Genomic DNA, 115343 nt, shown 5'->3' on the forward strand with positions numbered 1-115343 from the left:
AGAAAAGGAGAGTTTAAAGGCATGCTGGGCCAACGCAAATTCAACATCGTGATGGTAAGCAGGCAAAACGGAACAGGCATTGATAATCAAAAGATTAACAAATCATTTATGTATAGCGGTCGTAAACTTTCCGTTAAACTTTAGCAAAAAGCTCAGCAGGTAAATAAAATAATATCAACTACATCACAAATGGGCAAGGGAAAAGAAATATACTTTAAGGCAGCGGCATTGTCGCTGCCATTGGTATTTTTATGCATCATTGAAATCCTGTTACGCTTATTCAATTATGGCTTCGATCCATCTTTGTTTATCAAAGATCCCGACCAGCAGGGCTACATGATGATGAACCCTACCGCCTCTTATAAGTTTTTTTCTACCAGTGCCAATGCAACACTGGGCAACCGCGAACGATTCAGCATCATAAAATCCAAAAATACCTTTAGGATATTTGTGATAGGCGAATCAACCACTGCCGGCTACCCATACATGCACAATGGATCTTTCCACAGGTGGCTACAATACCGGCTGATGCATGAATATCCCAGCCTGAATTTTGAGGTGATTAATGTTTCGCTTACCGCTGTAAATTCCTATACCGTATTAGATTTTGCCAAACAAATTGTTAACCATGAGCCAGATCTGGTATTGGTATACACCGGGCATAACGAATATTACGGTGCTTTAGGTATTGGCTCTACCAGCCAGATTAAAGGTAACAGGACCTGGATAAAACTGGTCATTAAACTGCGCGAACTTAAGTTGGTGCAGTTGTTAGACCGCACCATTGAAGGCGTATCAAAGCTTTTTGGAAAAGAAATTGATAAACGGGAAAACCTGATGAAACGCATGGTAACCAAGCAGCAAATTGCTTATCAATCGGCCGATTTTAATCGAGGAATAATGCAGTTTAGCAACAATATGGGTGAATTGTGCCAACTGCTATCAGCAAAACACATCCCAACCGTAATCAGTACACTGGTCAGTAATGAAAAAGACCTTAAACCATTTATCAGTGCCGGTAAGTTTTCAGCTCAAAACCATTATACAATAGGCGAAAAACTGTATGCAAACGGCGATTTTAAAGCGGCAAAAACAAATTTTGTTTTGGCGAAGGAATACGATCAGCTCCGTTTCAGGGCACCTGAAGCTTTCAACCAAATCATTAGAAAATTGTGCAAGCAATATCCTGGCATTTACCTGGCTGATACCCGTGCCTTATTTGAAAAAAATGAAACAGGCGGAATAATCGGTAAAAAAACCATTTTAGAGCATGTTCACCCAAATTTATCGGGTTACGCCATCATGAGCGAATCCTTTTATCAGCAGATTAACAAAAGGAAGTTAATACCGGCAAAAAAACAAGATGAAATGTCTTTTGCACAATTGCTGAAGAACATGCCTGTTACCAGGGTAGATTCGCTATATGGCGTATATCAGATCATGATGCTCCGCTCGGGCTGGCCTTTTAATGAACCCATCAATTCTACCTATAACCGTGGAAATTCGATTGATGAACAACTTGCAGGTGCATTAGCCGTAGATAGAATTACCTGGAGAACAGCCATGGACGAATTGTATAAAACCGCTATGGCTAGTGGCGACAAACAAAAAGCCCTAAAGGTTACCGAAGCGGTACTGCTTGAAAACCCTTACCAAACCATTTACTATACCTACACAGGCCGCCTGTGTTTTGAATTGGCAGATCCTCAAACCGCTGAGTTTTACTTTAAAAAGGCTTATGAGCTTATGCCCACCCCTGAGAATGCCAATAATCTTTTCCTCTTTTATTTTAAATCAGATCTTCCGGAGAAAGCACTTCGATATAGTGATGAACTAAAACATTCCGGTCAGCAAACCTATTTGGATACGCAAACTGAAGAAATATTAAAAAACATCATCAAACTTAAAAAAGAAGCACCATCTGACAACATCAACGAATTGATTGCCAACTACTATCATCAACTCAGGGCCGATGAGGCAGCAACAAAATACAGAAAGAAAAATAGCCGGTAACATGAGCAGCAAAAAATTAGAAAACAGAAAGTTTGGTCTTGTTTTAGGCACTACAGTAATTTCACTTTCCATTATTTTTTGGAAAGGAACCTACTTACAGTACCTGTTATTGTTGCTATCAGTTGGGTTAATCATAACCGCAATCTTCGCTCCCTTATACCTTGAATCCATAAGAAAAATATGGTTCAAAACTGGTCATTTTCTGGGAATGGTTAATGGTACAATTTTGTTGACCTTCGTGTTTATTTTCATCCTAAGCCCTATCGCCTTTTTTCTGCGCCTGTTTAAAAAGCAGGGTTTAAAAACAAAAAAGAATAATCAGTCGGCTTCTTATTGGGAAGAGGTATCTGGCCGGTCAACGGGTTCATTTAATCAACAGTTCTAAATTTATACTTACAATGTATACACTGATCGAATTTTTCCATTTCCTAACCCAGCGCAAAAAGTATTGGTTATGGCCCTTATTTATTATCCTGCTTATGCTAGGTTTGGTATTGGTGGCCGCGCATGGTTCTGTCCTCGCCCCATTCATTTATAGTTTATTCTAATCAGTAGTACAGGATGAGCTATATTTTGGGGATTTCTGCTTACTATCATGACAGCGCAGCATGTTTGCTGAAAGATGCCGAAATTATTGCAGCGGCGCAGGAGGAACGTTTCTCCAGGATTAAAAATGATGAGTCGTTCCCGACAGAGGCGATAAAATTCTGCCTTAAATTTGCCAACATTTCCCTGGCAGAGGTAGATCATGTTGTATTTTATGAAAAGCCTTTTCTAAAATTTGAACGTTTGCTCGAAACTTATGTCCATTTTGCGCCAAGGGGATTAAAATCTTTCCTAAAAGCGATGCCTATATGGTTAACAGATAAATTATTCATTAAAAAAAACATTGCCAAAGCGCTTAATACGATAGATCCCACATGGGAAAAATCGCGGCCCATTCTTTTTACCGATCACCACCATGCCCATGCGGCCTCTGCTTTTTACCCGAGTCCATTTGAAAAAGCCGTGGTACTCACGGTAGATGGCGTGGGCGAATGGGCCACAACAACAGTTTCAATAGGCAATTCGGCCCAATTGACTTTAAAAAAGGAAATTAATTTCCCAAACTCCATCGGTCTTTTATATTCTGCCTTCACTTATTATTTGGGTTTCAAAGTCAATTCTGATGAATATAAAGTAATGGGTTTAGCTTCGTATGGCAAGCCGATATACAAAGCACTCATTTATGATCATTTAATCCATGTTAAAGCAGATGGTTCCTTTCTCCTTAACATGCATTATTTTGATTATTGTACCGGGCTGAGCATGACCAATAAGAAATTCGACAAGCTTTTCAGCCATCCGGTGCGTGCGAAAGACGAAGAACTGTTGGTATTTCATAAAGACCTAGCCAGTTCCATACAAAAAGTAACGGAAGAAATCTTGATTAAGCTAACTCAAAGTCTTTACAAAGAATTTGGTATAGAAAATCTTTGCCTGGCAGGGGGAGTTGCGTTAAACTGTATCATTAACTCATCCATCAGGCAGCATTCTGGGTTTAAACGTATTTGGGTGCAACCCGCAGCAGGCGACGCCGGTGGCGCATTGGGTGCCGCTTTCAGTATATATTATGCTCATTTATCGGGTGTTAGAAATATCAATTTACAGGCAGACGGCATGAAACAATCGCTGCTTGGCCCATGCTATAGCCAACACGAGGTAATTAAAACACTTCGTGCTTATGGCCTTAATTACGAAAAGGCTGAGGATGACCTTTATCATCGTAAAATAGCAGCATACTTAAATGAAGGTAAGGTAATCGCCTATTTCAAAGGCAGAACAGAGTTTGGACCGAGAGCATTAGGCTGCCGAAGTATTCTTGCAGACCCCAGAAAAAGTGAAATGAAAGCCATACTTAATGCCAAAATTAAATTTAGAGAATCTTTCCGTCCCTTCGCTCCCGCTATTCTGGAAGAGTTTGCGGATTTATATTTTGGCACGGGCGCAAAAAATCGTTACATGCTGTTTACAGAACGTTATTTAGGTGATCATAATAGACATCAGGCAAACCATGCAGTTCTAATTCCGGGAGCGGTACATGTTGATGGAACGGCCCGGGTTCAAATGGTGAACGAAGCATATCATCCTGATTTTCATCAGTTAATTACAGCATTTTACAAGCTTACAGGATGTCCGGCAGTAATTAATACCTCTTTAAATGTAATGAACGAACCCATGGCCTCTAGTCCGGAAGATGCCATATGTTGCTTTCTCAATACAGAAATAGATATTCTGGCCATTGAAGGTTTACTGATTGTTAAAAAAAGGATCGGGCTTTAAGGAGTTGAGCGCACCTGGCTTGATTAAATTTTACGTTAAAAAAGAAAAGGATCTGAAACTCAAATATGAAAAACAGATGCCAACAGATCATATAATGACATCAGGTTAAAAATGAGTTATTTATAGGTAAAAACCTGTAATGATAGTTTTAGGGTTCTGGTTAATTTGCTGACTACATCAATTAACTCCTAAACCCATGAACCACTTATCAAAATTAATGCTGAACCGGCGAATAGGTGCAGTACTTTCCTTAATCTTATTGTTAAACTTTACCTCGTGTAAAAAAACTAAAGTCGCGCCTGATCCTCCGGCAAATGAAACCAGTACGCAGGCCGCTACCGCCCTGCAGATTTACAAACCAACATCCATGCAGAATATGGATTGGAACGCTACCGAAAGCGAATGGTGTTACGCCCGTTCAAAGCAATCCGATCATTTTATATTGTTCTGGGGAAAAGGATATGGTACTAACAATCCTTCCTCCACAAATGTAGATTCAAAATACCGTGTGGATATTGATGATTTACTGGCTAAGGCCGAATCTTTTTACAACCTAAATGTAAATACATTAAAATTTGCTACCGTTGGAAACGGAACTTCAAAACTGGACAAATACAAAATGATGATCTTTTTATATTATGAAGATGGTTGGCGTGCAACTGGTTCAGGATATGACGATACAATCGGCGCATTATGGGTAAGTCCACAAACCTGCAAGCCAGTCGGTTCAACAATCGCGCATGAGATTGGCCATAGTTTCCAATACCAGGTATCCTGTGATTTAGGTACCACTCATGGCTTCAGGTGGGGTTTCGGGGGAAATGGTGCAGGTGGAAATGCCTTTTGGGAACAAACGGCACAATGGCAGGCTTTTGTTTCTTACCCAAATGAACTTTTTAGCAGCTGGTTTGATCCTTACCTGGATAATTACCAGAAACACCTTATCCACGAAGATTACCGTTATGCCAATTATATGATCCACCAGTACTGGACACAAAAAAGAGGCATAGCGGTTATTGGCAAAATATGGCAGGCGTCACAGACTTATGAAGATCCGATTCAGGTTTATCAGCGTTTATACGGACTTTCTGTGAGCCAGCTCAACGATGAATTATATGATGCTGCATCTAAATTTGTAACCTGGGATATTGATAACATCCGTACGCTGGGCGCAAGTAAAATTGGCGCACATCATTATAAAATGAACCTGATGAACGATGGTTCTTTCCAGCCCGACCCAAGCTTTTGCCCGCAAACAACCGGTTATAATGTTATGCCCTTAGAGGTGCCTGCAGCGGGTACAATTGTTACCGCTGCATTTCAAGGATTGCCAAACGCTTCGGGATATAATCAGGTAGATGCCAGTATTGCCGGCTGGAGGTATGGTTTCGTTGCTTTATCAACAAATGGAACCCGAAGCTATAGCCCCATGTTCACAAGTGCCTCCGGAAATGCAACATTTACTATTCCAATAAATTGCAGCCGCCTTTGGTTTGTGGTAACCGGTGCGCCTAGCCAATACCATCCGCATGCCTGGGATGAAAACAATACCAATGACGAACAATGGCCCTATAAGGTAAAGTTCCAGAACACCAGTTTACCTGGCTACAATAATCAGGCACCTAAAGATGTGGCCTTTACTTACGACCTTGAGGTGAACCGAAGTACTACTTCTTACGATTATGCCACAGCTCAAATTGATATTGCGAAACTGGCTACTGCTTTTCAATTACCTAAACAAGATATTACCAATAAAATAGGCACCGACATTAAATTTTATGCACTTGAACCTAATAATAACTTAAACGCTACCCTAACAGCCAATGGTTTCGGGCAGTGGTTCGATGCCAATGGTTATGTGGTTGGCTACAGTTCGGCTAATTCGCGGGTATTTTGCGAGTTTGATGCACAAAATTTTAAACTCAACGCTGGTCAGTATCCTAACCGTGTTAATACAGGCGATAAGTATACCATGAAACAGGCTTTGGTCTATACGTTAGCTTCAGGCAATAAAGTGACTGCTACCTTTACTGTTAACCTGACCATAAAATAGGGGTTCCAACTTAACCTGAGTTCGATTATCCATATTGCTACCAGGTAGAAGCAAGCCCCCAAAAAGTTAAACACTATTTTGGGGGCTTTTTGTATCATGTTTTAACATGCTTTGCTATACAATCAAAAGCATCCGTAACGCACGTTAATTAAGATTGGTGAGTCCTGTTATTTTGGAAAGGTGCTGTAGCTCATCATCGGTTGGGTTCTGCCGGGCTGTCCGCTATATCTTTTGCTGACCTTCTACGCCCCCCTGCCTTTACAGCAAAAGTATGCCGCTCCCATCCCGTTTAAATACGAAGGCCTGTGCAGGAAAACTTCATCTCTCTGCAATTTGCGATAAAACGAAAATAGAATCCACTATCCTGGCCACCTAAACCCGACTGGAGCATAAAACCCGGAGCGAGGCACGAGTGAGGACTTGAAGCGAAGGCGGGACTAAAAAGACCAGATGCTTCTGGAACTGCTTTCCAAAAAAGTAAATACCATTAACGGATCTTCGTTTCGACCAATACGCTTAAATCATTTGAACATCCGTTTGTAGGTGTTACTTAAAGTTATCGTAGCGATTACATTTATTCGAATATAGTTTCAAAAAGATTCTTTACGCCTTCAGGATTTCGCAAAGCCATGTGGGCTCCACTCACCAGCAACACGAAATTGCTATCTCCGTATTTGCTGACTATCTCTTCCCTACACCCTCACTCGTCATGATTACTCTTTTAAGCGTTCCATCTTTGTTGTAAAAAATTTCATCTATACAAACCGATCTGTTATTGCTTCCCCCTCCGGGTTGCATGGCTCCGTTGTGATAAAAGAAATACCATTTGTTTTTAAATTTCACAATAGCCTGGTGGTTGGTATCACTATTTCCAGCTACTTCATTTAAAATACCTTGATATTTCCATGGCCCCTCCAGGGATTTACTCGTTGCATAAGCAATTTTTTCAGGGAAACCGGTAGCATACGAGAGATAATAGATGCCCTTCTCCTCGTGTATCCACGGCGCCTCTGTAAAGTTGAAACCTTCAAAATTGATTCTTTTTACAGCGCCATCAATTTCGATCATATTTTCTTTTAATTTGGCGTAATAACACTCACTGTTTCCCCAGAATATCCACCCCTGCCCTTTTTTATCCACAAAAACAGTTGGATCAATACAGGCCCAATAGTTTTTAGAATCATAACAGTCTTTATTCGTCAGCAGCGGCTTTCCGATTGCATCTTTATACGGTCCTTCAGGTCGATCTGAAACGGCAACACCTATGCCCAACGCATTTGTACTGATATACCAATAGTATTTTCCATTGCGCTTAATCACCTGCCCAGCATAAGCATCGCCACCCTTTGCCCATGAAAAATCAGAAAGCTTAAGCGGAACAGGGTATTGCGTCCAGTTTTTCATATCAGTTGTGGAGAAAACCGACCAATCTTCCATTTTAAAAGTTTTTTGCTTCCCGCCTGCATCATGCCCTGTAAACAACCATAGTGTTCCCTGATCCACAATCGCTGCAGGATCTGCAGTGTATTGGTGCGTGATAATCGGGTTTCCCTCAGCTACGAATTGAAACCGATCGCCGGGAAGTTTAGGAATAAGCAACTCACCGGGAACACCTTTCCAAATACTGTTTAGGTAGCGGGCTTCCTGACCGCTTATCCCGATCACACTTCCATGTCTTGGAAAAAAATTCTTGGTGAATGACAATGGCGCATCGCTAAAGTTAAACAGATCGGTACTCTTCTGATGTTCATATCTTCCTTTGGTATATAAATCATACATCAATACATAATCCGGAGAATTGTTCAGTTTAAAGATACTTGATCCCTCTACCGGAGTGCCTGTTCCGGCGTAAGCATCCAGGTATTTAAAGTCTTCCAACCATGGTCCCTGCAATGATCGGGATGTGGCTTGCTGAATTCCATTTTTTACTTCCTTTCCATCTACCTTGGTATTTCCTTTATAAAAAAAGTGGTATACCCCATCTTTAAAGATAATATCGCCATCGATACCACCAAATTTCGGGCTAAACATTAAAGTTGGCTCCTTTTCAAAACCGGTAAAGTCCTGGTTGGCGTAGGCACAATAAAAATCAAGCTTATCATCGTCCTCAAACCTGATGGTAAAATACACCAGATATTTCTTGGCAATCGGATCATAAATCGTTTGTGGAGCCCATACCCACTTCACTTTGGCAAAAGTTGCAGGATATTTCTTTGCCAGATCGACGGCACTATGGCTCCAGTGGCCCAAATCTGAAGATTTTAACATCACAATTCCTGTATTTTTAGCCCAGCCGTTTTTATGGGTATTCATATCTGTTGCCGTAATATAAAATCCACTTGCATCTTCTTTCCTCAGGATATGCGGATCCCTGATGCCGCCAGAATTGGAAATGGTATCCGATTTGATTACCGGATCATTCTGGTTTAGTGCAGACCAGTTTATTCCATCAGAACTGGTTGCAAAACGGAGCTGCTCCTGAACATTCCCTGGCCCCGATCCCTCAAAATAAGCAAAAAGATACCCTTCAAATTTATTCGGATACTTTACTTCCTGTGAAAAACATTTAAAAAAAACAATTGCCAATGCGACAATTATCACCATACATTTCGAATAAAACTTCATAAGTTCAAATTATTTGGGATGCTAACAGGCATTTAAAAGTTTAGCCTGTGATTAATAGTTTAATTAACCATTTTTGGCGCGAACCATTTACAAATATTTAACTGTATAACAGACCTTTACCGAAAACAAAATAAACGTACAAGTAACATTTATTTTCAAATGTAAAAAAACACGATGAAATATTTTATTATCGCCGGTTTTGCCACATCCATTTGTCAGGTAAACACCAATATGAAAATGATTTCAAAGCAAATAAATTTATGTTTTAATTTATATGCCGGTTAAATCTTGATGTGAATGTAGCCACTTTCTTCAATTGTTCATCAACACCTGTATAAATTGATTGATTTACCCCCCAAAATCGATTGATTTACAACCCCTCTTACAACTGACTGTATATTATATTTGAAACACAGAAGTAATTACTAATACTTACCTGTATTCACCTAACCAAATTTTATATGAATCTAAAATGTTTACTATTAACAGCAGTACGACAAAGGAAATCAGCATCATCTGCAAGGGGAATTCCAAATGAAACTTGCTATTTATTAAAGCCAGGCTGAACCTAATCGCTTCCTAAAAAATCAGAATTTATTGCTTAAGCCCAGAGATTTTCCAAATTCAAAATTTTACGCCTTTGGGAAAAATACAACTTTGGTTGTCGCGTAAACTACCATATAAAAACCTAAACATGATGATGAAAAACAAAATGCTTTTTTTAAAGTACATGGGTGCGATTTTATTAGCTGCCATTTTTACCTCCAGCTGTAAAAAGGTTGCAGAAGTAAACCCCAACGAGACGGAAACATTTAACTCGGCAATAACCAAAAAGAAAGTCCAGGCCATTCAGGCTATTGAAATTCCACAGGCACTTGCAAACGGAACCTTTTATATCATGAGTAAAACCAGCAGTAAGGTTATCGATGTACCTGGAGGGCAAAATGGAAACAATACCAGTGTATGGCAGTGGGGCGGCACAGGTGGAACTAATCAACAATGGAAACTCACTTCCCTATCTGGTGGATACTACAGTATAATCGGTGTAGAGAGCAACCGGGCCTTAACCGCGGCTGATAATACCAATGGTGGCAATATTCAGATCAACGATTATACAGGCGCCAATAACCAGCAATGGCAGTTCGTATCATTGGGAAGTAACTACTATCGCATTGTAAACAGGGCAAGTGGAAAAGCGCTTGACCTTTGGGGCTCTTCATTGGAAGATGGAGGCGATATCAATCAATATGATTCACATGGTGGCGATAACCAGCAATGGGTTTTGGTGAAAACAAAATATAACGGCCAGGTTGGTTGGGCATGGACCTCAACTAACGGCGTTCCTGCTGATGTGATTACCAGAATCACAAATGCGATGAATGATGCATGTGCACGTTACAATGCCGGTGCCGATTGGGATGCGAGAACCCTCAGTGTTTCCTACAATACAGGTGTGCCAACCGCTGAGGCAAATGTAAATGGCAGCATCAGTTTCGGTGCAAACGCAAGCTATCAGAATGTACGCACTGCTATGCACGAAATGGGCCATTGCTATGGCGTAGGACAAACCGGGGGCTGGTATGATCTGACCAATGGAGGAACATACTCTGGGGCAAATGGAATTGCGACCATCAGGGCGTTTGAAACACCAACCAGTAATATCAGTGCCGGAGGCGGTCACTTTTGGCCGTATGGTTTGAATTATGATTCGGAATGGTCAGAAACCGGGGCATTCAGACACGTTAAAGTTGTGCGTGCCATGGATTTAGACGGCGTTTATTAGTTAGTTAGATAGATGATAGCTTGAAGGGAGCGTTAAATGAATAACTCAGGTTACACATTTATGCTCCCTGGCTATTTTATAAGTAATCCTGTCTTTCCCGAAATCAATCACTTTCGGATGCAAAGGCTTTTCAGCCACCAGCACTTCCTGATTCTCCGAAAACAATTTCCTGTTAAAAATAATAATCGGAAGATTGCTTTCCGAAACTGTAGGTATTCCGCCTCAGCAAAGACGATATTAAAATATAGTTGTGGAGAGCCTAACGATGAGCTGCCATAATATATTCTTATTTTCCTTTTGGCTGATGTTTTTAGATATACTGATATCAAATCATCAGTTCGTTTATCCCTTAAACAAATTTTATAGATATAAACGGTTTTCGATCCTCACATCGGGTATACAATATTGAGAACATCTTAAATTAACGCAGTTTAAACCTACGCTTTTTACCCAAATACCTTTAATCTATAATATATCTCCCTATAAAAGCAGCCTTGCCATGCGCTATTCAGCTTTTTAAGCTAACCTAAATTCACGCTTCGTCATCCTATTTGCTGATTTACCGATTTATAAATTATCTATCAGATGTTTACAAATTATTTTAATAAAAACACCTGCTACGAAATGCCTAAAATCGCTGGATGAAGTAAGCCCAGCACAAACAATTTTCCACTTTCCGTCAACCTGATCTGATAGCAATCGGATTTATTTCAGGGTATGCCGGATTAAATTAAGCCGCATAACTCGGCGTTGCCTAGTTCTCCCAACAGAATACATTTTGAATGATTTGAGGGGAAAATAAATTAAACGTTATCATAACATTTAATTTAAAATAACTAACTTAGGTGAAAACAATGGACAGCTAAGACTAATCATTGTTGCTAACCAAATTTACACGTCTAACCAGGATAGGATTAAAGATTCTACATGATCTTTGAGTTTTATTAACTGCAACTGTATTGATATGCATAAAATCTTGATGAATACCAAAAGTCAGATTTTTTTTAAAAAAAACTGTCCAATTATGCCAAAATACCTGCTGTTATTATGCTGTTTATTATTCTTCACCGGGCGTATCACAGCCGATCAGAATGACGAGCGCCTGTTTAGTATCAATGAAGGGCTCTCCAATAATTCGGTAAGGTGTATCTTTCAGGACCATTATGGTTATATGTGGTTTGGTACTTACGATGGACTGAACCGCTACGACGGGACCGTTGTTAAGGTGTTTCGTAACCGGCTTAAAGATGATTACTCACTTCCTCATAATTACATTTATTGCATTGCCGAAGATGCAGAAAATAACATATGGGTGGGTACGGGGCAAGGCGTGGCCATATATAATGAGCGAAGCGGGAAATTTGCGCCGGCATATTACTCGCCTAAGCGAGGGGATAAACCTATCAAATCAATGATGGCGGTAAATACCATCGTGCGCGACTCAAGGGGGAATTTATTTATAGGCACAAATGGGTCTGGAATGTACTATAAAGGTAAGCAAGACAAATACCCATATAAAATATTAAATAGCGACAAAAACCGGCCACTTTCCAATGCGAATATAACCAGTATTGTGGAGGGGAGTCAGAACCATATCTGGATTACTGTAAGTGGAGTAGGATTATATTGTTTTGATGTCCGGCAGAAAAAACTGGTTCTGGTTAGTACTGAAATGATGCTCACCAACTGTATACTGGCAAAGGAAAATTATCTATGGATTGGAACCAGGGAGGGCCTGTATCAATTTTCGGTTATATATGATAATAAAATACCAAGAGTCTCATCCAAAAAGAAACTGTCAAACGGAAACATATTGTCACTCCTGCTCAATCCAGGATATAAGCTCTGGATAGGGACCGAAGGAAGTGGTATGTCCATTTTGGATTTAAAAACATTACAAATTAGCCAGGCTAAGCTCACACCACATAAATCTGCTTATACCAGCGGTGAAACCATACCTGCCATGTATAATGATAAAGATAACCGTAAATGGATTTCCAAATTAAATGGAGGCGTTGTGATCATTGACAGTACAAAAAAGCATTTTCAAGTATTCTGTAGTAATCCACATACCCAAAACAGCCTGGTCCATAATTATGTATCCTGCCTGGCTGAAAAAGTTAATGGCGACATTTGGGTAGGAACTGATGGAGGGGGAATGAGCTTATACTCCCCCAAAGCGAATAGCTTTACCCAGTTCAGGCACGATCCGGCTAAATCAAATTCTTTAAGCAGCAACATCGTGACAAGCATATTAACAGATCGAAAAGGCAGCACATGGATAAGCACTTTTGGCGGTGGTATTAATAGGTTTAACGAACAGGGGCAATCGTTTAACAGATATCGTTGCATTAATAATAAGGGTAAGGAGAGCAATTATATCTGGCTTATTTACCAGGATCACCAAGATATGATTTGGGCAACCACAGTTGTTGATGGCGGCATATACAGATTAAACGCTCAAAATGATCAGTTTGAACTGTTTGATTCCAGTCTTTGTGATCTCAACGACTTTAAAGAGGATTCTTTCCACCAGCTCTGGGCCGGTACTTCAAATGATTTGGTAAAGATAGATACCCAGAAAAAACATCATGTCTATTATACAATAGGTAAACCCGTTAGGGAAATATTCGAAGATCGGAACCGTAACTTTTGGCTCGGCACGGAGGGCGGTGGCCTGATCCTTTTCGACAGGATAAAGGGAAAAATAAAGGCCCAGTTTTCTGATGCGGAAGGTCTGTGCAACAATTCGGTGCTTAACATCCTTCAGGATGATCAAGGGTATTTATGGCTTAGTACTTTCAATGGTTTATCCCGGTTCGATCCGGTGCATAAAACCTTTAACAATTATTATAGTGAAAACGGATTATCAAGCAATCAATTTTCGTACAGTGCGGCTTTACGCCTGAGATCTGGCGAAATGGCCTTTGGCAGCATTAAAGGTTTTACGCTTTTTAATCCGAAAAACTTTCAGTCGAGCCCTGCAAACCTCCCCGCCCCCTATCTATCATCGGTGTATGTGAACAATCGATTTATTAGCGCAACTGATGAATTAGTAAACCAAACTAATCAGGAGCGGATTTCCGAATTAACCGTACCGTATAATGAAGCGGTTTTATCACTCAGTTTTTCTGCTATAGATTTTGCAGATAAGGGCAAAATTAAATTTGCGTACCATTTAGAAGGAGGTAATAATGAATGGATTGAAACCACGGCATCAGCTCCTGTTACCTTTCTTCGGTTAACAGATGGCAAGTACATACTACACGTTAAACGCAATAATTACATTGGCGGATGGGGGCCGGAACACCGCTTGCTGATTATAAACGTGCTCCCACCCTGGTACCGCAGCTGGCTCGCTTACTTTTGCTATGCGCTTATCGGTTCTGCAGTTATATATGCCTATAATGCCTACAGAGTGCGACAGGCAAACTTAAATTACGAAATTAAAACTGCCCAGACAAATGCACAAAAAGAGAAAGAGCTGAGCGAAAAAAAGTTCGCTTTCTTCACCAATGTTTCGCATGAGTTTCGCACACCACTAACGCTGATCATTAATCCTTTAAAAGATTACATACAACATCATCCGGCCTCTGGCAGTAAAGGAGGTCTTGATCTGGTTTACCAAAATGCAAAACGATTGCTGAAACTGGTAGACCAGTTGCTGCTGTTTCGAAAAGTTGGCGGGGAGAGTGAAGATTTAAAGATCTCAGAACTTCCATTTTCCGAAATCTGCAAAGAAGTCCATATCAGTTTCTCTGGCCAGGCCGCATTAAAAAATTTAAACTACCAGTTTACATGCCCCGATAACCTGATTGAGCTATATGCCGACAGGGAAAAGATCCAGGCAATCCTTTATAACCTGATTTCCAACGCGATCAAATTCACCGAACCTTATGGCGAAATTAACATGCAGCTATGGGAAACAGCAAACACAGTAGAATTGAGTATAAAAGATAATGGGATCGGTATTGATAGCCATGTTAAAGAAAAGTTGTTCGATCGGTTTTATCAGGTCAGGGAAAATAGTTCTGCATCGGGCTTCGGTATCGGTCTATATCTGGTAAAGCAATTTATGGATCAACATGGTGCACAGATTTCTTATGAAAGCGGCATTGGATGTGGAACCACCTTCTTCCTGTCGTTCAAAAAAGGTAAATGCCATTTTGGCGATCTCACCATATATGAAGATATTACAGCAGAAACTTTCCAGGCTGAAGATCAGGCCAAACCAACTCCACCCACATTAAAAACAGATCCAAATCTGCTGCTAAGCACACAAGACCTTATCCTGATCGTAGAAGATAATGAAAGTATCCGCGAATACATTCAGGGCATATTCAAGAATGACCACCTGGTTATTACCGCCTCCAGTGGAAAAGAGGGACTTGAACAGGCCATTCAACATTTGCCCGACGTCATTATCAGTGATATCCTGATGGAAGATGGTACCGGATTAGAGCTATGTAGCGCCATTAAGAGCAACCCTACACTTGGGCACATACCGGTAATTTTATTAACGGCACTATCTGATGCCGAAAACCGGCTTAAAGGTACTCAATGTGGCGCGGACGATTATATTACCAAACCTTTCGAAAAAGAATTGTTAAAGGCAAGGGTTAAAGCTTTGCTTGAAAACCGGACTAAACTACAGCAATATTTTTATAACGAGATTACACTCAAAAAGCAGAATTTCAAGATCTCACCAGAGTACCGCGAGTTTTTATCAACCTGCATCAATATTATTGAGCGTAACATTGCTGATGAAACTTTTAATATCAAAAAGTTTTCACAAGAAATTGGCATGAGCCATTCCGGCCTGTATCGGAAGGTCAAATCTGTTTCCGGCCAATCAATAGCCGGTTTTATTCGATTCATCCGCCTTCGGAAATCTGCTGAACTCATGGTGGAATCCAATTATACCATTAAAGAAATCGCCTGGGAAGTGGGGATTAACGACATCAAATATTTCCGTAAACAATTTAGTGCCTTATTCGGGATGAATCCATCCGACTATATAAAAACCTATCGGAATACACCTCACAAATAAACTATTTTAAGCTTTTAGGGAAAACAATCTCCAGACGTTCGCTACAGCGCACGCTTTACAATTGCGATGTTCCTCGCGATCTTGATTTTACGCAAGCCCTGTAAAGTGCTTCGTTTTAACAACCGTTTTTAAAAACGTATAAGATTAAATACGTTTTTATGATGTATTTACGCTAACAATTATCGTTGGTTTAGGGGCTTAAAAAGTCATAAATCATTAAAATCTTTACCGGAAACCTGGTTTATGATAAAAGTGATGTTTAAAGCCGCTTTAAATAGATTTAAACGCGAAAATTGGCGATTTACCCCCTCTTATTTGACCGATTTATTCCCTCGGCTAACACCATCTCATACTACATTAGGGTCCATAAAATGATTACTAACCAAACCTAACTGAATCCTTTTATTAGCAGATACAGGCAACAGGAAATTTAGCAATGCTTACCTGTTATTGTATCAACAGGCGGCATACAATAGATAAAATCTTTGTACAAGCCAGCCCTGTAACCAGATAAAAAATAAAACAGCACTAACCAAACAAACCGGGCATCCAGAGCTATCGGTTTGATCCTATAAACCAATTCTAAACTGACAAAAGCCTATGGATGAAAAGACAATAGTATAATACCCCTATTCCTGAATGATTCCGATCATTAATTATTAACTCCAAATAGAACTATATGAATAACCAAACTTTACAAAAAAAAATTATTCCCAAAATCCTTTTACTGTTTCTACTGATGGTACCATGTATCAGCTTTGCGCAAAACAACGAGATTATCGTTACCGGAAAGGTCAGTTCTGACACTACAACAATTGTTGGCGTTACCGTACAACTAAAAAATTCTAAAAAAATAGTTTCTACAAATGCTGAAGGAAAATACTCCATAAAAGTACCTTCAGATGGTATTCTTGTTTTCAGTTATACAGGTTACGAAAAGCAGGAAGTCCCGATCAACGGACGTCCGGTGGTTAACGTGATGCTAAAATCAAGTGAAAATACGCTGAACCAGGTAGTGATTACTGGTTTTGGTGGTTCACAAAAAAAGGCAAGTGCCATCAGTTCAATTACAACAGTAAATGTGAAAGAACTGAAAGGGCCAACCGGAAACCTAACGAATACCCTGGCGGGCAGAATACCCGGGATGATTTCTTTTCAGAGGAGTGGTGAACCCGGTTTAGGTACCGATAACTCCGCATTCTTTATACGCGGCCTTTCTACGTTTGGCTCAGGCAAACAGGATCCTTTGATCTTAATTGATGGAGTTGAATCCTCAACTACCGATCTTGCCCGCCTCCAGCCTGATGATATTTCAGATTTTTCGGTACTGAAAGATGCCGCTGCGGCAGCAGTATACGGTGCCAGGGGAGCCAATGGGGTTGTACTGGTAAACACCAAAATGGGTAAAGAGGGCGTCACACAGTTTTTTTTCCGTGCTGAAAACCGCATGTCGAGTAATACAGAAAATTTCAAGTTAGCAGACAATATTACCTATATGCGCTTGGCTAATGAGGCATTGCTTACCCGATCGCCCCTGGCTAAGCCTACTTACAGCGAAAGTAAAATTAACCATACCATTGCAGGAGACGACCCTTACCTCTATCCAAATAACGACTGGATGGGACAGATGATCAAAAAGAGAACGCTAAACCAAAGTTACAACCTAAATATCAGTGGTGGCAACGCACGTACCAAGTATTATATTTCAGGCACCTATAACCAAGACAATGGTGTGTTAAAGGTAGACCCTATCAACAACTTTAACAGCAACATTAAACTGGCCAACTACTCTATCCGTTCTAACATCAGCCTTAACCTTACCAGCACCACACAATTTAATATCCGCATGTATGGTCAGTTTGATGACTATAACGGGCCGATCGGCGGAGGTCAATTATCATTTAACAATGTACTTTGGGCCAATCCGGTGATGTTTCCTGCCCTTTATCCCAAATCAAAGCTACCATATTCAGACCACCCCTTATTTGGCTCGGGACGTATTGTTGAGGCAGGCAGTCCAACCTCAACACTTTACGTAAACCCTTACGCAGAGATGGTGAAAGGATATAACGTATACAAAACATCCAATATACAGCCACAGCTTGAACTCCAGCAAAACCTAAATGCCATTACCCCGGGGCTAAATTTCCGAACAATGGCTTATCTGAGAAGATATTCTTTCTATTCGGCCGACCGGAGTTATAATCCGTTTTACTACGAAGCCATTGTAGATCCCACAACGCTTGATTATAGTCTAAATGTACTGAACAGCGGAACCGGTGTAACTGCCGGGACACCGGGGACAGAATACCTTGGCTTCCAGCAGACCGGGAAAAAGCTGGATTCGCGTTTTTGGCTTGAAGGTGCACTAACTTACAACCGGACCTTTAAAAAACATGTGGTAAGTGGCTCTTTAATATCTTTTATGTCTAATTATGAGGCAGCTGACGCCAACGATCTGACCGCATCTTTGCCACAGCGAAATCAAGGTATTTCAGGTCGTTTCTCTTATGGCTTTGACGATCGGTATCTGGCAGAATTTAACTTTGGTTATAATGGTTCAGAACGTTTTGCAAAAAATAACCGGTTTGGTTTTTTCCCTTCTGCAGGTATAGGTTACCGCATTTCTAACGAAAAGTTTTTTAAACCGTTAAGAAGTGTAATTGATCAGCTTAAATTCAGGGCTACCTACGGATTAGTGGGAAATGATCAGATCGGCAACATTGGCGACCGTTTTTTCTACCTCTCTAATGTTAACTTAAATGATGGTGGCTATGGCGCATCATTTGGAACCGGAGACGGAATTCCCTTTTATTCCCGTCCGGGTGTTTCCATTTCCAGATATGCCAATAATAACATTACCTGGGAGGTAAGCAGATCTTTAAATATTGGTATGGATTTAACCGCATTTAAAGATCTTAACTTAACCGTAGAGGTATACAAACAGTTTCGTTCACAAATCTTACAACCAAAATCGAGTGTAGAATCCGCTGCCGGCTTTGAGGCTCTACCTTTTGCCAACTTTGGGAAGGCCGAAACCCAGGGTGTAGACTTCACAATGGCCTACCAACGTTCTTTTAGCGGTGGTGCATGGGTAAATGTACGTGGAAACTTTACTTATGCAACCAGTAAATTAAAGGTAAGTGATGAAATCCAGTATGCCCCTAACATTGCTTATTTATCAAGGGTTAACCACTCCCTTTCGCAAAGCTGGGGTTTAATAGCCGAAAGATTGTTTGCAGATGAGAAAGAGGTAGCCAATTCCCCGCTTCAATATGGAGATAATACGCTGCGTGGGGGAGATATAAAATATAAGGATGTGAATAAAGATGGGATCATCAATGATGATGACATGGTACCCATCGGTTATCCACAACAGCCTGAAATTATCTATGGATTTGGAGTATCAAGCGGATTCAAACGCTTCGATCTGAGTTTCTTTTTTCAGGGTTCTGCCAGGTCTTCATTTTTTATCAGTCCTGATAATACGCAGCCATTTTTCATGAATGGTGGTTTTCAAAATAATTTGCTGCAAGCTATAGCTGATAATCACTGGTCAGAAGATAAGCAAAATATGTATGCTTTCTGGCCGAGATTAAGTACCAACCGGATTTATTCCAACAACAGGCCTTCAACATGGTGGATGCGCAATGGTAACTTTCTTCGTCTAAAAAGCGTTGATCTGGGATACAATATTCCTGAGATCAAATCGCTGAGGTTAAGAAGTACGAGAGTATATTTTTCTGCAACCAACCTGTTCGTCTTCAGCAAATTTAAAATGTGGGACGTGGAAATGGGTGGCAACGGACTAGGATACCCGGTTCAGGCTGTCTACAGCATTGGCGCACAATTCAACCTTTAATAACAAGACACTTTCATATGTATAAAATGAAAAAATCATTAAACCAGAATAGGCATACCGGTATAATCTACCGGGCTACATTGCTTATGAGCATTGTAATTGCCATTACATCCTGCAAAAAGTACCTTGACGTAGTACCTGATAACGTTTCTACTATTGATAATGCATTTAAATTAAGGCTGGAAGCGGAGAAATATTTATTTACGCTTTATTCCTACCTGCCTAAAAATGGCGACGGCTGGTATAACCCGGGTATGACAGCTGCAGATGAAATCTGGTACCCTCAGGATGATCAGGCGCAATGGCATGCTGCTTTCAGAATTGCGGAAGGACAACAAAACAGGGCAGCACCTTATTTTAACGATTGGACTGGCGCGAATAAAGGTCAGAATGTAACAACAAAGCCAATATGGGGAGGAATAAGGAATTGTAATGTTTTTCTGGAAAACATGGCAGACCAAACTAAAGTGCCTGACATTACACCAGCTGAACGCTCCCGTTGGATTGGAGAAGCACTGTTCCTAAAGGCTTTCTATCACTATTACATGCTACGCATGTATGGACCTATCCCGCTGATTAATACAAATGTACCTGTTGATGCCGACCTTGCAGGAGCTTACGTGAAACGTAAACCCATAGATGAATGCGTGGGCACCATATCCAATTGGTTTGATGAAGCGGCAAAGCTACTGCCAGACCGTATCCAGGATGAAAACACACAAATGGGAAGGGTAACCAAACCTATCGCATTAGCCATGAAGGCAAAGCTATTGATCATGTCAGCGAGTCCGTTATTTAACGGAAACAGCGATTTTGCGAACTTCAGGGATAAAGAGGGCAACATTTTATTCAATCCAAGTTATGATCCTCAAAAATGGATAATAGCCCGCGATGCCGTAAAAGCCGCTATTGATGCCGCTACCAATAATGGCTTTGGACTTTACAACTATACCAATGATGGATTAGGGCTAAGTGATACCACTAAAACACAACTTAGCATACGTAATGCCATTACCAAAAAATACGGTGTAGAATGTGTATGGGGGAATGCACAATCCTATTTTGTTAACGAATGGTTGTGTATGCCACCTACCGAAGATAATGGTGTAAACGGTAGAGGGCCTGGTTCAGGTGTTTGGGCGCCGCCAATCAAGATCGCAAAACTATTTTACACTTCAAATGGAGTACCCATAGAAGAAGACAAAACTTTAGATTTCACTAAATACAGTCAATTGAGAACAGCCACAGACAAAGAACGGTTTTACATCAAAAATGGTTTTACAACCGCCCGTCTTAATTTCGACAGGGAGCCACGTTTTTATGCGGACCTGGGATTTGACGGATCCGTCTGGTACATGAAAGACGGTAATGACAGAGGCAATGATGAAAATAATTTTTATGTAAAAGCAAAAAACGGAGATAAGGCGGGCTTTGGTAACGATTTCAGAAATTGGAGCGAAACCGGTTATTTTATTAAGAAACTGGTTAACTGGGAGTCTACCACCAACAACAATTCGGTTGTTTGGCGACAATTCCCATGGCCGGAAGTTAGGATGGCCGATCTTTATTTACTCTATGCTGAAGCAGAAAATGAAGTAAATGGCGGCTCAACCGTGGCTATTCAATACCTGGACAGAATAAGAACACGAGCTGGACTTAAAGGCATTGTAGAATCCTGGACCGCATATTCAAGTAATCCTAGAAAATATTCCACTAAAGAAGGCCTGCGCGCCATCATACACAGAGAGCGTACAATAGAAATGATGTTCGAAGGGCAGCGTTTCTGGGACCTGCGCCGCTGGAAAGAAGCACCAGAAGAACTTCAAAAGGACATCACCGGGTGGAATATCATTGGTAAAACGGATGCTACATATTATCAGGAACGCTTCATCTTCAGTCAGCGTTTTATCGCGCCAAGAGATTATTTCTGGCCGATTGGTGACTATGATACCCGACGAAACACTAACCTCGTGGAGAACCCGGGCTGGTAATATGAAGAACATGAATAGGTAAATATATTTTATATGAAAAGTAAACTAAAAATTCTGGCATTAATAGCCTGTTCCATCATTCTTTTAGCTTCATGTAAGAAAGGAGAAGAACTGAACACTAATGAACCAGTTGACAATGATCCGACTGCTCCTGCTCAGGTGAGCAATATCAGCGTAGTTAATCAGAACGGAAAAGCAACGATCACTTATACTGTACCCAAAGATCCTAGGATGCTGATTGTAAAAGCCGTGTACAACTTGTCGTCAGGCAAACAATATGAAGCACAGACTTCATATTATAACAATTCACTGGAGGTTGCCGGCTTTGCCGATACGGAGGAACATGAAGTAAAAGTATATTCAGTTAGCCGTTCAGGCGTATTATCAGAACCCATTATCGTAAAGGTAAAGCCCTTAACTGCACCGATCTGGCAGGCATTTAAAAGTTTAAAAGTACGAGACGCTGCCGGCGGTTACGATATAATGGCTTCTAACCCATCGAAAGGTAATATAAACATCATGGTCATTGGCAAAAATATGTATAACGAATACGTTGTCGATTATGATAAAAGTATTTATACCAACATAGATAGCATCTTCTCAAAAGTCAGGGGTTTAGATACCAATGTTCACCGGTTTGGTTTTTTTGTTCAGGACAGATGGGGGAATAAAACCGATACGATCTATAAGGACATTAAACCAATCTTCGAAGTACAGCTACAAAAATCCAGATTTCAGGAGTACAAGCTTCCAGGCGATCCGCCAATGTGGGGAGCGGTAAGTAAAGCCTGGGATGGCAGATATGGCTGGGAGGCCTGTTTTACACAGCAGATAGCTGGTGGTAACGGACCCCATACGGTAACCTTTAGTTTGGGTGTATCAGCAAAACTGAGCCGGATCTGGATGCGTCCTTACGCAGAAGTTAACCCACTTAGATATTACTACCTACAGGCCATGCGCCGCTTTGAAATTTATGGTTCAGACAATCCTAACCCCAATGGCAGTCTCGATCAAAGTTGGGTTCTCTTAGGATCTTATACCATTACCAAGCCATCAGGTCTTCCTTATGGAGTTGAAAATGATTTGGATAAACAAACTGCTGAAGCAGGTTTTGATTTACCATGTGATCTTTCGGCACCAAAAGTAAGGTATCTACGGGTACGTTGCCTTGAGAACTGGGTAGGTGGAACAGGTTTGAATATTGACGAACTAACCGTGTATGGTGATACCAGATAAAAATCAGCAACAAACGGCTCTGATTTCGGCACCGTGTGCCGGATGTAAAATGGGAACAAAAATATTATAAAATGGAAAAAAGAAAATTAATAATGATCACAACCATGGCAATCCTAATGACTGCTATGGTTTCCTGCTCCAAATGGGACGATTTTAAAAAATATACCGCTGATGGAGAAACGATTTATAGTGGCAAGGTCGATTCTTTAAAAATACTACCGGGAAGACTTCGTGTTAAACTAACAGGCTTGCTATCAGCAGATGCCAAAATTGAAAAGATCAAAATCACCTGGAATGACAAAAAAGACTCTTTAATTTTTGATATAGCAAAAACAGGAAGACCAGAAGCTATAGAGAAAATTTTTAGCGTGGATGAAGGGGTAAAGAATTTTAACGTGCAAACCTTTGACGCCAGTGGTAACGCTTCATTAGTTGTGAGTGCGACCGGAACAGTATATGGGCCAAAATATGAAAGTAATCTTTTCAACCGCCCCATTCTCAATGCCGAACTGCTGGATAATGGCAGTGCCAAGATTGATTGGGATACCTTCGATACTTCGATAGGCGCAAAGGGAACATGGATTACCTATACTACGACAGCCGAAAAAAGAACTACAGTATTTTCAGAAATTGGTGAAAATTCTCTTACCCTATTAAATTACAAACCCAATACAACCTTCAGCTACAAAACGATGTATTTGCCGGTTCCAACGGTTATAGACACCTTATATTCAGCCGTGGATACAAAACTTATTCGATAAATACTGATGGGATATCATCACTTCAGTTATACTAAAAGACAATTTCTATAAAATGACGTAACTAAGAAATAGTTAAATTAATTAATCTCTAAATAGCGTTTTCTCAACCGCGATGCCCGCCTGTGCGGACAGGCTTGCCCATACAGGTGGGGAGAAATCTTCTACAAGTTGGAAGATTTCTCCAATTCGCGTGCTTCTCGAGATATGATCAGGTAGCATAACAACAAACTTGTTATGTTGATCCATTTTAAAAGTGAAAACCGCATTAATTCTATTGAATCACAGCATGGTCCGCATCCTTAACCAAAAAAGCCTTAAAATACAAGTTGACGACCACTTAGATTAGCAGTTGGTTTTAGTCGCCGAGATATAACAAAAACAGGTTAAAAGATCAATGCGATTGATTTAACCTTAAGAAGCTTCCGTAGCAGCTTTAAATCAGTATGATATAATTTCCTATCATTGAAATTTCAGGTCATAGCTATTGAACCCAGGCCAAATACCGTATGTGCAAGAATGACTTAAGGTTTAAGATAAATTTCTATCCGGGCTTGATTCAAAAACCCATTAATAGATGTAAGCCTTTCATTATCTAACATGAAACTGGATGTTGAGAGAAAGGAGAGCAGACTGCTAAATTGATTGATGCCATGGAAAGAATCCTGAGCAACATCAAAAATGTAGTGGAAGATCTTTTGCAGACGCATTTGGATAAAGAGCGGAATGATTACGCCGAAGAACTCATGGATCTTAAAAATATAATTGAAGATGTACGCCTGTCCATTCTAGTTTAATTCATGAATCGGCAGCCATTATAGAAACTGATTTGAAAACAACGAAAATTACTTTTGTACGCAGAAAAATTTTGGGGTATACGCTATAATCTGGTCAGCGATGCATCAAATATACACTGAAGATAGAAATCAAACGCTTGCCAGCGCCAAAATCATCCTTTAAAAAAAGATGTTTTTTTAATTTGTCTACCCTCCTATTTAATCAATACTATCATTATTTCTACAGTAGCATTTCTGAACATGAATGGAAGATATTATTTTATTACGATGTTAAATAATGTATTTAAAAAATATCAAATTCTGTTAAAATTGTACTATAATAAGATAAAATATTATGTCAGTAAACACCATACTATACCTAATTTTATGTCACTAAATACAATAATTTAAACAATTAACGCATGAAAAAATCTAAAGCAAGACTAGCGTTTGAAATGCTAGAAAAGGAGATGGATCTTCTGTTACCAATTGAGGAGCGAGAATATCTGGGTGGTACGGATAGTAATGGGAATACCATATGGGGAATTGATTCGCAAGGAAATTTTTACTACAAGCAAAATTCAGAGGATACCTGGACAGCGTTCCAGCCACTTGGCGTAGATATTTCCAGTAGTGGAAATAGCGGTTTAAACCAAATGTATTCAGATTACTTATATTGGAAAAATCAATATAGCAGCAGCGGTTACAACAGCAACGGTTATAATAGCAACGGTTATAATAGTAATGGTTATAATAATACTGGTGGTGCTACTTTTGCTGGCGGGGGAGCTGGCGGTGGAGCAATCGCTACTGTAGGTGTAGGAGGCAGTTCGGCCATCTCACCATTCCAAAGTTTTTTAAACGGATTGTGGGGAACCACTCAAACATCTTTGATTAGCCAATATACAAGTTTAATTGATTCCCAGTGGGGGGATAAGGCCGGCCTTTCAACTTACACAGGGGTTATTTCAGGAACGACAGGAAGCCTCATCACGGTAAATACCACTATTGATAACGGAAAGTTTTCAAGTTCTGATTTAACATTTTCAAATTATACAATCAGCATTTTGGCAGAAGGTGGATTTAGATTTTCCAGTACCCTTGGCGCCTCCACCAATTCTGTAGGATTATCATTGGAAAGGGGCGTTTTGATAGGAAACTCTTTATCAAATGGAAGAAATATAGCAGGATTCGAGTTTAATAACGTGCCAGGTGGAGGCGAATTTGTAGCTGCACTTGTAATAGCAGGTGCGATAATGACCGGTGGCGTAGGGTGGACTACAACTGCTCCGGAACTAATTCCCATATTTTCTTATTAAAAACTTCACGGTATTTATATGTATAAACCTTGAATATGTTTAAAAAAACATTTCTAATAAACAAGCTGCTTATAGGAGCTTGTTTATTTATTTTATTCTATTTTATTTTTGCACACAAGCCGCTATTTACTGCGATAGTAAGTAAGGCGCCTCCTATCCCGAAAATTACAAGTACTTATTCCGAGCTATTTCCAAATTACGATTCATCAATATTAAAACCTTCATTTACTTTTTACAGCAGCTACAAAGCCCCAAAAAGCTCTTTTTCACTTTATAACAAAAAATATTCAATACTGGTATATAAGTTATTCGACACTTTGCCTCCAAAAAAAATAGCGGAACTGTTCACTTTTCAATGGAACGCAGATCCTGAACTTACACCAGATATAACTTATGATGAATCTTATCGTGACGGTAATTTCGTATTCAGTGATGCCAACAAAAAAAGTAAAGCTACTAATAAGATCACTCTAAAAATTAAATCGGACAAAAATGAGCAGAATTATCAGGATGATAGCCTAATGCATTTTAATTTAATAATTGATAAATTTTCAGGACAATATCAAGATGACAAGCATGTTTCATTTTTATTCAAAAAAACGAATAGACTAATGTTTTCAAAGATGCAAATAGAACTTGCTTTTGTGATTAAATCCCAGTGCACTTATATGTTGATTTTATCACCCAACTACCCTATAACTAAACTTGAGAATAAAAATATCTTATTAAGATTATTAAAACCTTAACTATGAAAATTAAGCAAATATTACTATTAGGCTTTTTATCACTAACACTGGCCTGCAAATATAGTGTTTCACAAAAAAATAAAACATCCGACCACAAGTCTGCCAAGGAAATAACCAACAGGTTTTATAATTGCCTCTCATCGAATAATAGGATAGAATTATATGGATTATTTGGACAAACTCCTAAATTTACCAAAAGCCAGATTAAAAATATATTGGATTTAACCTTGAATACTGTAGACACAAAATATGGAAAAATTAAATCACGTAAAATACAAAGTATTGAAACAAATGTGAGTGAAAGAGAAATTAATGGTGGAGTATACGATGTTACTTTCGAAGTAATCCGTGAAAACAAAAGATGTATTGATACATTCAAGTTAACCCGACAATCCGGAGAGGTAAAAATTATGGATTATTTTGTAACACCAGCATAATAGAATTATCTTTTTATTAAGTTTAAATGATAGCTCATCCCACTATCTAAACTTACCATCAATTTCTGGATGATAACCGCTATAAAAACTATAGTTATAGCCCTACAAACACTACTAGTCGATGGCTGATAACCTTAACGTTTTGAATTAGATCAATTGCATCTCGATGAAAAGATCCTGATTGAAGAATAACAGTTTTCTACAAATACATTATTCTTGTTAAATGCAACCAAAATTTGCTAAACCCTAATTTTTACTCATTAGAGAAAAAGATCTGGTAAAAAGCTTTTATGGACTTACCGCCCGATTAACCATAAAATATTTCCAAAAAAGCGTCATTCCATCCGGAATGACGCTGATCAACTAACTAATCATTAACATAATTCAGGAAATTAATTTTTTAACAGCCTCACTTTATTAATCCTAATGCTGCTTTCACTTCTAACCAACATTGTTGAAACAAATCCCAAAGTGACTTCCTGAGATTGAGCGAGGGTAAAGGGAATTTCGTAATCTTTACCATTCTGAGAATTATTCAAAAACCTGAAACTTCCCAATGCCTGTGAGAGATTTGCCACATCCGGAAGCGTTTGCCCTGAGTTGACTACTGCATAAGTTGCTTCCAGCGTATTACTTCCAATTTCAGAAACGCTGACTACAAATCGGTATTTCCCCGACGGAAGGGTCACGGTTTGATAAATTTTACCATTTGTTATCGATGGTGAACCCCAATATTCAAACGAAAGCCATCCGCCCCCATTATAGGAATCCCAGCCACCCAAGGTACCATTTGACATATTTCTTGCTGCTGCGTTCGTAGTCCAGTCGGCGAGTAATCCCCATCGTCCATCCCTGGCACTTTGAACAAATGGTGCACCCTGGTTTTTCAAGAAAAACTGATTAATTTTTGCTGAAGTAGAGGCGCTGTAAAACGTATCTATTGCCGATGAGTCCGGCAAAAAAAGCGTTTTATATTGTATGCTCGTTTCCGGGTTATGGTCAGCCAGCACAACCTGTGTAGTATTGTTATCTACGCGACGGCTTTTGGTTGCACCGCTCAGGGTTGTATACGTAAGAGCCACAGCTACGGTACCGGTTGCCGAGGGCCTCCAGTTTAAGGTAGTAGAGCCATTTGACGGCTGGTAAACAACACTTTCCAACACACGGTTTAACAGCGATTTTTCGTAAACATCTCCATAAGTTGCAACTTGTTTTAAGGTTGCTACAGATTTGTTCCCGTTTTTATCAAACGTATAAACCTCGAATGTATAATTTCCCTCCTGCAATGGTGATATTAAAGCACTTATAGTATCCACACCTTTACCTCTGGAAATATTAACATCCTGTTTATTTTCCCTGTTATTCCAGTAAATTGTTGCTTTAACAACATTAGGATCAGATATGATTAAAAATTTAACCAGTGCCCGATTTCGTCCGGAATATACCCTTAACGAATCTGGTTTACCCGGATAAATGATTAGCTTTCCATCAGTAAATTTTTTATAGTCATCTATTTTACCGCAAGATGCTATCAATAAAGACACCGCAATAAAATAAAAATAAAATATAGGTTTCATAATATAATATCTTTAAGTGTTAATTATCATTCCCGAACAAAGTCATTTCTGAAATATGCGTTGCTAAGCCACCTGACCAGGTTTCCAATACCCTGACACGGATATACCTCACTGGAGGTGCATTTAGTGAAACCGTGGTTTCCTCACCGCGGGCTGCAGCTGAAACATCTTCCTGCGTATTTTGGCCAGAAGGCATACCTGATGGTTTTACCGAAACGCAGGACGCAAGTCTTGTCCAGTTGGTATAGCTGCCATCACTTGCCGGATTAGTTGAGCCCCAGATTTCATATCGCTTTGGATTTCCATGCGCATAAATCCAATTGTCTTGCCTTTGCCATATGGTAAAACGGCTAATTTTTGCAGTTACCCCCATATCAAAAGTAATCTGGCATGGCATGCCTGTATCATCTGTATGCCACATATCCCCGCCAGATATTATACCATTCCACAAAAGCGGAATAGGAAGGCCAAACCCTACTTTTGCATCTGTTGGCAAAGTTAATACCCGGAACTTGCTTTTATCCAACTGCTTTTCGAAGATCGGTGTTATCGTTGCTTTAGCTGTATCGGTTCGGTTATCCCATTTGTCTCTGATGTAAACGCCAAAAATTGTTTCTTTGGCAGGAAATCCCCTTGAAGAAAACAACCCGTTTTTTTGCTTGGTATAAATGGTTTCCTTTGTGGCAAAATTGCCCAGCGAATCTTTATATAATACGATTACTGCAACATTTGCTTCAGTTGGATTGGAAAAAGTAATATTTACACCACCAAAGTCGGACGCAAGCACCAAACTTCTGCGGACGGCAAAAATAGGCGGTTCAAGTGCCTTTACCCGTATTGTTACCGGTGCCGACTTATTTTCCGATTTATCAACAGCGTATAAATTAAGGTTGTAAAAGGCTGTATCTGCAAAACCATCAACAGTTAGTGTATTGGTATATGCAGATGCTTTAACACTAATTGTTTTACCGTATTTATTGGTATATTCTGCCATGACATACATAAGGTCTGGATCGGAAGGCAGGTTATATTTAATCGTCACAGCGCCAGGAGTGCTGGTTGAAACCGGGTTTGAAATTTGTTGAGGCGCCACACTATCTTTTTCCAGGGGCGACAAGACCTCTTCTTTGCACGCCATTACTACGCTGCATAAGAATGCAAGTAATAAGTACCATTTATTATTTTTCATAATCTGTAATTTTAATTTTAAATAGTTACCAGCCTGGATTCTGTACCAGGTTAGGATTTACAATAGTCGTGTTCTCCTCTAAAGGCCATAAATAATCTCTCGGTGCAACAAATTTTTGATTAAATAGCAACTTAGGCCTGTAATATCCAGTTGCGTCAGTTTGTTCAATATCCCATCCGAAAACAGGTATATTCAGTGTTGCCGATGCTTCTTTCCAGCGTCTTAAATCCCAGAACCTACTGCCTTCGAATGCCAGTTCAATTCCGCGTTCCTGGTGTATAATCTGTCTCAACCCTGCCTGGTCTCTGTATTTGCCGGGATTAATGGAATAGGTATCCCATGAGGACTGTACGGTTTGCAAGCCTGCCCTGTCTCTGATAAGGTTCAGGTATTGATAAACAGTTTCGGATGGCCCCTCTGCTTCATTTAATGCCTCTGCATACAGGAGATATAAATCTGACAGGCGCATGAGCGGCCATGGATAATTTTCAGTTGTGAAACCTTGACCATCCTGAATTACAAATTTCCAGCTGGCCAGCTTTTTAGCAAAATACCCGGTGATAGAATATCCAAAAGCTAATTTTCTTGATTGTGCTTGTCCAGATTTTGCCTGTATTAACCAGGGATTAGCTGGCGTAGTATTTTCCATATACCATACCGAACCATCAAATCCTAAATCTGCATAAAAGCGAGGTTCTCTGTCAAAATGTAATGAAGCTGTGGTGTAACCGTTCTGCAGGTAACCCTGATCTGCTGCAGTACCTGCTTTTAAATCATACCGGCTGGAGAAATCCCAGGTTTTATCTTCGTTTATAGGAACACCGTTTTTAGTATAGAATAATTCCGCCAAACGCATAGTTGGTGCTAACTGACCTAGTGGACTTTCATTTATCGACCGGGACGGATCGACTCTTGGCATGGCCTGACGTTGTAATGCCGAACCATCGTTGTTGGTATAACCCCAAATTAATTCCTGATTCCACGGCTGGCACACACTGTTTCTAATGCTCATTTCGGTTTTCAACCTATCAGGCATGGAAATAATAGAAGTAAATTTAAACAATTGAATTCCTGCTGAAGTACAAACATCAATCGCTTGTTTACAGGCGTCAGCAGCTCTTTTCCATTTCTGCACATTGTACGTAGTGTTTACCAAAGCTGTTCCATCGGCATTTTTTAGATTAGCATAATCGGAGTTTCCATTAAATTGAGGGCTCGCTGCAAGTATTAATAATTTAGCTTTTATTGATAAGGCAATTGGTCTGGTGATATGACCAAGCTCTGAAGAACGATTCTGTATCGTTAAAGGCAGGTTTGCCGCCGCTGTATCCAATAAGCTGGCTATGTAATCAACCACTTTATCTACCGGATCGCGCTTTACCCTCACCGCTTCTGTTGTTGATGTAATCGGAAGATTTTTATCTATAATAGGAATCGGGCCATACATTCTAAGTAGATAGAAATGATAATAAGCCTTCAGGAATTGTACTTCACCAGTCCAGATCATCTTTTTTGACGGGTCCAGATCGGGTACTTTTTGTACATTATCCAGAAAGATATTACAATCTCTAAGTGCCCGGAAGATCGGATTCCCACCCTCTTTACCATCCCAGAAATTAATATATGGGGTAGTAACAGACTGGTTTCCCCGGGCAATGAGCTGCGGATTCACCGGCAACTGACTTAATGAGGTGATTGGCCAATATGTCCAAAACTCATCACTTCCGAGCATAGCCGGATTTTGATAAATATTATTATCTGCAGGCAAATATGAATAACAGGTAAAAAGATATTTTTCTGCTTCATTTCTGTTTGCAAATGCATTATCGAGCGTCGCAATGTTATCGGGTACTACGTCTAAAAAATCTCTTTTACACGAAATCATCACTGTTAACAGTGCCAATGCTAAAAATATTGTTGTCTTTTTCATAATTAAAATCCTAGTTGTATACCTACATTGTAAACGCGTTGCACCGGATAACCGAGTCCATTTCCACCCATTTCAATATCCCACAATTTGAAGCCGCTAAAACTCATCAAGTTGGTGCCATTTATGTAAAAGCGGACATTGCTTAATTTAATCCGGTTGAGGATTTTTTTGGAAGAGAGTAGCCAAGCTCTGCTGATTTAAGCCTTAAGAACGAGCCGTTCTGCATAAACCAGGTACTTGTTTGAAGATTATTCGTATTGATACTGTTGCTCAGGCGCGGCCACAATGCATATAGGTTCTGGTTATCTTCAGACCAATGGTTATCTGCATAAGCTTTTATTAATGCATTTTGACCTACCGTATTATCCGGGGATATAAAAGGAGCAGTTTTTTGCGTATCTATCCAGAATGATGACCTTGCTGATCCTTGGAAAAAGACTGAAAAATCAACACCTTTATAGCCTGAAGAGAATCCGAAACCATAAATAATCTCTGGTACAGTTGGTAAACCAATAGGCACTTTATCTAAATTTGTGATTTGCCCGTCGCCATTTACATCCCTGTATTTAATATCGCCTGCAGCGTACTCACCGAAGGTTTGACGCGGGGAATTAGAAACGTCATACTGATCAATAAATAAACGCTCTGCGATTAACCCATAATTTTGATTTAAAGATTGCCCTACACGGGAAAGGTAACGTTCTTTATACTCCGGCTCCTCATACTGTAAAAATTCACTGTGTGCATAAGTGAAGTTGCCTTGCAGGCGTAACCATAACGATGAATTGAAGTTTTTACTGTAGTCTGCAGAAACGTCTATTCCGTTGGCCTTAGCCTTGCCTGTATTTGCTTTTACAGTTGCGGCCAAGCCCATTGTGGTAGGAATAAAAGCACGCTCCATTAGGATATTATCTCTGGTTTCAGAAAATATATCAGCCTGTAAGTTAAAATCATTAAATAAGGTTAATTCTGTACCAAAATTGAATTTCTTTGCACGTTCCCAGGTAATGAAAGGGTTATCATAGCGGTTAATGGTATAGCCATTCTTTCTAATTGCAAATTGTTCTCCAAATACTGATCCTTTGGCAGGGTCATTTGGGTTAACTTCAGAAAGGTAGAAGAAACGATCTTCCGGTGCACCAATAGCGTCGTTACCCACAATACCATAAGTGGCTTTTAATCTCAGTTTGCTGACTACATTACTGATGGGTTTCCAGAATTTTTCGTTGGAAATTGTCCATCCCACGCCTAAAGCCGGGAAGAAACCATAACGCTCTGTTTTAAAAAAACGTTCTGATCCATTGTATCCAAATGTGGCTTCAAACAGGTAACGATTATCATAACCATAAGTAAAACGACCGGAAAGGCCCTGGTTTCGGTATGGTAACGACTTCTGTAAGGTACCGCTATTTGCAGATAAATTTTGCCTCCTGATGAATACCAACAAACCCGTAACATCGTGGAGTTTTGCAATCTGCTTGTTGTAATTTACAGCAGCCTCCATGTAGGTGGTGGTATTGATATCCTTTGCTCCTTCAACATAATTCAGGTATTCTGTAGCCGCCCCCTCATTAAGCAAAACTAAGTTGTAGGTATCTGTTAGATTGTTATATCCAGTTGCCGAGTAGTAGAACGGATTGTAATTCCGGGTTACATCAAAATAAGAGTAACGGGAGGTGTTGAACAAGCCTCTTGCAGAAAGTCCGTTCAGGATTGACGATAGATCTTGTTTTACTTCAAACTGTGCGCTCATGTTAGATCTCGCATAGTCACGGTACCCTTTAACCAGATCAGCGTATGGATTAATCAGAAGCCCGTTATTGGAGTTTCCGAATAAAATATGCTTCGTGTTTGGCATCAACTCAGCTGGATAATAAGCCGGAAACATTACTGGGTTCGTTTTCATTATTTTATCATACATTCCACTTCCACCATCAATAGGCCCGGTATAATCATCAAAACTGCCAGCCAAACGCACAATTACTTCTGTACTTTTGGTCATATTGATGTTGATGTTTGAACGAAGCTGATACGATTTCAAATTGATATTGTTGTTGAAATTATTCCGTTTATCAACTTTAAGCAGTCCGTTATCGATGTTATATGTACCGGCGATGTAATAACGGGCAATTTTTCCACCCCCGTTAGCGTTAAAATTCATCCGTTGGTTATTCGTTCTGTTTTTGATGAGCATCTCACGCCAGTCGATAGCAGGATAAATGTATGGGTTGGCACCAAGTTGGGTCTGGTCTATTTTATTCTGTAAATAAGGTTGAATGCCTAATGGATTCCGGGTTGTTACCGCTTCATTAGCCAGCTTCATGTAAGTTATTGGATCTGCAAATTCAAGATCACGGGTATTTTGCGAAGTCGAATTTTCCAATCGGATCTGAACTTTGGCCCTACCTTCATCACCTGATTTAGTTACAATTAAGATCACCCCATTTGCACCTCTGGCCCCGTAAAGTGACGTAGCAGTAGCGTCTTTCATGATCGAAAAGCTGGCGATATCATCCGGTTGTAGCCTGGCCAAATCTGTAGCACTTACCTCAATTCCATCGATTAAAATAAGCGGATCTTTCTTATACCCGAAGGTTGTTACCCCACGGATAAAAAATGAAGCATTATCCTGCCCTGGTTCTCCACTGCGCTGATAGGCAATTACACCTGCCAATTTACCAGCTAATGCTGTGGTTAAGTTACTGGAAGGCACCTTCAATTCTTTAGGATTAATAGTCGTGATTGCACTTAGTATACTCGATTTCTTCTGCGTACCAAATGCAACCACGGCCACCTCATCAAGGTTATTGAGCGACTCCAGCACGACATCAATTTTACTTTCACCTTTGATTTCGACTTCTTTGGTTTTGTAACCCACCATGCTGAAAACCAGGGTTCCATTGGCCGGGACTTTTAAGCTGAATTTGCCTTCGGTATTTGCCTGGACAGCTAGCTTTGAAAACTTAAGCGAAACACTTGCGCCCGGAAGAGGGCCATCAGAATCCTTTACTGTTCCACTGACAACGATTTCATCCTGAAAGGAAAGTATTGAAGTGGGTTTGTTGCCAGTTGAGATCGTGAATGATTTTGTGGAAAAACTAATCCCCATTAGTAAAATCATCATTCCGCTCAAATAAAAGTGACTCCGGCGAGTAGAATCAAAAAGCAAAATGGCCTGCCGCAATTTCGCAGCATACATTCTTAGTGTAAAAACATTCATTGAGTTGATATTTGGTTATTTATTGGATTATTAGGCTTTACGAGTATATTTCACTTATTCTACCGATATGGGAACAGAGAAAATTAACTGTGTAAATGATGTGAAAGGCTTGCCGCAACTTTGCAGCGGGCTTCCTTAATGTAAAATATTCATTCTGGTATAGCGTTAATTGTTATTTGGTTACCGGACATTAGCACTTAAATATTTGAACGTCACATTGCTCCAGGATAATAATGGTATTTAAGAAAAATAAGACAGACATTTTACTTCGCATTTTAATGAATGCCAATTAGCCAGGAACAGAACAGACGTTATAAAAATTTTGGCAAATCAATCCCATTCACCTGAAATAAACAGGTGTGATAAATGGAATAAAAATGATTTACAGCTTTGTTAGTTGGTTGAAACTATGGTAGTTTTTCTCATAATATTTTTTTTTATTTTGTGAGTTTGTTTGTTTACTAAAAGGCATAGCATGATATTTTATTAATGCAAGCATTATAAATACCAAAATAGACTTCCCGTTCATGTTCTCGATACCCTCTTCAGGGATTTTTATTTGGTTAGAATTGCTAAAACAGTTAACTATAGCATCTTATCAAAGATACATTATTGCCCTGGGGTTAAATTTATCATAAACAGACTTTTTTTTGTAATTTTCCGACATCGCAACTTTTTTTTCGGATATATAAATTGCTTATCTATTTGTTAAATAAATACATGATGCTTTAATAAACAACTATATATCAGCACCATTAAACTCATATTTTTCACACCTTAAACACTTAGTGTAAAAAAAACACTATACCTGACAATACCATAAAGTTCAAAATATATTCTCAAATCCGTTATTACCAAATCCATTTCCATTTTTTAGTGAATTAAGCAGTATTTTCGGTTATGATGAGAAATATTGGCTCAAAATTTAAAAAAACCGTACTATTCCCATTTTAAATAAAAAGAGACATGACAAAAAACGTTTTAGTCGCAATGCTATTGGTGACCATATTCGGCTGTAAAAAACCTGGTGATGATGACATTACTGCTTACCGTTGGAAGCGAGATTTGTATCGGGCGCGGGTTCATAGCGAGGGGCCTGCGGTATTTTATTCAAAAGACCCGAATGTTTTCGGGAATCAAGACGCCATCTTTTTAAGTTCAAGTTTTGTGATCTTAACGGAACACCGCAAAAATATACAGCAAGACAGTATCTATAATGCCAGTGGCAGAACCCAGATTTACAAGTATGAGAAAGTTGATGATTAATTTTCCGTAATATTTATAGGCTTAGCATAAAGCTTTACCCTAAATAAAATTATCATCCTGAAGGATGATAATTTTATAAAATCAATATAAAATGACAGATTTTTTGCCAAATGGTAGGCTGCAAAAGTCATCCTTGGGATAAGCCTTTCAGCAGATAGCTTATTCCGACCTTTCGCGGAAGCAATATTTATAGCAAGGATCATTAGCTTGCTTCGTTGTTCCTCCTTATAATGAAGACTTTTCTACGGAGTCTGTCAATGGCAACCTGTCAGAAGGCCTCTTTCAATATTTTAAATGTTATCTGGTTTCGATCGGCAGTACTGCAGCCTTTAAACCTTTAGCAGAAACACTTAGATTTAATTTCCCAGCTTGTTCTGTTGATTGAACAGTGATGACCAGTTTACCTTTAAAAGCCTTCATTTTCGGCAGGTGGAACAACTCCAAACTGGTCGGATCGCCATTGGCCACGGCTTTATATGTTCCGTTTCCGGTAACTTTAAAATTAAGGCTATTTTCAGCATCAGGACATAGCGTACCGTGGGCATCTACCACGCTTGCGGTAACATAAGCCAGATCTTTCCCATCTGCCATCAAGGTCTTACGATCTGATTCTAATACAATATGGTGCGGTTTGCCTGCCGTTTTAACGGTTTGTTCGGCAACGGGCTTGCCATTACCATCATAGGCAACTACCTTTATTTCGCCGGGTTCGTATTTTACATTGTTCCACATTAGCCGGTACCTGCTGGTACTGGTCGCTTTATTTTTGCTTTGCCTACCCTGGCTTTTGTTGTTAATGAACAATTCTGCCGATGGGTAATTGGTATACACAAACACCGGAGTTACCTGTCCCTCACGGCCAGGAAAAGTCCAGTGTGGCACAATATGCAGGGTCGGTTTTTCAGGATTCCATTTGCTCCTGTAAAGGTAAAAACGATCTTTAGGGATACCTGCCAGATCAATAATTCCGAAATAAGAACTGTGCGACGGCCATTTTTCATCATAAGGCGTAGGTTCGCCCAAATAATCAAAACCTGTCCAAACAAATTCGCCGATTACATATTTCAGTGAATCCTGCATCATAAATTCATCATCCGGAATCTGCGACCAGTTACAATATTCCAGATCGTATGATGAGCTTTGATTGTCATCGTACATTTTCATTTTCTGTGGCACAACCGGGAATTTATACACCCCTCTTGAGCTCACGGTAGAGGCCGTTTCAGACCCCAAAACCATTTCCTGCGGCAAGCGTTTGTAAGCCTCCCCATACCAAAATGGCTTATAGTTAAAGCCCGGGATATCTAATACTGAAGCAAAGTTATTGTCTAATGCATCTTTAAGCCTATCCATACCCGCAGTTACCGGTCGGGTTGGATCTTCACGGTGGCATATATCCTGTAAAAACTTTAAAATCTTGCCCCCTTCTTTAGTCGATTGATCGGGTACTTCGTTTCCGATACTCCACATCACCACAGAAGGATTGTTTCTGTTGGCATGGATCATATTTACGATATCTTTTTCGGCCCACTCATCAAAAAGATGGCTGTATCCATTTGACACCTTAGGTGCTTTCCATTCATCAAAAGATTCGACCATGAGCATAAATCCCATTTCATCACATAACTTTACCAATTCTGGCGCCGGCATGTTATGTGAGGTCCTGATCGCATCGCATCCCATGTCTTTCAATAATACGAGCTGCCTGCACAAGGCAGAAACATTAATAGCAGCACCAAGTGGTCCTAAATCGTGGTGGTTGCAAACGCCTTTAAATTTGCGATAAACACCGTTTAGCGAGAACCCTTTTTCCGCCTCGTATTTAATGGAACGGATGCCAAAAGTAGTGGTGTATTCGTCTTTTAAGCTGTTTCCGGCATATAATTTTGTTACGGCTGCATATAGATTTGGTGTTTCCGGCGACCATAATTCAGGGTTTCTAACCACTAAATCCTGCTCAAACTCATTCAAATCTTCTGTTGTTAAATTCTTCGTCGCTGTTGCTACTGTTTCACCTTTTGCATTAACGATGGTGGTTTGCAGGCTCAAACCATTATAGTTTCCACTTAATGAATTAACCTGGGTCCGTATTTTTACCCGGGCAAAATCTTTGTTGATTACCGGCGTGGTAATATAAGTGCCCCAAACCGGAATACTTACCTCGTCTGTAATGATAACATGCACATTGCGATAGAGACCTGCGCCCGGATACCAGCGGGAGGCTTCCGGCAAATTCTCCAAACCGATGGCGAGTACATTTTTGCCAACCCTCATCTTGTCGGTTATATCAATTGAAAAAGAATTATAGCCATATGCCCAGTGCCCAACGGCCTCCCCGTTTAAAAATACTTTTGGATAGCTCATGGCGCCATCAATTAAGATTACTGCTTTTTTGCCTTTTGTAAAAGCGGGAGCAACAAACGTATTGCGGTACCAGGCTTTGCCAACAAAAGGCAAGCCACCCGTTCTTCCTGTTTTTAATGATGCCGTTTGCTCGCCATTTTGTACAATCTGTACATTCTGACTGTCATTATTCCCATCAAAAGGACCTTTTATGGCCCAATCATGTGGAATACGTACCGTTTCCCATTTGCTGTCATCAAAAGCAGGATTTACAGATTCAGGAAAATCACCCTTGCTAAATTTCCAGTTTTTTTCCAGCAGGTATTCTGTCCTGCCCTGTCCTTGAACTGTTCCACAAAATAGTGCAGCTAATAATAAAATGGATAAACCCCGGTATAACGATATTTTAATTGCATTCATCCTCAAATCTAAATGTTAAAACAGTGCTCAACAACTTAGGAGAAAGAACAGGTTAAAATAAGTTAATAAATGGTTTAATTTTAACTGGTTTGACTAAATAAGGAATTTTGCGACATTATGCGTTTTCCCTAATTTGTTTAAGCGTAATTAAATAAAAATAAATCTACAGTTTATTTCCACTCCATTCATGTTTAAGAATGGCAAACTGCATCGTGTTCTCATATTTAGGAGTTCCGTCATCGTTATTCACAAATGATATATATTCCAGGAAAAGTCCCTCTTTACGCATACCCAGCCGCTCGCAGAGCCGCTTAGAGCGAATATTATAATCTTCCACATAGCAGTAAATCCTTCGGGCGTTTTTCTTGCTGAACAAATAATCAAGCAACCCGGCTGCAGCTTCACTGGCATAACCTTTACCTTCAAAATTCCCATTGAAATTCCACCCTACACTATAAGTATCTTCTTCCTGCATGGTAAACAGATTACCGATGATCAAATCGTTTTCCCGCAGGCACACCGCAAGCTGTGAATCGTCATGACTTTTTTCCTTCACGGTTTTAATAGCTTCGTCAAACGTCGTTATTTTTTCATCTGCGAAACAATTTACCCTTGGCTCGGAAAAATAAGCCAATAGGCCTGCCGCATCACTTTCCTCGAAGCTGCGCACAATTAATCGTTCTGTGCTGTAAAATTCCATTGTAAAGTCATCTAACGTTTAATAAGAAGCTATAGTATGAGGTAAATTGCTTTCTTAATCCTGTCAAAAACCTGTATGCTTAAGCCAAAGAACTTGATTAAAACCATCGCTGAGCAGTATCGACGCAGTATATTAAAATGGTTTAGAACCAATTCTCTTTAAAAATTGCTTGGTAACTTGCAATGACGATTTTAAAATTCAGATCTCTTTTTATAAAACGCTCTTAATTAAAAAGTTCTGCCAATTTAGCTTCCAATTCTTTGCCATGGAGATCGCCAGCTACAATATTACCCTTGTTGTCTACCAGAAAATTCCTGGGAATCGCTGTGATATGGTATTTTTTTGCAATCTCAGATTCAAAGCCTTTTAGATCACTGACGTTCGTCCAGATATAGTGATCGGTTTCAATTGCTTTTTTCCATGCTGTGGGATTGGTATCTAATGATACCGCGATTACGTCAAATCCCCGCGATTGATACTTGTTATAAAGCGGAATAAGCGCCAATCCCTGTGCTCTGCACGGCACACACCAACTCGCCCAAAAATCAATAAATGTGTACTTACTTTTAGCGGTGATTTCCTTTGACGAAGTTTTCTTACCCATCGTGTCGCTCATCACAAAATCATCATATATCAATGTTGAATTTGAATCATTTAACCTGGCGCTAGTTCTGTTATGCTCGGCTGCGTTACTGTTAGTACCATTAATGCTTAAGGTATAGTTTTTTTTGGAAGGTGGTAAACACATCTGATCGTTACAGGCCATATATTTAATGGCGAATTTTAACTCTGTCTGCTTATCAGACTTCAATTTCAAGACCTGAGAAAAGATCGCACCTTTTTTATAGTAAGGCAACTCTTCTCCATCTTTAGCCCCTATTCCTTTCTCTTCCACTTCTCCTATAAACCCGATGTTTTGATTATCCTCAAACAAAAACTCAGTCGGCATGCCCATCCCACCCGAAGTTTGCGGATAGATATGATAGGGAGCCTTTATGGTAGCGACAAAATTTACCCGATAAGTTAAAGAACCAGTTTTCTCTACGCGAAATTCCCAGGAGACAGGATGATTGTCCTGTCCATACCCTAAGAATGCAATTGCGTTAAAAAAAATCAATAAAATGAATTGTTTCATATTGTTGTGCATTATAAAATAACTTATACTTTCTTTCTTGCCATTTCAACCATTTGCGCTACTTCTTCAGCTGCGGCTTCATCTTTCCCTTCAAAACCTTCCACCTTGAAACGGATTTTTCCCTCACCATCAATGATAAATTTGGCAGGTATTCCTTCAATTTTGAAAGCATCTGCGGCAGCACTTTGCTTTGTTTTTGAATTTCTCGGATCCAGATACAGATCAAATGTATAATTGCGTTTGGCCAGAAACTCCTTACCATCACTTAATAAATCTGGCACATTATTCCAGGTATAAATAAAGAGAAACTTTACATCCGGATCGTTCTTGTACCGGTTAACAGCCAGCTGCATTGCAGGAAATGAAGCCACACAAGGGCCACACCAGGTTGCCCAAAAATCCAACACTATGGTTTTCCCTTTAAAGTCTGCCAAAGAAACTACTTTCCCATTTACATCTGTTACCGTAAAATTGGGCGCGGCTTCATTAACCATCATCGGTGAAATATCTTTCCTGATTTTTTTGATAAAAGTATCTTTCAAACCCTGGATATAAGCATCTGCATCCTTATCTGGATTCAGCTTGGTATAACCTTTTTTTACCTCGTTAATATACCGCGGCTCAAGCTTTCCACCTTCTACTGCTTTAGCCAATACGGGTAGCGCCTTTACGTAGTCGCCGTTTAAACTCGACAGAAAAGCATAATTTTCGATGAGTTCTTCATCCCTGTCTTTAATATGATGATAAGCCTCGGATGTGTAACGAAAGGCTTCCTCATTTTTACCTTCTTTAAACAGTAGCTTGCTATAGAGGTTGATAAAATCATAATAAGCAGATTGCCGATTTACTTTACTTGGTCCATTGAAAGACACATCTTTTAACTTCTTGGCATTATCTAATTCACGAGCAGCAAACTCCATGGCCTTCTTGTTATTGATTGCAGCCATTTCCTGAGTGGCAGAAACTAAGGCTTGTAACCTAAAGCCAGGATTATCAATGGAGTTGATATATTGAAGCGTTTTTGAAGGATTCATTTCATTGGCATACATATTGGCCACAAAGCTTTTTTCCAGATCTAAATTGACATTCGGATAGGCCCTGACCATGCGCTGTAGATGTGCTTCCATATCTTCTACCGCTTTCAGTTTTAGAAAGGACGTGAGTCTCATCATTTGGGCATTTGGACTATCCGGGTATTTTTTTAACAAAATCTTGGTTACCACATCTTTTTTGATTTCATTTTTATCGTAGTACTGAATCAACGTCCATAAGTCCTGATCTGAACCATTTTCCAGAGCTTTGATCTTTTGCTGAAGCAATGATTTGTTTTTTGTCTGTCTTAAGGCCGCTAATTTGCTATCAGTATCATCCTTTTTTTTTCTTTGCGCCAGTGTAACCAGACAACTGAACATTAACATTAAAAAAACTATTCTTTTCATCTCTTATCTATTGATTTTTTTATAAATTCAAAAATTGTGACCGCAGGCAACAACAAGGTTGAAGTGCGACTTCTCCTAGCTATATTTACGCCATAGAAAGTTCCTTCGCTATCAAATACAAGACTTCCACATTCTGCCGCTTTAATGGCAGCATCATGGACCAGCACATTCTTAAAACCATCAGAACGGCCACTCCTGCCACCTGAATACTCAAAAGATGCATGATGCGGTGTTGGCTGACCTTGCAAATAAAAACTTAATTGCATGTGCTTCCCTTCTCTCAAAATGTCAATGGAGATGGAATCACCCGCCAGATATTTTGCAAATTCTTGATTGTAATCTGCTGCTGTGCTCACCGCGGTACCATTAATTTTAACGACCTGATCCTTGAGTTTCAGCGATGAAGCTGCTGGACCGCTTTTGTCGATGCCAGTGATGGTAATCTTTCCATTCTGATACACCGCACTTGCACCGAGATATCCGTAACTATCACTTAGAGGCACATCAAAATAGGTAGCACTGAGCACACCTACTTTAGTGGCATCATTGCCTAATGAAGACACCAGTATCTTACCTAAGTCGCTTTGCTTTAATACCCGATATTGTGGATCAGTTGATAAATTGATTCCCATTCTCATCTTTCCATCGGTACGCAATAACACCAGGTCATGCTCCCTGTCTCTTTTTAGCAATTTCGCAGTAAACATATGCGCCCCGCTTTTAATCATCGGACTGCTACCAACCATTGAGCTTTTGCTCACGATATACTTATCTCCCTTAAAATTGATCAGCGTACCCGAAATCGATACTCGTTTTGCCCCAAAAAGACTAGTTAACATTACTGCGCTTTTTCGATTTTGGAGAGGAATATTTACAACTTGTTCTAAGGCAGGAACGGTTTGCAGCTGCACCGACGATACCCTGGCGGGCAACACATCGGCAGCTGGAAATGAAGTGTAATCTTTAGCAACGTTTAGCGCGGTCCAGTATTTTAGAAAATGATCCGCTGGCACATCAAAATTTTGCTCTTCCTTTTCCTTTATCCAACTGTGTATCCCTACTACCCTTCCAAGCGCATCAAATAAAGGACCGCCAGAGTCGCCAGGTTCCATTTTTGCAGAAGATTCGATGAAACCGTCACTTAAATCGACATCAGAGATTCGTCCAAAACGGACATTTGGCTTTTGCTTAAAAAAGGCACCCGGATAAGAAATGCTTACTACCGGCTGGTTAATTTTTAATTCTGTACTGGGTGCCATCTTCGAGAAAGCCCATTTAGCAGGTTTCAGAATCTTAATCATTGCCATATCATAATCTTTTCCCTTGTCTTGTAATCCAATCCGGCCTAAGCCCATTGCGATATGTTTACTCCCGTCCGGGAATGATACTCTGTAGATTTGACGGGGCATTGCAGCGTGCGATACGGTGAGAATGTGTCCTTCAGCAGAAACCACTACGCCCGTAAAGCCATTGGCCTCGTCAACGCCTTTCTGTACCTGGTTGTTCAAGGTATCCCACTCGATAATGTAAACGCTACTGGCCATCACCTTATCTACCACACCTGCTATAAGCTTTTCGATGCTTTGGGTAGTTGAATGAGATTGCCCTTTGCAGGCGGCAAACAAACAACAACACACACAAAACAAACTAAGCTGTAATCCTTTCGCGATCATAAGCTTATGATTTTGATTTTGTAAGTTCTATCATCGCTTTCAGCTTATAAAATTCTTTATCATCTGAGCCTGCATAACCAATACCAGTTTGCGTGACATTTCCCTTTGCATCAATGATAAACTTTTGGGGAGTACCCAGTGCACCCAGTGCTTTGAAAATGGCCTCTTCCTGATCAAACAATATATCGAACTGATAACCTTTCTTTTGCATAAAGGGCTTTACAATTTGTGGGTTTTCACCTTCATTGATTACAAATAGTTGAAAAGGTTCACTTTTGTAAAGCTCAAGAATACGTTTGAACGCCGGAAATGCAGCTACACAGGGTTTACAACTCGTACTCCAAAAATCAATGACTACGATTTTACCTTTATAATCGGATAACTTAATCAGCTTACCGTCCATATCTGTTAAAGGCACATCAGGTATAGGTTTCGCATTTTTTATCCAGCCTGCAGCTACTTCTTTTACAATTTTTTGATATGCCTCCCCCTTTAACGAATCAATATATTTATCCATTCCGGCCTGGCTGCCTTTTACCTTCTGGTAGGCGATTTTTAAACTCGCAATGGTATGTGGTGTGGACGTAGCAGTACGCACCGCATTAGACAGGGTATCAAGTGCCTGTTGGGCCTGGCCTGCTGCCAATAAGATTAAACCCAAACGGTTCAGGTAATTGGCATCCGAATTCCTGAAATAAGGTATTTTCCTGAACACGGTATTTTTACCCGACTTTTTTATATTCTCCATTGCGACCGCCAGGTTGCCGAGTCTGGCATTGGCTAAGGCATTTATCTCAAGTAAAACTCCGCTTCTGCTAAAGGTATCATCATGCTTTTTGAGCCTAACTTCTGCTAAAATCTGTTTGGAAATTTGCTGTACCCAAGCTATGTGCTGGTCGTTGTCTACCCAGGATTCTAAAAGATTAGAAAGTTCAAACAACTGGATAGCAGAGAATTTAGGGTTAGTTTTTTTGTAGAAATGATATTTATCAATATCTCCTTTCGCCAACCAATCGATAGCCAACTGCGCACGATAGTGATCATATTGCCCAGGCTTTGCGGATCCAGCAGGATATTTGGCGACAAGTTCGTTATAGAACCGCTCTTCTTCTTCCACTTCTACAAGTGCATTAAATTTTTTGGCGATCTCTTTTGGTGACTGCTGGCCGTAAACATACGCGGAGATTAATACCAGGAATAAAACTAATCTTTTCATATTCTTCAACTAACTACGTGCTTTGATGATTTCTACCATAGCTTTCAGCTTATAATATTCCCGGTCGGTAGAACCGGCATAGCCAGAAGCGAAGAACCTGATGTTTCCCTTCGCATCAAACACAATTTTTGTTGGTGTTGCGCGGACATCGTACATATTATTTTCCTGGTCCCTTAAAACTTGCATTTTTATTGGCTGTTGTACGGCAAAAGCCTTCACCGTTTGCCCCTCCTCGAATACATTGACGACGTACAGTTGAAATTCATCTTTCTTGTAATCTTCAACCACTTTCTCAAATCCTGCAAAGGCTGCTACGCAAGGCGTACATAAGGTGGTCCAGAAATCCAGCACAACGATTTTTCCTTGCTGGTCAGAAAGGTCAATCTTCTTTCCATCTAAATCAATCATCTTGACTTGACTGAGGGATTTTGTAGCACGGAAGCTGATCAGTTTCCTCGTGCGGTCCTGTGGATCAGGAAAAGTCCCGTCCAGGGTCTGCTTTGCTGAATCTATATAGGATTTTTCAACTTCTTTATAATATTTTTGATAAGCTTCATTTTTTAACGATTTAAGCTCCTCTTCGAATCCATTTTCGGTGCCCTTCACTTTTTTAAACGCTTCTTTAAACGTATCTATCATATAAGCGTTAGACTCTGCGTCTTTAAAAGCAACCTTTAGCAAATCAAAAGCCTTTTGAGGCTCACCAGCAGCAAGCTGAACTATGGCCTGACGGTTCAGGTAATTAGACTTCATGTCTTTAAAATACTTTATCGAACGGCTTTCGCTAGATTTGTCAGCAGCCGATTTCGCCATCATCTTTTTAGCCAGTTCAATATTTCCTAACCTGGCATTTGCCGCTGCATTGATTTCATAAAGTACAGAAAATCTGATCCCTTCTTCTGCAGGTGTACCTTTCAACTCTTTCAAAAGTGCCGCCGATATTTTTTCGGCATTGGTATAATCTTTCTTTTCGTCAAAAAGCTTCTCCAGTGCATAGCCCAGGTAAAGTGCTTGTTTATAGGAATATTTGGGCTTCTTTGCGTGATAGTAGCTATAGCGTTCGACATTTCCCTTAGCCAACCACAGATAGGCCAGTTCAGCATTGAAATCATTGATTGCTGTGGGCGCCAATTTTGCCGCAGGAGCCTTGATCAATTCAGTGTATTTCTTTTCCTGATCTTCAATTTTTTCAATGAGCGTAAAATCGTCTATACTGTATTTCCTGGACGATTGCTGTGCCCAAACAGAACTGGAAACCAGCAGGAGTAAAATGATTTTTTTCATGTCAATTTAATTTTTTCTTATCTAATTAATTTAGAAAGCGTATCCTCTAAGTCCGATCCTCTTAAATCTTTCGCTACAATTTTTCCCTCCGGGTTAATCAATACGTTTGCGGGTATAGAAGAAATCTTATACCTTTTGGCAACCTCGCTTTCGCTTGCTTTGAAATCACAAACCTGCGTCCAAGGCAGTTTATCCTCTTTTATGGCTTTTAACCAAGCACCTTTTTTAGTATCTAGGGAAACGCCGAGTACCTTAAAACCCTTTTCCTTAAATTTTTTATAAGCTTCAATCACATTCGGGTTTTCAGCACGACAGGGAACGCACCAACTCGCCCAAAAATCAACCAACACATAGCTGCCCCGGTAAGATGCTAAACTAATCGCCTTTCCATTGATGTCATTCAAGGTAAACTCTGGGGCAATCAGTTTTCCTGAAAAGGCTTCTTTTGCCTCATCCAATCTTGGCTTCCAAGCGAGTACCTTTGCCGATTGCTGCATCCTTGGGCTTAGCTGATGATACATAGATTCAACCAGCGTTGGATTGATCGAACCTTGTGTGAATAAATCCATCAAGTCTACACTAACATAAGAATCTGGGTATTTATTGATCAAATCACGGGTGAGGATTTCAAAGAATTCTAAGCCGGCAGGCTTACCATTCAAAGCTCTGCTTCTGGCGGCCGTTTCGCGCGAATAAAACTCCCATACCTGTTGTTCTTTGCCACCACCGGTTGAAGTTGCCATTCCAGCGTGGTCAAATACAATATCGATATTGCCATCCAGGTAAACCAATGCAACATTTTTCATGTTGCTGGTATCATCACCGGATGACGATTGACGATTTTTCCCAACAGGCTTTTCTAGCCTGATCAGATTCAACTCTGCTAGTTGGGGTCTGCCGATCGTACCCTTAAATTCAAATTTTCCATTTCTTATAACTGCAGTATCCGTTTGATATTCGCCGCCTTTATCATCTGGCGGGTAGGCCATAGTCACTATTCTTGCCTTAATCATTTCGGGTAGTTGACCTTTTACCGTATAATTCGTTTGCGCGTTTGACCAAACAGGCAACAGGAATGCGGTTGCCCAAATCAGTATTTTATTCATATTTCTATTAAATTTCAAATTGCCGCTAGACTGCAGCCATTTGTCAGGTAGTTTTTTATGGGTTTTCTTCCAGGCCTTTGCTTTCGTTAATCATACGCTCTCCAAACTTAAGTACGAACCTTTCGGGCTTAAGCTGATACGAGGCAGTCTCTACGCCATTCTGATTGTAAATCCTATGTGTAAATTTAATGTGAGTGCTATACACCGGATCGACAGAAAGACGACGCATATCCAGCCAGCGCAAGCCAGTGATGGCGAATTCACGAATGCGTTCATCCAAAATAAATTTCACGAGTGCTTCCTGGTTTGAAGCAATACCTGCTGGCACAAGTGCTGCTGCGCCGGCAATTCTTTTGCTACGCAAAAACTGAAGATCATTTACCGCCCCGGATAGATCATTTGATCTGGCCAGGCACTCCGAACGCATCAAATACAGATCTGGCAATGACGGACCGACATTGATTCCAAGAAAGAAATCGGTATTTCTGCGTCTCATTCCCATTGGATAGGCAGTAGTAGTAGACAATTTATAAGGCGAATATAGATTTAAACGTCTGTCTGTAGCAGTATACAAGGAGGCTGTTTCCGGGCTGAAAAGAAATGCATTAACAGCACCAAACTGGAACCAGCCTGCGTTGATGTTATAAATGATTTCTGTATTATTGGCGGCGATAGGTACATTGTCCAAACCGAAAAATCCTTCCGGATACCAGGATCCCTCTGCATCCGGATTTTCTACATCTAGTACCATTGTATAATCATACAACTCCATCGGAATTCCAGCCTTTTGAACCTCTACAAATGCGGCATCGAGGTGTGCTTTGGCAGCGGCAAAATTATTCATAGACATATATACCCTTGCCAAGTAAAACTCAGCCGCCAACTTAGAAATTTTACGGCGATGGGTAAGTGCGCCTAAATTTGGCAGCGCTTCTTTTAAATCACTGATGACCAGATCATATGCTGCCTGCAAGGTACCTCTTTTAAAATCCTTTTGCGTCACATCTGCAACGGTAAGGTTCGGAATACCTAAATCTGTGCCGGCAGTAGCTACATTGTAGGGTTTGGTAAAATCTGATAAAAACATAAAGTTGCAGATTGCCCTGCCCGCCCGCGCTTCTGCAAGTAAGGCAAGTTTCTGTGCTTCGCTTCCCCCTTTCGAATCCATTACCTCATTGATGACTTTATTAAATAGGTAGAGTCTTCTGATGTAGTTGGTTTCTCCAGTAATCTCGTTTGGCAAGCTGGCAGGATTATAAATTCGCGGCTCGTACCTGAACAAACGCTGCTGGCGCAACTGTTCATCCCCCTCTAAGTTGTTAAAATCAGGTTGCAAAGCTGCCATCTCGTCGCCCTGATATACACCAGCAGTAAACTGACTTGATAGATAGTTTGCATTCAAGAGCTTTTCATAGTCAGCTGTGTTTATGGCAATAGCCTGCCCTTTAGGTACAATTTCGAGGAACTCCCGCCTACAGGAAATCTGAAACATCAGCAACATTAAAACAAATGAAACTAAAATATATTTTACTAGAATTTTCATATCTGATCCTGTTTGATAATTAAAACGTAACGTGTGCACCTAAACTCACTGTTCCCTGAGCGTCCCTTGTACTGCCCAGAAATTCCGGATCTATACCATTTTTATTGGCCGTCCACAACAATAGGTTGTTCAATTGGACCCGAAAGGAAACATTTTGTACATGTATGGACTTGACTAACATTTGAGGAAGATTGTAGGATAATGTAATATCGCGTAGTTTGATATACGCTCCGTTTAATGCGTATCGCTGAGACTGATTGAAATAACCGATGTTGCGGGCACTGGCTAGCTCACCGGAAGATACGTATCTCGGTATATCCGTTCTTTGTTCATCACCCGGAACCTTCCAGCGGTCCAGAAATGCTAAGGGCAGTGAATTGCCGCCAAGAATGGACTCATTTGTTGCCGGATTGCTATTATTGGTAATTCTATTCCCTCCACTATAAATCACGTTTGCACTCAGATTGAATGACTTATATTGAAAATTATTGTAAAGCCCACCTGACCATACCGGTTGGGTAGTACCAGCATAAAGGATATCTTCGGGTTTAGTGATGTTGATTTCAGAAGTCACCGTACCATCCGCAAGCCGAACTTGTGGATCTCCATCCGCATTTAAGCCGCCGTTGTTATAAACAAAAAGCGTGTATAAGGGATAATTAACTAACCTTTCTCTTCCAACAAGCTCATCGCCAGTTACTGGATTATTCTGAAGCAGACGTGTCAATTTATTCTTATTGTAGCTAAAGGTGAGCCCGGTACTCCAGCTAAAGTTACTGGCGACGATGTTTGCTGAATTTAATGCTACATCGATCCCTTTATTATCTAGGTTACCGAAATTGCCTATTACATTTTCGTAACCTGTAAGCGGCGAAGTGGAAAGCTGGCCAATCAGGTCAACGGTTTTTTTAATGTATCCATCAATAGATCCGGTTAACCGATCATTGAACATAGAAAAGTCGATACCGGCATTATATACCTTCGTGCCCTCCCAGGTTAGTTTGGTGTTGGCTGGAGAGTTTAATAAATAACCTGCACCTGTTACATAATTGGGATTATTCTCTGCCACCAGAATATCGTATGATGCAGCCGCTCCGGCAACGGGGGCGTTACCCGTAATTCCGTAGGTAAGGCGAACATCCAATTGATTGAGCCAGGTAGCCGGCTCCAGAAAATTTTCCTCACCTAATGCCCATTTGCCGCCAATACTATAAACTGGTCTATTCTGTGCCGACTTATCCCGCCCGAACAAATTACTTTCGTCGATTCTCCAACTGGCATTAAAGGTATATTTTCGATCGAATGTATATCCCAGATTAGCAAAATAGGAGGTGGTTCTGGCTATTCGGCCTTCAGCACCTCCAACGTTGTTTTCCAATGCTGAAGTCCCGCCTATTCCATTAACTACCAGACCTAAACGAGCCATATCTACTGGCCTGGAAGTTTGCAGCTGATCATCCCAGCCGTAGTACGTTGCCGATGTAGTTACCGGAGTACTACTGGTGGCTTGCTGTCCGGCCATCAGCGAGAATTGATGTTGCTTCCAATCGCGGTTAAACACCAACTGGTTTCTTAAAGTCCAAGACCTTGAGGAATTGGTTCCGGTAATCAGCCTTCCACCTATCTGGGGGAGATTATAAACAGGGGTTACAGTAGCATTCGATGCCTGGGTAAATTGAACTACCTGTGCTCTCATTGCATAATTGTCTTGTTGTCTCACTGCGCGTGTATTGGTATTGCCCAGGTTGTAACCGTAGGTACCCTGAAAATCGAGTCCTTTCAAAATGTTTACCTTAATGCCCCCAACCAGTCTGGCAAAAATGCCGTTGCTGGTGTCATAAGCCCTATCCCTTTCCAGAATGGGATTATAATCGAGGTTGATTCGGCTCCTTGACTGGTACCGTGTTCTTAGCGAATCCGATAGGGGAACATCCTTGTAGTTAGCCAAATAATTTATGTTCAGGGGGTTGCCATTAAGATCTTTAAACAACTGATAAGGAACTATGTTGCGATCGGCCTGATAGGTATTGCCATTTCGGGTCACCGTATTCGTTAGATCTGCATTTATAGAAGCGGTTATTCTTTTATTGATAACCAAGTTGTTATTCAGGTTAATTTTGTATTGATTGTATTGCTCACCCGGTATGTTACTTTGCGTACCAATGTGGTTGATTGAGCCGTAAAAGGTATGTACCTTACCTCCTCCGGAAACTGATAAAGTTTGGTTGAGCGTACCTGCATCTCTAACAAAAAGATCGGCAATCTGTGCAGTATTGGAAAGCCCGGCCAAACTGTCCAGTTTAAAGTCTGCCTGCGCCCGGGTAATGCGGTTTCTGGCATGGTCATATAGAATCTGTAAATGAGGAAGGTTCCCAAAGTTGCTGTTAACCGTTCTCCAATCTGGAAAATTTGGAAGAAACTGAGGAAAAAGTTCTTTGGCAAGCGCAATAAATTGTTGCGAATTCATACGTGGTACATAGTCGAGATCTGGCCGGCCCTGAAAAGCATAATAACCATCGTAATTTAATGTCAGCCGATCGCCGGCCACTCCTTTTTTTGTCGTAATCACAATCACGCCATTTGCTGCCTTAGCACCCCAGATAGAAGCTGATGTGGCATCTTTCAAAACGGTAATATCTGCAACATCCTGCTGATTTATCTGTTCAATATTGCCCTCAAATTCAATCCCATCAACCACAATCAATGGTCTGGTAGAGGTTAATGGATTATCGCCAATGGGTAAAGAACTTTGTCCTCTCACCAACAAACCGCCTGGACCGCGAGTGGTTAATCCTGGAACCAATCCTTCCAGCCTGGTTAAAATATTTGGCGTACTGGTTCTGTTCTGCATTACTTTAAGATCTGGTTTGGCAAAAGATCCCGCAGCACGTTCCCTTGATATTTCCTGATAACCAGTATTGAATTTTATTTCTACCTGTTGAAGATCGTTACTCATCACGGCCATCCTGATGGTGCCGAGATTGGCCGCTACCGGGCGCTCAACGGGTCTATAACCTACATAAGCAATGATAATTATTGCATCCTCATCTATATCCTGGAGATAAAATTCTCCATTTTGATTAGTAGCTGTGCGGATATTGGTATCATCAACAAAAACAGAAGCACCCACCAAAGGCTTCCCGGTTTCGTCCACTACTTTGCCCTGAACGTTAATCTGCCGGTTTTCCGGATTGCTGTTATTATTTAGTTTAGGTTCAGGCTTTTTTTTAATGGTTATAATCTTGCTCTCAATCGTGTAGATAAGAGCCGAACCAGCCAGTACCTGCCCCATGGCTTCGTTTATATCCGCATCTTTAAAGTCAACATCAACCAATTTATCTTTTGGCAATATTTTGGCATCGTAAAAGAAATCATAGCCACTTAGTTTTCTGATCTCTCTAAAGACACTTTCTAACGGGGCATTTTTTTTATGGAGGGTAATTCTTTGGCCGAATGTTGCTGCACTGACCTGCAAGAGCGATGCTATTAGAATCACGGTGGTTAATCGCATAATAAGCATAATTTTTAAACACAGACGGTTAGAAACAGCTGTATATAAACTGTATTTTTTATACATTTGTCTAGTTTGGTTTTTTACAGTGATCCTTACTTTCGACGGACCGGAACACTGTGGTAAACAGATAAGTTAATTGCCAGGCTGAACCAGTGCTGATAATATCACACTGGTTTTTTTCTAAGTCTGATAACGTTGTGTGGTCTTCATGTTAGTTGTTGTTTAGGTTATTGATTAGTTTGATTTTTTTATTATGGTTTGGATTATGGCTTAACGTATATTTTTCTGCCCTCGACTTTAAACTTCACAAGACCAGAGGATTCGATCGACTTTAAAACAACAGCTAAAGGTTTATCCCTTGCAATCCATCCGCCTGATTCCATATCATTGGGTACCGAAGCATCATATACCACCTCCACATCATACCATCTTGCAATGTCACGCATCGCCGCTTTAAAGTTGACGTGGTTTAAATAAAAGTCCCCTTTTGTCCAGCTCATGACCTGCTCGATATCTGCTTTACCAGTCTGGATAGTAATGCCGTTAGAAATAGCCTGCTCACCGGGTTTTATTTTCTTTTTCTCTTTACCGCTGGTAACCTGAACAGCACCCTCCAACAAAGTGGTGGCTGCTAGTGGTTCATCAGCATATGTATTCACATTAAAATGCGTCCCTAATACTTCTACCTCTTGTCCCCTGCCTTTCACAATAAAGGGATGAACACGATCTTTCACTACTTCAAAGTAACCTTCCCCCTCTAGTCTCACCAAACGTTTACCTTGTTGAATCAAATGGGTGGCAAAAGTCAGTTTAGATGCCGCATTTAACAAGACCACAGTACCATCTGGCAAACGCACCTCGTAGGTCTCTCCCTTTGGTGTAGAAATGGTATTCAAACCGTTTGATTCTTCCGCTGCATTCTTAACCTCGTAAATCAGTTTTCCATTTTCAGATTTGGTAATAACGATACCTGCGTCTTCTGCAAGTTCGCCATTCGTGGCATCAGACAGCTGGATCATCTTTCCGTTGGCAAGGGTCAATGTTGCTCCTCGCCTGGCCGGCACAATATTTTCACCTAAATGATTTGAGGCTTGCGGCCCTGAAGCCATGTTTCTGTTTGTAGATAAATACAGTCCGATACTTAACAACGTAATCAATACTGCTGCTGCTCCAGCTATACGGGACCAAAGGCGTATTTTCTTTACGGAAGGCTGAAATGGATGTACATTTACAGTTAAGAGCGTATCCATCAGCTCTTCAACCCTATCCTGTTGGAATGTCGGGGTGAATTGATCTGGCTCAAAATTATCCCAATGGCTTCTCAAAAGTTCACTTACCTGCGTCTCATGGGTTTGATCTGCCATGAGTTCGAATAGTTCCATTTGCTCCGCTGCAGAAAGCTCCTGAAGCCTTTGTTTTTTAAAAAGAAAAGATAATCTTTCGTTCAAGGTTTTGTTTGTTAAGAATAAACAAGTTGATTTTGCTGGTCGCTTATCGGTAAAGACACGCCAGGAGCAAAATCGGGATATGGAAATTAAAAAAAAATTAATTTCTGATGGAAAACAGCAGAATGCTTAATGCAGCATGAATTTTAAGGAATTCAGCAACTGAACGGGCTGCCCACTGCTGATATTTTTTTACTGAATCTGTAGAGATGCCCATGTGCTCGGCAATCTCCCTGGTTTTCAGACCTTGCTGTCTGTAATAAAGTACCTTTTGTTGTGATGCCGGAAGCTGTGAAACCGCACGTTGTAATACGTCTTGATAGGTTTCGCTGTTATTGATGTCCAATTCCTGATCGTCATTCCGGTATTGAACATCATCGGTATACAGCTGGCTTTGCTTACGATCAGCCACGATTTTACGAATACAATTAAGCGTATAATTTCTCGTTAAAATGAACAAATAAGAGGTGAACTTGTCCAGATGAGGCAACGTTTCCCGGTTTTCCCAAATTTTAACAAAAATATCCAAAACGATTTCCTCACACATCTGAACAGACTCGAGCAAGGTGAAAATGTATTTGGCCAAAGGTTCCTGATAGGCTCTAAACAGCTCGGCAAAGGCGCGGTCATCCCCCCCTGCAATTTTTTGCAGCAACTCTTTTTCATTATCAAGGGGTTTGATCGCCATTTTGAATACCCAAATATATCAATCCATGCGCAAGGTAACAATAAATTTAATCTGCATTAACCTAAATTTCATGCTAAGAAACATAAGGACTATACGCCATAGTAATTGCAACGGCCAATTCATATTAATACCAGTTAATACCAAATCTGCCAGGTTAAATCGAAATTATCGATATTAACAACAGGATAAATGCAAACAGTTAAGGACAGTTGAACCGCTAATTTTAATTATTTTGGACCCGGACAAATAGCAATCTATTTTATCCCGATGTTATTTTTTATTTCCCAATACTCGATATGAGCGTAATCAAACCAAATTTATTAAACTACTTCTTAACCTTTATACTGCTTTTTTCAGGCGCTCAGTCGGCAAAGGCAAATGAAATCATTAAGTTAAAATGCGAGCATTTAATTAATCCGATTGGCGTTGATAACCCTAATCCCCGGTTATCATGGCTAATGGACGATAACCGTAAAGGTGCATTACAAAAGGCTTATCGGATTATTGTTGGTACAGATTCATTACAGCTTAAAGGTAACATGAATATACAGTGGGATACAGAAAAAGTAAATTCAAGTAATAGTTTAATTACCTATAAGGGCAGGGCGTTAATGCCGTTTACCAAATACTTCTGGAAAGTAGATGTTTTGGATCAGCATGATAAGCTCATCTCATCAAAAATCGCAAGTTTTGAAATGGGGATGATGGGTGCTGAAAATTGGAAAGGAACCTGGATTAGCGATGGAAATGATATAAATACCCGTCCGGCACCATATTTTAGAAATGTTTTCGAATCTGCCAGGCAGGTAAAATCTGCGCGGGCCTACATTGTAGCAGCAGGCTTGTATGAACTTTATCTCAATGGCAAAAAGGTTGGCAATCATCGCCTGGACCCTATGTACACGCGTTTCGACAGAAGAAATTTATACGTTACCTATGATGTAACATCCAACATCCGGCAAGGCAAAAACGCCATTGGTGTTATTTTGGGAAACGGTTGGTATAACCACCAGGCCTTGGCGGTTTGGAATTTTGATCAGGCACCCTGGCGGGACAGGCCTGCATTTTGTTTCGATTTAAGAATTACCTATACTGATGGTACAACGGAAACCATAACTTCCGGGAGTACCTGGAAAACCAGTTTAGGGCCAATCATTTCTAATAATATTTATACTGCCGAACATTATGACGCAAGGTTGGAGCAAGAAGGCTGGAATAAAGTTGATTTCGATGATACAAAATGGCATGGAATCAACCTGAGGGCAGCCCCTTCAAAAAATATTGTTGCCCAAACCATGCATCCCATCCGTAATGTGGAGGAAATAAAAGCCAAAAGCCTGCGGAAGTTTAATGACACCCTTTACCTCTACGATTTGGGGAGGAACATTGCTGGCGTAAGTAAGATAAGGGCTTCAGGTAAAAAAGGAACGGTAATTAAACTTAAACATGCAGAACGCTTATCTGCAAACGGCCGGGCAGATTTATCCAACATTGATGTTTACTATCGTCCGAAAGATGATACCGATCCCTTCCAAACCGATATTTTTATACTAAAGGGAAATGGCGAAGAAGAATTTATGCCTTTGTTTAACTATAAAGGGTTTCAATACGTAGAAATTACATCAAGTGAGCCGATTAGATTAGAAAATAAGAGCTTGGTGGCGTATTTTATGCATAGCGATGTCCCCGCTATCGGGAAAATAGCATCATCAAATCCACTGATTGATAAAATTTGGTGGGCAACAAATAATTCCTATTTATCGAATTTATTTGGCCTCCCAACAGATTGTCCACAAAGGGAAAAAAACGGATGGACCGGAGATGGACACTTCGCTGTAGAAACGGGCCTGTATAATTTCGATGCTTTAACTGTTTACGAAAAATGGTTAGGCGATCACCGTGATGAACAACAACCAAATGGCGTTTTGCCAGATATTATCCCAACCAGCGGATGGGGCTATGGTACAGCTAATGGAACTGACTGGACCAGCACAATTGCCCTCATTCCGTGGAATATTTATATGTTTTACGGTGACACAAAAGCATTGGCCGATAATTATAGCAACATCAAACAATATGTTGATTATGTAAACAGCATTAGCAAAGATGGTTTGACAACTTTTGGCAGAGGAGATTGGGTTCCTGTAAAATCTACTTCAAATTTAGAATATACCTCATCCATTTATTTTTATGTTGATGCTGATATTTTAGCTAAAACCGCTAAGTTATTTGATAAGCAAAATGACTATCTGGTTTATAGTGCTTTAGCTAATAAAATTAAAAAAGCCATTAACAACAAGTATTTCGATGCGGAAAAGGTTAGCTATGGTTCAGGCGTGCAAACCGAGCTGAGCATGGCTTTGCAATGGAATATTGTAGAAGATCAATATCGGTTGAAGTTGGCCGAAAATCTTGCGAAACGAGTTGCTGCAGACGGCATGCATATTGACGTTGGAGTGCTGGGTGCAAAAGCAGTTTTGAATGCCTTAAGCGATAACGGACAGGCCGAAACGGCGTACAAACTGGCTACACAAGATACGTTTCCGGGTTGGGGCTGGTGGATTGCAAATGGTGCAACAACGCTTCACGAAAACTGGGATATAAAGGCCACCAGGGATATTTCTGACAACCACATGATGTTTGGCGAAATTGGCGGATGGTTTTTTAAGGGAATAGGCGGAATAAAAATTGATGAGCAGCAACCCGGTTTTAAAAACATTTTACTGCAACCCCACTTTGTAGCCGGCTTAACCCATTTTACAGCAAGCCACGAAAGTCCGTATGGTACAATTTTGTCGTCATGGAAAAGATATGCGAAAGGCGTAAAATATGATGTAAAAATCCCTGCCAATGCAACTGCCAGTATAACCATTCCTGAAATAGCCGGGAAGAAAGTTTACCTAAACGGAAAAGTAATTAACAATAAACTTGATATGCCTGCCGGCAGGTACGTTTTTGAGATCAGATAACCAATAAAGCTCTTTATATTAGCGTCGGATAAAGTCCCGTTATGATAAGCTGGAATGACGAAGCAATGTTACCATGATCGTTCGGTTATCTTCGTGCCCTGCAATAAGATCCTTTAAGCGGTAGATTAACCAGTTTGACACTTACAAATAGTCCTTCAATGAAAAAAATACTTTTTACACTTGGCCTCTTTTTCATTTCGTTTTTATTTGATAGCAACAAGACTAATTGGGTCGCCATCGGCGATTCTATCACTTACCTGAACGATCACCTCGAAGAAACCGGGAACCGCGTGCATAAAGGTTATCTCAGCAAGGTAACGGATGAATTAAAATGGCTAAATTACATTAACAAGGGTTATAATGGTTGGACAGCAGGGGCAGTAGCCGAAAAGATTGAGCGCCTGAATATCCCTAAAGCGGAGGTTTATACCATATTTTTGGGAACTAACGATTGGTGGGCAGGAAGACCAGTGGGACAGATAGAAGATTATAAGTTAAATAAGAGTAATAGCACCTTCTATGGTTCAATGGCCATCATCATAAGTAAAATCAGGAAATTAAGTCCAAAGGCCAGGATCATACTCATCACGCCGATGCAACGGGCTGACTTTGTATATATTGCCGATAAAAACAATAATGCCTATGGTTCATACAAAGAAAAATCAGGGCAAACATTGGAAGATTTCGCTAATGCAACCCTAAATATCGGGGCCGAAAGTGGCTTTAAGGTAATAGACCTGTATCATGATAAATCCCTTGGCCTGAAGAAGCTTGTAAAATTTAAACGACTGAAAATTCCGGGAACAGGGACTTATAAAAATTATTCATTGAAATCTTCATTTAATATACCCTTTAATCCTCAGAATGATGATTATCCATATCCTCCAGAAGCCATTCAAATGACATACGACGGCCTGCATCCATCTGACAGCGGCAATCAGGTAATCGCAAATAAACTAATTAAAGTACTTAGTTCATTGGAGCACTAATACATACCATTTATTTGGATTGAAACAATTATTTGATAAAAAGTCCGCAAATCATTTGTGCATACCACCTGGAAAGATAGTCATTGGGATGGTTGACATTGTTTCCGGTCATATCCTGATAGGCTTTATTCCTGAGCAATTCCCTGTGTACACCAGTCATATCTACAACTTCTACATCCGTTGAAGCAAGTTGATTTAAAACTTGTAGATATTGTCCCTGTAAACCATCCTGAACTGCCAGGGGATTAGCCAACATAGGCGCAATCAGTATAAATTCTGCTAAAGGATTATCAGCCTTTACTGTTTTAATTATAGATGAAATTTGATTCTTGAAATCTTCAGCACTAACATGCGAAGCACCATCATTCATTCCGAATCCAATAATCACCACATCCGGTTTTTCTGGCGAAACCAGCGCTGAAGCTTGTTCAGCCCCCATCTCGCCATTTTACCGGCCACCGATGGATTATAATATGTTATACGGCTTTTAAAATATTGCTGGAGTTTCCAGCTAACGAGCTCTGGCCAGCTTGGCATGTAAGGAGGGCCACCAATAAAGCCGCTTGCATTGTAACCGGTTTCAATGCTATTTCCGTAAAAACAAAGTTTTACTGACTGCCGATCCTTTAACCGTTTTTTACTTCTGGCGAGCTTCATTTGGTTAATAAACGGCCTGGGCCCTACCCAGTTGGATGGTTTGGTTTTCTTGTAGGTAACCAAAATCTGCCTGGATTGGAAAAACAAACCTTCCTTAAATAAGATGTATCCTCCTTCTTTTTTTGCGGCCATTGACAGACCGGGTTTGAGCATATTAAACTCCAGATCAGTGATTTTAAATGTTGGAATAGCTGAAGCTGTTAAAATTTTCAGCTTACCATCTTTTAAAGTCCAGTCTACTTCCTGTTTATAGCTGATAGAATGATCTGCCGAGGTAACTGATAATATTTTTTTTGCCGGAAATAGAAGGCTGGCACTAAATTCTTCCCCTGATTGAATAACCATTACTGATTCATCTATAAGAATAGGTGTTTTCCAAAAAGGATTCATATACTCATCGAGATCGATATACGGTGTATATTTAGCCTCATCTAAAGACTTAGTCTGCCCAAAAACTTCAGGTGAAGGATAAAACAAGATGGCCAGAAACAGCCAAAACAAAATTCTATTGCCCATTTTAGTCAAGAAATAAAGTATTGAAAAGCCTTAAATATTTCAGGTTTTGGATATATCATAAGCATAAAATTGCCATCCTGAGGGATAACTTATGAATAGCAATAGATAAAATCAAAGCTTTATAAATAATCTTAATGCAAGTGTTTAAGATTAGCTTCTCTGAGCACTCGTGGTTCCCGCATGCGCAAGAATAACCGCCACCCCTGGTGGATTCTGGTAGAGGTTATGTATCGATCAGCCGTTATCCTAAAGAAAACCGGCCGGCAATGCCGACCGATTCTAATCTAACTAACCTTTACCATCCTGGATTTTGGTCCAATTTTTTTCCGCTGTTTGCATAAAAGGCAATTTCCCGGAGCGGCAGGGGCTGCAGATAATCCCTGTTCGGATTAAACTTACGTCCGGTTTCCGCAATCAAAAAGCCGTTTGCATCCACGCGGTTTAGGTAAGCCGCGTTGCTATAAGGTGCACGCGTTGCCCATTGGGTACCTGTAATTTTTATGCCCTTAATGTCTTGCGGAAGTTCGGTTTCTGCAGTCTTCCATCTTCTAAGGTCATCGTAACGAAAACCTTCCAGGCAAAGCTCAACTGTACGCTCCCTTCTTAGCTCGTTTCTCATATTCAATCCGTTGGCCGTGACAAAAACATTTGTAAGTTTAGGCATGCCTACCCGATCCCTGATTTTATTGATGCTTAGATCCAGATCTGCATCCGAAATAGAACCATTTTTTTCATATACTGCTTCGGCATAATTTAAAAGTACTTCAGCATAGCGCATAATGTGCTTATCAAAGTCAAACAAACTCGCTGCGCCTTGTCGGCCAGAGTTATTGGCAACAGCATCTTCAGACATATATTTGTAAAGTATGTAACCAGTATTAAAATTTCGCTGCGGATTGTCTGGCCAGTTGGCTACCTTGGTTACAGGATTAAATACGCGATTGGTTAACGTTCCGGGAATAATCATGGTCATGGTCATTCTCGGATCCCGGTCCTGAAATTCAGATATGAAAGTTTGATAGCCCTGGAAAACTGTTCCAGGTGAGGTAATCGGGAGGCCATTTTTATCCAGGTAAAGGTCTGCCATTTTTCGGGTCGGGTTATAGCCATCCTGATCATAGGCGTAGGGTACATCATGGCCAAAAATATTTCTTTGATACCTTCTGTCAAGCATGGTTTCCTTCGAATCATCTCCAGCTTCCAGAAAAAGGTAACGGTAACTCTGTGCACCGTTCCCTACATATAGGGAATATACACCACTGCTGATCACTTCCTGTGCGGCCGCAACTGCAGCGTCAAGGTAAATGTTGGCATTGCCCTCTCCCCTGAATTTAAGCCAGGTCCCCTCAAATAATGCAACCCTTGAAGCAAGGCCAGAAGCAATGCCCTTATTAATTCTGCCAACGTCTCCTCCACTCAGGTTAAGAGGCAAGTCAGCTTTGGCGGCTTGTAGATCTGCTAAAATAAAATCCGCAGTCTGGGTCATACTTGACCTTGGTGCAAACAGGGCCTCATCGCCAGTTTGAAGTACTTTCGAGATTAGCGGAACGCCTCCATAAAGTCTGAAGAGTTTATAATAATAATAGGCACGGAAAAATCTGGCTTCGGCAACATATCGCTTTATGCCCGCATCGGTGCTGGCAGCACCTTTATCAATGATGTTGTTCGCATAGCGGATATTGGTGTATAATCCAGACCAGGAAGTGGTTTCAGTTGGCAGTAGCTGTCCGTTGCTAACCGAATTGGGGTTGTTGAAGGCAATATCAGATTCGGTATCTTCAGTACCCCATTGTTCCAGTCCCTGATAAAGTAAGTTTGCGGCAAGTTTGTAATCAGCTGCTGTTTTATAAAAGGTTGCATCGGATATATTATCTTCCGGCACAAGATTTAAATCTTTTTTACATCCTCCTAAAGCTGTTAAGAAGAGCAACAAGCATATTCCCGAAAATACTTTGCCAGCAGAACGCCGGCTGATAGCGTCAGCGAACAAGCCAGGTTGATTAATATTATGGATTTTCATAAGAATCATTTTAAAATTTAACATTCAAACCAATTGAATAAATTTTGCTGAAAGGATAAGTACCCTCATTTCGGAAAGCGTCCTCGGGATCAAAATTCCCTCCAAGTGTGCCTTTTGAAATCGTGAATAAATCCGTACCACTTAAGAACAGTCTTGCAGATTTAAGTTTAACAGCTTTAGCAATATTCTCCGGGAGGTTATAACCTACTGTAATTACTTTAAAGCGCAGGTAGGCCACATTTTGCGTAACTAGCGTTGAAGAACGGTAGTTATTCGAGCGCAGGTCGTCAAACCCCACATTACCTGGAATGAATCGGGGATACTGAGCTTCAGGTCTGTTCGGGCTCCAGGTACGGCCGTTATAATAGGCCAGCGAAGGCCAGAAAAAAGTGTTTGGTGTCGCAATATTTCCACCATACTGCACATTACGTTTTCCAACACCCTGTACAAATATCTGCAGGTCAAATTGTTTCCAGCCGAGATTGATATTTGAAGAAAAAGTATATCTTGGGGTCAGATCACCCAGGTATTGCATATCACCAGCTAAACCTTTGCTTTTATCTCCAAATGGCGTTAATACTCCATCGCCATCTAAATCCTTGAACATAGCATCTCCAATACCAATTCTTGCCGGAATTTCCTGGAGTTTTTTATAGTTGTCCAGTTGAGCCTGATTTTGAATAATACCGTCAAATACATATCCGAAGTAGGAATTCATTGCATAACCTTGCCTATACTGGTTGAGGCCAACTTGTGGATTATCGCTATTTTTCAGTTCCAGTAGTTTATTCTGTGCATCACTTAACTGAACGGAAACACTATACCTGAAGGCGCCCACATTATCCTTCCAGGTCACAACAGCGTCAAAACCTTTTGTCTTTAGTTTACCCTGGTTTGAAGAGGGAGCAGAACCGCCGAAGGTTGCAGGGACTGCAATGGCTACGAGCATGTCATTGTTGATTTTATTAAAATAATCGAATGAAAAACTCAATCTAGAATTCAGCATTGCAACATCTACACCAATGTTTCTGTTCTCTATCGTTTCCCAAGTCCTGTCAGCAGATGCCGGGTTAGATCTTACACCAGGTAATCCTGCATTAGGAGAACCGATTGGGTAAACACCCGGCTCTCCAGGCGGAATAACCCGTGTAACCAATGGGATATAATCATAAAGACCCAGTGCACCAATTTCTTGATTGCCCATTTTGCCCCATGACGCACGAAGTTTCAACTGGTTGATGGCTTTTATTGACTTGATGAAACGCTCTTCTGAAAGATTATAAGCCAAAGCGGCTGAGGGAAATACCGCACTCCACCGTTTATCTTCCGCAAACTTTGAACTTCCGTCCGCGCGGGCAGTTACATCCAGAATCAGTTTATCTTTAAAGGAATAACTTACCCTTCCAAAATAAGAACCAAGCGACTGCCTGTTTAAAAATCCTCCAAAATTAGCGAAGGCTACGTTTGTCCGGTCAGCTAGATTTAATGTAAAGATATCGTTGCTGACAAAGTTATAACCCCAGGTATTCTGCCCGTCATTTTTGGTTTTTTCTATCGAAGTGCCAGCAGTTATGTTAATTTTGTGGCTTTCCCCAAATTGTGTATTATAATCTGCATAAAGCTGATAAAGCTCATTTATGCTTCGGCTATTACTATACTGAGCAGAGTTAGGTGTTTGGCGAATATCCTGTATACCGCCTGTGTAATTGTAACGGGTAAAGGTTGGCAGCGTATAATTATTGTTATTGTAATTCAGTCTCAAAGCAGCCTGCGCAGTCAGCTTTAACCCAGGTATGACACTGTAATCTGCCTTAAAATTTGTGGCAAAATTTGAGGTATTATCCATGGATATACCGGCCTCAGATAAGCTTTGGGCGGGATTTTCATATCCCTGGTAGCCATAAAATTGACCAAACGGATTAAATACCGGCTGATATGGGAATTGCCTGGTTACATTTGTGAGGGCATTACCCAAATTAGTTGGATTGGTATTGCCTAAATTGGTATAACTGGTTCGCGTTTCCAGATTCAATTTTGGAGTCAGGCGAAAATCGTAATTTAAGCGCAGGTTATAGCGTTGAGAATTATTTATCCCATAGCGCACAATACCCTCGTCTTTATTGTATCCTGCTGAAAAAAGATAATTATTGTTCTCTCCACCACCCGAGATTGAAATGTTGTGGAGTTGCTGGATGGCACTTTTATATATTTCCTTATTCCAGTCTGTATAGCCGAAGAATCCAGGATAATTAGTGATGTTATAATTCCAGCCCACCGCTTCCATAGGTGCATTTGCACGGATTTTATCGAAGACAGATTGTGGAAATCCGGCAATACCTACGTTGCGCAAGCCTTCGTCCATAAATTCTGCAAATTCAAGGGTATTTTGCATTTTTCTTAAATAGCTCGGTTCCTTAAGGCCGAAGGTAGCGCTATAACTGACTTCAGGCGGGCCGCTTCTGCCTTTTTTGGTGGTTACAATAATCACCCCGTCTCCGGCACGCGCCCCATAGATGGCAGCAGAGGCATCTTTCAAAACAGTTACTTCAGCTATATCCGCCGGATTCAATGTATTAAAAGTTCCAAAACTTGTTGGCACACCATCAACTAACACAAGTGGAGAATTTCCATTAATTGAGGACGACCCCCTTACATTAAAGCCATATTCGCCGGCACCCGGCTGGCCTGATCCTTTAGTAATGGTAAAGCCGGGGATAGTCCCTTGTAAAGCGTCAAGACTATTATTAAGTGCCCGGTTTTCGAAAACTTCTGATTTTACTGTCGAAATGGCTCCCGTTACAGCGCCTTTAGTTCTTGTTCCATAACCAACAACTACAATGTCCTGTAGTTTAGTATCTGCCTTTTTTAATCTGACGTTCATAGTGGCTTGCCCGTTATAGTTGATTTTCTTAGTTTCGTAACCTATAAAAGAGATCACCAGAACGGCGTTGTTTCCCGGTACGTCTAACGAAAAATTTCCATTTACATCAGTTGTGGCACCGGTTTTTGTACCGTCTAACAGCACGCTTGCGCCAACAATGGGTCCACCATCAGCTGCATCAGTAACACTTCCGGTTACCCGCTGTTTTTTTTGCTCATTTACGGGGTTGGTAAGTGGTAACGGCCTTCTGCTGATGAGAACTGTTTTATTTTTTATGGTATAACGGACCGGCTGATCTTTGAAACATTGTTCCAGCACAGCAATCAAATCCATATTGCTCGCCTTTAACGAAATCGGCTTCGCCGTCTTTACGTCTGCGTTATTGTATAGGAAATCGTAATCGGTTTGTTTCCTGATTTGTGCGATCACTTCCTTAAGGTTCGCTTTATCGGCATTGATGTTGATTTTTTGTGCAAAAATCTCAGCCCTTACCTGGAGAAACATAACGATTAGAAAAACAAAAGTTAGTTTCATTTTCAGTAAATAATTGGAATATACATAGGAGTTCCTCCTGAATAGTAATTCAGTAAATTTTTTATACATTTGGTTAATGGGTTTAGTTAAACTGTTGTCGGTTTATTTACCTGTTAGGCTAATTATAGTCATCTGCCAGGGACGGTCGCAACGTTCCTGGTTTAATGAGTTAGTTATTTTTTTTCAGAAATTCCTCCTTTCTAATATGATTGGTTTGTGGATTAATCGGTGACGATTACCTTCTTTGGGGTTATAGTGAAATGAACATTTCCCAATTTTTCCAAATTTGCTAATATTTCTGAAAGCTGCTTTCCTCTGGAAAAAGTTCCGCCAAAGTGTTCTGTATTTTTATCGCTCAGGAATTGAACATCTACATTGTACCACCTGCTCAAAACTTTCATAATACTGTAGACATTTTGATTGTCAAACTGAAAATAGCCATTTTTCCATGACAATATCTCGTCCCTATCTATTGCATGGATCAATACATCATCATTTGCGGAGGAAGTTGTTGCGCTTTGCCCGGGCCGTATTGACTTTTCCACTTTAGTTTTTAAGTTTGTAACACGCACTGCCCCCGAGATCAGCGAGGTGGTAACAAATTCATCATCCTGATAGGCACTAATGTTAAAATGGGTACCCAGGACAGAAATTTCCTGTTCTCTTGCGGTGACTAAAAAAGGTTTCTTTTTATCATGGGCAACCTCAAAATATACTTCGCCGGTTATAGAAACTTTTCGATAATTACCTTCAAATGCGGCCGGAAAACTGATGGATGAAGCTGCATTCAGCCAAACCTTGGTTCCGTCAGATAATACCAACTGATATTCACCGCCACGCGGGGTGGTCAATTTGTTTATCATTACTGCTTCCGAAATTTCTTTACGCCCTTTGTATACCAATTTTCCGGTTTCTGTTTCCGTCACCTGTACAGTGCCTTGACTTGCAACGTCGCCTTTCGCGGGGTTTCCCAGTGAAACCTCTTCCCCATTGGCCAATGTTAATATTGCTTTGTTCCCACCGGGTTTGAAGTCTGTACGTGCTCTTTGAACAACTAAATTTGTGCGGGGACTATCAACTCTTTCTTTATAGAACCAAAATACGATAATGAATAGCAAAATACCTGCAACGGCAGACAGCCAATACCAAGGCTTAAGCCTGTGCACCGGAGAATTCAGCGATAACCAGACTTTGCTTTTCGCAGCATTTATCTCATCCTCCGTAAAGTGCTGATTATCAGAATTCCAGTTGAGATACCAGGTTTCCAGGAATGCCTGTTCTTCAGGAAGGATTGTACCTTGACGAAACTTTTTCAGTAAATCATTAATCTTATATTCAGGCATAAATAATTATCGCTTATATCTTATAGACAATTAAGTAAATGGTATAGGGGTAGAGAAATCGAATTATTTTATAAAATACAAAACAATGTAGAAGAACAGGCCCAGCCTAAATCTTAAAACCTTAAGGGCATTTTTAACATGGCTCCTTACAGATTGTTCTGTAATATTTAAGTCCTTTGCTATTTCAATATAAGTCAGGTGTTCAGATCTGCTCATTAAAAATACGCGCTTCATTTTTGGAGGCAGACACTCAATTTCTTTGGCAATGAGCGCTGAGAGCTGACGTGCCCGCACCAGATGATCCGTCTGAGACTCAAATTTTTCAGTTACAGCCAATGATATTTTGTACTTTTCCTGGAAACCAGTGCGTGAAATAAGGTTTAATATTTTATTTCTGGTGCAGGTAATTAAATAATTGGATAAACTGGTGTGAATATTAATAGATTGGGCGCCAGACCATAAGTCTACAAAAATCTCTTGAACAACGTCTTCAGCTTCCTGTGTATTTTTGAGTCGTTTGCGGGCATGAACGTAAAGTATGCCAAAATACCGCTGATAAAGTTCAGCATAAGCACAACGGTTTCCGGACTTTAACAAGTCCAAAAGCTGAGTATCCGTAGCTGCGTTATATTTGGTCATTCGATAACGTTTTGTTGAATCGCAAATCAGGCTGAGTATTCACCGTAATCAAATGTAACAATATCATAACAACCCCGCAACCTTATCTGTCTGTAATGGCATTACTGTTCGCATCGATACGGGTTTTCAATTTTACGTCTGTGTATTTAACTTGTGTAACATTAAAAAAGGAAGGCCAGTCACTTTCAACCAAAAGCGTTTCTCAACGAAAAGACCGGCCTTATATCCTTTTTAAGCGTCAGTTTTAATTAGCCGCTAACATACCCACAAAGATATATTATGATTAATATAAACCGTCACCTACTATCCCATCAAAACATCATACTGAATTTCGCTGTGTAACTTTGAAAGGTATAGATACATGAGATTTACATCCACTCATGATCATATCTGCCGCTGTCTCTCCCATCATCATAAAATCAGTTGAAATTGTAGTTATACCATTAAGAATTATTTTTTTTATAGGCGTTTCATTGTATGAGATAATACCTACGTTTTGGCCAAGCACCAGGTTGGTGGAGATGAGCTGTTCGATAAGTTCTATAAGATCATCCTCTCTCAAATTAATATATACGGTACCCTCCATCATCACCTCATTTTTTAAATTGGAGAGAATTTCATAATCGAAGGAATGGTGTACACAAAAATTTATAAAACCTTCCAAAATATTTTTAGAATAATAGCTGTTTGCAGGAAATATGATTTTTATGGTTTTATAATTATTGAGCCTATCTTTAAGTTCTACCAATGCACCATAAATATCTTTTTGAAAATCTTCATAGACGGCACAAAAATCACCGTTGACTTCCTTAATCAATTTGTCAACGAGAACAAGTTTATCTTTGTTTATGGTTTCTATAAGTGTATAGGTGCTTTCCTCTTCATCAAAAAAATGCGGTATGATAACAACCTTGTCATATGAGTCGGCTTTAGATTCAATAATTTTCCTGAAGACATTGATTTCATTGTTATAAATGTAAAAATCAATCACCCCGAATTCTCCCAGCCTGGCGACCAAAGCATCGTAAATAATTTTTTTATGGTTACTTAATTTGTTGAATAGCAACAAGACTTTTATCGGATGGGTAAAGTCAACCTTACAGATATAATAACCTTTGCCGGGAACGGAGTCGACTACACCGAAATTCTTTAGCTGACGGTATGCCCGCTCTACCGTATTTCTGGCAACATCCAGGGCAATGCTAAGATCATTAATAGATGGGAGTACATCATCAACCTCTAACTGATTGCTTTCTACAGCAGCGAGAAAAGCATTGTATATCTGCAGGTATTTCGGGGTAATGGATTCCTCGTTAAGCTTTATAAATTTTAAATAATTCTTCATTATCATTTGTTGACGCCTGTATCCAGATCTCTCCTGAAACTGACGTTGAATTTATACTTGGTTTTATAAGTGACAAATGAAAAAGCCTTATGGGGGTAAGAGATTTCAAAATTTTCTTCGGGGAAAATTATCCGATTTTTTTTTGACTGAGCTAAGTCTCTACAGGTAAGAAATACTATATCTATGGAGCAATCAATTCAGCAGCTTGTTAATATAAAACGTTTTAGACAAGCACAATCGACAATATCTATCAGACAGTTGAGGATGGAAGTTTAATTCAATCGCTGGATATTGGCCTCAATAAAAATAACCAAATATTAACTATATGAATACACTAACTAAAATGCCGAAGGCATTGTATGGAAACGCATTTTCTTTTTTATGCAATTCAAGCAGTAATGTTGAACCCATTTTAACGCCTTTTAAGCATAATATCCATAATAAACTAATTGAAACATAACCGATCGCCCACGCTCGAATTCCAGTTTACACTACCGAACAACCGCTAACAAAAGAATAGCCCAATAACCGCCAGAGTTTAATAATACCAAACCATAAACAATTACTATGATTAAAAATAATTACAGAAAACCATTTCGATGAGCATGGACAGAAAGCGTAGCCGAGGCTGGGGTTTTAATCTCACACGTCTGCAAAAAAGTAAAAGGCCGTGTCTGGCCCAAACTGAGATCAATAAACCTAATTTATCGTTTTTTAAAAAAAATTATGCAATCTAAATTTTTTACAAATCGCCTGTTCTTCATCTTTCGGGATGAATCAAGGCTAAAATTGCTGTTTACGCTTTCGCTATGTGTGGCGATGCTCATACTTTCACCTTTAGCCAAGGCTTCAAACTTGGCAAGAGTGCTAACAGACTCTAAGCCTTTAACCCTCCAGAAAAAGTCCGGTAGTTTAAAAAACTTTGCCCAAATAACGGGAAAGGTAACCGATACACTTGGAAAGCCAATCCCAGGGGTTTCGGTGCTTGTTAAAGGGACTAAAAAAGGAACAACAACAGATACTAATGGAGAATTCAGGCTTGAGGCTACCTCAGGTGACATACTGGTTTTCCGGATGACCGGCTTTACAACAACCGAACTCAGGTTAGGAACGCCAATCCGCTATGAAGTTTCTTTAAAGGAAGAGACTTCTGATTTAAATGAAGTTGTTGTTGTTGCGTTCGGAGCACAGAAAAAAGTCACATCAATTGGTGCCCAGAGTACAGTGAAGGTAGATGATCTTAAGCAGCCGGTAGCCAATATTTCTAATTTGGTTGCAGGTCGCGTAGCAGGAATTGTTGGCGTTCAGCGCAGTGGAGAACCTGGTTATGATAATTCCGAGATTTACATCAGGGGTATCTCGACATTTACAAGCAGTTCTCCCTTAATACTGGTAGACGGGGTTGAACGTTCCTTCAATAACATTGATCCGGAAGATATTGCCAGTTTCAGCGTACTCAAAGATGCATCTGCTACCGCACTTTATGGGGTAAGAGGTGCGAATGGGGTGATCATTATCCAGACTAAGAAAGGACGTGTTGGCCAGGCGACTATAAATGCGCAGTACGATCAGGGTTTGACACAGTTTACCAAACTACCTGAATTTGCTGACGGGGTAACTTACATGGAAATCGCAAATGAAGGCTACCGAAACAGCTTCCCCAATGATCCCAACCCGAGATATTCTGCTGCCCGCATTGCCGCCACCCGCGACCAGACAGATCCGGATTTGTATCCGAACGTGAACTGGTTTGATGCAATTCTTAAGAATACAGGTAATAACCGCAGGTTAAGGGTAAATGCTAATGGCGGTTCCGAAAAGGCTAAATATTATCTATCTGTTGGTTACTATGATGAAACCGGCATGTTCAAAACCGATGAATTGGCCAATTACAACTCATCGATAAAATTCAGCCGCTTTAATTTCACTTCCAATCTTACGCTAGACGTTACCAAAACGACTAAAGTCGATTTTGGCGTATCAGGATGGTTAAGTAATGGAAACTATCCGGGATCAGGTACTGGGAATATCTTTAACGCAGCTTATGTATTAACGCCTGTTACCATCCCTATTCAATATTCTAATGGATTAGCCTCCAAAATCCGTACTGGTGATGTAAGTAATCCATACACCATACTTACTCAGTCTGGCTATGCAACTGAATTCCGTGGACAATTATGGAGTAACCTAAGGGTTACCCAGGATTTATCGTTCCTGACAGATGGACTTTCTGTTACTGGCATGTTTTCTTATGACAACTATAATAACCACAAAATTTCAAGATCAAAAACCGTTGATGGCTTTTTGGCAACAGGCAGGGATGCGAATGGTAATCTCTTATTTGATCAAACCCAGATTGGCACCAACTATCTCGGATATGGACGGGAAAATGGCGGTAGCCGACAGTTCTACATGGAAGGCGCCATCAACTACACCAAAAAAATTAAAGCGCATGATTTTGGTGCCATGGTCCTTTACAATCAATCTGACCGGGTGGAGGCCTTCGCTGGCGACTTCATCACCTCTATTCCCTACCGTTATATGGGGCTAGCAGGTAGATTAACTTATGCCTACGACAATAAATACCTTGCCGAGGTCAATTTTGGTTATAACGGATCTGAAACATTTGCACCTGAAAAAAGGTTCGGATTTTTCCCATCCTTCGGGCTAGGCTGGGTTGTTTCGCAGGAAAAGTTTTATGAACCCATCAAAGACGTTTTATCTTTCATGAAATTCCGCTTCTCTTATGGTACGGTTGGTAACAGTAACATTGGAGGCCGCCGCTTTGCCTATATCAGTACCATTACCAATCAGGGAGGATACTCGTATGGGCAAAACAACACCAATAATAACATTGACGGATTAAATTTTGGAGATTATGCAGTGGACGTTTCCTGGGAGCGGGCAACTAAATATAACTTAGGTATTGAGCTAAAGGCATTTAAAGACGAACTTTCAATTGTTGCAGACTTATTCCGCGAGAAGAGAGACGGAATTTTCAGGCAGCGTGGGGATGTCCCATTAACAGTTGGGGTTCCCAATCTGCCTTATGCAAATTTGGGCAAAGTTAACAATACCGGTATCGATGCAACGGTAGATTACCAGAAGCGATTAGGTGATTTTACCCTTGGCATAAGAGGAAACATCAACTGGAACAGGGCTATCGTTATCGATGATGCAAATGCACCATGGCCTTATCCATGGCAACAGCGAATCGGGCGCAAGTTAGGTCAACGATTTGGTTATATAGATGAAGGTTTGTTTAAATCTGATGAAGATGTTGCTAACAGTCCCTATCAAACAGGCATTAACAAGGCTGGAGATATTAAGTACAAAGATTTAAATGGCGATGGGAAAATTGATTCTTACGATCAGGCACCTATTGGTTATGGAAGTATTCCTGAAATCGTATACGGCTTTGGACCTACTTTTAAATGGAAGAACTGGTCTTTAGCTGGATGGTTCAAGGGCATCAGTAATGTTGATATTTTTCTCAATGGTGATGGTTTCCAGCCATTCAGGCTTGGGGGCGAACGCGGAAATTTATTCAGTGCCATCACCGACCGCTGGACACCGCAAAACAATGCCTCTAACCCACTCTACCCAAGAATTACATATGGAAATGATAACATGAATTACGAAACGAGTTCATGGTGGACTAAAAACGGCTCCTTTTTACGTTTGCAAACGGTAGAATTGAATTACAATTTCGCAAACAAAAAATGGTTGAAAAAAATTGGTGCATCAAACCTGAACATTTATTTCATTGGCTACAACTTGTTAACTACAAGTGAATTCAAACTATGGGATGTTGAGCTGGGTGACGGAAGGGGTTCGCAATATCCATTGCTAAAAACCTACAATATGGGTTTAAGGTGTAATTTTTAATAAGTTGATTTAAGGACATAAAGATGAAGAAACAATTGAAATTTATCATTGTACTACTGGCAGGTTGCGGTACGATGCTGACGGGCTGTAAAAAATTCCTGGATCAGGTGCCTAACGATAGAATAACCATTGAAGAGGTATTTCGCAAAAAAGCATCTTCAGAAGCATTTTTAGCCAATGTGTATAGTTTTGTACCAGATGAATCCAATGCGATAGATGGCTATCCGATGGTTGGATGTGCAGACGAGGCTGATTTAACCTGGGCAGGTGGTCCAAATTATCCGGTTAACATTGGAAATCTAAACCCTTCAAACGTTATTTTCGACCGCTGGGGTAATTATTACCAGGGTATTCGTTCTGCAACCTATTTCATGCAGCACATTAATGAAAATATTGAGATCCGTTCATTGAATGGACAGCAACTTATTGATCAGTATCAAGCTGAAGCCCGTTTTTTAAGGGCGTACTTTTATTTCCTGTTGATGCGTCAGTATGGCCCGGTTGTGTTAATGGGTGAAGAAGTAACGCCTCCTGATGCTGTAGCTGCAGATATGCAAATACCGAGGAGTAAATTTGATGATTGCGTAAATTATGTGGCAAGTGAGTTAGATAAAGCTGCAGCTGTTTTGCCTTTGCAACCTCAACGTAACGGGCAAACGAGTGACGCTGAATTCGGCCGCATTACCAAAGGTATAGCACTTGCTGTAAAATCCAGATTATTATTATATGCTGCCAGTCCCCAGTACAATGGAAACACTGAAGTTAGTTCCTTTGTGAGTAAAGATGGGACACCATTAATTTCACAAACTTATGATGCTCTGAAATGGAAGCGGGCCGCAGATGCAGCTAAGGCCGTTATCGACCTGAATATTTATCGTCTCTATAAGGATGCTTCAGGAGATCCGGTAAAATCACTGGATGGTTTGTTTTTTAACAGCTGGAATTCAGAGCAGATATTTGTAAGAAAATCGAACGATCTGGCTCGTTGGGATGTGCACGCGACACCTAGACAGGCGGGTGGATGGTGTGGATTGGCCCCTACCCAGGAAATAGTTGATTCCTATTTCATGTCAGATGGCCTCCTACCTGCTGAATCATCGCTGTATTCAGAGGCAGGTTTTACCAATGTTTCTGGTGTACAAGTATCTAATATGTACCTTAATCGCGAGCCAAGATTTTATCATGGGGTAACATACAATAACAGTATATGGCAAGGAGGCACCATGTCTGCTCCGGCACCAATAAGTTTCTTTTTATCGAGTGTTAATGGAAGAAACGGACATCCAACAGACTTTTCGAAAACCGGCTATCTGATACGCAAGAATGTTGGGCGGCAAACCAATGTTGGCGCTGGCGGAAACGGACAGGTACAATCCAGAACGCTTATTCTTTTTCGCCTTGGAGAGATCTACCTTAATTATGCCGAAGCCTTGAATGAGTACCAGCCTGGCGCCCCAGATATACTCAACTATCTTAATGCAATCAGAGAGCGGGCAGGTATCCCAACCTATGGCGGAGGTACGGGACAAGTTGCCATCCCGGCTGGTCAGGCTGCAATGCGCAGTAAGATCTGGGCTGAACGCCGTATTGAGCTGGCTTACGAGGGGCATCGTTTTTACGACATCAGACGCTGGAAAATTGCGCCACAGGTAATGGGTACCATGCATGGGATGGATATTAGTAAGGATGGTAATGATTTTTATAAAAGAGTACCTACAGCGACCCCTCACCTTTTCCGCCAATCTTATTATTGGTGGCCAATAACGCAGTATGAATTAGATAGAAACCGTTCAATAGTTCAAAATCCATTCTGGTAAATAAAAAATTATGAAAAAGAAGTCAATTATAAAAATATTGATGCTGGGTGGCGCAATATTAATGGCCAGTTCCTGTAAAGAGACCGTTATGCTGCCCGAGCAGGATGAAGCCAGTTACAATCAGGTTTACATGCCTCAATCTGTAAACGGCACTGTGAGCAAAACATTAGAAGTTAAAGATGTTGACCAGTCGTTCGTTTATGGTGCAAATTTCGGAGGTATGGGTTATCCTGAGAATGACATTCGGGTTCGGTTTAGCGTAGATAATACTTTGGTAAACAGCTATAATACATTAAACAATACAAATTATGAGCCGCTTCCTGATGGTGCTTATCAGTTAAGTACCACAGAATCTGTTATACCTAAAGGAAGCCTTTCCACTTCGCCGTTTAAAATTTCGGTAAAAACGACGGGTAGTAATGCAATAAAAATGTTCAGAAATTACCTGCTACCTGTGAGTGTGTCTTCTGATTTCAAAATTAATGAGAAACTTAAAACCACTTACTTTTTAATCAGTTCACAGCCTAATCAGGCCGATTATCCGGATTACGACCGTTCTGCGTGGAAAGTTGTGGATTTCTCCTCTCAGGAGGCGAACGGCGAAGGTGCAAATAACGGAAGGGCAATATTTGTACTGGATAATAATATCCAGAGCTTTTGGCATTCGCAATGGCAGGGTGCCAGCCCGGGGCCACCCCATTACATTACAATAGATATGGGTAAGGTACTCACCCTGCACGGGGTAAATTTCACTGCGAGGCAGGTTGACGGTGCGGGTGGTAAACCTCAGGATGTTCGTATAGAAACCAGTATGGACAATATTAACTGGAAGCCGGCAGCACAGTTTACGCTCAATGCTGTTAGAAATCAGCAAAAAAAATGGTTAACTGATTTCGTTGATGCCCGTTATGTAAAATTCGTTATCTTATCCAGTTATAGCTCATCGAGTGTACACCTTGCCGAATTTGGTGCATATTAATTTAATGCCCTGCAGAACTGGCTTCTGCAGGGTTTTACCAATATTTTATTTATGAAAAGATCATATATTTTTATTTACCTTTTTTTGGTATCCTTAACCAATATTAGCTTCTCTTTTGCGCAGCAGCCGCAACAAGAGCAGGAAAAAAGCCCAAGGATCATCAACATCGTTAATTTTATCAGGGCAATAGAACCTCGGGAAAAAGAAGTAACACCGGATGTGCTTTACCAAACCGTTGTGGAGCAAATAAAGCTGATGACCAAAAACGACCTGGGTGGCACATTTTTGTTACAGTATGATGCCCTTATTGATGAGCGTTATCAAAAATTACTTAAAGCGCTTCCAGAAGATAAATTTGAACTAGGTGCCTGGTGGGAACTTCCTAAACCCCTTATTGAAAAAGCAGGAATCAAGTGGCGTGGAAAATATGCCTGGGACTGGCATTCAGACATTGGTTTTTCTGTAGGTTATACACCAGCTGAAAGGGAAAAGATAATTGATGTTTATTTTAATGATTTCAAAAAAATATTTGGTCACTATCCCAGGTCTGTTGCAGCCTGGGTTATCGATGCCCATTCCCTGAATTACATGTATAATAAATATAAAATTGTTGCCACCGCAAACTGTAAAGATCAGATTGGAACAGATGGTTTTACCTTGTGGGGCGGTTATTGGAACCAAGCTTATTATCCAAGCAAAATCAACGCTTACATGCCGGCCCAACACGCTTCAGCTCAAATCCCGGTACCCGTATTTCGCATGCTTGGAAGTGACCCCATCAGGCAATATGCCAACGGAAGTGCTGTTGTTACTTTAGAACCCGTATATCCCGAGGCAGGCGGCAATAAAAACTGGATTAACTGGTTTTTTGAAACCTTTACTAAAGATTCTGCATTGGGCTTTAATTATACACAGGCCGGACAGGAAAATTCATTTACCTGGTCTAACATGAAAAAAGGGCTTGAAATACAAATGCCAATAATTGCCCATTTAAGAGATGAAGGTAAGGTTAGGGTTGAAACGATGGAGCAATCGGGGAAATGGTTTTCAAAAACTTACAAAGTTACGCCGGCAACCACCTTTACGGTAGAAAAGGATCTGGGTAATAGTGATAAAAAAACGATTTGGTACAATAGTAGATTCTATAGGATGAATATCTTGTGGGAGAAAAGTACTTTGCGCATCGCCGACATTCATCTATTCAATGAAAAGATCCCTGACCGATACTTAAATTCAGTGACAACCATCAACAAAAGTTTTTTCTACACGCAGCCTGTTATAGACGGCTCTCAGTGGGGAAAGGATGGAAATCCTGCCGGTCTACGTTTGATGGTAAATGAAAACGGAAAAGCCACGCCTGTCAAAGGTGGACAACCGACTTTTGAAAATATAGGTCGATATTCAACAAAGATCACATGGCCAACTGAACATGGTAAGTTTGTATTAAATTTAACAGAGCAGGCGATGTCAATAAAACTTCTTAATAAACCGTCAAAAAAATGGTATTTGGAATTAAATATTCACTATCCGGAGAAGCTGCCATTGAAAAAAATTCAACAAAAAGCTTTAGCTTTCGAGTTCGACAACCATTCATACACTTTAAATGCCATTAAGGGTTTCTTTGCAGAAAGAGATAACGGTGTTGGTTTTAAAGTTATGCCTCAAAAAGGAATACTTTCATTCTTATTAGTGGATAAATAAGTTAAAACCGCAATAGATCAAACTTATAATTGATAACCAGCGAAGGAGATGTTAGTTTAGTTTGCCTTTAGATCGAAGCAAAATTTACAGGAAGATTCCTTCGCTGCATATCGGGATGATCCGATGGAATTGTCATTCTGATAAATATTTATGATATAAAAACATTATAAATAACTCATGTATAAGAGCGTTTAATGGCCCCGAAGTATCGTCCTTTCGACCGCAGTAGTGAATCTGAAGGCACCGCGAGGTAAAAGCTCTTAAACCAGATTCAATAACGCAGTTCAAAGCGCTATCCATTTTGCTGCGCTACAGTCGAGATGAGGATTTTTTAGAATCTATCAATGGTCCGGTATCGCAATATCTTTAAGATTAATTGTAATCCGATGTTTAATAAAAAAACCACCTATAATTTCCGCTATAGATGGTTGGCTTGAATTAAAACTAAATTATTTGGTTAGCGCTATTGTCTTATCCTGTTCTGCTTCTATCAGTTGGCTGTAAAACTTCCAGTCGATACTGGGGTTTTTCATGGCTGCAACTGATATCGTTTTCATTTTATCATTCTGATTTGCAGTATACATTTTCTTTAAATCCCTCAAGGTTGTTTTGATTCCGCGCAGAATTGCAAAAAACCTGCGATCATAGAAAACGATGTTATTTTTGTTTCTTTTGCTAGACTTATATTCATCATTGGAAGCATCGCTATAGGCTTTCTGGAGTTTATCGAGAACTTTTAGTCTTTCGCTGATATTTTTCAATGACTCTTCAGACAGATCCATGTCCTTAATGCCAATAATTTCTTTTTGGTCAGTTAAAACCGTAACACCGTCAATCTCTATTTCGTTTTTACCATCTCTGGAAAACAAATAAACCGAAGCCGGTAAATCATCGATATCAACCGAATCCAGTTTTATTAAATTTTTGTTGAAGTTTGTACGGGCAGCAGATAATAAGTCGGCAGACAGCGGTTTAACAATTTGGGCTTTAGCACTGGTTATTAAGGTTGATAACACTATGATTTTTAGAGCGTTGTTCATGAAAACAAAGATACTCTTAATTATTTTTTAAAGTTTACTTAACAAAAATTGAGTCTTTGATATTTATCAACAAAGTGCTTTTAAATGGCCGTTAAGCATTTTTTGGAATGCAAAAAAAATGCAAATATCAATTATATGTGTATTATTTATACTGCTTTTTATAGAATTTTTGCTAGCATAGCCATGGGCTCACCTTGATTTTTGATTCGATCCCAAAAATCATAATACTTCAGCTCCAGCGACACTAATCAAGTATCGACCAGCTTAATTAACATGAAATATTGCTGAACTATTAACTTCGTAGTAAAAGATTATTCGCCACGTTTTTTGCGATAGTTTTTGTAGAGCTTAACGGCAATCATTATCGCCATCGCTACGCCCATAATGCCGATTAAGCCATAAATCCAGTTAATAGCATTTTTAAGAATCACCACAAATACAATAGCAATCATAAAAATGGTGGCCAGTTCACGCCACAACCTTAATTGGAAACTGGTTAACCTGTATTGATTGTTTTTAAGCTGTTTGACGATGTTCTGACAAATAAAATGATAGACAAGCAGGCCGATCACGAAGCCAAGCTTAACCCACATCCAATCGGCTTGAAGCAGGCCTGAATTTAAAGTTAACATCGATGCCCCAGCCAAAACAGAAATAATCATGGCTGGAGTAGCAATGATTTTCCATAAAGTAGCTTCCATTTTAACAAACTGTTTCCGGAGGATACTTTTTTTCGGCTCGGGTTTATCGTTTGCTTCTGTATGGTAGATAAAAAGACTTAGGATATAAAAGAGCCCAGCCATCCAGCTGATCACAAATACGATGTGTACAGCTTTGAAATACTGGTAATAAGGCAATAAGGTTTCTATCATTTATGTGTCCGAATGAATTATACCTTTATTTAAAATAAATCAGAATGAGTACCCAACCTAATCAAGATAATCTCATTTTCTTCTGTTATTTCAAACCAGATAATCAGCAAATCAGGTTTAATATGAGCCTCCCAGTTACCTTTGTAATTCCCGGTAAGTTTGTGGGGAAGATATTTTTTTTCCAGACCAACCGCACCACCAACTTTCAATTCTTCCAAAAAACGCTCAATCAAGTCGAAATTTTTAGATGCTCTTTTGATTATTTTCTTTGCATCCTTTTTGAATTGATTAGTTGCCTTTAGCGTAAACATTATAAAGAACCGAGAAATGATTTGATATCTTTAATAGGTTCACTAATGCCAATTCCTTTATGCGCATCTTCAATAGTTTTCCGGGTAAGTTCATTTGGAATTCTAACTTTTTCACTACTTTTTTCATGAATAGTTACGCCAAGTTCTTTCAATAAGCTTTTCACTAATGAACTTTTATTTTCAGGAATATCGATAATTAATGTTTCCATACTCAAATATAATCAATTTCTGATGGGGCTACAAATTCTCCTGTAGCGACTTTAGAGGTTAATACCTAAACTCCTTTACAACGTCAATTGCATATTTTACGTTATCGAAAGGAATATCAGGCATAATACCATGACCTAAGTTAAAAATAAAACCTTCCGTACCACGCATGCGCTCGAACAGTTTATGGATCTGCGCCTTGATTACGGATTTATCAGCATACAATATATGTGGATCCAAATTCCCCTGAACGGCAATGCCTGCTGGTAAAGCATTTTTAATATTCAATAAATCAGCATTCCAGTCAACCGAAATTACATCTGGTTTAGCTTCGGCCATAATCGGAGCAAAAACCGAACTTCCTTTACAGAAAGAAATTACCGGAATATCTTGTCTGTTCAGATTGGCAATAATTTCCTGAATATATCGGTGTGAAAACTCCTGATAATCGTTCCATGATAAAGCCAGTGCCCAGCTATCAAAAATCTGAACGGCATTAACACCGGCTGCAATCTGAAGATTCAGGTAATCGGCCGTTACTTTAGCAATTTTAGCCAAAAGTTTATGTGCCAGTTCTGGTTGGTTATGGATAAATAGTTTGGTTAATTTAAAATCTTTGGAAGAACCTCCCTCAATTAAATAACTCATTACCGTAAAAGGTGCACCGGCAAAGCCGATTAAAGGAATATTTCCAGCTAAACGTTGTTGGATTACCCTAATTGCATCGGCAACATACTGCAGTTTATCTAAACAATCAGTATTTAGGTTTTCAACGTCCTGGGCCGTCCGAACAGGATTTGCAAACTTAGGACCAACACCTTGAGTAAAACTTAAATCGCCACCCATTGCCTCTCCGGTTACCAAAATATCAGAGAATAAAATAGCTGCATCGATATCCAATAAATCAACAGGTAACATTGTTACATCTGCTGCAATTTCGGGGGTTTTACACATCTCCAAAAAAGAGTATTTGTTTTTAATTTCCCAATATTGTGGCATAAAACGACCTGCCTGACGCATCATCCATACTGGTGGGCGTTCGGTTTGTTTTGAAAATGCTGCGTCTAAAAATAAATTATTCTTCATGATTTGTATTTGGTATCTCACTTATCGTCACCCTGAATCCATTTTTGGGCCCAACATATAAAAGATGCTGAACTGAATTCAGCATAACGATTTGCTAAGGGACGAAAAGTCTAAAATTAATTTTGCAAAGGTATAAATAAAAAAAAAACGAAGTACCTTTTTATCCCTAAACCGGTGCTTCGTTATTCAAAATGACAATATTAGTATTATAACTTACCTATTTCTTTTTCAATTTTAACAATAATATCTTTCGAACGTTGGGTTTCAGCAAGTTCCTTAGCCTTTTTGGTATAGGCTTCTGCTCTTTCCCGATCTTTTTTGCGCAATGCGAGATTAGCCAGGTGAATCAGTACATACGATTTTTCATTCTTACCTCCTACCGGAAAACGGCTTGCCAGTTGAAAGTGATATTCGGCCTTATCAAAGTTTTCTTCCTTCAACGCCATATTGCCCTGCATAAATTCGTAGTAACCCCTGCGGCTTTTGGCCAAACGTTCAGGTTGTGTAACCTCGGCAAGCAAGGCTTTGGCCCTCCCAAAATCATTGTTTTTGAAATGTTTCGAAGCCATTAAAACCGAACCATGTTTAAAATGGCTCCAGATTACAAAACACATCAATAATGCCGAAAGCGCTGCCAACTGGTATTGATGGTAAAAAACACAAACCAATCCGGCAAGCAGGAAAACGGCCATTAAAGCATATCTGCCCTTATTATTATACATTAATGACTATCGGTAAATTTGTAACCTACGCCACGAATCGAATGGAAATAAACCGGATTTTTCTGATCTGGCTCGAAATATTTACGGAACGTTAAAATAAAGTTATCAATAGTTCTGGTTGATGGATAAACATCATAATTCCAAACGGTTTCTAAAATCTGCTCTCTCGAAACCGCATCATTTTTACGTTCAATAAGCAATTTTAACAGCATGGTTTCCTTCTTGGTTAAGGGTGTGATGGTACCATCATCATGTTTCAGCTCAAAAGAGTTAAAATAAATGGTTTTATCACCAATTTTGTAAGAATTCAATTCTTTTAGATCATCAGATTTTAAACTGCGTTTAACCAGAATACCAACACGAAGAATCAATTCTTCCAGGTTGAATGGTTTAACCAAATAATCATCAGCACCTTTTTTCAAACCGAGAACACGGTCTTCAGAAGTGTTCTTCGCAGTTAAAAACATGATTGGAACTTCTGCATTCTCTAAACGTATGGTTTCACAAACCTGAAAACCATCCATTTCAGGTAACATTACATCTAAAACAATTAGATTAAAGCGTTCTTCTTTAAAAACTTTAAGAGCGGTTTTGCCATCTTTAACGGCGTGAACTTTATAACCTTCCAGTTCGAGGTTTAATTTGATGGCATCTAACAAGTGATCCTCGTCCTCTACCAATAGAATTCTTAATTTTTGTGACATAATTGAGATTAACTAACTAAATGTTACTTCAAAAATACTTCCATGAGGCTGATTGTCTTTTACTGTAATATCTGCATCATGGTATTGTAAAACCTCTTTCACAATAAACAAGCCTAAACCTGTTCCTTTCGCTTTTCTGACATTCTCGTTACCAACGCGGTAAAACTTATCAAATATCAACATTTTTTCGGCATCTGAAATACCCGGCCCTTTATCAATTACGCTAAACTGAATATGTCCATCCACTTTGTTTAAATGCACATTTATCTCATCGCAGGGACTTGAATATTTCACCGCATTTTCAATTAAATTGGTAACAACAGACGATAAGGCAAATTTGTCACCCATAAGCTGCAAATTTGGCTGAATATGGGCATTGATCAACTGTTCATTGCCACAGGAATGAACCTGAAGCCGATCAGTAATTTTATAAACCAGCTCTGAAAAATTAAACTCCTCTTTAGGAAAGGTATAAGACCGGTTTTCAATTTTAGTAGCCAGTAACATATTTTCGACCAGATCATCCAGACGCTCAATATCTTTTAAAGAATTGTTTAACAACGAAATTTGACGCGCTTTATCCAAATCTCTTTTAACAATGGTTTGGATGGAAAGTTTTATAGCTGCTAATGGAGATTTTAACTCATGCGTAATCGACATTAAAAAATTTTGCTGTTGCTCACGTAATTTATCCTCACGTTTTAACGACTGATGCAGAAAATAGCCACCGAAACCAAGCAAAAATAAAAATACCGAACCCTCCCCCATAATCATCGTCATGCGGCTGGGTTGCAAACGCACCACCAAGGTACCCCACGAAATGAGCTGAACCAGTGCATAAAGCAATAATGCGTAAAATATAATTATAGATTTCTTCATTCCCTTGGGTTGATTATATGGGTGATTTGATTACACCGATTAATTCTCTCCTTGGTTCGTGTCCACACGAACCATCGCTCAATATTATATAAGGGGTTAAGAACTATTTCTTAAACACCAAATCCAATGCTTCAAAAATAGCTCTTTTTGCTTTCTCCAATTCAATCTTGGTATGAGCTGAAGATACAAAACCAACTTCATATCCCGATGGACCTAAATAAATTCCTCTATTCAGCAACTCGCGGTGCATTATTTTAAACTTCTCCATGCTGCCGGCATCAATATCATCAGCCGACTGGATTTTATCCTTATCGGTAAAGGCAAACCAGAAGATAGAGCCAATGGTAAACACTTTAAACTTATAATTACGTGCAGTTGCAAAACGCTGAATGCTCGCTACAAATTCTTGTGCTTTATTGTTTAAATCTTTATAAAAACCAGATTTATTTAACTCGGTTAAAGTAGCAATTCCCGCTGCCATGGCTACCGGATTACCTGATAACGTTCCAGCCTGGTAAACGCCACCATCAGGAGAAATGTGCGCCATGATTTCGGCACGGGCACCATACATACCAACAGGCAACCCACCGCCAATAATTTTACCATAGGTAACAATATCCGGTGTTATGCCGTAATACGCTGCTGCACCTTCAAAACCAACCCTAAATCCGGTAATTACTTCGTCAAAAATTAGAAGTGAACCATTATCGGTACAGATTTTACGCAAGAAATGAATGTATTCTTCATCCTGCATAATTAAACCGTTGTTGGCAGGAATACCTTCTATAATTACGGCCGCAATCTGATCTTTAAACTGGGTAAATGCCTGCTCAATCGCCGCCTGATCATTTAATGGAACCACAATGGTTTCCTCGGCAAAAGACTTAGGCACACCTGCAGAAGAAGTTTCACCAAAAGTAACCAGGCCTGAACCTGCTTTAACCAAAAGCGAATCGCTATGCCCATGGTAGCAGCCCTCAAACTTTAAAATCTTATCCCGATTGGTAAATCCGCGTGCCAAACGAATGGCTGACATTACGGCTTCGGTACCCGAACTGGTAAAACGGATTTTCTCTACAAAACGGTTGTTTTTAATAATCAATTCTGCCAGTTCATTTTCCAGGGCTGTTGGTGCGCCAAAGCTCATGCCATTCTGCATCACTTCGGCAACTTTCTCGCGGATTTTAGGATTATTATGTCCTAAAATTAGTGGTCCCCAGCTACCGCAGAAATCGATAAACTGATTACCATCGGCATCCCAGATATAACAGCCATCACCTTTTTCGATGAAAAGCGGCGTACCATAAACTGATTTAAAAGCCCTTACAGGCGAATTTACACCACCAGGGAAATACGTTTTCGATTTTTCATACAATTCAGCAGATTTTGCCCTCGAAATATCAGGTTTACTGCCTGTATTTACCGGAATATCGGCTTCATTGCCTGCAAACATTTTCTTTAATGAATCTAACATCTTTTAAAGGTTGAGGGTTAGAAGGTAGAGGGTGTAAGGCTTAGGGCGCATAAACCCTCAATCCCTGAAAATCTCTATCTTATACCATGAATTATTAGGGTTAAAGACTAAAAGGCAGAAATTGAAAGATTTTGGATACATAAACCCTCAACCTTAAAACCTTCTGCCATCTACCTTAAAGCCAGTTGTTATTTAAAATATCTTTAATATGGTAAGTAGTAATAATACTTGCGCCTGCTCTGGCAAAGGCATGCATGGTTTCCATTACCACTTTCTGTTCGTCGATCCAACCACGCTCGGCTGCTGCTTTTACCATCGAATACTCGCCAGATACATTGTAAACTGCAATCGGCAAATTGGTATCCTGTTTTAGCCGTTGAATGATGTCAAGATAGGCCAGGCCCGGTTTTACCATTAAAACATCAGCTCCCTCCTGCTCGTCTAAAGCCGCCTCTCGTAAAGCCTCTAACGGATTTCTGAAATCCATCTGATAAGCTTTTCTATCTCCTTTGCCAGGTGCGCAATCAGCGGCCTCTCTGAAAGGACCATAATAGGCTGAAGCAAATTTTGTAGCGTGGCTCATAATAGCTGCATTCACAAAACCGTTTTCATCCAAAAGATTACGCATGGCTTCAATCCTACCGTCCATCATATCAGATGGCGCAAACATATCTGCACCTGCTTCAGCATGGGTTAATGCCATTTTTGCGATTACTTCAACTGTTTTATCGTTTTGAACGTAATCATTTTCTAAAATACCGCAGTGACCGTGGGTGGTATAAGAACATACGCACACATCAGTAATCACATATAAATCATCGGCGAATTGTTTTTTTAATTCGCGTACCGCTACCGGCACCAAGGAATGATCGTGGTAAGCCGATTTGGCATCTGCTGATTTTTCATCACCAACACCAAAAAGCATGATTTTATTGAGCCCCTTTTTCATTCCGGCTTCCACATCTTTTACCAGCGTATCAATAGAATAATGGTTTACACCAGGCATGGCATCAATGGCGTGGGTAACATTGCTGCCCGGCACCACAAAATAAGGGTACACAAACATATCCTTTGACAACCGTGTTTCGGCTACCATCTCTCTCACTAACGGGTTTTTCCGTAATCTTCGCGGACGATTTAACATTTGTTTATCTATGTATTTAGTATCAAGTATTTAGTATCGAGTATCAAGATTGAAGTATCGGGTTATCAAGATTACAGTATCGGGTATCAAGACTTAATTATCTTACACCCTAAACCTTCCTGCCTCTACCTCATCTCTATTCCAAACACCGCTTCTGCCAATCCAATTTCATCCGGAGAATATGGCAAAGCATATTTAACGCCCATTTCATCAAATTTCTTACCGGTAGAGTTTCCTATGGCAATTACCTGCTGACCGGGTTCCAATAAATTGTTTGCGAAATAGGCATCCACATTTGATGGACTGGTAAAAATAAGCACATCGGCATAACTCCGATCTATATCTTCTTCTATTACGGTTTCATAAATGGGCAGATCGATTACTTTAGCATCAGCAGGTAGCGATTTTTGAATAGATTGCAAAGAATCCTGTGCCCTAGGAAACAATATCTGCTGACCAGCAACCAGTTTGGCAAAATCTTCCGCAACCTCTGTAATATCACCACTCTCACCAACAAAATCAGCAATATGACCGAATTTACGTAAGGCGTCTTCCGAACCTCTGCCAACAACACCAAATTTGGTTTTCTTTGGCAATACAGGTTTCAGGTTGAAGAAATATTCAACACTATTGCGGCTGCTGAAGAAAACCCAATCTACGTGCTTCAAAATAAATTGGTCTAAAACAGTTACGATCGGGAAGGTACGGATTAGTGAGCGTCCCTCAATTTCGATATCGTTATTCTCTAACGCTCTACGGAAATAACTGTGTTCGCCGATTTCGCGCGAAATAAAAACCTTTGCTGGTTTCTTTCTGTCTTTATTAAACTTTTCAACAATTTTTTCAGCCAGGCCTTCGGTGCTTTCTGCACGTAAAAACAAGCGTTCGGGAAAATGGTCGGCAGTTTCGGCTTTTGAAGTCCAGATTTCGAATTTTCCGTTTTCCTTTTTGCAATAACAGCCTAACGGCATATGGCAGCCACCTTCAAAAAGGTTTAACACCTTACGTTCAACCGTTACGGTTTCAGCTGTTTCGGGATCATGTAATTTTTGAAGAGCATCAAAAAGTTCGGTATCATTTTCTCTGATTTGAATGGCCAAAGCACCTTGGGCAGGTGCTGGGATAAACTCAGTAGTTTCCAGTTCCTCTACATGTAGATCGGTCACATCAAGATTTAAACGTTTAACACCGGCTTTGGCAATCAAAATCGCATCATAATCTTCATCGCGGAGCTTTTGGATCCGGGTAGGTACATTTCCGCGTAAATCTTCAATTTCCAAATCAGGTCGAAGACCTAATAATTGTGCTTTGCGACGATTAGATGAAGTACCCACCATTGCCCCTTTTTTTAACGACAACTTTTGTGTAACATCAACACAGTCTTTTAAAATCAAAAGATATTCACTTGCTTCTTCACGTGGTGGTAAAGCAGCAATGGTCAATCCGGCAGGATGTGTAGTTGGTAAATCTTTAAGGCAATGTACAGCAAGGTCAATTGTTCCACCCAAAAGCTCTTCTTCCAGTTCTTTGGTAAAAAAGCCTTTGCCTTCCAGTTTATCTAATCTTAAGTTCAGGATTTTATCTCCCTGAGTTTTAATGATTTTGATTTCTGCATCAATTCCGATGGCTGCTAATTCATCTTTGATATGATTTGCCTGCCATAAAGCCAGATCGCTACCGCGTGTTCCAATGGTTAATTTCTTCACTATTAAGATTAAATGAATTACAAATTTAATTTAAATAGTGGTTTATACCATGAATTGTTTAAAAATGAGACAGTGAGGTTACAGAAAGGAGAATTTAAAGGATTTCTATGACATTTGGCTATCATCTGTTGTCATTCTGTGCACAGCGAAGAATCTACCTTCAAGGATGTTTCCTTCCCATAGAAAAGATCCTTCATTTCATTCAGGATGACACAAAAAGAATATGAATATGAATAAATTAAGGTTGGTTTACCAGAATTTCTTTGGCCATGACCATCGGTACGCTGATGTATTTTTTCTCCATGTAGTTCATAACACGTTCCAAAACTTCACGCGAGGCTTCATCCATCTGACTGATTTCGTCAGCAAAAACACCATTTATAGCTGTGTTTTTGATTTCTTTAATCTTTCTCGGCACTTCCTGCATCGCCAGTTCAATCCGACGTTGTTTTAAAACAGAGAAAAACTCGGTAATGTTATTGCTGATAATTTCTTCGGCATGCACCAGTTCGTTATAACGTTCCTGGATATTTTTGCGTGCTACCTCCTTCAACGATTCCACCTCGATATAATGCACAGGATTATTATGGATCACTGCAGGCAGAACATCATTCGGAATAGCCAAATCTACAATCACTTTTTTGCCCTGATCGCCATTTAACAGTTTAGCATATAACGCTTCCGTGATAATTGCTTCAGTAGAACCCGTACAGGTGATGATCACATCAAACCCTTCATTAAAATCTTCAAGTGCCGCTAACGGATAAGCTTTACCCCCTAGCTCTTCAGCCAAAACTTCGGCTTTAGAGAAAGTACGGTTGAAAATGGAAAAATTGGAGTATTTATGTTTGTTAAGATATTTTGCAATATTCTGATTGGTTTCGCCGGCGCCGATAATTAAGATACGTGAGTTGCCGCACATGTTCAACTCTTTTAACTTACGGTAAGCCAATGAAACAACAGAAACAGGATTTTTAGAGATATTGGTATGTGTATAAACTTCTTTCGCCGTTTTTACTACACGATCCATAATCATGCGCATGTAATCGCCGGTAAATCCGGCATCGCGGCAATTTTCGTAAGCTTTACGGATTTGGGCAAGGATTTCCTTTTCACCAACCACCAAACTCTCTAAAGAACATGATGTTCTAAGCAAATGGTTAAAAGCTTCCTCGTTTTCGTAAACGGTAACGTTATCCAGAAAACGCTCCATAAATTCAGGAGGCAGCCCCATGTCTAAAACAGTGAGAAATTTGGTTACAAATTCCTTGTCGGTTTTCTCTTTGGTCAAGAAAACAAATTCTACACGGTTACAGGTTCCGACATAAAAAATTTCGCTAACGGGAAGCTCTGCTTGAACATTCTTCAACCTGCTATCTAAACTCTGGTCACAAATAACTAATTTCCCTAAAGATTTCAGGTCAATGTGGTGATGCGTAAAAGCTATTACTTTTAAATATTCCAAGTGCTTCCGTTATTAATATTATCGGGATACAAAAGTAACATGGTGAAGGCATGTGACTGTCATTAACCTGTAATTTACATCAATTTAGAACGGTTTTAAATAGCAAACCCTAAGATTTAAACCCTATACCGATCCATTATGAAGAGACCAATTTATAAATTTTTCCTTTGGATTTATGCACTTTTCTACATTCTGGCAGGATGCAACCACTTTTTATCCACTGAAGTATATTACGTGATCATGCCAAAATGGTTGCCTGCATCTGGCTTTTTAATTTATTTTTCTGGAATATTAGAAATTATTTCAGGGCTGTTATTGTTGATTAATAAAACCAGGAAATTTGCCGCACTACTCATTATAATGATGTTGATTGCCTTTTTGCCTGCACATATTTACATGATCCAACAGGCACCGTTTATGCTGGGTCAAATGTTAATTACGCCACTAATCGCGTGGCTTAGGTTACCACTTCAATTCTTGTTTATAGGCTGGGCAGGCTATTATTTTAAAAAAATGGCCTAACAGTTTTTATTTTACGCCGTGTTTCCGTAGCAAAAAAGTTTTTTCTGAAAAGCAGGTTCCAGTGTTCATCGGTTGCTTCAGCCCTGCCATCCGCTTCAATCTTTTTGTGGTTAAGGTACTGCTTTTGTGAAGGTACCTGTTTCTATCGGATGCAGACGAGCATGGTTGGTGGGTTACTGCCAGCAAAAAGGATTTTCGCTGCTGTCAGATTTAGTTAACGCACAACAGTGGAAAGAAAAAATTATCAGCAGTTTATAAGGACACAAGCCATGGAAGGAGAATGAAGAAACGCAGTTTGCAATCGTAGCCATCATTTCATTTTTAATTTAGTCTCTATTATTCGTTGCAATCTTTTGTGAACCTCGGCCTGAACTTTTCGAAGGCCTGCATCAAAAAGTATTTTTACGACTATCCTTTTTAGAGAACATTTTTTTCTGATTCTGTGAACGGTTTTATTGGTTCCTGCATCATAACAATACCATCAAGCCAATACAAAAGCACACAACAAAATGAAATTTTGTAGGTTTATATTTTATACCAATCCTAAAAATATGATTACACAAAGCAATTTTAGCCTTAGCGGTGCAGACGGAAAATTAATTATTGGCGACATTACTTTTGATAAAAAAAACCCTAATACCCCAATTGTACTTTTTGTACATGGCTTTAAAGGTTTTAAAGATTGGGGCGCGCATAACTTAGTTGCCAGGTATTTTGCCGGTAATGGTTACCGTTACGTCAAGTTTAATTTATCGCATAGCGGGGTTCCGGTTGATGCCCCAACAGATGTTAACGACCTGGAAGCTTTTGCCAGCAACACGGTATCGAAAGAACTCTTTGATATCAATGCAGTGTTGGATTTTATTGAGAAAGCTTATGGTAAAGACACAAAGGTGAACCTGATAGGACATAGCCGTGGCGGTGGATTATCAATTATAGAAGCAGCAAATGATTTGAGGATCAACAAACTGGTTACCTGGAGTGCTATTGCCGCTTTTGATAGTCTTTGGAAAAAAGAACAGGAGGCAGAATGGAAAAAAACCGGGAAGATCTTTGTCACCAACGCCCGCACCAAAGAACAAATGCCACTAAATGTTACCTTATTAGAAGATCTGGAAGAAAATGCAGCGACATTAAATATTATAGATGCAGCAAAGCGCATCAACATCCCCTGGTTAGTTATACATGGTGATGATGATGTTAATGTTCCTTTCGAAACCGCCCAAACCTTGGCAGAAGCCAATCCGAAAAGCAGGCTGGTTAAAATTGAAGGCGCCAACCATGTTTATGGAGCAACACAACCTTATACCAGCGAAACTTTACCACCGCAATTATTTAAGGTTTGTGAAAAGGTGCTTACTTTCTTGGGAGAATAATCATAACTGTCATTCTGAGCATCGCGAAGAATCTTTAGCTAAATAAGATCCTTCACTGTGTTCAGGATGATACCCGCACTTAAGTTAATTATTTTTTAGAATGAGAAACAAATTTAACTATCCCCTCTCCTTACAAAATTACGCATATCGCTACCACTCGGGCTTTGGAAAATCTCTAAGTCGAAGTATGGTACCGCTGCCAGCAAGTGGTCAAAAATATCGGCAGCCACTTCTTCGAAACGCTTTAAGGCCTTTTCTTTAGAAAACACGTAAATTTCAATCGGCAGTCCATTTTCTGTGGCCTGCAACCGGCGCACCATAAAAGTAAGCTCCTTATTGATATAGGGATTGCTTTCCAGATATTTTTCTGCATACACCCTAAAGGTACCAATATTGGTCATGTGGCGACCGTTCACCAGATTGTTAGGATTTACTGTATTTTCTGCATTGTAACGTTCAATAAAAGCCTGGGTTTCCCTAAGGTAATCTTTAAGAAAATCGATGCTCTGCAACCTACCGATCAGTTCCTCATCGCAGAATTTAATACTCGAAATTTTAATATTGATATGCCGTTTAATCCGCCTGCCTTCACTTTCTTCCATCGCCCGCCAATTCTTAAATGATTCACTAACTATGGCATAACTTGGCACAATGGTTACGGTTTTATCCCAATTGCGCACTTTAATGGTGGTTAATTAATTTCGGTAACCTCGCCATCGGCACCATATTTTTCTACTGTGATCCAGTCGCCAACCCTAACCAGATCAATGGCACTCATTTGTACCGATGCTACAAAACCTAAGATAGGATCTCTGAAAACCAGGATAAAAACAGCTGTTACTGCGCCAAAACCACCGAAAACATATACCGGAGATTCGCCAAGAATAATCGAAAGGATAAGTACGAAACCAACGATGTAAAATACAATTTTAGCTACCTGTTTATAGCTTCTGATGGGTTTATCGGCATATTTCTTTGATGATTCCATGATAGAAACCACCGCATTCAAAAACGCATTTACAGCAAACATGACAGCCAAAACCATGTAGATTTTTGCCAGAATCAAAGCATAAAAATGCCAGTTTTTAAAATAGACAAAAAGGTATGGAACAACATTATAAATGATATAAGCGCCAAAAATTAAGGCAAAAGCCCTAAAAACACGAAATTCGAATAACGCTTTTTGCCAGTCTGACTTAGTTTTGGCACTTTTTACCACAACGATAAACACCTGTCTGGTTACCAAAATGGTTACAAACAAAAATAAAATAACTGCAACAAGCCCAATCAGAAAATAAGAATAAATGAGTTCGTTACCTGCAAGGCCTTTACCGGCCAGCCAGTTTTTAAGTTCATTAAAGAGGTATTGAAACTCCGGAATCTTCATCAAGGCAATTTAGGATTTATTGGTTAGAAAATTAAATGGTCTTGTCATTCTGATCCGATTGCTATCGGATGCAATGAAGAATCTTCTGTGAGAATATCGATGATGTTGAAAATATGCTAGTATTGGTAATGCCGCAGTAGTTATAACTCGGCAATACCAGGATATGGATTCTTCACTGCGAAGGATAACAGCATAGCAGTTTGTGAGGACACAGACCACGGCTTACTTTGCCATTCCAGCAATAACAATTAAACCTTTTCTACCCAGTTGCCATCTCCTTTGATGATATCGATCAGTTCATCCAAAGCGTAAGCTGTGGTTACATTTTTCTTTACCACTTCTTTACCACGATATAACGTAATCTTATCGGGTCCGGTGCCTACATAACCATAATCCGCATCAGCCATTTCTCCGGGACCATTAACAATACAGCCCATGATGCCTATTTTTATTCCTTTTAAATGGTCAGTACGGGAACGGATCAATTGCGTGGTTTCCTGCAGATCGAAAAGCGTTCGTCCGCAGCTGGGGCAAGAGATGTACTCTGTTTTACTGATTCTTGTTCGGGTGGCCTGCAAAATGCCGAAACTGGTTGAATTGATCAGTGAAAGATTTTGTCCTTCGGCATCAATCCAAACGCCATCGCCAAAACCATCAGTAAGCAGGGCACCAAGATCGGTGGCAGCATAAAGCATTAAATGATCGGCATCTACATCCTGGTAAGTTCTTTTTATAATTACCGGAACCTGAATATTTTTTTCCTGCAATTCAACAAAAAAGGCCCTTTGTTCAGCCATGCCGTGTGATGCAGACGTTTTTAAAATCAGAACAACATTAGATTGAAATATTGGAATGTTGGCATGCTGGAATGTTCCTGCATCAACCTCAACAAAGTTTAACAGATCATCTTTATGATCAGCTTTGATAAATTCTTCTAAAGAGAATAGCGGATGACAGTTATTATTATCCTGAAGTTTTAGCCACGTTTGGTAATTATAAACCTGTTTTAAATTTCCCGGGAAAGAGAAAGATGGCAGATTATCTCCTAAATAAGCTAAATCGCAAGCCTGATCTGCCAGATTATATTTATCTAAACCTGCACTATAGTGATAACCAACCGAACTTAAAAAATAAGGATCTTTTAAATTTTCTTTCGAAACATCAATCATCACTACCGGATGGTGATGCCCGCCGATATGTTGTACAGGAGTAGTTATACGGCGGTTGTATTCGTAAGGACTGTAAGTTGGGCGGTAAGCGCTCAGCGATGGGCGATGAGCTATCGACTCAGGACTTATGACTTCGGACTTCGGACTTCTTAAAGCATAACGGTCTGCTAGAGCTTTAGCTACCGGTGCTTCAAATTCAGGATCTTCGGTTAAAGAAACGCGGATGGTATCGCCTAAACCGTCTTCCAATAAAGTTCCGATACCAACGGCTGATTTAATTCGACCGTCTTCACCGTCGCCAGCTTCAGTTACACCCAAATGCAAAGGATAATTCATCCCTTCTTTAGCCATAGTTTCTACCAGTAAGCGATAGGCCTGAACCATAACCTGGGTATTACTGGCTTTCATTGAAATCACCAGGTTATAATAATTCTGGTCTTCGCACATGCGGATAAATTCCATAGCCGATTCGACCATACCCCGTGGAGTATCGCCATAATGGCTCATAATCCGATCAGAAAGTGAACCATGGTTGGTGCCAATGCGCATGGCGGTGCCGTATTCTTTACAGATTTTCACCAAAGGGATAAACTTTTTATAAATCCGGTTTAATTCCGCATTGTAAGCATCCTGCGTATATTCTATGTTTTCAAATTTCTTTTTATCTGCATAGTTGCCTGGGTTAACCCGTACTTTTTCTACAATACGGGCAGCCATTTCGGCAGCATTTGGTGTAAAATGGATATCTGCAATTAATGGAACATTATAACCGCGGAAACGCAGTTCTTTTTTAATATTGGCCAGATTTTCGGCTTCTTTAATGCTTGGTGCAGTAATACGCACATATTCACAGCCGGATTCTACCATGCGGATGGTCTGCTCTACCGTACCCAAGGTATCCATCGTATCGGTGGTCGTCATCGATTGGATCCGGATCGGATTGTGCCCACCCAATGCAATATCACCAATGTTTACCTCGCGGGTTAAGTACCTCGAATAAGCGGTTAAACTGTTGCAATATCCGCCAGCCAGATCATGTTTTGCCAATATATTTTCCATCTGTCTGCAAAGATAAGGATTGTTGGAATGTTTTAATGCTGGAATGTTGTAATTAAAATCGACCTGGTGCTTCAGGACAACATTTAAATTTTTTCGAAACTGAAAAATAGTATCGCTTGATAAATGCATTGGGTTTAGCATACTTGCAACGCCCATATTTTTAAAAGGGAAGGTAGCGGCATTCTTTGGCTGTCAGCCGGAGCGTAGTCGAATACCAGACAGAGATCCCGCACACGTGCCGGGTAACTCAGATAAATACATCAGTCTTGCCTTCCTGTAAATATCAGAGCCTGTGTTTTAGATAGAAGAACTGGCATTCTCTTTTGAAGAGCAAGGCCAGTGATAATGGGTTAAGTTCGGTCCTGCTGTTTGTTGCAATCCTTTTGGAAGAAATATTTAATGAAACAAACCTGTCTAACCCAAAAGGGATTTCCACTCCCATCAGGTCTAATGATTTTGATGTCAGGTGAGCTTGGCATACTTGCACCAGCACAGGTTTAATAAACGGGATGGAAGCGGCATCCTTTGGCTGTGGGCCTGGGGTAATGAGGGCGGGCCAAAGATATAGCGTACAGCCCGACTAAACAATAACAACTGCATTAACCTTGCTTTTCTGATCAGATCAGCCTGTCTTTAATTACCAAAGTATTGGCTACAATATCATGCCAGCACTGGTGTTTTTTATTAAGGAAACTATATAGATAGCCAAAGAAAACAGGAATTACGGATAAAATTTTAGAAAAGTTCCTGGCAAAGGAAACACCAAAAGAAATCTGGCTACCTTCTAAATCGGTTACTTTAATGTTTAAAAGCTTTTTACCAATAGTTGCCTGGCTTTTAGCTGCTTCGGCAATGCTGCCGTAAACTAATTTGACTAAAAATATCAACGGAAAAGGAACTAAAAAAGCCATAATCCGCTGATCTTTCCCTTCTATAAAAATATAACTGGTTAAAATAATTAGGGTATAGAAGCCGAAAATAATAAAATGATCAATCACCGAAGCCAATAATCTCTGATCAAAAGCAGCGAAATATTGAGGTGCAGTTTTTTGATAAGTAAAACCTAAAAGCTCACGCAATTCGGACATTGCGTGAGCTTCTTTATAATCGTCCATTCCAGGTTTACGTATAAAAGTATTCGCACTGATATTTAAATCTTTCAGTTCATTTAAATCATACGGTCCTTGCGGCTTTCCATTAATTACAACTGTATATTGATCAGGATTCATGGGATTGGATCAGGATTGTTCGGTTTTAGGACTGTAAGTTCAGCATTTACAAAGGTTAGATCGAATAAAGCCTTACACCCTCCACCTTGAAACCTTCTACCTTTCTAATATCTGCTTACTTCAAAGTTACTCAATCCACCATCTAAATTGATAAAGATTTTTTTGGTTGAGGTTTTATAGTTTGAAGTTTCGTAAACACCATCACTTAATTTTTCAAAACCATCGAAATCCTTAGCCGATAAGCCAGTTTTGGTTTTGATACGGCAACCAGAGTTTGCAGGCACATTGATTTTTACATCAGCCACACCAGACTTTACGATGACGTCTGTTATCGGTAATAAATCCCCGAATTTGATATCCAAAGCTGCTGCTCCACCATCAAAGCGGAAAGTACGGACTTTATAATCGGCAAAATCAAAGTTGGCTTCACCAGCACCCAGTTTCATCAAAATATCCCAATTGGCTTCTTTGTTCAGTTTAAAATTAACATCGTTACCCCCGTCGCCAAAATTCCATTTATTCTTTTTATCATCCATCTGGAAAGTCAGTACGGTAGCACTATCGGTAAGTAATTTCTTTAACGAAAAGTTACCATGTTTTTTCTTTACGTCAGCATTGATCAACTCATCGGTTTCACCATCCAGGTTAAATGATATACCACCTCCGGAAATATTTAATACTGTTTTTTTCGCATTGTCTGCCGCCACAAAAGGCTCAGATAAACTTAAATGGTTAAAAGATGTATCACTATTATTATCGTCGTCATCATCGTTGTTATGTTCAATATTAATATCTACATCTTTCTTAAACTGACGTCCCCACCAACTGCCACGCTCAGGAACCTGTTGGCCTCTATAAAAAAGAAAAGAAAGGGCCACCACTAAAACACCAATAGAAATGATGCTTCCTGTTTGCGAATTATTTTTATTAAACAGGATATTTAAACCTGCTATGATCAAAAATACCGGCCAAAAGCTCCAGACATTGCGCCAATAAAAAGTGATTACACCGAAGTTTTCGAGTAGGAGTACGCCGCCAATAAAAAGCAGGATGATACCCCACATTAATCTATCTAATTTCATTTCTTTAAACTTGAGGGTTAGCGGATGTTGAATGATCGTCTGTTTTAACCGGTGATGCAGGTTCGTTTTCTACTATCGTTTCAGAAAAATCGGCTGTTTTTTGTTTTTCAGCTTCCTGTTGGTGCTGAAAAGCTGCCCAGTCATTTTTTCTTTTTGATTTGGCTATAATACTTATGCCTAACGCGATAAATATCAGCGGCCACAGGTACCTGAATAAATTACGGAGACTAAACCAATCAGGTATAAAATCCATTTCACGCATCAGGAAAAAACAGCCAATTACCAGTAATACCAATCCGCCTATAGTACGGCCGGTATCATTAGATTTATTGAATTTACTAAAATCAGGCTGGGTTTCGAAAGGTGTTTTCGGCGTGCCGTCTACCGGCTGGGTCCAATTCTGGTTTGCCTGGCTATTGGGAACTGCATAAGGGTCGGTTGTTCCAAACGGCTGTGAATTTGGGTTTTTATTACCAAAATAGTCATTAAATCTGGAAAACCTTGCTGCCGGATCATTGTTAACCGGAACAATAATCCACATGATGATATAGGCAATTAAGCCACCTCCTGCCATAAATATGGCCGATAATGCAAATAACAACCTGATTATGGTAACCTCAACCTGCATATAATCTGCAAGTCCCGAAGCTACACCGGCAATCATCTTATCGTGTTCGTTTCTAAAAAGCTTCTTTTCCATAATATTGTTCATTTTGTGTTTAAAAATCGAGCGGAGTAATTAAAACCTCATCGACATTTACCCCTTTACTTAAGTTCAAAATGGTAAATAATGTTTCTGCAATATCTTCAGGCTGTACAAATTTTTCATCTGGAATTGTTGTGCCTTCCCATGATGAAGTTTTGGTAGCGCCTGGCAAAAATGCTGTTACTTTAACATCGTGAGGTGCCAACTCTTGCCGCAATACATGATTAAGACTCAACATCGCTGCTTTTGTTACACTATAACTTCCGGCATTTTTTGCAGGCACCTTACTTGCCACTGAACAAATGTTGAATATGTGGCCCTGCTTGGCTGAGCGCATTTTTTTTCCAAAAAATTTGCTCAGATAATAAGTGGCATTTGTATTTAAATGTTGTTGTTTCTCAAAGGTTTCGTCATCCTCGTCAAGCATACTGCCGGGAAAAAAGCCGCCTACATTGTTGATTAAAACGTCTACCTGATTGAGATTAATTGTAGTCGAATTTAAAAAAGCATATACTTCTTCTTTAACTGAAAAATCTGCCGCGTGGATAAAAACAACATTCCCATAAGGGGTTAACTCTTCCCGAAGTTTATTGAGGTCGCTCAAGCTCCTCGCTACTAAAATTAAATCGTATCTGTTTTGGGCAAGTTTAGCCGCAATAGCTTTACCAATTCCCTTAGTTGCACCGGTTATTACCGCTTTCATTATTTATGGTTTAATTTTTGTTAACAAAAAACCATAATTATATTCAAAACCACGAATATTTTTGTAATTAGCAAAGCGCTCCAACTTTTTTATCGTTTCTTTGTAGTAGTATAGAATGATCATTTAAATTAAGCAAATATATACGGAATGAATTTTACCAATTTCGGCAGATACATCCTGCTACTTAAGTCTGTATTCAGAAGGCCGGAAAAAATGAAAATTTACCTGAAAGAAATCGCCAAACAGATGGATTATGTTGGCGTTGGCTCTTTAGGTTTAATTGCTATTATTTCTACTTTTATCGGCGCAGTAATGACTTTACAAATTGCTTTCCAGTTGGTTAGTGATTTTATTCCAAAAACCATTATCGGCTCTGTGAACCGTGATTCGAGCATACTGGAATTGAGTCCAACTATTAGCGCGATTGTACTGGCAGGAAAAATCGGTTCGGCCATTTCATCTGAAATCGGTTCTATGCGGGTTACCGAACAGATTGACGCATTGGAAATTATGGGTATTAATGCGCCAGGATATTTAATTCTTCCTAAAATCATTTCGGGCATTACCATGGTACCCATGTTGGTTATTATTTCGATGTTCTTAAGCATTACCGGTGGTTATATCGGCGGTTCGGTTTCCGGCGCAGTAACACCAGCAGAATATATTCAAGGTATTACCACCGATTTTAACCCTTATACCATTACCGTTGCCCTGGTAAAAGCATTTGTATTCGGATTTATCATCACGTCCGTTCCGGCGTACGAAGGATTTTATGTTCGCGGTGGTGCACTTGAAGTTTCTCAGGCCAGTACAAGGGCTGTTGTAATTAGCTGTATTTCTATTTTAGCTTGCGATTATATCGTGACCCAATTGTTATTGTAATGATCGAAATTAAAGATATTTATAAGTCATTCTCTGGAAACGATGTATTAAAAGGCATTTCCGGAAAGTTTGAAGAGGGTGTAACCAACTTAATTATTGGCGGTTCCGGATCGGGAAAAACAACCTTGCTAAAATGTATGGTAGGTTTGCACCAGCCAGATTCTGGATCAGTATTGTACGATGGCCGCGACTTTACACCTATGACCTATGAACAGCGTATCGAGGTACGTAAAGAAATTGGCATGTTATTTCAAGGCTCCGCCCTGTTTGATAGCATGACGGTTGAAGAGAACATCATGTTTCCTTTAAACATGTTTACTGATCAAAGCAGAAAGGAAAAGCTTGAAAGAGTTGATTTTTGTTTGGAAAGGGTAAACCTGGCTGGAAAAAACAAATTATTTCCGGCAGAATTATCTGGTGGTATGAAAAAACGTGTGGGTATTGCACGTGCCATTTCGATGAACCCAAAATACCTGTTCTGTGACGAGCCCAACTCGGGCCTGGATCCGAAAACTTCCATCGTGATTGATGAACTGATCAAGGAACTTACTGAAGAATATAAAACCACCACCATTGTAGTAACGCACGATATGAACTCTGTAATGGGGATTGGCGATTACATTCTGTTTCTGCATGAAGGAAAGAAATTCTGGGAAGGCAGCAATAAGGAAATTGCCCATACCGACATTCAGGAACTGAACGATTTCGTATTTGCCAGCCGCTTCATGAAAGCCGCAAAAGACAAGTTTTAAGAAAAATCGTATATTTGTATATGACTACGGCAACTAAAAATATCATTCACAAATTGGAAACCTTACCAGAAAACATGGTAAACGAGGTAGAAGATTTTATTGATTTTTTGAAAGCCAAACATTCGAAGAGCTTCCCTAAATCGGCAAATGAACAGGCAAATATTGTTGAAGAGCCGAAAAGCTTGTATGGTGCTGCAAAAGGTACAATTCTTTATATCTCTGATGATTTTAATGAGCCATTAGATGAACTAAAGGATTATATGTAATGCGTTTTTTATTAGACACCCACATTTTTTTATTTTTTATCAATGGAGATTATTCTATCTCAAAAAAGGTAATTGATATCATCAACAATCATGATTCAGAAAAATATATAAGTGTAGTAAGCATCTGGGAAATTACGATCAAACTTAATATTGGGAAGTTGAAATTAAAAGATGATATAAATTCTATCTATCAGTTGCTTGAAAAGCATGGTGTAAAAATACTGCAACCATCTAAGAGCGATTTTATCACCTACTTTACATTACCTTTGATACATAAAGACCCATTTGATAGATTAATTATTTCGCAAGCACTTACAAATGATTTAACCTTGATAACTGACGATCAATACATTGTCAATTATCCAAATTTAAAGTTATTTAATTAAATGATACAATTACTCGCCCCCACCCACTGGAAAGATTATGAACTGATAGATTGCGGGGATTTTGAAAAATTAGAACGTTTTGGAAACGTAATCCTGATCCGTCCTGAACCTCAGGCGGTATGGAAAAAAACATTATCAGAACAGGATTGGAAAAAAACTGCCAATATTACTTTTAAAGGCCGCTCGGCAACTTCCGGCGAATGGGTTAAAAAAAACCAATCCATCCCAGACCGTTGGCACGTAGAATATAAAAATAATGAAGTTGCCATTAAACTCCGCTTAGGTTTAACCTCATTTAAACATGTGGGTGTATTTCCGGAGCAAGCCGTAAACTGGGATTTTATTTCCTCATCAATTAAAAATTTTAAAACACCACAGCCTAAAGTTTTAAATCTTTTCGCCTATACTGGTGCGGCATCGCTAATTGCAAATGCAGCAGGTGCAGAAACTACCCACGTAGATTCGATTAAACAGGTAGTTACCTGGGCAAATGAAAACCAGGAACTTTCGGGATTGAAAGATACCCGCTGGATGGTTGAGGATGCGCTAAAATATGTAAAGAAAGAACTAAAAAGGGGCAAGAAATACAATGGCATTATCTTAGACCCACCAGCTTATGGCCACGGCCCCAATGGAGAGAAATGGAAACTGGAAGATCATATCCAGGAAATGATGCAAGATGTTGTACAGTTATTAGATGAAAAAGAACACTTTCTTATCTTAAATACTTACTCGCTGGGGTTCTCTTCCGTAATTGTTGAAAATTTAATCCGTACTTCTTTTCCCGCGGTTAAAAACCTCGAAACGGGAGAACTTTACTTACAGGCTACTTCCGGCATTAAGTTGCCATTAGGTGTTTTTGGCAAATTCTGTAATGTGTAAATGTTGATTACTTTATTTTAAACTACCAGATTTCCGCCCTACTTTCATCGGTCCGGAAAAGACTAAATTTTAATTATCTAATATATCTATGAAATTCCCTCAATTAGCAGGCACCGTAATACTTGGTTTTGCCGCAATAAGCTTATTTGCCAACTGCAATTCAGACAGTAAAGGCGGAAGCAGCATTGGTAAAATCTTCTCCACCGATACCACCAAAAAGAAGACAGACTCAACCGCCAATGTTATGAAACCGGTTGATCCAAAACTTTACGATTCATTGGTTAAAAAACTGGCAAACGGAGATACTACAGGCAAATGGCCGGTAAAAAAACAACCGTACCCTTTGGCTGGGGCAATTTTACCTTTTAAACGTATCGTTGTTTATTATGGAAATCTGCATTCAAAAAAAATGGGTGCGCTGGGCGAATATGCACCTAAAGAAATGTGGCAACGCCTGAATGCTGAAGTTAAACACTGGGAAAAAGCTGATCCATCTACGCCTGTACAACCAGGGTTACATTATATTGCTGCTGTAGCTAGCGGAACACCAGGAAAAGATGGAAAATACATCAACAGGATGGGCAACAAACAGATTGATTCTGTTTTGAAAATTGCTAAAATGCAACCTAATACCATCGTGTTTTTAGATCTTCAGGTCGCTTTAAGTACCATAAAAGCAGAATTGCCACACATCGAAAAATATCTTGAACTGCCTTATGTACATTTAGGTATCGACCCGGAATTTTCAATGAAAGATGGTTCATTGCCTGGCAAGAAGATTGGCACATATGATGCGGCAGACGTAAATTATGTGACACAATACCTGGCCGATATTGTTAAAAAGCATAATCTGCCTCCAAAAGTATTTGTATTGCACCGCTTTACAAAAAAGATGGTAACCAATTCAGCTAACATAAAACTACGTCCGGAAGTGCAGGTGGTGATGCATATGGATGGGTGGGGTGAACCTGATTTAAAAATTGGCACCTACCGCCACTTTATACAAAGCGAACCAGTGCAGTTTACTGGTTTTAAGCTATTTTATAAAAATGATCTGAAGAAAGAACCAAAGCGGTTAATGACTCCTGAAGAGCTGTTAAAACTTACGCCAAAACCTATATATATTCAATATCAATAATATACCGAACGCCTGTGAATGAGATCACGGGCGTTTTTTTAATTTAACCATATAATCCGCTCTCAAAATGAAAAACCTTATTGCGCTTACATTATCTTTATTTATAACTTATTCTTCTGGTATTGCCCAAGAATTAAAAAAATCCAAATCCTTAAAAACGGCTCTGGAACAATCCTCGTCATCTAAAAAACCAGTATTGCTAATTATAGAGGTATCTGGTTTAGCCAAACCAACAGATTTACCCCCAAATGCAAAAATCATTTTTAAATCTGCTCTAGATGAACCAGAAGTGATAAACAGTATTAATGAGAATTTTGTCGTTTATAAAACCATAATGTCGGATACTAGTGTGCGGTCAATCATTAGGGAAGCAAATGTAAAATCGTTTCCGGCATTTGTATTTATTCGCACTAATAGAGATGTTTTCTACAAAGATTTTGGAAATTCTACCGATCAAAAGAAATATATTTCAATGATCGAAAAGGCACTTTTGGCTTCAAAAGAGGAATCAATATCTGATCTGGAAGCCCAATTTAATGCTGACAAAAACAATAATACGGTATTAAGAAAATTAATCGACACCAGAAAAAAGATTGGCATTACAAATAATGCACAACTTATTGAGCAATATGCCAACAACCTAAAAATTGGAGACTTTAGCGACTACCAAAATGTACTGTATATTTTGGAAGCTGGCCCATACAGTGATGGGAACGCCTATAAGCTGGCCAGTACCAACCGGAAGATTGTTGACAGTTTGTACAGAACAGAACCTTTACAGCGAAGAATTGCAATTAATAACGCAATTATTTCCAATACGATTGCTGACGCAGCAAAGAACAAAAATACGTTAAGGGCTATGTCAGCTGCTTCCTTTGCCAGAAATACATGGACAAGAGATTACAGAAGAGGAGAGCAAGCATATAACACGCAGATTTTATGGTATTATAGCACCGTAAAGGATACCACTAATTATTTGAGAACTGCTAGTTATTTTTATGATAATTTCTACATGAATATTGGTGCAGATAGCATAAAAAAAATTGAAGCTAACGACCGGAAAGCGCTATCACAAAAACAAATTGCTTCGATGCCCAACCAAAAACAAATCTCAAAAGAGAAATTGGATAGTTTACAAAAAATTTACGGCAAAACAGTTGTCACACAATCGGTAGTAACATTCGGTTCAACTTCTAACAGCTATGCTAATGAATTAAATAATGCCGCTTGGAAGTTTTATCAGATTGGGACTAAAAATCTAAATTATCTGAGTAAAGCCATGATTTGGAGCAGAAGATCGATTGAATTAAATCCCATTGCAGGATATTACGATACTTTAGCTCATATCCTTTATCGTTTAGGTTATAATGAAGAGGCAATTAAAACTCAAGAAATGGCAATAGACAAAGCGAAAATCGAAAAATCCTCAACAGCTAACCTAGAATTAGAATTGAAGAAAATTAAAGCCAAAACGCTTTAGGCAAAACTAACCTTTTTAATGCAAGAAGACTTGCCGTTAAAAAGTTAGTATATAGATGCACTTTCCATAATTTTAACCTTAAGTCCATTCCAAAAAGCACCTGATTAAAAGAATAATTAGCATATAACCAATCTTTAATATCAAAAAAATGTCTTTTTTTGATTAAACTAAGAAATTGGAATAGATTTTATATATGTAGAATATGCAAATAGCAACATTTGGCGGAGGCTGTTTTTGGTGCACCGAAGCCGTTTTTCAGACTTTAAATGGGGTAAGCCAGGTTACTTCGGGCTATATGGGAGGAGAGTTAAAGCATCCAACTTATATGGAAATATGTAATGGTGATACGGGACATGCGGAGGTCGTTCAAATTACATTTGACGAAAATGTGATCACATTCAACGAGCTTTTATTAGCATTCTTTAAAACACATAATCCAACAACCTTAAACAGGCAGGGGAATGACGTTGGTACACAGTACCGTTCGGTAGTGTTTTATGAAAATGAAGATCAGAAAAAACAGACGGAGAAAATGATCGCGGATTTAACAGAACAACATATTTTCGATAAGCCTATTGCTACAGAAGTGGCTCCCGTAGCTGAATTTTATGAAGCAGAAGATTATCATCAAAACTATTATGGCAATAACCAGTCAAAACCATACTGCGCTTTTGTAATACAACCTAAACTGAACAAGTTTATTGTAGATTTTAAAGATCAGGTCAAACCAGGGTTATTGTAATATTAGCTTTCGAAGGTAAGTAAGGCATGTTGGCTGGCCGTATAAAGATCCCTCCAAACCCTATTGATTTCCGATTCTTTCTTTGCCGCCTCTAACCCACAGTATGGAAACAACTTGGCTGCTAATTTCCAACAGGCATGGGCCAATTTACGGCTGTTTAAGCTTACCTCGTTTAACTTGTCATCTCCAATTTTACCTTTATTCATTAATTCATCCCATGATTCATCAAAAGAAAGGTAAAATTGCGTACGTAGGCTTAACAATTCAGCTTTGCAGTCGTTAAGCACACTGTTAAAAGACAAAATCTGCGATTCGCTATATCTCCCAAGTCCAGAACGGGCATAAAAAGATTGTTCAACCAATCTGACAAAATGATTGGTCATTCCCAAACTATTTACGGTTAAGGTAGTTTCTGCGAGTTGCAAAAAGGGGTAATCAAACCCGCAATCGGTCACTTCAATTTGTTGATTAATTTTAAAGGTCCGGTTTTCGTTCACACTTAAATTACAAACTTCAAATGCATGGCTTCCTGTGGCTATTAAACCGAAGTACGACCAGCCTGGTAAAATATTCACTTCCTCCCTTTTGAGGATAAATGACTTTACTTCCGGCGATCCGTTGTCATCCAAAATATCATCACCGCTTTCATTTTTGAGGGTACAATTGGCGGTAAATATAGTGGCATGTAATGCACCGCTGGCATAACTCCATTTACCATTAAGCAGATAACCTTCCTGAGTTTTAACCGCTACTCCACCAACAGCTCCACTTCCTGCAAAACAAACTTCACGCTCAGCAAAGATCTCTGCTGCCAGTTCGGGATTTAAAAATCCGGCAAACCATCCCGCACCTGCACAAAGGGTAACGGTCCAGCCTAAACTTCCATCGGCTTCCGCTAATTCTTCTTCCAACCTTAAAATTTCCGGAAGTTTCTTCCCTGGCCCACCATAAACCTCGGGTACGAAAAGCTTAAACCAATTTTCCTGATAAGCAAGCTCTACAATTTCGGGATGTAGCTTGCCCATTTCTTCAGAAATTGCAGCATAAGGTTTAACTCTTTCCTGCCATGTAGCGTTTAATGTTTTGTTCATGATCGATTAATGCGAAAGATGATTAGGCTATGCTGAGTTTATTTTTGTTAATGATCTTTTTCCATTCAAAAAAACCAAATATGGCTACTATGAACAAAAATGTTGTTAAACAGGCCATGAGCGGAAGTTTTTTATGAAAGAGCAATGGAATGGCCACAATATTGGATATGTTCAGGAATATCCAGTTTTCGATTTTGCGCTTAGCTAACAACCACATGCCTGCCCATGCCGTTGACGACACAAAAGCATCAAAAAAAGGCACATCTGAGTCGGTATAATGCCTCAAGACCAGGAAAAGCAGTACGAAGCCGATTATCGAAATTGAAACTGCAATGATTAATTCATTGTTACCCGACCAAGATACCTGACTCTCACCATCCAGCTTTCTCTTTTTCCAAATAATCCAGCCATAAATGCTCATTACCAGATAATAAATACTCAAAAGCGTTTCAGCGTACAATTTTACGTTCAATAATAAAAACATGGATAGCAGAATCGAAATTATTCCGGTTGGATAAAGCCAGATACTATTCTTCTTCGCTAACAAAACTTCAGCTACGCCGAAACCTACGGCCAGCCATTCAATTAATGAAGTATTTAAAATCTGCTCCTGAAAAAGTTTAAACCAGTCTTGAAAACTCATTTACAATATTTGTCAAAATGATTGAAAACTGCTTTCAGGGCGAAACAGCAAGGTAAATGCTAACCTCTTTCCTACGTCGGTATTATCCGCATCAGGTTCATTTAAGGTGGAGGTTGGAAGGTGGAGGGGGAAAACCTTTTACCTTTCTACCTTTTACCTTAAAATGGGTATAATCTCAGCAAGTTGGACGCAATAGAAACTGCAATACCAAAAAGCACCCCTTTGAGCAAGGCAAATATAGGTTTAAAAATGAAATGTTTTGATCGAAATGAGAAGAGTTGTCAACTTTCCTGCCAACAGGCTACTAAAGTTGACAACTCCAGAATCTATTTAGAATAACCCCAACTGTCCTTTATCGTCTATATCAACATCATCTGGGTTGGTGATTTCGAAATCTATCTTTTTAACAGGTTTTTCATCTGCCTTGGGTTCATCGCTGGCTTTACCACTTTCCTTTTTAACTGTTCCAGGTTCTGATTTCGGTTTTTCTACTGCACCAGGTGTAACTTTTACTTCTGGTTCATCAGCCTTAGCCGCTGGTGCTTCCGTACGTTCAAACTTCGGTTTTGGCTGTGCTGCAGCAGGTTCATCGGGTACGGTCGGTACAGTTTCGTTACCGGTTCCCGCTTCTTCATTGGCAATTTCCGCATCAGGTATTGATTCCTCATCCCCGGTTTCTTCCACAGTAGTGTCTGCTGGTTCTTCAACAACTATTTCTGGTTCTTCTAACGCTACTTTCTGAACATCATGCGGAGATAATCTGTTACCGTTCGCTTTCAGTCCTTTAACATCAATCAGTTCCGACAGGGTTAAATCCAATGTTTCGGGAATCTGGGTTTTACCTTTTAAAACATCGACAATAACTCTCGCAGCCGGATTGGACGTCAGGTACAGCAATTTCGATTTCTGCTCTTCACTGATAAAAATGGTTTTCTTGCCATTAGCCTGCAGTTCGAACATGAAACGTTTGATAAAATAGTTTTGCGCTTTACCTTCAAAATGCACTGCTGCGAAAATCTGTTCAGGATCAAACTTCTGGATCAGGATCAAGCCATCATCAAAGTGATTGCTCAGTTCGAAAGAACTCAACTCATAATATCCATCTTTATGTACCTGTAAAATACGGTCATCCCCATCAAACTCGCCCAGATATTTTCCGCGTCCATCAACATTCAGTCGCTTCAATAGATCATCATACCAGATTTTCAGCCCCGATAAGGTAGAAACACCTTTACTTTTCAGAACGATTTTCTTAACCGGATACTTAGATACAATATTACCCTGCGAACCACGTCCTTTAATGGCCACTTCGGCAAAATCAAGATCGAACTGCAGCTTACGCAGTTTAGAATGCGGCTTTAGTGCTACATTGATCACTTCAGCTTCTCCATTTGGATTAGCGGTAAAATACAAAACCTTTGAGCCTTTCGATCCCTTGGTTAAATCATATTCTTTATCGCGTGTTACGCCAACCACCGCAAACCTTTTAATATAGGAAGTACCGCTCGCCCCATCCTTATAAACCATGTTATAAATAGTACGTTCGTCGTTCTTCTTAAAAACCTGCACATGGATAATCCCTTTACCCACGAAAGTTTTATCAGCTACTTTGGTAATGATGCATTTCCCATCCTCACGGAAAACGATTATCTCATCAATGTCCGAACAATCGGCAACAAATTCATCCTTGCGCAAGCCCGAGCCTACAAAACCATCAGCCCGGTTTACATATAATTTTACATTGGCTAAGGCAACTTTTGATGCTTCTACCCGATCAAACAAACGGATTTCGGTTTTACGTTCCCTACCTTTACCATACTTATCCTTCAGTTTCTGATACCAGGCGATGGCATAATCGGTAAGGTGTTTTAAATGATTTTTAACAACTTTTATTTCATCTTCCAGATTTTTCATCTGCTCGTCAGCTTTTTTCACATCAAAACGGGTGATGCTACTCATCGGCTTATCAATCAGCTTCTTAAAATCCTCAGGCAATATCTCGCGGTAAAGCGATGGTTTAAACGGTTCGAATAAAGCATGTAATACCTGAACCACGGTTTCAAAATTGGCAGAATTTTCATATTCAGGATTCTTATACATGCCCTCCTGAATAAATATCTTAAGTAAAGAACTAAAGAAAATTTTCTCCTGTAATTCGTGCAGGCGGATTTCGAGTTCTTTTTTTAGTAAACCCTTGGTGTGTTTGGTATTTTCAATCAGGATATCGTTCACACTTAAGAAGTGTGGCTTATCATCCTGGATGATACAGGTATTTGGCGAGATGGAAACCTCACAGGCTGTAAAAGCATACAGCGCATCAATAGTTACATCAGGCGAAATACCCGGTGCCAGGTGCACTACAATTTCTACATTGGCAGCGGTATTATCCTCAATCTTTTTGATTTTGATCTTGCCTTTATCATTGGCTGATAAAATGCTGTCAATTACAGATCCTGTTGTGGTACTGAAGGGTACTTCAGTGATGACCAGGGTTTTCTTGTCCTTTTCGGTTATTTTTGCACGCACACGGATTTTGCCGCCGCGCTGCCCTTCATTATAGTTCGAAAAATCAGCCATTCCCCCCGTAAAGAAATCGGGCAGGATATTTGGGCGCACGCCGCGCAATGCTTCCATCGATGCATCCAGCAATTCGATGAAATTATGCGGCATTACTTTGGTGGCCAAGCCTACCGCAATACCTTCTGCACCTTGTGCAAGCAACAAAGGAAATTTAACCGGTAGTGTAATCGGTTCATTATTACGCCCATCGTAACTCAATTGCCATTCAGTAGTATCAGGATTGAATACCACTTCGTTGGCAAATTTTGATAAACGCGCCTCAATATAACGCGGTGCTGCAGCGCTATCACCCGTAACCGGATCACCCCAGTTACCCTGCATATCAATCAGTAAATCTTTTTGCCCAATCTGCACCATTGCATCTCCTATTGAAGCATCGCCATGCGGATGATACTTCATGGTGTTCCCGATTACGTTAGCTGCTTTATTGAAACGGCCATCGTCCATCTCTTTCAGAGAGTGCATAATGCGGCGTTGAACAGGCTTTAAACCATCATTAATATGCGGAACTGCCCTATCAAGAATTACATAAGACGCATAATCGAGAAACCAGTTTTCGTATAAACCGTTGATTGGGGTTATGGTATGTTTGTGCTCTTCGTTTACGTTTTGATCTAATTCTTCACTCATTTATTTACAGAAATTGGCAGCTGTAAATATAATAAAAATGATGGCACAGCGTAAAGAGAGGTTATTCACATTTTGCAAAGTGCACCCATCCTATCGGCTGGTGGCTCACCTGCCGAAATTTAAATTTGTTTGTGTTGATTTGGAAAGCAGGGTCCTGTAAGTTGTATAAAGTGTGAATCCGGCTTTCCAATTCGATCTTTTTTTGCCCCACAAGCCACGCCCAGCCTACAAAAAAAGGATTTCCCCTGCAAGCCGGTTTAGATGGATAGTTTCGTGCTGCTATTTAGGGTGGCAAAGAGCAGAAAACAAATCGCGCCTTGGAAACTGGCAATAAAGAACAATTGCAAACATACCATCGAACTTATATTACCTTAAATGTCTTACATGTTAAAGGAATCAAAAAAGATCCTTCGCTGCGTTCAGGATGACAGATCTATTCTATCGGCTGGCGTCTCACCCGCCAGAATTTTAATTTACTTGTGTTGATTCGGAAAGCAGGGTTCTGTAGGTTTTTTGAAACGTTACTTCCGGCTTTCCGATTCGATCTTTTTTTTGCGCGCAAGCCATACTCAGCCTACAAAAAAAGATCTCCCCTGCAATCCGGTTTAGATAGATAGTTTCGTGCTGCTATTTAGGGTGGCAAAGAGCAGAAAACAGATTGCGCCTTGGAAACTGGCAATAAAGAACAATTACAAACATACCATCAAACTTATATTACCTTAAATGTCTTACATGTTGAAGGAATTAAAAAAAGATCCTCCACTGCATTCAGGATGACAGATCATTCCTCCCCCAGCAGCACACCCGAAACGTTCCAGGCACTAGAGCTACCGCCTTCAGGTTTGCCCATCGGGATGGTTACTTTTATGGTATGCTTACCCGCCTTTAAATCGCCCAGACTGATCCAGTTTGGATTGGTAACCGTACCCGGGCACCAATTAGAACGGCTTAAATCTGACGAAGAAAGCCCACTTTCAAAATTGCCCGAAGCAGGGTTGGATAAACGGTATGATCCGCAATCCTGCCGCCATGGGGTAAAAGCAAAAGCTTCTTTTCCATCTAACCAGATCGTATTTTTCCGGGGTACAAACTCGTCGCCATTACCCCAGCCACCATGTCCAGTGGTAATGTAACGCAATTTTGCATCTTTTAAATCCTTTGTTAAAGTAAAAGAAACCTCCAATCCCTTATCGCTGCTAAACATGGTCGCATACTCCTGCCCCGCCATTTCCATTACATTGGTGGAATTGAATAAAGGTAAAATCACTTCTTTCGCCAATTTCGGTCTTCCGCCGTTGTTTAGCGTAATATTCAGGGAAACCTGATGTCCGCCTTTATCATAATTTCCAATGAAAACAGCTACCCAGGCTTCTTTTCCGTTCATCAACGGAAATAACTCCGAAACATCCTGACGGTAATAAACTTGCTCCGCCCAGTTTTTATCTTTCAATTTTAAGGTATTGTATTTACCCACTCCAAAAGGCGTAAAAAAGCGCATCAGTTCAATTACCGGATCATAATCTGCCGTAGCCACTACGCCCTGGTATTTCTTCCCGTTTCCGTTATCATAAACAGGCAGTTCTTTAACCGAATTCTTAAGCGCATCCATCAAACTGATCTTCTTGTCAGTCGGGATAATAAATACTGAACCTGTCCTGTCGTAAGCATCACCGTTTGATTTTTCTGTTAAATCAACAAATACATTTGGGTTGACCAACGCCGGGAATTTAACTTTTCGGGCGATTACCGTTCCGCCGGCAAAGCGAAAAACAGAATCGTTTGATTGTGGTTTATCAACAAAATTAATGGTTTCGTTACTGAAAACATTTAAAGTGATAAATCTGCTTTTCCAAAGCAAATCTTTATAAGTTAATCCATCGGTTAGTTTAGCCAATATTTTTTCTAAGTCAATTGGTTTCACCTTCTTAACTTCTTCAATTTTTGTAGCGGTTATATAACTGTTCCCATTACGCACCTGTTCTAAAACCAGTCCGAGACCTTGCCCCAAACTTGTTGGCGCAGCTTTTATACCGGCATCGGCAGTATACCATAAATCGATACGGTTAGAATTTACCACCGTTGTTGCCCTTTGGCAGGTGTAGCCTAAAATTACCTTTGTCTCCGTACCCAACTCAAAAGCCTGCTTAGCAATTGCGGCGCTATCAGCAGTAGCAATCTGATTATCGACACCTAAATCGGCCAACTGATATAAAATCTGATCGGGCTTGTTTACAATGCTCTGTTCGTAAGGATATTTCGCCTTATGATTGAGAATGGCTGCATTGGTAATTAAGTTCTGCTTTGCAGAAGCAATAACTACTGCAGGATTCCGATCTTCTTTTGGCTTCCCATCAGCTGAACGGAAATAAGTAATTTGATAAACAGCATTACCCTTAAGTATACCCTGCGCATGCAGGTTAAAAGAAATAAAAGCAGAAAAAATGAGGGTGTAGAGGTATTTCATTGTGGTTAAAAAACCAAATATAGAGAATAGTTTAATAAGCGTTAATAAGCGAGACAACAACCAATAGCCTACGGCAGATCGTCATCACCAAAGCAAGGCGGAGTGTACAGATCTAACAAGACAGATTTAGCTTCGCTGAGCCTTCGGATTCTCGACTGCGTTGCACTCCGCTCGAAAGGACGACAATACAGAGAAGAAATACTTCCGCGACTAACGCTCCAACCGATCCTCAACAAACGCAAACGGTATCAAACTCTTTACACTGGGCACTTTTAAAACTTCTCCATTTAAACAGTAAAAAATTACCTCAATCGGTGCATTTTGTTTCCGCTCAAATTCTACCATTACCTGTAAGCAACCTCCACAGGAAGTTACTGGCTTTAAAATCTCAAAATTATCGGTCTGTGCCGTAATCGCCATGCTTTCTATTACCGCATCCGGATAGGTAGAACCAATACTAAAAAGCGCAACACGCTCCGCACAAAGTCCTGAGGGATAGGCTAAATTCTCCTGGTTGCTGCCTAAAATGATTTCGCCAGAGGCCAGGCGGATGGCAGTACCTACCCTAAATTTAGAATACGGAGAATAAGAGGTACGTAAAGCCTTTTCTGCGCATTCGCAAAGGGTTTTATCGGCCAATGTCAGTTCAGAAATATCAGCATACTGTTCAAAAGTTATATTAAGATTTATAGCATTCATTTTAATTGATTTGGAACCGCCAATGTTAAATTTTTACAGCGGGCGAACAATTTAGGTTATTTTTTGTATTATTTAGTAAACCTGCCTTAAAATTAATTTTAATGGCATGCTTTAGGCATTTATCTAAATACCAAACACACTTAGCTTTGAATAAATACGTACGCAAAAGTCTTAAAATTTTATTGTGGGTAATTGCTTCCATCATCTTTCTGGTGATTGGTGTGGCCCTTTCGCTAAATATTCCAGCTGTTCAGAATTTTGTTAAAGGAAAAGCGATAAACTATCTTAAAAATAAAACCAAAACCGAAGTGAGTCTGGAGAGTATCAAAATTGCTTTACCAAAAGATGTGGTTTTAAACAAGTTTTACATCCAAGACCTTAAAGGCGATACCTTATTATATACGGAGAAACTTTCAGTTGATATCAGTTTATTCAAATTGTTGAAAAACACGGTCGAAATCAATAACATTGAACTTAAAAATGTACGCGCCAATGTAAAGCGCATCGCTCCGGATACCACCTTTAATTTTTCTTTCCTGGTTGATGCTTTTGCAAGCGATCAGAAAAAACCGGAGGAGCAGGTGAAAAAAGACAGCACTTCTACCCTAAAATTCTCTGTAGATAAGGTCTCTTTCGAAGATATCGGCATTAACTACCGGGATGATGTTGCCGGTAATGATGTAAAGTTGTATTTAGGCGCATTCAAAACCAAAATCAAAGATTTCGACCTGGCCAATCAGCATTATATCATTAAAGAATTAAGCCTTGTAAATACTTCGTTCCGTTATCTACAACAAAAACCACTTGTCAAATTGGTACAGCACATTACCAACAGCGTTGATAGCGCTGAAAAAACACAGGGTAAGCTGCCATTGATAGAAGTACAGAATTTCGTTTTCAATCATGTAAAGGTCAACTACGACGACCAGATTTCGACAACAAAAGCAGTTGCCGATGTAAACGACCTTGGCCTGGTAAACCTGAAAGTAGATTTAACCAATAGTAAATATGCTGTAGATGATGCGCATTTAAACAAATCGAATATTCTTTTCGCATTTAAGCCGGTCCCAAGCAACGATTTAAAGAAAGTTAAAGATACCGTTGTTCCTGAAAAATCATCATTGGGATTGATGATCAAAAACATTAGTTTAGCCGATAACGATGTACAGTTCGACAACCTGGGTGCAAAACCCGCTACTAAAGGCATGGACTTTAACCACCTAAAAATAAACCAGTTGAACTTAGGCGCAAGCGATGTAAGCTATAGTGCAGCAGGCATAAAAGCCAATGTTAAAAATGGATCTTTAAAGGAAAAAAGCGGCTTTATCCTGGACGAACTGCGAGGCGATGCAGTGTATAATGATAAACAGATCAAGCTGAGCAATTTCATCCTGAAAACGCCAAATACCAGCATAGAAAATGCTACCGAGTTAAATTTTACTTCAATGGAGGATTTGACCAAACACCCGGAACGCGTAAAATTGAATATAGCCCTAAAAAATACTACCATTGGGTTAAAGGATGCCGGATATTTTAGTAATGCTGTACCGGCAAATTATCGCAACGAAAAAATAAAAATCAATGCTGATGTTAACGGCTACCTGAACGACCTAAATATCCCTAAACTACAGATCAGCGGTTTAAAAAACACACAGATAGATATTAGTGGAAAAGCGAAAGGTTTACCTGATGTGAACAAAACCTTTCTCGATTTAAACATCAAAAAACTTCATGTTACCAAAGGTGATATTCTGGTAGCTGTACCTAAAAAATCGTTACCTCCTTCAATTGAGCTGCCTAACGTAATTGATGCAAAAGGTAATTTTAAAGGTTCGATGACTGATTTTAATACCAACCTGAACATTAATACCGATATGGGCGGAGCTGTGGTATTTGCAAGCATGAAGGGCCCTAAAGGGAAAGAGCATTATAAAGCAGATGTGAGTTTAAATAATTTCAATGTAGGCAGGCTTTTAAAAATGCAGCCTAAACTGGGACGCGTTTCCGTTAAGGCCAATGTGGCGGGAACAGGCCTTGATCCTAAAAAAATCAATGCGAAGTTTAATGCCAAAGTTTTAAATGCTTATTACAATAAATACACTTACCGAAATTTAACACTTGCGGGAGATTACAGCAATCAGCGTATCAACATTAAAAGCAACATGCCCGACAGTAATGCCAACTTTAATTTAGACGCGAAAGTAAACCTTGCAGGTAAATATCCTGCGGTAAAAGCTGATCTGAATCTAAAACAGGTAAATCTGCAGGCGCTCAACTTCAGTCCGACGGTGTTAAGCGCGGCAGGTGTGGTAAAAGTAGACCTGGCTACTGCTGATGCCGATTACCTGAACGGATCGGTTGATGTTACTGGCTTACAACTGGTGAAAGATAAACAAAGAATTAATGTTGATACAATTTCGGTCCGGGCCAAATCTACCGCAACTGAAAACGAGCTGACACTGAAATCGGAAGTACTTTCAGCAAAAATCGACGGAAAATACCAACTGACCAAAGTAGGCAGCGCCATCATTAACGAAATCAATAAATATTATGCTTTTGGTACGGTTACAAAGGTGCCCGATCAACGTTTAAGATTTTTTGTCCAGGTGTATGATTCTAAGTTATTAAAGAACTTTGTGCCTGAGTTAACAGTATTCAAACCGTCACAGTTTTACGGACTGATTGATACTCAAAAAGACAGCCTGCAGATTAAAGGCAACTTTCCACAGGTTGTTTACGGCGATTTTAAAGTAGATACTACGGTGTTAAACATCAATAACGAAAACAATAAATTAGACTACAGTTTAACTGTTAAAGCACTTCAAAGCCCATCTGTTGCGCTTTTCAATACCGAAGTAAGTGGCGATGCTGCCAATAACAATTTAGGTGTTAACATTTTCTTGCGAGACAGGCAGAAAAAGGACAAGT

Annotated in this window: 82 protein-coding genes (2 of these 82 only partly in view); 34 read left to right on the plus strand and 48 right to left on the minus strand. The window is 39.8% G+C overall.

Annotated features, from left to right (window positions below):
- The 6 genes from DV942_RS07915 to DV942_RS07935 all read left to right on the plus strand — a co-directional run.
- Window positions 1-144 carry the end of a glycoside hydrolase family 31 protein gene (locus tag DV942_RS07915; protein ID WP_244950851.1) on the plus strand. The gene continues 2190 nt to the left of window position 1, outside the view, so the window shows 144 of its 2334 coding nt (coding positions 2191-2334); its start codon lies off the left edge, out of view; the stop codon is at window positions 142-144.
- A gap of 45 nt (window positions 145-189) precedes the next feature.
- The gene (locus DV942_RS07920) at window positions 190-2013 is read left to right on the plus strand and encodes an SGNH/GDSL hydrolase family protein (RefSeq protein ID WP_145856623.1); all 1824 of its coding nucleotides are present in this window, start codon (window positions 190-192) and stop codon (window positions 2011-2013) included.
- Window position 2014: 1 nt separating this feature from the next.
- Window positions 2015-2398, plus strand: a complete 384-nt coding sequence (locus DV942_RS07925; RefSeq protein WP_145856625.1) for an SxtJ family membrane protein — start codon at window positions 2015-2017, stop codon at window positions 2396-2398.
- A gap of 13 nt (window positions 2399-2411) precedes the next feature.
- Entirely contained in the window at window positions 2412-2561 is a 150-nt protein-coding gene (locus DV942_RS23675; RefSeq protein WP_222431175.1) for a DUF5989 family protein, read from the plus strand.
- Window positions 2562-2574: 13 nt separating this feature from the next.
- Entirely contained in the window at window positions 2575-4335 is a 1761-nt protein-coding gene (locus tag DV942_RS07930) for a carbamoyltransferase family protein (protein WP_145856627.1), read from the plus strand.
- A gap of 196 nt (window positions 4336-4531) precedes the next feature.
- On the plus strand, window positions 4532-6388 hold the full coding sequence (locus DV942_RS07935; RefSeq protein WP_244950852.1) for a DUF4859 domain-containing protein: 1857 nt from the start codon (window positions 4532-4534) through the stop codon (window positions 6386-6388).
- Between the two features lie 681 nt (window positions 6389-7069).
- Here DV942_RS07935 and DV942_RS07940 read toward each other — a convergent pair.
- The gene (locus DV942_RS07940) at window positions 7070-8992 is read right to left on the minus strand and encodes a family 43 glycosylhydrolase (protein WP_145856629.1); all 1923 of its coding nucleotides are present in this window, start codon (window positions 8990-8992) and stop codon (window positions 7070-7072) included.
- Between the two features lie 715 nt (window positions 8993-9707).
- On the opposite strand from DV942_RS07940, the gene DV942_RS07945 reads away from it, so the two are divergent.
- The 10 genes from DV942_RS07945 to DV942_RS07985 all read left to right on the plus strand — a co-directional run bounded on the left by DV942_RS07945 (window position 9708) and on the right by DV942_RS07985 (window position 26971).
- A complete protein-coding gene (locus tag DV942_RS07945) occupies window positions 9708-10796 on the plus strand; it encodes an RICIN domain-containing protein (RefSeq protein WP_145856631.1) in 1089 nt (362 codons plus the stop codon).
- A gap of 1024 nt (window positions 10797-11820) precedes the next feature.
- Window positions 11821-15846, plus strand: coding sequence for a hybrid sensor histidine kinase/response regulator transcription factor (locus tag DV942_RS07950; RefSeq protein ID WP_186462448.1), 4026 nt, complete (start codon window positions 11821-11823; stop codon window positions 15844-15846).
- Window positions 15847-16525: 679 nt separating this feature from the next.
- Window positions 16526-19708 (plus strand): SusC/RagA family TonB-linked outer membrane protein, encoded by a 3183-nt coding sequence (locus DV942_RS07955; protein WP_222431176.1) that lies wholly within the window; start codon window positions 16526-16528, stop codon window positions 19706-19708.
- 26 nt (window positions 19709-19734) lie between these two features.
- A complete protein-coding gene (locus DV942_RS07960) occupies window positions 19735-21699 on the plus strand; it encodes a RagB/SusD family nutrient uptake outer membrane protein (RefSeq protein WP_145856634.1) in 1965 nt (654 codons plus the stop codon).
- 33 nt (window positions 21700-21732) lie between these two features.
- Entirely contained in the window at window positions 21733-22935 is a 1203-nt protein-coding gene (locus DV942_RS07965) for a DUF4959 domain-containing protein (protein ID WP_145856636.1), read from the plus strand.
- A 71-nt stretch (window positions 22936-23006) separates the two neighbouring features.
- Window positions 23007-23696: a DUF4998 domain-containing protein gene (locus DV942_RS07970; RefSeq protein WP_145856638.1), complete on the plus strand. Its 690-nt coding sequence runs from the start codon at window positions 23007-23009 to the stop codon at window positions 23694-23696.
- 650 nt (window positions 23697-24346) lie between these two features.
- A complete protein-coding gene (locus DV942_RS23455) occupies window positions 24347-24490 on the plus strand; it encodes a hypothetical protein (RefSeq protein ID WP_186462449.1) in 144 nt (47 codons plus the stop codon).
- 401 nt (window positions 24491-24891) lie between these two features.
- Window positions 24892-25788 (plus strand): hypothetical protein, encoded by an 897-nt coding sequence (locus tag DV942_RS07975; RefSeq protein ID WP_145856640.1) that lies wholly within the window; start codon window positions 24892-24894, stop codon window positions 25786-25788.
- A 35-nt stretch (window positions 25789-25823) separates the two neighbouring features.
- Window positions 25824-26534, plus strand: coding sequence for a hypothetical protein (locus DV942_RS07980; RefSeq protein WP_145856642.1), 711 nt, complete (start codon window positions 25824-25826; stop codon window positions 26532-26534).
- 2 nt (window positions 26535-26536) lie between these two features.
- The gene (locus DV942_RS07985) at window positions 26537-26971 is read left to right on the plus strand and encodes a hypothetical protein (RefSeq protein ID WP_145856644.1); all 435 of its coding nucleotides are present in this window, start codon (window positions 26537-26539) and stop codon (window positions 26969-26971) included.
- Between the two features lie 392 nt (window positions 26972-27363).
- On the opposite strand, the gene DV942_RS07990 is transcribed toward DV942_RS07985, so the two are convergent.
- The 4 genes from DV942_RS07990 to DV942_RS08005 all read right to left on the minus strand — a co-directional run bounded on the left by DV942_RS07990 (window position 27364) and on the right by DV942_RS08005 (window position 34791).
- A complete protein-coding gene (locus DV942_RS07990) occupies window positions 27364-28548 on the minus strand; it encodes a DUF4998 domain-containing protein (protein WP_145856646.1) in 1185 nt (394 codons plus the stop codon).
- Between the two features lie 19 nt (window positions 28549-28567).
- Window positions 28568-29737, minus strand: coding sequence for a DUF5000 domain-containing lipoprotein (locus DV942_RS07995; RefSeq protein WP_145856648.1), 1170 nt, complete (start codon window positions 29735-29737; stop codon window positions 28568-28570).
- A 25-nt stretch (window positions 29738-29762) separates the two neighbouring features.
- The gene (locus tag DV942_RS08000) at window positions 29763-31667 is read right to left on the minus strand and encodes a RagB/SusD family nutrient uptake outer membrane protein (RefSeq protein WP_145856649.1); all 1905 of its coding nucleotides are present in this window, start codon (window positions 31665-31667) and stop codon (window positions 29763-29765) included.
- Window positions 31668-31809: 142 nt separating this feature from the next.
- A complete protein-coding gene (locus DV942_RS08005; protein WP_244950853.1) occupies window positions 31810-34791 on the minus strand; it encodes a SusC/RagA family TonB-linked outer membrane protein in 2982 nt (993 codons plus the stop codon).
- A 1062-nt stretch (window positions 34792-35853) separates the two neighbouring features.
- On the opposite strand from DV942_RS08005, the gene DV942_RS08010 reads away from it, so the two are divergent.
- Window positions 35854-36153: a hypothetical protein gene (locus DV942_RS08010; RefSeq protein WP_145856651.1), complete on the plus strand. Its 300-nt coding sequence runs from the start codon at window positions 35854-35856 to the stop codon at window positions 36151-36153.
- Between the two features lie 297 nt (window positions 36154-36450).
- On the opposite strand, the gene galB is transcribed toward DV942_RS08010, so the two are convergent.
- The 12 genes from galB to DV942_RS08070 all read right to left on the minus strand — a co-directional run bounded on the left by galB (window position 36451) and on the right by DV942_RS08070 (window position 54659).
- On the minus strand, window positions 36451-38916 hold the full coding sequence (gene galB / locus DV942_RS08015; protein WP_145856653.1) for a beta-galactosidase GalB: 2466 nt from the start codon (window positions 38914-38916) through the stop codon (window positions 36451-36453).
- 163 nt (window positions 38917-39079) lie between these two features.
- The gene (locus DV942_RS08020; protein ID WP_145856655.1) at window positions 39080-39616 is read right to left on the minus strand and encodes a GNAT family N-acetyltransferase; all 537 of its coding nucleotides are present in this window, start codon (window positions 39614-39616) and stop codon (window positions 39080-39082) included.
- Window positions 39617-39839: 223 nt separating this feature from the next.
- Complete coding sequence (locus tag DV942_RS08025) at window positions 39840-40751, minus strand: TlpA family protein disulfide reductase (RefSeq protein WP_186462450.1); 912 nt, start codon at window positions 40749-40751, stop codon at window positions 39840-39842.
- 23 nt (window positions 40752-40774) lie between these two features.
- Window positions 40775-42190 (minus strand): TlpA family protein disulfide reductase, encoded by a 1416-nt coding sequence (locus DV942_RS08030; protein WP_145856658.1) that lies wholly within the window; start codon window positions 42188-42190, stop codon window positions 40775-40777.
- Window positions 42187-43863 (minus strand): trypsin-like peptidase domain-containing protein, encoded by a 1677-nt coding sequence (locus tag DV942_RS08035; RefSeq protein WP_145856661.1) that lies wholly within the window; start codon window positions 43861-43863, stop codon window positions 42187-42189. Before DV942_RS08035 ends, DV942_RS08030 begins: the two co-directional genes overlap by 4 nt.
- 4 nt (window positions 43864-43867) lie before the next feature.
- Window positions 43868-45079 carry a TlpA disulfide reductase family protein gene (locus DV942_RS08040; protein WP_145856663.1) on the minus strand — a complete coding sequence of 404 codons (1212 nt, stop codon included), beginning with the start codon at window positions 45077-45079 and terminating at the stop codon, window positions 43868-43870.
- A gap of 9 nt (window positions 45080-45088) precedes the next feature.
- The gene (locus DV942_RS08045) at window positions 45089-46363 is read right to left on the minus strand and encodes a TlpA disulfide reductase family protein (RefSeq protein ID WP_145856665.1); all 1275 of its coding nucleotides are present in this window, start codon (window positions 46361-46363) and stop codon (window positions 45089-45091) included.
- A 17-nt stretch (window positions 46364-46380) separates the two neighbouring features.
- Window positions 46381-47469 carry a TlpA disulfide reductase family protein gene (locus DV942_RS08050; protein WP_145856667.1) on the minus strand — a complete coding sequence of 363 codons (1089 nt, stop codon included), beginning with the start codon at window positions 47467-47469 and terminating at the stop codon, window positions 46381-46383.
- Between the two features lie 55 nt (window positions 47470-47524).
- Window positions 47525-49012, minus strand: a complete 1488-nt coding sequence (locus tag DV942_RS08055) for a RagB/SusD family nutrient uptake outer membrane protein (RefSeq protein ID WP_145856670.1) — start codon at window positions 49010-49012, stop codon at window positions 47525-47527.
- A gap of 19 nt (window positions 49013-49031) precedes the next feature.
- Window positions 49032-52523 (minus strand): SusC/RagA family TonB-linked outer membrane protein, encoded by a 3492-nt coding sequence (locus tag DV942_RS08060; protein ID WP_186462451.1) that lies wholly within the window; start codon window positions 52521-52523, stop codon window positions 49032-49034.
- Window positions 52524-52789: 266 nt separating this feature from the next.
- Window positions 52790-53974, minus strand: coding sequence for a FecR family protein (locus DV942_RS08065; protein ID WP_145856676.1), 1185 nt, complete (start codon window positions 53972-53974; stop codon window positions 52790-52792).
- 97 nt (window positions 53975-54071) lie between these two features.
- Window positions 54072-54659: an RNA polymerase sigma factor gene (locus DV942_RS08070; RefSeq protein ID WP_145856678.1), complete on the minus strand. Its 588-nt coding sequence runs from the start codon at window positions 54657-54659 to the stop codon at window positions 54072-54074.
- Between the two features lie 296 nt (window positions 54660-54955).
- Here DV942_RS08070 and DV942_RS08075 point away from each other — a divergent pair, with 296 nt between their 5' ends.
- Together DV942_RS08075 and DV942_RS08080 are read left to right on the plus strand one after the other, a co-directional pair.
- The gene (locus DV942_RS08075; protein ID WP_145856680.1) at window positions 54956-57628 is read left to right on the plus strand and encodes an alpha-L-rhamnosidase; all 2673 of its coding nucleotides are present in this window, start codon (window positions 54956-54958) and stop codon (window positions 57626-57628) included.
- A gap of 158 nt (window positions 57629-57786) precedes the next feature.
- Complete coding sequence (locus tag DV942_RS08080; protein ID WP_145856681.1) at window positions 57787-58617, plus strand: SGNH/GDSL hydrolase family protein; 831 nt, start codon at window positions 57787-57789, stop codon at window positions 58615-58617.
- A gap of 28 nt (window positions 58618-58645) precedes the next feature.
- Here the strand turns inward: DV942_RS08080 and DV942_RS08085 are convergent, their stop codons facing one another.
- The 7 genes from DV942_RS08085 to DV942_RS08115 all read right to left on the minus strand — a co-directional run bounded on the left by DV942_RS08085 (window position 58646) and on the right by DV942_RS08115 (window position 68552).
- Window positions 58646-59056, minus strand: coding sequence for an SGNH/GDSL hydrolase family protein (locus tag DV942_RS08085; protein ID WP_145856684.1), 411 nt, complete (start codon window positions 59054-59056; stop codon window positions 58646-58648).
- Window positions 59002-59790, minus strand: coding sequence for a hypothetical protein (locus tag DV942_RS08090; RefSeq protein ID WP_145856686.1), 789 nt, complete (start codon window positions 59788-59790; stop codon window positions 59002-59004). The genes DV942_RS08085 and DV942_RS08090 overlap by 55 nt, the downstream gene beginning before the upstream one ends.
- Window positions 59791-60085: 295 nt before the next feature.
- The gene (locus DV942_RS08095) at window positions 60086-61810 is read right to left on the minus strand and encodes a RagB/SusD family nutrient uptake outer membrane protein (RefSeq protein WP_186462452.1); all 1725 of its coding nucleotides are present in this window, start codon (window positions 61808-61810) and stop codon (window positions 60086-60088) included.
- 10 nt (window positions 61811-61820) lie between these two features.
- A complete protein-coding gene (locus DV942_RS08100; protein WP_145856690.1) occupies window positions 61821-65294 on the minus strand; it encodes a TonB-dependent receptor in 3474 nt (1157 codons plus the stop codon).
- 152 nt (window positions 65295-65446) lie between these two features.
- Window positions 65447-66568, minus strand: coding sequence for a FecR family protein (locus DV942_RS08105; protein ID WP_145856692.1), 1122 nt, complete (start codon window positions 66566-66568; stop codon window positions 65447-65449).
- A 63-nt stretch (window positions 66569-66631) separates the two neighbouring features.
- The gene (locus DV942_RS08110) at window positions 66632-67207 is read right to left on the minus strand and encodes an RNA polymerase sigma factor (RefSeq protein WP_145856695.1); all 576 of its coding nucleotides are present in this window, start codon (window positions 67205-67207) and stop codon (window positions 66632-66634) included.
- A gap of 319 nt (window positions 67208-67526) precedes the next feature.
- On the minus strand, window positions 67527-68552 hold the full coding sequence (locus tag DV942_RS08115; RefSeq protein WP_244950854.1) for a GntR family transcriptional regulator: 1026 nt from the start codon (window positions 68550-68552) through the stop codon (window positions 67527-67529).
- A 726-nt stretch (window positions 68553-69278) separates the two neighbouring features.
- On the opposite strand from DV942_RS08115, the gene DV942_RS08120 reads away from it, so the two are divergent.
- The 4 genes from DV942_RS08120 to DV942_RS08135 are packed head-to-tail and all read left to right on the plus strand — an operon-like array spanning window position 69279 to window position 76937.
- Window positions 69279-72440 (plus strand): SusC/RagA family TonB-linked outer membrane protein, encoded by a 3162-nt coding sequence (locus tag DV942_RS08120; RefSeq protein WP_145856699.1) that lies wholly within the window; start codon window positions 69279-69281, stop codon window positions 72438-72440.
- Window positions 72441-72463: 23 nt separating this feature from the next.
- Window positions 72464-74257, plus strand: a complete 1794-nt coding sequence (locus DV942_RS08125) for a RagB/SusD family nutrient uptake outer membrane protein (protein ID WP_145856701.1) — start codon at window positions 72464-72466, stop codon at window positions 74255-74257.
- A 10-nt stretch (window positions 74258-74267) separates the two neighbouring features.
- Window positions 74268-75236 carry a BT_3987 domain-containing protein gene (locus DV942_RS08130; protein WP_145856703.1) on the plus strand — a complete coding sequence of 323 codons (969 nt, stop codon included), beginning with the start codon at window positions 74268-74270 and terminating at the stop codon, window positions 75234-75236.
- 51 nt (window positions 75237-75287) lie between these two features.
- Complete coding sequence (locus DV942_RS08135; RefSeq protein WP_145856707.1) at window positions 75288-76937, plus strand: hypothetical protein; 1650 nt, start codon at window positions 75288-75290, stop codon at window positions 76935-76937.
- A gap of 449 nt (window positions 76938-77386) precedes the next feature.
- On the opposite strand, the gene DV942_RS08140 is transcribed toward DV942_RS08135, so the two are convergent.
- The 12 genes from DV942_RS08140 to hemA form a co-directional block, all read right to left on the minus strand.
- Window positions 77387-77977 (minus strand): hypothetical protein, encoded by a 591-nt coding sequence (locus DV942_RS08140; RefSeq protein ID WP_090981607.1) that lies wholly within the window; start codon window positions 77975-77977, stop codon window positions 77387-77389.
- Between the two features lie 311 nt (window positions 77978-78288).
- Entirely contained in the window at window positions 78289-78849 is a 561-nt protein-coding gene (locus DV942_RS08145) for a CopD family protein (RefSeq protein WP_145856709.1), read from the minus strand.
- Between the two features lie 29 nt (window positions 78850-78878).
- Window positions 78879-79160, minus strand: coding sequence for a type II toxin-antitoxin system RelE/ParE family toxin (locus DV942_RS08150; RefSeq protein ID WP_145856711.1), 282 nt, complete (start codon window positions 79158-79160; stop codon window positions 78879-78881).
- Window positions 79160-79369: a hypothetical protein gene (locus tag DV942_RS08155; protein ID WP_145856713.1), complete on the minus strand. Its 210-nt coding sequence runs from the start codon at window positions 79367-79369 to the stop codon at window positions 79160-79162. The genes DV942_RS08150 and DV942_RS08155 overlap by 1 nt, the downstream gene beginning before the upstream one ends.
- A 58-nt stretch (window positions 79370-79427) precedes the next feature.
- Complete coding sequence (gene hemE, locus DV942_RS08160) at window positions 79428-80453, minus strand: uroporphyrinogen decarboxylase (protein WP_145856715.1); 1026 nt, start codon at window positions 80451-80453, stop codon at window positions 79428-79430.
- 206 nt (window positions 80454-80659) lie between these two features.
- Window positions 80660-81175 (minus strand): hypothetical protein, encoded by a 516-nt coding sequence (locus tag DV942_RS08165; RefSeq protein ID WP_145856717.1) that lies wholly within the window; start codon window positions 81173-81175, stop codon window positions 80660-80662.
- Window positions 81175-81879 carry a response regulator transcription factor gene (locus tag DV942_RS08170; RefSeq protein WP_039477978.1) on the minus strand — a complete coding sequence of 235 codons (705 nt, stop codon included), beginning with the start codon at window positions 81877-81879 and terminating at the stop codon, window positions 81175-81177. Before DV942_RS08170 ends, DV942_RS08165 begins: the two co-directional genes overlap by 1 nt.
- Before the next feature lie 12 nt (window positions 81880-81891).
- Complete coding sequence (locus DV942_RS08175; protein ID WP_090981597.1) at window positions 81892-82758, minus strand: sensor histidine kinase; 867 nt, start codon at window positions 82756-82758, stop codon at window positions 81892-81894.
- A 103-nt stretch (window positions 82759-82861) separates the two neighbouring features.
- On the minus strand, window positions 82862-84232 hold the full coding sequence (gene hemL / locus DV942_RS08180) for a glutamate-1-semialdehyde 2,1-aminomutase (RefSeq protein WP_145856719.1): 1371 nt from the start codon (window positions 84230-84232) through the stop codon (window positions 82862-82864).
- Between the two features lie 175 nt (window positions 84233-84407).
- Window positions 84408-85328: a porphobilinogen synthase gene (gene hemB, locus DV942_RS08185; RefSeq protein ID WP_244950855.1), complete on the minus strand. Its 921-nt coding sequence runs from the start codon at window positions 85326-85328 to the stop codon at window positions 84408-84410.
- 173 nt (window positions 85329-85501) lie between these two features.
- On the minus strand, window positions 85502-87082 hold the full coding sequence (gene hemC, locus DV942_RS08190; RefSeq protein WP_186462453.1) for a hydroxymethylbilane synthase: 1581 nt from the start codon (window positions 87080-87082) through the stop codon (window positions 85502-85504).
- 238 nt (window positions 87083-87320) lie between these two features.
- On the minus strand, window positions 87321-88547 hold the full coding sequence (gene hemA, locus DV942_RS08195) for a glutamyl-tRNA reductase (protein ID WP_090981589.1): 1227 nt from the start codon (window positions 88545-88547) through the stop codon (window positions 87321-87323).
- A 138-nt stretch (window positions 88548-88685) separates the two neighbouring features.
- On the opposite strand from hemA, the gene DV942_RS08200 reads away from it, so the two are divergent.
- Together DV942_RS08200 and DV942_RS08205 are read left to right on the plus strand one after the other, a co-directional pair.
- Window positions 88686-89069 carry a DoxX family protein gene (locus tag DV942_RS08200; RefSeq protein ID WP_145856724.1) on the plus strand — a complete coding sequence of 128 codons (384 nt, stop codon included), beginning with the start codon at window positions 88686-88688 and terminating at the stop codon, window positions 89067-89069.
- A gap of 551 nt (window positions 89070-89620) precedes the next feature.
- Window positions 89621-90445, plus strand: coding sequence for an alpha/beta hydrolase family protein (locus DV942_RS08205; protein WP_145856726.1), 825 nt, complete (start codon window positions 89621-89623; stop codon window positions 90443-90445).
- Between the two features lie 113 nt (window positions 90446-90558).
- Here DV942_RS08205 and DV942_RS23990 read toward each other — a convergent pair whose 3' ends face one another.
- The 7 genes from DV942_RS23990 to DV942_RS08240 form a co-directional block, all read right to left on the minus strand.
- Window positions 90559-91125, minus strand: a complete 567-nt coding sequence (locus DV942_RS23990) for a mechanosensitive ion channel domain-containing protein (protein ID WP_186462454.1) — start codon at window positions 91123-91125, stop codon at window positions 90559-90561.
- An 11-nt stretch (window positions 91126-91136) separates the two neighbouring features.
- Window positions 91137-91832 carry a mechanosensitive ion channel family protein gene (locus tag DV942_RS23995; RefSeq protein ID WP_145856730.1) on the minus strand — a complete coding sequence of 232 codons (696 nt, stop codon included), beginning with the start codon at window positions 91830-91832 and terminating at the stop codon, window positions 91137-91139.
- Window positions 91833-92080: 248 nt separating this feature from the next.
- Window positions 92081-94060: a (E)-4-hydroxy-3-methylbut-2-enyl-diphosphate synthase gene (ispG, locus tag DV942_RS08220; protein ID WP_145856732.1), complete on the minus strand. Its 1980-nt coding sequence runs from the start codon at window positions 94058-94060 to the stop codon at window positions 92081-92083.
- A gap of 617 nt (window positions 94061-94677) precedes the next feature.
- Complete coding sequence (locus DV942_RS08225; RefSeq protein WP_145856735.1) at window positions 94678-95289, minus strand: RDD family protein; 612 nt, start codon at window positions 95287-95289, stop codon at window positions 94678-94680.
- 104 nt (window positions 95290-95393) lie between these two features.
- Window positions 95394-96371: a LiaF transmembrane domain-containing protein gene (locus DV942_RS08230; RefSeq protein WP_145856737.1), complete on the minus strand. Its 978-nt coding sequence runs from the start codon at window positions 96369-96371 to the stop codon at window positions 95394-95396.
- Window positions 96372-96375: 4 nt separating this feature from the next.
- Window positions 96376-97071 (minus strand): PspC domain-containing protein, encoded by a 696-nt coding sequence (locus DV942_RS08235; RefSeq protein ID WP_186462455.1) that lies wholly within the window; start codon window positions 97069-97071, stop codon window positions 96376-96378.
- A 19-nt stretch (window positions 97072-97090) separates the two neighbouring features.
- Window positions 97091-97780 (minus strand): SDR family NAD(P)-dependent oxidoreductase, encoded by a 690-nt coding sequence (locus DV942_RS08240; RefSeq protein ID WP_145856742.1) that lies wholly within the window; start codon window positions 97778-97780, stop codon window positions 97091-97093.
- 147 nt (window positions 97781-97927) lie between these two features.
- Between DV942_RS08240 and DV942_RS08245 the strand changes: the two genes are divergently transcribed.
- From DV942_RS08245 to msrA, 8 genes are all read left to right on the plus strand, one after another.
- A complete protein-coding gene (locus tag DV942_RS08245) occupies window positions 97928-98662 on the plus strand; it encodes an MlaE family ABC transporter permease (protein WP_090981566.1) in 735 nt (244 codons plus the stop codon).
- On the plus strand, window positions 98662-99414 hold the full coding sequence (locus DV942_RS08250) for an ABC transporter ATP-binding protein (protein WP_090981564.1): 753 nt from the start codon (window positions 98662-98664) through the stop codon (window positions 99412-99414). Before DV942_RS08245 ends, DV942_RS08250 begins: the two co-directional genes overlap by 1 nt.
- A gap of 20 nt (window positions 99415-99434) precedes the next feature.
- Window positions 99435-99680, plus strand: coding sequence for a type II toxin-antitoxin system VapB family antitoxin (vapB, locus tag DV942_RS08255; protein WP_145856744.1), 246 nt, complete (start codon window positions 99435-99437; stop codon window positions 99678-99680).
- Window positions 99680-100066 (plus strand): type II toxin-antitoxin system VapC family toxin, encoded by a 387-nt coding sequence (locus DV942_RS08260; protein WP_145856746.1) that lies wholly within the window; start codon window positions 99680-99682, stop codon window positions 100064-100066. The genes vapB and DV942_RS08260 overlap by 1 nt, the downstream gene beginning before the upstream one ends.
- Window positions 100067-100948, plus strand: coding sequence for a class I SAM-dependent methyltransferase (locus DV942_RS08265; protein WP_145856749.1), 882 nt, complete (start codon window positions 100067-100069; stop codon window positions 100946-100948).
- An 88-nt stretch (window positions 100949-101036) separates the two neighbouring features.
- On the plus strand, window positions 101037-102086 hold the full coding sequence (locus DV942_RS08270; protein WP_145856751.1) for a hypothetical protein: 1050 nt from the start codon (window positions 101037-101039) through the stop codon (window positions 102084-102086).
- A 67-nt stretch (window positions 102087-102153) separates the two neighbouring features.
- On the plus strand, window positions 102154-103566 hold the full coding sequence (locus DV942_RS08275; protein ID WP_145856754.1) for a hypothetical protein: 1413 nt from the start codon (window positions 102154-102156) through the stop codon (window positions 103564-103566).
- A gap of 202 nt (window positions 103567-103768) precedes the next feature.
- Window positions 103769-104308 (plus strand): peptide-methionine (S)-S-oxide reductase MsrA, encoded by a 540-nt coding sequence (gene msrA / locus DV942_RS08280; protein ID WP_145856756.1) that lies wholly within the window; start codon window positions 103769-103771, stop codon window positions 104306-104308.
- 2 nt (window positions 104309-104310) lie between these two features.
- Here the strand turns inward: msrA and DV942_RS08285 are convergent, their stop codons facing one another.
- From DV942_RS08285 to DV942_RS08305, 5 genes are all read right to left on the minus strand, one after another.
- The gene (locus DV942_RS08285; RefSeq protein WP_145856758.1) at window positions 104311-105399 is read right to left on the minus strand and encodes an acyl-CoA dehydrogenase family protein; all 1089 of its coding nucleotides are present in this window, start codon (window positions 105397-105399) and stop codon (window positions 104311-104313) included.
- A gap of 22 nt (window positions 105400-105421) precedes the next feature.
- Complete coding sequence (pnuC, locus tag DV942_RS08290) at window positions 105422-106042, minus strand: nicotinamide riboside transporter PnuC (protein ID WP_145856760.1); 621 nt, start codon at window positions 106040-106042, stop codon at window positions 105422-105424.
- Between the two features lie 330 nt (window positions 106043-106372).
- The gene (locus DV942_RS08295) at window positions 106373-109252 is read right to left on the minus strand and encodes a DNA gyrase/topoisomerase IV subunit A (RefSeq protein ID WP_145856762.1); all 2880 of its coding nucleotides are present in this window, start codon (window positions 109250-109252) and stop codon (window positions 106373-106375) included.
- Window positions 109253-110033: 781 nt separating this feature from the next.
- Window positions 110034-111716 (minus strand): PNGase F N-terminal domain-containing protein, encoded by a 1683-nt coding sequence (locus DV942_RS08300; protein WP_145856764.1) that lies wholly within the window; start codon window positions 111714-111716, stop codon window positions 110034-110036.
- 210 nt (window positions 111717-111926) lie between these two features.
- On the minus strand, window positions 111927-112415 hold the full coding sequence (locus tag DV942_RS08305; RefSeq protein WP_090981543.1) for a cytidine deaminase: 489 nt from the start codon (window positions 112413-112415) through the stop codon (window positions 111927-111929).
- A gap of 146 nt (window positions 112416-112561) precedes the next feature.
- On the opposite strand from DV942_RS08305, the gene DV942_RS08310 reads away from it, so the two are divergent.
- Window positions 112562-115343: the 5' portion of a translocation/assembly module TamB domain-containing protein gene (locus DV942_RS08310; RefSeq protein ID WP_145856766.1), read on the plus strand. Its footprint extends 2207 nt past the window's final position; 2782 of the gene's 4989 nt are visible here — the first part of the coding sequence; the start codon lies at window positions 112562-112564; the stop codon falls past the right edge of the window.

It is taken from the genome of Pedobacter suwonensis, from assembly GCF_007833675.1.
Taxonomy (GTDB): domain Bacteria; phylum Bacteroidota; class Bacteroidia; order Sphingobacteriales; family Sphingobacteriaceae; genus Pedobacter; species Pedobacter suwonensis.

Excerpts from the sequence above, each read along its gene's own strand:
- DV942_RS08070 (WP_145856678.1), bottom strand. The coding sequence starts at position 54,659 with ATGGCGATCAAACCCCTTGATAATGAAAAAGAGTTGCTGCAAAAAATT.
- DV942_RS08135 (WP_145856707.1), top strand. The coding sequence starts at position 75,288 with ATGAAAAGATCATATATTTTTATTTACCTTTTTTTGGTATCCTTAACC.
- DV942_RS08305 (WP_090981543.1), bottom strand. The coding sequence starts at position 112,415 with ATGAATGCTATAAATCTTAATATAACTTTTGAACAGTATGCTGATATT.
- DV942_RS08205 (WP_145856726.1), top strand. The coding sequence starts at position 89,621 with ATGATTACACAAAGCAATTTTAGCCTTAGCGGTGCAGACGGAAAATTA.
- DV942_RS08090 (WP_145856686.1), bottom strand. The coding sequence starts at position 59,790 with ATGGGCAATAGAATTTTGTTTTGGCTGTTTCTGGCCATCTTGTTTTAT.
- DV942_RS07965 (WP_145856636.1), top strand. The coding sequence starts at position 21,733 with ATGAAAAGTAAACTAAAAATTCTGGCATTAATAGCCTGTTCCATCATT.
- DV942_RS08165 (WP_145856717.1), bottom strand. The coding sequence starts at position 81,175 with ATGTATAATAATAAGGGCAGATATGCTTTAATGGCCGTTTTCCTGCTT.
- DV942_RS08250 (WP_090981564.1), top strand. The coding sequence starts at position 98,662 with ATGATCGAAATTAAAGATATTTATAAGTCATTCTCTGGAAACGATGTA.
- DV942_RS08285 (WP_145856758.1), bottom strand. The coding sequence starts at position 105,399 with ATGAACAAAACATTAAACGCTACATGGCAGGAAAGAGTTAAACCTTAT.
- DV942_RS08035 (WP_145856661.1), bottom strand. The coding sequence starts at position 43,863 with ATGATCGCGAAAGGATTACAGCTTAGTTTGTTTTGTGTGTGTTGTTGT.
- DV942_RS08150 (WP_145856711.1), bottom strand. The coding sequence starts at position 79,160 with ATGTTTACGCTAAAGGCAACTAATCAATTCAAAAAGGATGCAAAGAAA.
- DV942_RS07995 (WP_145856648.1), bottom strand. The coding sequence starts at position 29,737 with ATGAAAAATAATAAATGGTACTTATTACTTGCATTCTTATGCAGCGTA.
- DV942_RS08175 (WP_090981597.1), bottom strand. The coding sequence starts at position 82,758 with ATGAAGAAATCTATAATTATATTTTACGCATTATTGCTTTATGCACTG.
- DV942_RS23995 (WP_145856730.1), bottom strand. The coding sequence starts at position 91,832 with ATGAAGATTCCGGAGTTTCAATACCTCTTTAATGAACTTAAAAACTGG.
- DV942_RS08300 (WP_145856764.1), bottom strand. The coding sequence starts at position 111,716 with ATGAAATACCTCTACACCCTCATTTTTTCTGCTTTTATTTCTTTTAAC.
- DV942_RS08275 (WP_145856754.1), top strand. The coding sequence starts at position 102,154 with ATGAAAAACCTTATTGCGCTTACATTATCTTTATTTATAACTTATTCT.
- DV942_RS08125 (WP_145856701.1), top strand. The coding sequence starts at position 72,464 with ATGAAGAAACAATTGAAATTTATCATTGTACTACTGGCAGGTTGCGGT.
- DV942_RS07930 (WP_145856627.1), top strand. The coding sequence starts at position 2,575 with ATGAGCTATATTTTGGGGATTTCTGCTTACTATCATGACAGCGCAGCA.
- DV942_RS07960 (WP_145856634.1), top strand. The coding sequence starts at position 19,735 with ATGAAAAAATCATTAAACCAGAATAGGCATACCGGTATAATCTACCGG.
- ispG (WP_145856732.1), bottom strand. The coding sequence starts at position 94,060 with ATGGAAAATATATTGGCAAAACATGATCTGGCTGGCGGATATTGCAAC.
- DV942_RS07950 (WP_186462448.1), top strand. The coding sequence starts at position 11,821 with ATGCCAAAATACCTGCTGTTATTATGCTGTTTATTATTCTTCACCGGG.
- DV942_RS23455 (WP_186462449.1), top strand. The coding sequence starts at position 24,347 with ATGGAAAGAATCCTGAGCAACATCAAAAATGTAGTGGAAGATCTTTTG.
- DV942_RS08025 (WP_186462450.1), bottom strand. The coding sequence starts at position 40,751 with ATGAAACAATTCATTTTATTGATTTTTTTTAACGCAATTGCATTCTTA.
- DV942_RS08085 (WP_145856684.1), bottom strand. The coding sequence starts at position 59,056 with ATGGGGGCTGAACAAGCTTCAGCGCTGGTTTCGCCAGAAAAACCGGAT.
- DV942_RS08270 (WP_145856751.1), top strand. The coding sequence starts at position 101,037 with ATGAAATTCCCTCAATTAGCAGGCACCGTAATACTTGGTTTTGCCGCA.
- DV942_RS08010 (WP_145856651.1), top strand. The coding sequence starts at position 35,854 with ATGACAAAAAACGTTTTAGTCGCAATGCTATTGGTGACCATATTCGGC.
- DV942_RS07970 (WP_145856638.1), top strand. The coding sequence starts at position 23,007 with ATGGAAAAAAGAAAATTAATAATGATCACAACCATGGCAATCCTAATG.
- DV942_RS08005 (WP_244950853.1), bottom strand. The coding sequence starts at position 34,791 with ATGATGATTTTACTAATGGGGATTAGTTTTTCCACAAAATCATTCACG.
- DV942_RS23675 (WP_222431175.1), top strand. The coding sequence starts at position 2,412 with ATGTATACACTGATCGAATTTTTCCATTTCCTAACCCAGCGCAAAAAG.
- DV942_RS08045 (WP_145856665.1), bottom strand. The coding sequence starts at position 46,363 with ATGAAAAAAATCATTTTACTCCTGCTGGTTTCCAGTTCTGTTTGGGCA.
- DV942_RS07945 (WP_145856631.1), top strand. The coding sequence starts at position 9,708 with ATGATGATGAAAAACAAAATGCTTTTTTTAAAGTACATGGGTGCGATT.
- DV942_RS08095 (WP_186462452.1), bottom strand. The coding sequence starts at position 61,810 with ATGAAAATCCATAATATTAATCAACCTGGCTTGTTCGCTGACGCTATC.
- DV942_RS07955 (WP_222431176.1), top strand. The coding sequence starts at position 16,526 with ATGAATAACCAAACTTTACAAAAAAAAATTATTCCCAAAATCCTTTTA.
- DV942_RS08055 (WP_145856670.1), bottom strand. The coding sequence starts at position 49,012 with ATGAAAATTCTAGTAAAATATATTTTAGTTTCATTTGTTTTAATGTTG.
- DV942_RS08200 (WP_145856724.1), top strand. The coding sequence starts at position 88,686 with ATGAAGAGACCAATTTATAAATTTTTCCTTTGGATTTATGCACTTTTC.
- DV942_RS07975 (WP_145856640.1), top strand. The coding sequence starts at position 24,892 with ATGAAAAAATCTAAAGCAAGACTAGCGTTTGAAATGCTAGAAAAGGAG.
- DV942_RS08050 (WP_145856667.1), bottom strand. The coding sequence starts at position 47,469 with ATGAATAAAATACTGATTTGGGCAACCGCATTCCTGTTGCCTGTTTGG.
- hemB (WP_244950855.1), bottom strand. The coding sequence starts at position 85,328 with ATGGTAGCCGAAACACGGTTGTCAAAGGATATGTTTGTGTACCCTTAT.
- DV942_RS08120 (WP_145856699.1), top strand. The coding sequence starts at position 69,279 with ATGCAATCTAAATTTTTTACAAATCGCCTGTTCTTCATCTTTCGGGAT.
- DV942_RS08100 (WP_145856690.1), bottom strand. The coding sequence starts at position 65,294 with ATGTATAAAAAATTTACTGAATTACTATTCAGGAGGAACTCCTATGTA.
- galB (WP_145856653.1), bottom strand. The coding sequence starts at position 38,916 with ATGAATGCAATTAAAATATCGTTATACCGGGGTTTATCCATTTTATTA.
- DV942_RS08080 (WP_145856681.1), top strand. The coding sequence starts at position 57,787 with ATGAAAAAAATACTTTTTACACTTGGCCTCTTTTTCATTTCGTTTTTA.
- DV942_RS08040 (WP_145856663.1), bottom strand. The coding sequence starts at position 45,079 with ATGAAAAGATTAGTTTTATTCCTGGTATTAATCTCCGCGTATGTTTAC.
- hemE (WP_145856715.1), bottom strand. The coding sequence starts at position 80,453 with ATGAAGAATAATTTATTTTTAGACGCAGCATTTTCAAAACAAACCGAA.
- DV942_RS08140 (WP_090981607.1), bottom strand. The coding sequence starts at position 77,977 with ATGAACAACGCTCTAAAAATCATAGTGTTATCAACCTTAATAACCAGT.
- DV942_RS08230 (WP_145856737.1), bottom strand. The coding sequence starts at position 96,371 with ATGAAATTAGATAGATTAATGTGGGGTATCATCCTGCTTTTTATTGGC.
- DV942_RS08265 (WP_145856749.1), top strand. The coding sequence starts at position 100,067 with ATGATACAATTACTCGCCCCCACCCACTGGAAAGATTATGAACTGATA.
- DV942_RS08020 (WP_145856655.1), bottom strand. The coding sequence starts at position 39,616 with ATGGAATTTTACAGCACAGAACGATTAATTGTGCGCAGCTTCGAGGAA.
- DV942_RS07940 (WP_145856629.1), bottom strand. The coding sequence starts at position 8,992 with ATGGTGATAATTGTCGCATTGGCAATTGTTTTTTTTAAATGTTTTTCA.
- DV942_RS07920 (WP_145856623.1), top strand. The coding sequence starts at position 190 with ATGGGCAAGGGAAAAGAAATATACTTTAAGGCAGCGGCATTGTCGCTG.
- vapB (WP_145856744.1), top strand. The coding sequence starts at position 99,435 with ATGACTACGGCAACTAAAAATATCATTCACAAATTGGAAACCTTACCA.
- DV942_RS07925 (WP_145856625.1), top strand. The coding sequence starts at position 2,015 with ATGAGCAGCAAAAAATTAGAAAACAGAAAGTTTGGTCTTGTTTTAGGC.
- DV942_RS08240 (WP_145856742.1), bottom strand. The coding sequence starts at position 97,780 with ATGAAAGCGGTAATAACCGGTGCAACTAAGGGAATTGGTAAAGCTATT.
- DV942_RS07985 (WP_145856644.1), top strand. The coding sequence starts at position 26,537 with ATGAAAATTAAGCAAATATTACTATTAGGCTTTTTATCACTAACACTG.
- DV942_RS08075 (WP_145856680.1), top strand. The coding sequence starts at position 54,956 with ATGAGCGTAATCAAACCAAATTTATTAAACTACTTCTTAACCTTTATA.
- DV942_RS08155 (WP_145856713.1), bottom strand. The coding sequence starts at position 79,369 with ATGGAAACATTAATTATCGATATTCCTGAAAATAAAAGTTCATTAGTG.
- DV942_RS08060 (WP_186462451.1), bottom strand. The coding sequence starts at position 52,523 with ATGCGATTAACCACCGTGATTCTAATAGCATCGCTCTTGCAGGTCAGT.
- DV942_RS08105 (WP_145856692.1), bottom strand. The coding sequence starts at position 66,568 with ATGCCTGAATATAAGATTAATGATTTACTGAAAAAGTTTCGTCAAGGT.
- DV942_RS07980 (WP_145856642.1), top strand. The coding sequence starts at position 25,824 with ATGTTTAAAAAAACATTTCTAATAAACAAGCTGCTTATAGGAGCTTGT.
- DV942_RS07935 (WP_244950852.1), top strand. The coding sequence starts at position 4,532 with ATGAACCACTTATCAAAATTAATGCTGAACCGGCGAATAGGTGCAGTA.
- msrA (WP_145856756.1), top strand. The coding sequence starts at position 103,769 with ATGCAAATAGCAACATTTGGCGGAGGCTGTTTTTGGTGCACCGAAGCC.
- DV942_RS08245 (WP_090981566.1), top strand. The coding sequence starts at position 97,928 with ATGAATTTTACCAATTTCGGCAGATACATCCTGCTACTTAAGTCTGTA.
- DV942_RS08170 (WP_039477978.1), bottom strand. The coding sequence starts at position 81,879 with ATGTCACAAAAATTAAGAATTCTATTGGTAGAGGACGAGGATCACTTG.
- DV942_RS08110 (WP_145856695.1), bottom strand. The coding sequence starts at position 67,207 with ATGACCAAATATAACGCAGCTACGGATACTCAGCTTTTGGACTTGTTA.
- DV942_RS08130 (WP_145856703.1), top strand. The coding sequence starts at position 74,268 with ATGAAAAAGAAGTCAATTATAAAAATATTGATGCTGGGTGGCGCAATA.
- pnuC (WP_145856760.1), bottom strand. The coding sequence starts at position 106,042 with ATGAGTTTTCAAGACTGGTTTAAACTTTTTCAGGAGCAGATTTTAAAT.
- DV942_RS07990 (WP_145856646.1), bottom strand. The coding sequence starts at position 28,548 with ATGAAACCTATATTTTATTTTTATTTTATTGCGGTGTCTTTATTGATA.
- DV942_RS08260 (WP_145856746.1), top strand. The coding sequence starts at position 99,680 with ATGCGTTTTTTATTAGACACCCACATTTTTTTATTTTTTATCAATGGA.
- DV942_RS08115 (WP_244950854.1), bottom strand. The coding sequence starts at position 68,552 with ATGAAGAATTATTTAAAATTTATAAAGCTTAACGAGGAATCCATTACC.
- DV942_RS08000 (WP_145856649.1), bottom strand. The coding sequence starts at position 31,667 with ATGAAAAAGACAACAATATTTTTAGCATTGGCACTGTTAACAGTGATG.
- DV942_RS08145 (WP_145856709.1), bottom strand. The coding sequence starts at position 78,849 with ATGATAGAAACCTTATTGCCTTATTACCAGTATTTCAAAGCTGTACAC.
- hemL (WP_145856719.1), bottom strand. The coding sequence starts at position 84,232 with ATGTTAGATTCATTAAAGAAAATGTTTGCAGGCAATGAAGCCGATATT.
- DV942_RS08295 (WP_145856762.1), bottom strand. The coding sequence starts at position 109,252 with ATGAGTGAAGAATTAGATCAAAACGTAAACGAAGAGCACAAACATACC.
- DV942_RS08030 (WP_145856658.1), bottom strand. The coding sequence starts at position 42,190 with ATGAAAAGAATAGTTTTTTTAATGTTAATGTTCAGTTGTCTGGTTACA.
- DV942_RS08225 (WP_145856735.1), bottom strand. The coding sequence starts at position 95,289 with ATGAATCCTGATCAATATACAGTTGTAATTAATGGAAAGCCGCAAGGA.
- DV942_RS08235 (WP_186462455.1), bottom strand. The coding sequence starts at position 97,071 with ATGGAAAAGAAGCTTTTTAGAAACGAACACGATAAGATGATTGCCGGT.